This window comes from Pseudomonas sp. Root71 (genome assembly GCF_001429045.1).
Classification (GTDB): Bacteria; Pseudomonadota; Gammaproteobacteria; order Pseudomonadales; family Pseudomonadaceae; genus Aquipseudomonas; species Aquipseudomonas monachiensis.
Genome location: NZ_LMHY01000026.1, coordinates 57672 through 173014 on the forward strand (window position 1 = coordinate 57672; position 115343 = coordinate 173014).

General features: G+C 59.0%; 89 protein-coding genes and 2 pseudogenes (2 of these 91 cut by a window edge). 45 read left to right on the forward strand and 46 right to left on the reverse strand.

What is annotated here, in order from left to right; translation table 11 throughout:
• The 3 genes from ASD95_RS18780 to ASD95_RS18790 form a co-directional block, all read right to left on the reverse strand.
• On the reverse strand, positions 1-134 hold the start of the coding sequence (locus ASD95_RS18780) for a GntR family transcriptional regulator (protein WP_056721209.1). 598 nt of this gene lie to the left of the window's left edge; the window shows 134 of its 732 coding nt (coding positions 1-134); its start codon is at positions 132-134; its stop codon lies off the left edge, out of view.
• Positions 135-428: 294 nt separating this feature from the next.
• On the reverse strand, positions 429-932 hold the full coding sequence (locus tag ASD95_RS18785) for a L,D-transpeptidase family protein (RefSeq protein WP_007982819.1): 504 nt from the start codon (positions 930-932) through the stop codon (positions 429-431).
• Between the two features lie 121 nt (positions 933-1053).
• A complete protein-coding gene (locus ASD95_RS18790; RefSeq protein ID WP_056721207.1) occupies positions 1054-1605 on the reverse strand; it encodes an NUDIX hydrolase in 552 nt (183 codons plus the stop codon).
• Positions 1606-1752: 147 nt separating this feature from the next.
• Here ASD95_RS18790 and ASD95_RS18795 point away from each other — a divergent pair, with 147 nt between their 5' ends.
• The 9 genes from ASD95_RS18795 to ASD95_RS18835 all read left to right on the forward strand — a co-directional run bounded on the left by ASD95_RS18795 (position 1753) and on the right by ASD95_RS18835 (position 10586).
• A complete protein-coding gene (locus ASD95_RS18795) occupies positions 1753-2352 on the forward strand; it encodes a CoA pyrophosphatase (RefSeq protein ID WP_056721205.1) in 600 nt (199 codons plus the stop codon).
• 72 nt (positions 2353-2424) lie between these two features.
• The gene (locus tag ASD95_RS18800; RefSeq protein WP_056721203.1) at positions 2425-2949 is read left to right on the forward strand and encodes a gamma carbonic anhydrase family protein; all 525 of its coding nucleotides are present in this window, start codon (positions 2425-2427) and stop codon (positions 2947-2949) included.
• Positions 2946-3161 carry a DUF1289 domain-containing protein gene (locus tag ASD95_RS18805; RefSeq protein WP_056721201.1) on the forward strand — a complete coding sequence of 72 codons (216 nt, stop codon included), beginning with the start codon at positions 2946-2948 and terminating at the stop codon, positions 3159-3161. Before ASD95_RS18800 ends, ASD95_RS18805 begins: the two co-directional genes overlap by 4 nt.
• Before the next feature lie 135 nt (positions 3162-3296).
• Positions 3297-3764: a VUT family protein gene (locus ASD95_RS18810; protein WP_056721198.1), complete on the forward strand. Its 468-nt coding sequence runs from the start codon at positions 3297-3299 to the stop codon at positions 3762-3764.
• Positions 3765-3851: 87 nt separating this feature from the next.
• Positions 3852-5033 carry a formate-dependent phosphoribosylglycinamide formyltransferase gene (gene purT, locus ASD95_RS18815; protein WP_056721196.1) on the forward strand — a complete coding sequence of 394 codons (1182 nt, stop codon included), beginning with the start codon at positions 3852-3854 and terminating at the stop codon, positions 5031-5033.
• Positions 5034-5150: 117 nt separating this feature from the next.
• A complete protein-coding gene (locus tag ASD95_RS18820; protein WP_046040989.1) occupies positions 5151-5699 on the forward strand; it encodes a hypothetical protein in 549 nt (182 codons plus the stop codon).
• A gap of 218 nt (positions 5700-5917) precedes the next feature.
• Positions 5918-7387: an IMP dehydrogenase gene (guaB, locus tag ASD95_RS18825; RefSeq protein ID WP_008053208.1), complete on the forward strand. Its 1470-nt coding sequence runs from the start codon at positions 5918-5920 to the stop codon at positions 7385-7387.
• Positions 7388-7486: 99 nt separating this feature from the next.
• Positions 7487-9064, forward strand: coding sequence for a glutamine-hydrolyzing GMP synthase (guaA, locus tag ASD95_RS18830; protein ID WP_008053207.1), 1578 nt, complete (start codon positions 7487-7489; stop codon positions 9062-9064).
• Positions 9065-9371: 307 nt separating this feature from the next.
• Positions 9372-10586 (forward strand): tyrosine-type recombinase/integrase, encoded by a 1215-nt coding sequence (locus tag ASD95_RS18835; RefSeq protein ID WP_056721194.1) that lies wholly within the window; start codon positions 9372-9374, stop codon positions 10584-10586.
• 8 nt (positions 10587-10594) lie between these two features.
• Here the strand turns inward: ASD95_RS18835 and ASD95_RS29390 are convergent, their stop codons facing one another.
• Positions 10595-10858 carry a hypothetical protein gene (locus ASD95_RS29390; protein ID WP_056721191.1) on the reverse strand — a complete coding sequence of 88 codons (264 nt, stop codon included), beginning with the start codon at positions 10856-10858 and terminating at the stop codon, positions 10595-10597.
• Between the two features lie 317 nt (positions 10859-11175).
• Between ASD95_RS29390 and ASD95_RS18845 the strand changes: the two genes are divergently transcribed.
• Positions 11176-12297: an adenine-specific methyltransferase EcoRI family protein gene (locus ASD95_RS18845; protein WP_056721189.1), complete on the forward strand. Its 1122-nt coding sequence runs from the start codon at positions 11176-11178 to the stop codon at positions 12295-12297.
• Position 12298: 1 nt separating this feature from the next.
• Positions 12299-13408, forward strand: coding sequence for an HNH endonuclease family protein (locus tag ASD95_RS18850; protein ID WP_056721187.1), 1110 nt, complete (start codon positions 12299-12301; stop codon positions 13406-13408).
• Between the two features lie 303 nt (positions 13409-13711).
• Here the strand turns inward: ASD95_RS18850 and ASD95_RS18855 are convergent, their stop codons facing one another.
• Positions 13712-14542, reverse strand: coding sequence for a MarR family transcriptional regulator (locus tag ASD95_RS18855; protein ID WP_056721185.1), 831 nt, complete (start codon positions 14540-14542; stop codon positions 13712-13714).
• Positions 14543-14651: 109 nt separating this feature from the next.
• Between ASD95_RS18855 and ASD95_RS18860 the strand changes: the two genes are divergently transcribed.
• Together ASD95_RS18860 and ASD95_RS18865 are read left to right on the forward strand one after the other, a co-directional pair.
• The gene (locus ASD95_RS18860) at positions 14652-14879 is read left to right on the forward strand and encodes a helix-turn-helix transcriptional regulator (RefSeq protein ID WP_056721184.1); all 228 of its coding nucleotides are present in this window, start codon (positions 14652-14654) and stop codon (positions 14877-14879) included.
• Between the two features lie 89 nt (positions 14880-14968).
• Positions 14969-16066, forward strand: coding sequence for a replication initiator protein A (locus tag ASD95_RS18865; protein WP_236709754.1), 1098 nt, complete (start codon positions 14969-14971; stop codon positions 16064-16066).
• 764 nt (positions 16067-16830) lie between these two features.
• Here ASD95_RS18865 and ASD95_RS18870 read toward each other — a convergent pair.
• Positions 16831-17613, reverse strand: coding sequence for a hypothetical protein (locus ASD95_RS18870; RefSeq protein ID WP_056721182.1), 783 nt, complete (start codon positions 17611-17613; stop codon positions 16831-16833).
• Positions 17614-18381: 768 nt separating this feature from the next.
• Here ASD95_RS18870 and ASD95_RS18875 point away from each other — a divergent pair.
• Complete coding sequence (locus ASD95_RS18875; protein ID WP_056721180.1) at positions 18382-18747, forward strand: plasmid mobilization protein; 366 nt, start codon at positions 18382-18384, stop codon at positions 18745-18747.
• Between the two features lie 96 nt (positions 18748-18843).
• Positions 18844-21363 (forward strand): DEAD/DEAH box helicase, encoded by a 2520-nt coding sequence (locus ASD95_RS18880; protein WP_056721179.1) that lies wholly within the window; start codon positions 18844-18846, stop codon positions 21361-21363.
• 218 nt (positions 21364-21581) lie between these two features.
• On the opposite strand, the gene ASD95_RS28810 is transcribed toward ASD95_RS18880, so the two are convergent.
• On the reverse strand, positions 21582-22682 hold the full coding sequence (locus ASD95_RS28810; protein WP_056721177.1) for a hypothetical protein: 1101 nt from the start codon (positions 22680-22682) through the stop codon (positions 21582-21584).
• A gap of 363 nt (positions 22683-23045) precedes the next feature.
• On the opposite strand from ASD95_RS28810, the gene ASD95_RS18890 reads away from it, so the two are divergent.
• Positions 23046-23246 carry a hypothetical protein gene (locus ASD95_RS18890; RefSeq protein WP_056721175.1) on the forward strand — a complete coding sequence of 67 codons (201 nt, stop codon included), beginning with the start codon at positions 23046-23048 and terminating at the stop codon, positions 23244-23246.
• A gap of 177 nt (positions 23247-23423) precedes the next feature.
• Here the strand turns inward: ASD95_RS18890 and ASD95_RS18895 are convergent, their stop codons facing one another.
• Positions 23424-26381: a membrane-targeted effector domain-containing toxin gene (locus tag ASD95_RS18895; RefSeq protein WP_056721174.1), complete on the reverse strand. Its 2958-nt coding sequence runs from the start codon at positions 26379-26381 to the stop codon at positions 23424-23426.
• A 256-nt stretch (positions 26382-26637) separates the two neighbouring features.
• Here ASD95_RS18895 and ASD95_RS18900 point away from each other — a divergent pair, with 256 nt between their 5' ends.
• Together ASD95_RS18900 and tadA are read left to right on the forward strand one after the other, a co-directional pair.
• Positions 26638-28014 carry a multicopper oxidase family protein gene (locus ASD95_RS18900; RefSeq protein ID WP_056721172.1) on the forward strand — a complete coding sequence of 459 codons (1377 nt, stop codon included), beginning with the start codon at positions 26638-26640 and terminating at the stop codon, positions 28012-28014.
• Positions 28014-28511: a tRNA adenosine(34) deaminase TadA gene (tadA, locus tag ASD95_RS18905; RefSeq protein WP_056722278.1), complete on the forward strand. Its 498-nt coding sequence runs from the start codon at positions 28014-28016 to the stop codon at positions 28509-28511. The genes ASD95_RS18900 and tadA overlap by 1 nt, the downstream gene beginning before the upstream one ends.
• Positions 28512-28556: 45 nt before the next feature.
• Here the strand turns inward: tadA and cmoB are convergent, their stop codons facing one another.
• The 7 genes from cmoB to ASD95_RS18940 all read right to left on the reverse strand — a co-directional run bounded on the left by cmoB (position 28557) and on the right by ASD95_RS18940 (position 38315).
• Complete coding sequence (cmoB, locus tag ASD95_RS18910) at positions 28557-29513, reverse strand: tRNA 5-methoxyuridine(34)/uridine 5-oxyacetic acid(34) synthase CmoB (RefSeq protein WP_056721170.1); 957 nt, start codon at positions 29511-29513, stop codon at positions 28557-28559.
• A complete protein-coding gene (gene cmoA / locus ASD95_RS18915; RefSeq protein ID WP_177336452.1) occupies positions 29510-30289 on the reverse strand; it encodes a carboxy-S-adenosyl-L-methionine synthase CmoA in 780 nt (259 codons plus the stop codon). The genes cmoB and cmoA overlap by 4 nt, the downstream gene beginning before the upstream one ends.
• Before the next feature lie 130 nt (positions 30290-30419).
• The gene (locus ASD95_RS18920; protein WP_056721167.1) at positions 30420-31061 is read right to left on the reverse strand and encodes a lysoplasmalogenase; all 642 of its coding nucleotides are present in this window, start codon (positions 31059-31061) and stop codon (positions 30420-30422) included.
• A 2-nt stretch (positions 31062-31063) separates the two neighbouring features.
• Complete coding sequence (locus ASD95_RS18925; protein ID WP_056721165.1) at positions 31064-31456, reverse strand: protease inhibitor I42 family protein; 393 nt, start codon at positions 31454-31456, stop codon at positions 31064-31066.
• Between the two features lie 216 nt (positions 31457-31672).
• The gene (gene lon, locus ASD95_RS18930; RefSeq protein ID WP_056721163.1) at positions 31673-34090 is read right to left on the reverse strand and encodes an endopeptidase La; all 2418 of its coding nucleotides are present in this window, start codon (positions 34088-34090) and stop codon (positions 31673-31675) included.
• A gap of 216 nt (positions 34091-34306) precedes the next feature.
• On the reverse strand, positions 34307-36718 hold the full coding sequence (locus ASD95_RS18935; protein ID WP_056721161.1) for a glucose/quinate/shikimate family membrane-bound PQQ-dependent dehydrogenase: 2412 nt from the start codon (positions 36716-36718) through the stop codon (positions 34307-34309).
• Positions 36719-36932: 214 nt separating this feature from the next.
• Positions 36933-38315 carry a carbohydrate porin gene (locus ASD95_RS18940; RefSeq protein ID WP_056721159.1) on the reverse strand — a complete coding sequence of 461 codons (1383 nt, stop codon included), beginning with the start codon at positions 38313-38315 and terminating at the stop codon, positions 36933-36935.
• 306 nt (positions 38316-38621) lie between these two features.
• On the opposite strand from ASD95_RS18940, the gene ASD95_RS18945 reads away from it, so the two are divergent.
• Both ASD95_RS18945 and ASD95_RS18950 read left to right on the forward strand, forming a co-directional pair.
• A complete protein-coding gene (locus ASD95_RS18945; RefSeq protein WP_046041003.1) occupies positions 38622-38852 on the forward strand; it encodes a VF530 family DNA-binding protein in 231 nt (76 codons plus the stop codon).
• A gap of 2 nt (positions 38853-38854) precedes the next feature.
• Complete coding sequence (locus tag ASD95_RS18950) at positions 38855-39496, forward strand: Pr6Pr family membrane protein (protein ID WP_056721157.1); 642 nt, start codon at positions 38855-38857, stop codon at positions 39494-39496.
• 187 nt (positions 39497-39683) lie between these two features.
• On the opposite strand, the gene ASD95_RS18955 is transcribed toward ASD95_RS18950, so the two are convergent.
• Together ASD95_RS18955 and ASD95_RS18960 are read right to left on the reverse strand one after the other, a co-directional pair.
• Complete coding sequence (locus ASD95_RS18955) at positions 39684-40469, reverse strand: siderophore-interacting protein (protein WP_056721155.1); 786 nt, start codon at positions 40467-40469, stop codon at positions 39684-39686.
• The gene (locus ASD95_RS18960) at positions 40466-41041 is read right to left on the reverse strand and encodes a PadR family transcriptional regulator (protein WP_056721154.1); all 576 of its coding nucleotides are present in this window, start codon (positions 41039-41041) and stop codon (positions 40466-40468) included. The genes ASD95_RS18955 and ASD95_RS18960 overlap by 4 nt, the downstream gene beginning before the upstream one ends.
• 506 nt (positions 41042-41547) lie before the next feature.
• Here ASD95_RS18960 and ASD95_RS18965 point away from each other — a divergent pair.
• From ASD95_RS18965 to ASD95_RS18985, 5 genes and pseudogenes are all read left to right on the forward strand, one after another.
• Positions 41548-42027 carry a CS1 type fimbrial major subunit gene (locus ASD95_RS18965; protein WP_056721152.1) on the forward strand — a complete coding sequence of 160 codons (480 nt, stop codon included), beginning with the start codon at positions 41548-41550 and terminating at the stop codon, positions 42025-42027.
• Positions 42028-42138: 111 nt separating this feature from the next.
• On the forward strand, positions 42139-44661 hold the full coding sequence (locus ASD95_RS18970) for a CS1-pili formation C-terminal domain-containing protein (protein WP_056721150.1): 2523 nt from the start codon (positions 42139-42141) through the stop codon (positions 44659-44661).
• Between the two features lie 89 nt (positions 44662-44750).
• The gene (locus ASD95_RS18975; RefSeq protein WP_056722276.1) at positions 44751-45965 is read left to right on the forward strand and encodes a hypothetical protein; all 1215 of its coding nucleotides are present in this window, start codon (positions 44751-44753) and stop codon (positions 45963-45965) included.
• 59 nt (positions 45966-46024) lie between these two features.
• Entirely contained in the window at positions 46025-46768 is a 744-nt protein-coding gene (locus ASD95_RS18980; protein WP_056722274.1) for a hypothetical protein, read from the forward strand.
• 63 nt (positions 46769-46831) lie between these two features.
• Positions 46832-47325: pseudogene (locus ASD95_RS18985) on the forward strand (CS1 type fimbrial major subunit).
• A gap of 49 nt (positions 47326-47374) precedes the next feature.
• Here the strand turns inward: ASD95_RS18985 and ASD95_RS18990 are convergent.
• Positions 47375-52030, reverse strand: coding sequence for a dermonecrotic toxin domain-containing protein (locus ASD95_RS18990; RefSeq protein ID WP_056721148.1), 4656 nt, complete (start codon positions 52028-52030; stop codon positions 47375-47377).
• Between the two features lie 171 nt (positions 52031-52201).
• Complete coding sequence (locus ASD95_RS18995) at positions 52202-55315, reverse strand: transglycosylase domain-containing protein (protein ID WP_056721145.1); 3114 nt, start codon at positions 55313-55315, stop codon at positions 52202-52204.
• Between the two features lie 618 nt (positions 55316-55933).
• Here ASD95_RS18995 and ASD95_RS19005 point away from each other — a divergent pair.
• Positions 55934-57355 (forward strand): amino acid permease, encoded by a 1422-nt coding sequence (locus ASD95_RS19005; RefSeq protein ID WP_056721142.1) that lies wholly within the window; start codon positions 55934-55936, stop codon positions 57353-57355.
• 90 nt (positions 57356-57445) lie between these two features.
• Here the strand turns inward: ASD95_RS19005 and ASD95_RS19010 are convergent, their stop codons facing one another.
• Positions 57446-58606, reverse strand: coding sequence for an OpgC family protein (locus ASD95_RS19010; protein WP_056721140.1), 1161 nt, complete (start codon positions 58604-58606; stop codon positions 57446-57448).
• Between the two features lie 244 nt (positions 58607-58850).
• On the opposite strand from ASD95_RS19010, the gene ASD95_RS19015 reads away from it, so the two are divergent.
• From ASD95_RS19015 to ASD95_RS19025, 3 genes are read left to right on the forward strand one after another with little or no spacing between them, the layout of a single operon-like run.
• The gene (locus tag ASD95_RS19015; RefSeq protein WP_056721138.1) at positions 58851-59225 is read left to right on the forward strand and encodes a GtrA family protein; all 375 of its coding nucleotides are present in this window, start codon (positions 58851-58853) and stop codon (positions 59223-59225) included.
• Positions 59222-60163, forward strand: coding sequence for a glycosyltransferase family 2 protein (locus ASD95_RS19020; protein WP_056721135.1), 942 nt, complete (start codon positions 59222-59224; stop codon positions 60161-60163). The genes ASD95_RS19015 and ASD95_RS19020 overlap by 4 nt, the downstream gene beginning before the upstream one ends.
• A 1-nt stretch (position 60164) precedes the next feature.
• Positions 60165-61673 carry a glucosyltransferase domain-containing protein gene (locus tag ASD95_RS19025; RefSeq protein ID WP_056721133.1) on the forward strand — a complete coding sequence of 503 codons (1509 nt, stop codon included), beginning with the start codon at positions 60165-60167 and terminating at the stop codon, positions 61671-61673.
• A gap of 27 nt (positions 61674-61700) precedes the next feature.
• Here the strand turns inward: ASD95_RS19025 and ASD95_RS19030 are convergent, their stop codons facing one another.
• Together ASD95_RS19030 and ASD95_RS19035 are read right to left on the reverse strand one after the other, a co-directional pair.
• The gene (locus ASD95_RS19030; protein WP_056721131.1) at positions 61701-63320 is read right to left on the reverse strand and encodes an FMN-binding glutamate synthase family protein; all 1620 of its coding nucleotides are present in this window, start codon (positions 63318-63320) and stop codon (positions 61701-61703) included.
• A gap of 101 nt (positions 63321-63421) precedes the next feature.
• Entirely contained in the window at positions 63422-64222 is an 801-nt protein-coding gene (locus ASD95_RS19035) for a helix-turn-helix transcriptional regulator (protein ID WP_056721129.1), read from the reverse strand.
• Positions 64223-64346: 124 nt separating this feature from the next.
• On the opposite strand from ASD95_RS19035, the gene ASD95_RS19040 reads away from it, so the two are divergent.
• Both ASD95_RS19040 and ASD95_RS19045 read left to right on the forward strand, forming a co-directional pair.
• A complete protein-coding gene (locus tag ASD95_RS19040) occupies positions 64347-65168 on the forward strand; it encodes a carbon-nitrogen hydrolase family protein (protein ID WP_056721126.1) in 822 nt (273 codons plus the stop codon).
• A 185-nt stretch (positions 65169-65353) separates the two neighbouring features.
• A complete protein-coding gene (locus tag ASD95_RS19045) occupies positions 65354-66679 on the forward strand; it encodes an APC family permease (RefSeq protein WP_056721125.1) in 1326 nt (441 codons plus the stop codon).
• A 7-nt stretch (positions 66680-66686) separates the two neighbouring features.
• Here the strand turns inward: ASD95_RS19045 and ASD95_RS19050 are convergent, their stop codons facing one another.
• Genes ASD95_RS19050 through ASD95_RS19070 form a run of 5 tightly spaced genes read right to left on the reverse strand, consistent with a single transcriptional unit; the run spans position 66687 to position 75037 of the window.
• Positions 66687-68093, reverse strand: a complete 1407-nt coding sequence (locus ASD95_RS19050; RefSeq protein WP_056721122.1) for an ATP-binding protein — start codon at positions 68091-68093, stop codon at positions 66687-66689.
• Positions 68090-69904: a DAHL domain-containing protein gene (locus ASD95_RS19055; RefSeq protein ID WP_056721120.1), complete on the reverse strand. Its 1815-nt coding sequence runs from the start codon at positions 69902-69904 to the stop codon at positions 68090-68092. Before ASD95_RS19055 ends, ASD95_RS19050 begins: the two co-directional genes overlap by 4 nt.
• Complete coding sequence (locus ASD95_RS19060; protein WP_056721118.1) at positions 69901-70854, reverse strand: cytochrome-c peroxidase; 954 nt, start codon at positions 70852-70854, stop codon at positions 69901-69903. The genes ASD95_RS19055 and ASD95_RS19060 overlap by 4 nt, the downstream gene beginning before the upstream one ends.
• A gap of 47 nt (positions 70855-70901) precedes the next feature.
• Complete coding sequence (locus tag ASD95_RS19065) at positions 70902-72776, reverse strand: putative bifunctional diguanylate cyclase/phosphodiesterase (protein WP_056721116.1); 1875 nt, start codon at positions 72774-72776, stop codon at positions 70902-70904.
• Entirely contained in the window at positions 72773-75037 is a 2265-nt protein-coding gene (locus ASD95_RS19070; protein WP_056721113.1) for a GGDEF/EAL domain-containing response regulator, read from the reverse strand. Before ASD95_RS19070 ends, ASD95_RS19065 begins: the two co-directional genes overlap by 4 nt.
• 255 nt (positions 75038-75292) lie before the next feature.
• Between ASD95_RS19070 and ASD95_RS19075 the strand changes: the two genes are divergently transcribed.
• From ASD95_RS19075 to ASD95_RS19090, 4 genes are read left to right on the forward strand one after another with little or no spacing between them, the layout of a single operon-like run.
• Complete coding sequence (locus ASD95_RS19075; RefSeq protein WP_056721111.1) at positions 75293-76651, forward strand: HD domain-containing phosphohydrolase; 1359 nt, start codon at positions 75293-75295, stop codon at positions 76649-76651.
• A gap of 57 nt (positions 76652-76708) precedes the next feature.
• Positions 76709-77143, forward strand: a complete 435-nt coding sequence (locus ASD95_RS19080) for an NUDIX hydrolase (protein WP_056721109.1) — start codon at positions 76709-76711, stop codon at positions 77141-77143.
• Between the two features lie 23 nt (positions 77144-77166).
• Positions 77167-77805, forward strand: coding sequence for a LysE family translocator (locus tag ASD95_RS19085; RefSeq protein WP_056721107.1), 639 nt, complete (start codon positions 77167-77169; stop codon positions 77803-77805).
• Positions 77806-77807: 2 nt separating this feature from the next.
• Complete coding sequence (locus ASD95_RS19090; RefSeq protein ID WP_056721105.1) at positions 77808-78305, forward strand: GNAT family N-acetyltransferase; 498 nt, start codon at positions 77808-77810, stop codon at positions 78303-78305.
• A gap of 162 nt (positions 78306-78467) precedes the next feature.
• Here the strand turns inward: ASD95_RS19090 and metR are convergent, their stop codons facing one another.
• Positions 78468-79385: a transcriptional regulator MetR gene (gene metR / locus ASD95_RS19095; protein WP_007985733.1), complete on the reverse strand. Its 918-nt coding sequence runs from the start codon at positions 79383-79385 to the stop codon at positions 78468-78470.
• A gap of 117 nt (positions 79386-79502) precedes the next feature.
• Positions 79503-84737 (reverse strand): dermonecrotic toxin domain-containing protein, encoded by a 5235-nt coding sequence (locus ASD95_RS19100; protein WP_056721102.1) that lies wholly within the window; start codon positions 84735-84737, stop codon positions 79503-79505.
• A 218-nt stretch (positions 84738-84955) separates the two neighbouring features.
• Between ASD95_RS19100 and ASD95_RS19105 the strand changes: the two genes are divergently transcribed.
• On the forward strand, positions 84956-85990 hold the full coding sequence (locus tag ASD95_RS19105; protein WP_056721101.1) for an alpha/beta fold hydrolase: 1035 nt from the start codon (positions 84956-84958) through the stop codon (positions 85988-85990).
• A 63-nt stretch (positions 85991-86053) separates the two neighbouring features.
• Here ASD95_RS19105 and ASD95_RS19110 read toward each other — a convergent pair whose 3' ends face one another.
• From ASD95_RS19110 to ASD95_RS19140, 7 genes are all read right to left on the reverse strand, one after another.
• Positions 86054-87382 (reverse strand): sigma-54-dependent transcriptional regulator, encoded by a 1329-nt coding sequence (locus ASD95_RS19110; RefSeq protein WP_056721099.1) that lies wholly within the window; start codon positions 87380-87382, stop codon positions 86054-86056.
• Positions 87379-89280 (reverse strand): sensor histidine kinase, encoded by a 1902-nt coding sequence (locus ASD95_RS19115; protein ID WP_056721097.1) that lies wholly within the window; start codon positions 89278-89280, stop codon positions 87379-87381. Before ASD95_RS19115 ends, ASD95_RS19110 begins: the two co-directional genes overlap by 4 nt.
• 151 nt (positions 89281-89431) lie before the next feature.
• On the reverse strand, positions 89432-90166 hold the full coding sequence (locus tag ASD95_RS19120; protein WP_056721096.1) for an amino acid ABC transporter ATP-binding protein: 735 nt from the start codon (positions 90164-90166) through the stop codon (positions 89432-89434).
• Positions 90163-90834: an amino acid ABC transporter permease gene (locus ASD95_RS19125; protein ID WP_056721094.1), complete on the reverse strand. Its 672-nt coding sequence runs from the start codon at positions 90832-90834 to the stop codon at positions 90163-90165. The genes ASD95_RS19120 and ASD95_RS19125 overlap by 4 nt, the downstream gene beginning before the upstream one ends.
• A complete protein-coding gene (locus ASD95_RS19130; protein ID WP_056721091.1) occupies positions 90834-91580 on the reverse strand; it encodes an amino acid ABC transporter permease in 747 nt (248 codons plus the stop codon). Before ASD95_RS19130 ends, ASD95_RS19125 begins: the two co-directional genes overlap by 1 nt.
• A 194-nt stretch (positions 91581-91774) precedes the next feature.
• Positions 91775-92689, reverse strand: a complete 915-nt coding sequence (locus tag ASD95_RS19135) for a glutamate/aspartate ABC transporter substrate-binding protein (RefSeq protein WP_046041277.1) — start codon at positions 92687-92689, stop codon at positions 91775-91777.
• A gap of 277 nt (positions 92690-92966) precedes the next feature.
• The gene (locus ASD95_RS19140; RefSeq protein ID WP_056721089.1) at positions 92967-94595 is read right to left on the reverse strand and encodes a glucan biosynthesis protein D; all 1629 of its coding nucleotides are present in this window, start codon (positions 94593-94595) and stop codon (positions 92967-92969) included.
• 416 nt (positions 94596-95011) lie between these two features.
• Here ASD95_RS19140 and ASD95_RS19145 point away from each other — a divergent pair, with 416 nt between their 5' ends.
• Complete coding sequence (locus tag ASD95_RS19145) at positions 95012-95197, forward strand: hypothetical protein (RefSeq protein WP_056721087.1); 186 nt, start codon at positions 95012-95014, stop codon at positions 95195-95197.
• Between the two features lie 37 nt (positions 95198-95234).
• Here ASD95_RS19145 and ASD95_RS28815 read toward each other — a convergent pair whose 3' ends face one another.
• The 10 genes from ASD95_RS28815 to ASD95_RS19190 all read right to left on the reverse strand — a co-directional run bounded on the left by ASD95_RS28815 (position 95235) and on the right by ASD95_RS19190 (position 105917).
• Complete coding sequence (locus tag ASD95_RS28815; protein ID WP_082562882.1) at positions 95235-95525, reverse strand: type II toxin-antitoxin system RelE/ParE family toxin; 291 nt, start codon at positions 95523-95525, stop codon at positions 95235-95237.
• The gene (locus tag ASD95_RS19150) at positions 95503-95751 is read right to left on the reverse strand and encodes a CopG family ribbon-helix-helix protein (RefSeq protein WP_056721085.1); all 249 of its coding nucleotides are present in this window, start codon (positions 95749-95751) and stop codon (positions 95503-95505) included. The genes ASD95_RS28815 and ASD95_RS19150 overlap by 23 nt, the downstream gene beginning before the upstream one ends.
• A 262-nt stretch (positions 95752-96013) precedes the next feature.
• A complete protein-coding gene (locus ASD95_RS19155) occupies positions 96014-97498 on the reverse strand; it encodes an APC family permease (RefSeq protein ID WP_056721083.1) in 1485 nt (494 codons plus the stop codon).
• 229 nt (positions 97499-97727) lie between these two features.
• Positions 97728-99152 (reverse strand): gamma-aminobutyraldehyde dehydrogenase, encoded by a 1425-nt coding sequence (locus ASD95_RS19160; protein ID WP_056721081.1) that lies wholly within the window; start codon positions 99150-99152, stop codon positions 97728-97730.
• 40 nt (positions 99153-99192) lie between these two features.
• On the reverse strand, positions 99193-100017 hold the full coding sequence (locus ASD95_RS19165; protein ID WP_056721079.1) for an ABC transporter permease: 825 nt from the start codon (positions 100015-100017) through the stop codon (positions 99193-99195).
• Complete coding sequence (locus ASD95_RS19170) at positions 100007-100954, reverse strand: ABC transporter permease (RefSeq protein WP_056721073.1); 948 nt, start codon at positions 100952-100954, stop codon at positions 100007-100009. The genes ASD95_RS19165 and ASD95_RS19170 overlap by 11 nt, the downstream gene beginning before the upstream one ends.
• 1 nt (position 100955) lies before the next feature.
• Positions 100956-101993 carry an ABC transporter ATP-binding protein gene (locus ASD95_RS19175; protein ID WP_056721071.1) on the reverse strand — a complete coding sequence of 346 codons (1038 nt, stop codon included), beginning with the start codon at positions 101991-101993 and terminating at the stop codon, positions 100956-100958.
• A gap of 170 nt (positions 101994-102163) precedes the next feature.
• Complete coding sequence (gene ydcS, locus ASD95_RS19180) at positions 102164-103315, reverse strand: putative ABC transporter substrate-binding protein YdcS (RefSeq protein WP_056721069.1); 1152 nt, start codon at positions 103313-103315, stop codon at positions 102164-102166.
• Positions 103316-103398: 83 nt separating this feature from the next.
• Positions 103399-104898 (reverse strand): gamma-aminobutyraldehyde dehydrogenase, encoded by a 1500-nt coding sequence (locus ASD95_RS19185; RefSeq protein WP_082562881.1) that lies wholly within the window; start codon positions 104896-104898, stop codon positions 103399-103401.
• A gap of 104 nt (positions 104899-105002) precedes the next feature.
• On the reverse strand, positions 105003-105917 hold the full coding sequence (locus ASD95_RS19190) for a LysR family transcriptional regulator (protein ID WP_056721064.1): 915 nt from the start codon (positions 105915-105917) through the stop codon (positions 105003-105005).
• 191 nt (positions 105918-106108) lie between these two features.
• Here ASD95_RS19190 and ASD95_RS19195 point away from each other — a divergent pair, with 191 nt between their 5' ends.
• The 8 genes and pseudogenes from ASD95_RS19195 to ASD95_RS19230 all read left to right on the forward strand — a co-directional run.
• Positions 106109-106801 carry a tellurite resistance TerB family protein gene (locus ASD95_RS19195; protein ID WP_056721062.1) on the forward strand — a complete coding sequence of 231 codons (693 nt, stop codon included), beginning with the start codon at positions 106109-106111 and terminating at the stop codon, positions 106799-106801.
• Positions 106802-107068: 267 nt separating this feature from the next.
• Positions 107069-108691 carry a methyl-accepting chemotaxis protein gene (locus ASD95_RS19200; protein WP_056721061.1) on the forward strand — a complete coding sequence of 541 codons (1623 nt, stop codon included), beginning with the start codon at positions 107069-107071 and terminating at the stop codon, positions 108689-108691.
• Positions 108691-109227, forward strand: coding sequence for a chemotaxis protein CheW (locus ASD95_RS19205; protein WP_056721059.1), 537 nt, complete (start codon positions 108691-108693; stop codon positions 109225-109227). The genes ASD95_RS19200 and ASD95_RS19205 overlap by 1 nt, the downstream gene beginning before the upstream one ends.
• On the forward strand, positions 109224-110495 hold the full coding sequence (locus ASD95_RS19210) for a CheR family methyltransferase (protein WP_056721057.1): 1272 nt from the start codon (positions 109224-109226) through the stop codon (positions 110493-110495). The genes ASD95_RS19205 and ASD95_RS19210 overlap by 4 nt, the downstream gene beginning before the upstream one ends.
• The gene (locus tag ASD95_RS19215; RefSeq protein ID WP_056721055.1) at positions 110492-111172 is read left to right on the forward strand and encodes a chemotaxis protein CheW; all 681 of its coding nucleotides are present in this window, start codon (positions 110492-110494) and stop codon (positions 111170-111172) included. The genes ASD95_RS19210 and ASD95_RS19215 overlap by 4 nt, the downstream gene beginning before the upstream one ends.
• Positions 111169-113448: a hybrid sensor histidine kinase/response regulator gene (locus tag ASD95_RS19220; protein ID WP_056721053.1), complete on the forward strand. Its 2280-nt coding sequence runs from the start codon at positions 111169-111171 to the stop codon at positions 113446-113448. Before ASD95_RS19215 ends, ASD95_RS19220 begins: the two co-directional genes overlap by 4 nt.
• Positions 113445-114453, forward strand: a pseudogene (locus tag ASD95_RS19225) (chemotaxis response regulator protein-glutamate methylesterase). The gene ASD95_RS19220 and the pseudogene ASD95_RS19225 overlap by 4 nt, the downstream one beginning before the upstream one ends.
• A gap of 48 nt (positions 114454-114501) precedes the next feature.
• Positions 114502-115343: the 5' portion of a response regulator gene (locus tag ASD95_RS19230; RefSeq protein WP_056721050.1), read on the forward strand. The gene runs 160 nt beyond the window's last position; only the first 842 of its 1002 coding nucleotides appear in the window; its start codon is at positions 114502-114504; the stop codon falls past the right edge of the window.

A 115343-nucleotide genomic window follows, 5' to 3' on the forward strand; every position in this document is an offset into this window, starting at 1 on the left:
TTGCGTTCCGATGGCATCGCCTGCTCGGCTTTCCACTGGCCGGCGTGGATCGCCGCTTCCAGATTGCGTGCCAGTTGCAGGTACAACGGCGTGGGTTGGGTGTCGTCGGGGCGCAGGGCCTGGAGATCGTTCATGGCGGGTGTCCGGGGCGGATATTGGAATGTTTTTGCCCGTGAATGGACAAAAACTAATACCACTTGAATACCATGTCAACGCCGGAGCTTTGCTGTTTGTGTAGGAAGTGCTGCCTTGTCGACTGCTTGAAATGGAGGTTGGTTTGAAGTGGTATTAGTGGTGGGCTTTGAAGCGACAAAGATCGCAGCCTGCGGCAGCTCCTACAGAGCGAAATGGTATTCACCCTGTAGGAGCTGCCGAAGGCTGCGATCTTTTGAATTTATTTTTTGCGGGCGACCAATGGTCGTGGGGAATTACGGGCGGATTTCGATCATCGTGCCGTCCGGCACCAGGTTCCAGACTTCGCGCATGTCCATGTTGCGCATGGCGATGCAGCCGTCGGTCCAGTCCAGGGTGTGGAACAGGTCTTCGGGCGTGTCTTCGCTGTCCGGAGTGCCGTGGATCATGATCATGCCGCCGGGCTCGACGCCTTCACGACGGGCGCGGGCAGAGTCGCTGATGTTCGGGTAGGAAATGTGCATCGCCAGGTTGAAGCGGTCGCTGATCTTGCGCCAGTCGACCCAGTAGAAACCTTCCGGGGTGCGCTTGTCGCCTTCCATCAGCTTGGGCCCCTTGGGACGCTTGCCCAGGGAAATGCGATAGGTCTTGAGCGGCTTGCCGTCATTGATCAATTGCAATTGATGGGAAGACTTGAGAATCAGAATCTTCTCGATGACCTTGCCGTCCAGGGTTTCCACGGCAGAAGCCTGGGACACCGTGACGAACGACAAACAGAACAGGGCAAGCAACCAGCGCATTGAAACGATTCCCCAGGAGGTGTCGCGACTATTTATGTATAGAAGTTTTTGCAGGAGCTGCCGCAGGCTCGTGCCGCGTTCAGGCGGTCTTTAGGCGCCTTTGAGTGATGCCGCGATGACATCAGATAATGGCAGGCTGAGCAAGTGGCGGGATCGATTCAGACCGAACGGGATAGACCTCGGTCCGCCGGTCAGCGAAGAAGCATTCTAAGGTACGGCCCACCGTGCGGAAAGCCAGCTCATCCCATGGAATGTCCGCTTCGTCGAATAGTTGCACTTCCAGGCTCTCGGGGCCGGCAGAAAAGTCCAGGTCCGCAAGTGTGGCACGGAAGAACACATGCACCTGGCTGATGTGCGGCACGTCGATCAGGGTATAGATGCTCAGGTTGCGCACCCGGGCGCAGGCTTCCTCGGCGGTTTCGCGAATGGCGGCCTGTTCGATGGTCTCGCCGTTCTCCATGAAACCGGCGGGCAGGGTCCAGTAGCCGCGACGTGGCTCGATGGCCCGCCGGCACAACAACACCTTGGTGCCCCAGGTCGCCACGCAACCGGCGACGATGTTGGGGTTCTGGTAGTGAATGGCGTGACAGCTGTCGCAGACAAAACGCAGGCGCGAATCGCCTTCGGGAATGCGCTGGGTCACCGGGTTACCGCACTGGCTGCAAAATTTCATGCTGGGGTTCCTGAATGCTGCGCCTATCTTGGCGTGCGGCAGTGCCGGTCGGCAAGTTGTCGTTTCGCGACATGGGGCGGTTGCGGGGGTTGGGCGACCGCAGCGATTGGTGCATGATGCCGGGTAAGGCACAGATCGAGAACACTCATGCTGGACGAGCTACTGCATCGGGTTAGTCACCACACACCACGCATACTGGAGACCGACCGTCGTTTTCCCGAGGCCGCGGTGCTGGTACCCATCACCCGCAGTGACGAGCCCGAGCTGGTGTTGACCCTGCGTGCCAGCGGCCTGTCGACCCATGGCGGCGAAGTCGCCTTCCCCGGCGGACGCCGTGACCCCGAAGACCCTGACCTGATTTTCACCGCCCTGCGAGAAGCCGAAGAAGAGATCGGCCTGCCGCCCGGGCTGGTCGAGGTGATCGGCCCGCTCAGCCCGTTGATCAGCCTGCATGGCATCAAGGTCACGCCCTATGTCGGGGTGATCCCGGATTTTGTCGAATACCGGGCCAACGACGCCGAGATCGCCGCGGTGTTCAGCGTGCCCCTGGAGTTCTTCCGCAAAGACCCCCGCGAACATACCCATCGCATCGATTATCAGGGCCGCAGCTGGTACGTGCCGAGCTATCGCTTTGGCGAATACAAGATCTGGGGGCTGACGGCGATCATGATCGTCGAGTTGATCAACCTGCTGTATGACGCCAAAATCAGCCTGCATCAGCCTCCCAAAAGCTTTATCAATATCTGAAGCCATCGTTCGAATGGCCTGAATCCTGATTTTGCTGACAAAAAGCCTGCCTGAGCCTTGAGGAATACCACAATGAAATACCGCCTGGGCGACGCCCGCGTCGAAACCCATCCACAGAGCTGGGTCGCACCCAATGCCGTGCTGGTGGGCAAGGTCAAGCTGGAAGAGGGCGCCAACGTCTGGTTCAACGCCGTATTGCGCGGCGACAACGAGTTGATCCTGATCGGCAAGAACAGCAACGTCCAGGACGGCACCGTGATGCACACCGACATGGGCTACCCGCTGACCATCGGCACCGGCGTGACCATCGGCCACAACGCCATGCTCCACGGCTGTACCGTCGGCGACTACAGCCTGATCGGCATCAACGCGGTGATTCTCAATGGCGCGAAGATCGGCAAGAACTGCATCATCGGCGCCAACTCGCTGATCGGCGAAGGCAAGGAGATTCCGGATGGATCGCTGGTCATGGGGTCGCCTGGCAAAGTGGTGCGCGAATTGACCGAGCCGCAGATCAAGATGCTGGAGGCCAGTGCTGTTCACTACGTGCACAACTCGCAGCGTTATGCCCGCGATCTGGCCGAGCAGGAAGAATGACTGCCACTGAACGCCCGGTTGCATCGCCCTGCGTGAACATTTGTGCGCTGGATGACGATGACATCTGCACCGGTTGCCAACGTACCGTGGAAGAAATCACCCGCTGGAGCCGCATGGACAACGACGAACGCCGCAAGGTGCTTGGGTTGTGTCATGAGCGGGCGAAGTCCAGTGGGTTGGTGTGGATGATCGGCAAAACGCCTGGTCAGTAATAGAAGATCAAAAGATCGCAGCCTCCGGCAGCTCCTACACCGATCCTTGTAGGAGCTGCCGGAGGCTGCGATCTTTTGACTTTGAGGTCAGCTGAAGTACCCTGTGCACAAAATTGACAGGTACTTGTACACGCCATGCTCTTCCTGATCGCCTACATCAGCAGCGTCGTGCTGATCAACTACGCCTTTTCCACAGCGCCGCACCTGGACATCATCTGGTCGGCCTGGGGTGGGCTGGTGTTTGTGTTGCGCGACATGGTGCAAGCCCGATTCGGGCATGGCGCCCTCGCGGCGATGCTGGTGGCGCTGGTGTTGTCCTATGTTACCTCCGATCCGTCCATCGCCCTGGCCAGCGCCACGGCGTTCGCGGTATCCGAGTGCATCGACTGGCTGGTGTTCAGCATCACCAAACGCCCGCTGCACGACCGTCTGTGGATAAGTTCGGCCCTGAGCATCCCCCTCGATACCTTTATCTTTTTCGGCATGATCGACGCCCTGACGCCGGGGGTGATCCTCACCGCCCTGGGTTCGAAGTTCGCCGGGGTCACCGCCGTGTGGCTGATCATGGCCTGGCGCCTGCGCAAACAGGCTGTCGTCAGCTGAAGTTCATGTAAAATGCCGCGCTTTCTCCCCATGGGAAGCGCGCATGGCGACGCGTCCCTCGATGATCCGCTCCTTGAGGACCTTCAGATGACCCGTATCGGAACCCCATTGTCGCCCACCGCGACCCGCGTATTGATGTGTGGCTGTGGCGAGTTGGGCAAGGAAGTGGTGATCGAGCTGCAACGCCTGGGCGTTGAAGTGATTGCCGTGGACCGCTACGCCAATGCGCCGGCCATGCAGGTGGCGCACCGCAGCCACGTGATCAACATGCTCGACGGTGCTGCCTTGCGCGCCGTGATCGAAGCCGAGAAACCGCATTTCATCGTCCCGGAAATCGAAGCCATCGCCACCGCGACCCTGGTGGAGCTGGAAGCCGAAGGCTTCAACGTGATCCCGACCGCCCGCGCCGCGCAATTGACCATGAACCGCGAAGGCATCCGTCGCCTGGCCGCTGAAGAGCTGGACCTGCCAACCTCGCCGTACCACTTCGCCGATACTTTCGAGGACTACAGCAAAGCCGTTGAAGACCTCGGTTTTCCATGCGTGGTCAAGCCGGTCATGAGTTCCTCGGGCAAGGGCCAGAGCCTGCTGCGCAGCATCGATGACGTGCAGAAAGCCTGGGACTACGCCCAGGAAGGCGGCCGTGCCGGTAAAGGTCGGGTGATCATCGAAGGTTTCATCGATTTCGACTACGAAATCACCCTGCTGACCGTGCGCCACGTCGGCGGCACCACCTTCTGCGCACCGGTCGGCCACCGTCAGGAGAAGGGCGACTATCAGGAATCCTGGCAGCCACAAGCCATGAGCCCGGTTGCCTTGGCTGAATCCGAGCGTGTCGCCAAGGCTGTGACCGAAGCCTTGGGTGGCCGTGGTCTGTTCGGCGTCGAGCTGTTCATCAAGGGCGATCAGGTGTGGTTCAGTGAAGTCTCGCCGCGCCCGCATGACACCGGCCTGGTGACCCTGATCTCCCAGGACCTGTCGCAGTTCGCCCTGCATGCCCGCGCGATTCTGGGCCTGCCGATCCCGTTGATCCGTCAGTTCGGGCCTTCGGCCTCGGCGGTGATCCTGGTGGAAGGGCAGTCGACCCAGACCGCTTTCGCCAACCTGGGTGCTGCCTTGAGCGAACCGGATACCGCGCTGCGCCTGTTCGGCAAGCCTGAAGTCAACGGCCAGCGCCGCATGGGCGTGGCCCTGGCCCGCGACGAATCGATCGAAGCCGCCCGCGCCAAGGCGACCCGTGCTTCGCAGGCGGTTGTCGTAGAGCTGTAAAAACTCTCTCGGGCAGGTCTGTAACCCACAGGTTCAGTGGTCCGGCCCGACTTTACGGGTCGACCTATAATTTGTGAATGCTCAAGTTCCTTTATTAAAGCTCCAGGCCTGTACCTCATGAATTCCCAAAGCATCATCGTCCCGAAAATCTCCACCCTGCCGGTACACGAACCCCGGGCCCGGGCCGTCGTGCGCTGGCTGGTGCGCAAGAACATCATCGAGGAAGAACTGACCACCTGTGGCCGCACCGGCAATCGCATGGCCCACGCCATCGCCGACGGTGCCCGGGCAGTGGTCCTGCACCCCGAAGCCCTGCCGTTCGGCGAGCCGATCAATGGCCTGGAGATCATCACCAAACGCTGCATCTATACGCCAGCCAAGGGCTTCCTTGAAGAGGCGGGCTGCGCCGAGTGCCGCAAGGAAGTCGGTGAAGCCCTGTTCGAAAGCCTGGAAGACTGGATGCCGGGGCGTACCGATAACTTCACCTGCCCCGAATGCGGGCATGAAGACGACATCAACGGCTTTCTGTTCCTGCAGGAATGCGGCTTCTCCAACCTCGGTTTCATCTTCAATAACTGGGCCGAAGCCGGGTTCAAGCAGAGCTTTATCGATGAATTCGCCGATTGGCTCGATCAGCCGGTCAGTTGGGTGAAAGTCGAACTCTAAACGCCGTATTCCCCTGTAAGAGCTGCCGCAGGCTGCGATCTTTTGATCTTGTTTTGTGAAAATCAAAGTCAAAAGATCGCAGCCTTCGGCAGCTCCTACGAAAAGCCCAAATCCCCGTATATCTGTAACATCGATAATAGACAGAGTTTTACATTGAACCCGAGGGGGTGTCTGACTATAATGGCGCGCTTCCATTTTCCCGCTCGGGAGCCCCCGCGATGCTGCGTATCAGCCAAGAAGCTCTGACATTCGACGACATTCTCCTAGTGCCCGGTTATTCCGAGGTGCTTCCTAACGAAGTCAGTCTCAAGACCCGCCTTACCCGTGGCATCGAGCTGAATATTCCACTGGTTTCCGCTGCCATGGACACCGTCACTGAAGCCCGTCTGGCAATCGCCATGGCTCAGGAAGGTGGTATCGGTATCATCCACAAGAACATGACCATCGAGCAGCAAGCTGCTGAAGTCCGCAAGGTCAAGCGTTACGAAGCCGGTGTGGTCAAGGACCCGATCACCATCGTCGCCGACGCCACCGTGCGCGAGTTGTTCGAACTGACCCGCATGCACAACATCTCCGGCGTTCCGGTGCTGCACAATGGCGACCTGGTCGGCATTGTCACCTCCCGTGACGTGCGTTTCGAGAACCGTCTGGAAGCCACTGTCCGTGAAGTGATGACGCCTAAAGAGCGTCTGGTCACGGTCAAGGAAGGCGCCGACAAGAACGATGTGCGTGAATTGCTGCACAAGCACCGCATCGAACGCGTGCTGATCGTCGACGACAAATTCGCCCTCAAGGGCATGATGACCGTCAACGACATCGAAAAAGCCAAGGCTTACCCGCTGGCCAGCAAGGACGATCAAGGTCGTCTGCGTGTTGGTGCTGCAGTCGGCACCGGTAAAGACACCGGTGACCGCGTTGCTGCACTGGTCGCCGCCGGCGTTGACGTGGTGGTGGTCGACACCGCTCACGGTCACTCCAAGGGCGTGATCGACCGCGTTCGCTGGGTCAAGCAGAACTTCCCTGAAGTGCAGGTCATCGGCGGCAACATCGCCACCGGCGCTGCCGCCAAGGCCCTGGCCGAAGCTGGCGCTGACGCAGTCAAGGTCGGTATCGGCCCTGGCTCGATCTGCACCACCCGTATCGTCGCCGGTGTCGGTGTGCCGCAAATCAGTGCCATCGCCAACGTCGCCGCTGCCCTTGAAGGCACTGGCGTACCGTTGATCGCCGACGGCGGCATCCGTTTCTCCGGTGACCTGTCCAAGGCCATCGTGGCCGGTGCTTCCTGCGTGATGATGGGCTCGATGTTCGCCGGTACCGAAGAAGCGCCGGGCGAGATCGAACTGTTCCAGGGTCGTTCGTACAAGGCTTATCGCGGCATGGGTTCGCTGGGCGCCATGTCCCAGGCCCAAGGTTCCTCCGACCGTTACTTCCAGGACTCCTCGGCAGGCGCCGAGAAGCTGGTTCCGGAAGGCATCGAAGGGCGTGTGCCATACAAGGGCACCCTGAGCGCGATCATCCATCAGCTGATGGGCGGCCTGCGCTCCTCGATGGGCTACACCGGCAGTGCCGACATCGAAGAGATGCGCACCAAGCCTGAGTTCGTGCGGATCACCGGCGCCGGCATGGCCGAATCCCACGTTCACGACGTGCAGATCACCAAGGAAGCGCCAAACTACCGCGTAGGTTGAGCCTTCAAGCAACAAGCTAAGCAACCGGGGCTGTTTTATTCAGCCCCGAGTTGTTTCTGAATCACGACTGTTTCCGAATTTTTTAGACGAGACTGAATCATGGCCCTCGACATTCACGCCCACCGCATCCTGATCCTCGACTTCGGTTCCCAGTACACCCAGCTGATCGCCCGCCGCGTGCGTGAAATCGGCGTGTACTGCGAACTGCACCCGTTCGACATGGACGAAGATGCGATCCGCGAATTCGCCCCTAAAGGCGTCATCCTCGCCGGCGGCCCGGAGTCGGTTCACGAAGCCAACAGCCCGCGCTGCCCGCAAGCGGTTTTCGATCTGGGCGTGCCGGTCTTCGGTATCTGCTACGGCATGCAGACCATGGCCGAGCAACTGGGCGGCAAGGTTGAAGGTTCCGAGCTGCGTGAGTTCGGCTATGCCCGCGTTGACGTGGTCGGCAAGAGCCGCCTGCTCGACGGCATCGAAGACCACATCGACGCCGATGGCCTGTTCGGCCTCGACGTATGGATGAGTCACGGTGACAAGGTCACCCGCATGCCGGAAGACTTCCACATCCTGGCCAGCACCCCGAGCTGCCCGATTGCCGGCATGTTCAGCGACGAGCGTCGTTACTACGGCGTGCAGTTCCACCCGGAAGTGACCCACACCAAGCAGGGCGGTCGCATCCTGTCGCGCTTCATCCTCGACATCTGCGAGTGTGAAGCACTGTGGACGCCGTCGAAAATCGCTGAAGACGCCATCGCCCAGGTTCGCGCCCAGGTCGGCACCGACAACGTCCTGCTCGGCCTGTCCGGCGGTGTGGACTCGTCCGTGGTTGCCGCGCTGCTGCACAAGGCCATCGGCGACCAGCTGACTTGCGTATTCGTCGACAACGGTCTGCTGCGCCTGCACGAAGGCGAGCAAGTGATGGCCATGTTCGCCGAGAACATGGGTGTCAAGGTGATCCGCGCCAACGCCGAAGAGCAGTTCCTGGGCAACCTGGCCGGCGAAGCCGACCCGGAGAAGAAGCGCAAGATCATCGGCCGTACCTTCATCGACGTGTTCGATGCCGAATCCTGCAAGCTCGACAACATCAAGTACCTGGCCCAGGGCACCATCTACCCGGACGTGATCGAGTCGGCTGGCGCGAAAAGCGGCAAGGCCCACGTGATCAAGTCGCACCACAACGTGGGCGGCCTGCCGGAAGAAATGAACCTCAAGCTGGTTGAACCATTGCGCGAGCTGTTCAAGGACGAAGTCCGTCGTCTGGGCCTGGAACTGGGCCTGCCGTACGACATGGTCTACCGTCACCCGTTCCCGGGCCCGGGCCTGGGCGTGCGTATCCTCGGTGAAGTGAAGAAGGAATACGCCGACCTGCTGCGTCGCGCCGACCACATCTTCATCGAAGAACTGCGCAAGGCCGACTGGTACCACAAGGTCAGCCAGGCCTTCGTGGTGTTCCAGCCGGTGAAATCGGTTGGCGTGGTAGGCGATGGCCGTCGTTACGCCTGGGTCGTGGCCCTGCGTGCCGTGGAAACCATCGACTTCATGACCGCGCGTTGGGCTCACCTGCCTTACGAACTGCTGGAAACCGTCAGCGGCCGCATCATCAATGAAATCGAAGGCATCTCCCGCGTCACCTACGACGTGTCGAGCAAGCCGCCGGCGACCATTGAGTGGGAATGATTGGATATCTGGCACTGACCGGCACCCAGTAGCAAGAAACACCCTGAAGCCCGCGTAACTGCGGGCTTTTTGGTTTTTAGGTCTGGCAGTATCTGGCAATTTTCAGCATCGCCAAGCACCCCTTAACCATGGCATGGTAGCTGGTATTATCTGAACCTGATGCCATGCCGATGCCCTGATACCATGTGTAGCTTTACAAAGTTGACATGGTATTAAAAAGTATCAAGTTATTGATTTATAAAAGTTTAATGCTGATTTTTTGTGGGCTTTTAGAGCATGGTATTTTGATCGAAAAAAGGCAGGGACCATGCTTACCGATACCAAGCTACGCAACCTCAAGCCGAGGGAAAAACTCTACAAGGTGAACGACCGTGACGGCCTCTATGTAGCCGTCACCGCCGCTGGAGCCATCTCGTTTCGCTATAACTACTCGATCCACGGTAGGCAAGAAACAATCACCTTCGGCCGGTACGGTAGTGGCGGGATCACCCTTGCGGAGGCACGTGAGCGGCTGAACGATGCCAAGAAGATGGTCGCGGCCGGGAAGTCGCCTGCGAAGGAAAAAGCACGGGACAAGGCACGTGTTAAGGATGCGGAGACGTTTGATGCTTGGGCTGAAAAGTGGCTGCGCGGTTATCAGATGGCCGATTCCACTCGTGATATGCGGCGCTCCATCTACGAGCGTGAGTTGAAGCCGAAATTCGGTAACCAGAAGCTGGTGGAGATCAGTCACGAGGATTTGCGGGCGCTGACCGATACCATCGTAGAGCGAGGTGCACCGGCAACGGCAGTGCACGTACGCGAAGTAGTAATGCAGGTCTATCGTTGGGCCATTGAGCGCGGGCACAAGGTGGAGAATCCGGCAGACTTGGTACGTCCTACAAGCATTGCCAAGTTTGAGCCGCGTGACCGGGCGCTGAGTTTTGAAGAGATAGGCTTGATGTACCAGTACATGGAGCGCATTGGTACTGCATCGTCGGTTCGTGCTGCGGCTAAGTTGCTCTTGCTTACAATGGTGCGCAAGAGTGAGCTAACCAACGCGACCTGGAGTGAGATCAATTTCAGCGAGGCTCTTTGGACCATTCCCAAGGAACGAATGAAGCGCCGAAACCCCCACCTCGTTTTCCTATCCAGACAAGCGCTAGATATTTTCATTGCGCTGAAAACTTTTGCTGGCGGATCGGACTACGTGTTGCCATCACGGTATGACTCGGACCTGCCCATGAGCAGCGCTACGATCAACCAAGTGCTGACGCTGACGTACCGACTAGCGCAGAAAGAGGGGAAATCGCTTGCCAAGTTTGGGCCGCACGACTTGAGAAGAACTGCTAGCACGCTGCTACACGAGGCTGGATACAATACCGATTGGATCGAGAAGTGCCTTGCGCACGAGCAGAAAGGTGTACGGGCTGTCTACAACAAGGCTGAATACCGTGAGCAGCGCACGGCGATGCTACAGGATTGGGCTGATATGATTGATGAATGGACGCTCAAACAGCCACGGCAAAGCACCGCAGGCTAGTGGGTTAATTACATTGATTTGACCACGCGTTTGCATGCGACCTGAACAGTCATTTGCATCAGACTTGACCAGCGCGTCTCGCGTCCACGCTTTGCCAAAACTGACCCGAAGCCGGTGGTGACGCCAGGCAGAAATCGGCCGATTTTGTTGAAAAAGTCGGCTTCGAATTCCACGGCAGAAAAGTACGCGCCTGAGATTGAAATCTGAGTTTTTGGCAGAAGGTTCTGGACTCGGATTTCACCCAGCAGCGTGCAAAAGAGGTGTTTTTGCACATCAATATTCGAGCGACTTGGGCAAAACGACTTTTTCAACAGAATCGGCCAATTGCCGCCCTCTGGTCACTCTTTTTGAGTAACGTTATGATGTCTGCTTTCGGCCCAATACCAGTCATCGCCCTACTGTTTGTCATCCGGCAACAATCGTTAAACAGCGGACCTAAATTCCGCCATCTCAATTCACTTGAAATAGGGCTTGGCGATCCTCAAGCGCGGCCTCTATCACCCCGTCAGCTAAGGGCAACCGCAATGCCATGGTGATAGAATTACGCAATAATTTCAACGGCACTGTGCCTGCAAAAGACGAACTTATAATGCCTAAAAACAATTCAAGCCAAGCCGAAAACCTTTCAGCATCCGGGAACATTGGTCTATCGAACGCAAAGAAAGCCAAGCAGGATGAGTTTTACACACAGCTTGGCGACATCGAAAACGAGCTCAAGCACTATAAGTCGCAGCTACGTGGAAAAACGATACTCTGCAATTGTGACGATCCGTTTGAGAGCAATTTTTTCAGGTATTTCGCGCTCAACTTCAATACTCTCGGTCTCAAAAAACTCATCGCCACAAGCTATGTGAAGTCGCCCATCGTTGGTGGGCAATTGCCGCTTCTTGAAATGGAGGGATTGAAGCCCGAAGGCGCCGAACCTTACGCAATCGAAATAAATGAAGTTCCAGACCACAATCAGCGGGGCGCAACGGACCTTGCCGACGTCGAGTATCTGCTCAAGCACGATGCCAATACGTCGCACGCGCTCCGTGGTGACAGCATCTACGGCGCAGGTGACTTCCGCAGCAGCGAGTGCGTTGACCTGTTAAAACAGGCAGACATTGTTGTTACCAATCCGCCCTTTTCCCTGTTTCGTGAATTTGTGGCGCTGATCGTTGCACACAACAAGCATTTTTTGATTCTCGGCAATCAAAACGCTATTCATTACAAAGAGATTTTTAATCTAATCAAAGATAACAAAGTTTGGCTCGGTGTTGATAACGGAGGAACGAAATGGTTTCGTGTCCCTGATGGTTACGATATTCAGACTGAATCGCGCAAGAAAATTGAGAATGGCATTAAGTATTTCAGCATGGGGAGCATCATGTGGTTTACCAACATGGACAACCCAAAGCGCCATGAAGAAATCCCTCTTTACAAGCGGTATAACCCTGCTGAATACCCAAAGTATGACAACTATGGCGCCATTGAGGTCAGCAAGTTTTTAGAAATACCCTGCGACTATGACGGCTTAATGGGTGTTCCTGACACGTTTTTGAATAGATTTAATCCTGCACAATTTGAGCTTATCGGCATACCGTTTGGAAACTTGGGCAAAGAAATTGGCGTCACAAAAAATTACCGGGGACGCACGGACATCGCGATCACAAAGGATGGTAAGTCACGTTGCCCATATTCAAGAATAATCATCAAACGGAAATTTTGATATGAAAATCGCCTTGCATAGCATCAAGGTAGCCGAGCTTATCGCTGGCTTTGAGGACAAAGCCGAAGAAGGAGTGCGAGGATACGGTGGCCGATTGAACATACGCCCACCATACCAACGTGAGTTCATCTACGGCGAAATGCAGCGCAACGAAGTTATTCATACTGTCCGCAAAAACTTCCCACTTAATACGATGTATTGGGTGAAGTTGGGTGATGATTCCTTCGAGTTGATGGACGGTCAGCAGCGAACCATTAGCATCTGCCAATATGTACAGAATGATTTCTCGATTGAGATTGACGGAACGCCGAAGAACTTTGGCAACCTGACAGAAAATAAGCGTCAGGAGATTCTGAACTACGAGCTTTCGGTATACATGTGCGAAGGCACGGAAGACGAAAAGTTGGACTGGTTCAAAATCATTAATATCGCGGGCAAGCCACTGACCGACCAAGAACTCAGAAACGCAATTTTCACCGGCCCTTGGCTGGCTGATGCGAAACGATGGTTTTCCAAAACCGGCGCTCCTGCTGTTCAAGAGGGACGGGACAAGCTGGTGAACGGTTCGCCGATTCGGCAAGAGGTTCTGGAAACGGCACTCGACTGGATTTCCGGTGGAAAAATTGAAAACTACATGAGCGCCCACCAGCACGATAAGGATGCGCAGGAGCTATGGCAATACTGGCAATCGGTATTTGATTGGGTTAAGCGTGTATTCCCGAAACAAGATAGCGCGAGAGCGAAGCTTATGAAAGGATTACCGTGGGGATCGTTCTACAACAAACACAAAGACGGTAAGTTTAACGCTGCTGATTTAGAGAAGCGCATCATCGAACTCATCGACGACGACGAGGTGGATAGCAAGAAAGGAATTTACGAATACCTTTTGACCGGAAACACCCGAACCCTGAGTCTTCGTGTGTTTGACGAAAAAATGAAACAGAAAGTCTACGCAAAGCAGAAGGGCAACTGCCCAATTTGCACAAAGCACTACGATCTTCACGAAATGGAAGCTGACCATATTGTTCCGTGGAGTGCTGGAGGCAAAACTACGGAAGAAAATTGCCAGTTGCTTTGCAAGCTGGATAACAGGACAAAGAGCGGAAAATAAACAGTTAGCAACCAGTATTCGACTGCAAGTGATGTTCGTGGATGTCTGCTTCTGGGGATACTGCGAAGGGCGTTTATTCGTATTTTGGAATACGGCCCCGATGTCCGGAATGGGCAAATACCGGACATCTAGCTTGCAGGTGTCATCAGTCAGCAACGGGTCGTTATGAGCCTCTCAGCTTTGACGTCTGGTCGGTCAAATCCTCTGTAATCGTTGGTCAATTTCAATGCAAATGACTGGTCAGGTCGTATGCAAGCGCCTGGTCAAGTGCGCTGCAATTCCTCAGCTAGATCATGATTGTCTTCAGCGTGTAGCCTGCTTCTGCGCTCGCCGCTTGATAGCGGCGGAAACTGCTTGGCGTGATACGCCAAGCTGGCGCGCTATTTCAGCTTGACTCATGGTGCCCTGAGTTAACAGATCATCCATCATACTGGTGGGAGACTTGAGTGCCTGGAGCAGTCGATAGGCTTCTCTCCTGACATATGCGTGGGCTTCAATGTCCCAATCAGGGAGAGTGCCGGCTTTCTGCGACCAGATTTTGTCAATCAACTCGTCATACTCTAGCGCGAACCTTCTGTCACGTTGATATGCGCGGCGAGCTTCATCGCTTCGCCTTGGGTTGTGTGCTTCGCAGTAGAGTTTGCTGGGCTTCGCTGCGCCTTCGGGCTGACCCGGTAGTTTAGTGGGCCGGAGCAAGTCACCATGCCGTGCCCACGCGGCAATGAGTATTCGCCGCTCGACGTGCTCCCTGAAGGCTGACACCGAACGGTCACCGCGCATTTCCACCATGTCACAGTAGGCCATCAACATGCGGGCGGGCTCGTACCGGCCGAACTCACCTTTCCATGCCTGCTCGTAGCGCGCCACCAAGGCGTCGGCTTTTTTCTGAGCTGCCGCACGAATGGCATCCGTTAGCGGCGCGACTTTGACATTTCCTCGTTTTAGGCGCTTGAAGACCTTTTGAGCCCCCATGCTGATCGAGTATTCGGTGGATCGCCAGCATAGTTCGCAGAAGCCCCAGTCATATACGTTGCTGAGCTTGGCGCGGATGCGATCAGACGATGTATCACTTTCCCTAACCAGGCGTTCTAGAAACGGATCGAATGTGCTCGGCGCTTTCTCACGTTTTTTCATCGTCCGATGATAGCTCTTCGTGACAACTAAATTCTAACTTTTTTGCACCCTTACTCTGGCGCTGGAGGGCATTGTCAAGCATCTGACGACTTTGAAGGAAAGCGACCTTATGGAGATCAAGCCAAAGAGCAAGACACTCATCAACCGCAAGAAATTGCACGCGATGATCCCGCTGGCTGAACGCACGATCTACAACATGGAACAGCGGGGGGAGTTCCCGCGCCGCATCGCACTAACCAGCCGAAACGTCGCGTGGGATCTGACTGAGATCGAGGAATGGATCGACGCGCGCAAGTCGTCGGGTATACATGCTGCCCGCCCCGGAATAGGGGCCTGAATCGTGGCGATTGATGTGTGGGCAGCATGCCAGGGTAAACCGCTTGTGCTGGATTTTATGCGGCCATCTGCGGGCAGCTCTGGACGAGAATGCAGGGCGCACAGTCGCTCAGCAAGTTGGCATGGGGTTTGGCCATCCATATGATTAGCAGAAACAATGGTCCCCAGTCGATGAGGGCTGTAATAGGCCGCGAGCGCATTGAGGCCGTAGCGCGTCCTGGCGAGACATACGAGCAAGTCGCCGCCCGCTTGCAGCGCGAAGGGAACGAGGAAAGCCGTCTAGTAGCAGCGCCTAAGCTACAACCCGCTACCCGCGTGCGCAAACCATCCAAGGGGGATGAGCAGCAGGATTTCTTCATCCCGACGGTGTATGACGTGGGCATCCGCGATAGCCGTAACATCATGGATGTGGCCGTATTCCGACTGTCTAAGAAGGAGAGGCGTGCGGGCGAGGTCATCACCTATGAGTTGCGGGACGGCAACGTGAAGGTGTCTGCCGGTCCAGCCGGTATGGCTTCGGTGTGGGATTACGACCTTGTGCTTATGGCTGTGTCGCATTTGACCGAAGCAATGAACCGCTATCGAGATGGTAGGGGCGAAAAGCCGGGCCGGGTTTTCCGGCCGCACGTTGGTGACGTCCTCAAATTCCTGCGTCGTGCTTATGGCGGCAAGCAGAAAGACGATCTTGTAGAGACGTGCCTACGGCTGAATACCACGCATGTAGCGGTCCGGCGTAACGAAAAGGGCAAGAATGGCCGAACCATCACCGTGAATGAGGGTGAGCCGCTGATTAGCCGATACAAGGTCATTGAGAACAGCTCAGGCAAGCCAGAATTCATTGAGATCGAGGTGGCGCAGTGGATGTATCAGGAGATCACGGGCGGCAAAAAACCCGACGTGCTGGCCCTCCACCCTGACTTCTTCCTGATCGGAACCGGCATTGGCCGGTTCGTGTATCGTCTTGCGCGCAGAGCAGCGGGCAAGACAGAGGCCAGATGGTCATTCCAGACCATCTATGAGCGCAGCGGCTCGGCAGGAACGTTTAAAGAATTCTGCCGCATCTTACGCAGCATCGTCGAGGCTAACGACTTGCCGGAATATACCTTGACGATGGAGGCCGGGCAGAGCGGGCCGCTGCTCGCAATGGCACATCGGCGCCGCATGGTCGACGGAGCGGCCGGTGTGTAATGTACGGGTGCCAATGCGCGGCACGCGCTTAGCCTGTGGATAGTCCGTACATTACCCACCAACCTCCGTACTTTACCCACCCAAAACAGTACGTTACCCACCAAAAGCCGTACATTGCACACTGGAAAAATTTACAACCAATTGAAAATAAAAAGAAATTTTGATTATTTTCTTCCTAAATCTTTTAAAACTTAATTAAAACTCTAAAACCGCTGTGGGTGTCAACTGGGCAACCGAAGCAGGGGCACTCTTGCGGGGTTCCCCCACTGCTTCGCGGCGGCTTCCCCCACCGCATGAAAATGCGTTCGGTACGCTCACAGAGTTGTCTATGCGCTGGCCAGCCGGAGTGGCGTGCAGATTCGCTACCGGGGATTGTGGTTTATGGGCCGCGCGACAAACGCGATTGCTGGTCATGAATGAACCTCGTTCATCCATGTTAGGTATCTAACAAGGGAGGCTGCGCAGTGCGCTGCCGGTGTACTGGCCAGTACACCCTCAGAAAAAACCTACGCGCCCATGTTTTCAGCAGCGCACAATGCCACCGTGTTGATCTCAAAAAAGGGACACCAAAGGGAAGGGGGGGCGGCCGGGTTGGCAAATGCACAGATTTGCCCCCCAGTTTGCATTCGACCTGACCAGCCATTTGCGCCAGATTTGACCTCCACGCTTCGTGGCCATGATCGGCAGAGAACGACCTATAGCCGCCTTACGATAGATGTGTCGTTAGGACCAGCGGAGGTTTCCTAACAAGTCTGAGATGCGACTCATTCTCGCATTAGTACTTTATCATGTTCCGTTAACTCCATAAGTCCAAGCTCTTGCCACCAAGAAATGAGGCTATTGAACTCCCGATCAAGCCATTCATACTTTTTTAAGACGCGAGGCGAATCTTTGAACTTGTCAAGATTTTCGTCAATGTGTCCACGCACTCGGTATAAATATGAATCATACGCACCAGCATGCGGCGGATATAAAAACCATGTCCAATAGCGCTGATAATAAAAGCCGTCTATATCAAGCCCATAAAAAGCAGGAGCTAAAGGCATTTGCCCTTCTTTTAGGGAAAAGAAATTTATAATTTCTGGATCTATGATTACCCTCGGGAAAACTGCAAACTCCTCCTCAAGTGTGAAGGCTCGAATATATGAGCTACCAAAAATCACCCGGTTCTTGTGAAATAATTTCCCTTTAGTAATAGCCCCCCTGCAAAATATGCCATCAGAAGCTAAGTCGGCGGTTATCTTATGGATTTTCCTTGATAACCCTTTGAAACCATCCATGGTTGGCTGGGCTGATATTATTATACAGTCGGAAATGTATGTTAGCCTTGGATCTCCAAGCTCTCTTTCTATCAGTCCGTCTTCCGTTTCTTCGTATACTGGAAGGTCTGTAGCATAGTTTGGCTCATAAGTCTCTTCATCCATGAAGTTTAAAACTGACCTTATTTTCCTAAAAATCAGGTCATCTTTTGAGTTGCGCTCTTCTATGCCTCTGATTATTTCCTTGAAGCCAAGAATATCAATAAATGCAACAAATCGTTCCTCCATTAATTCATCATTTTCTAGCATATAGGCCTTGAAATTCGCGTATTATTTGGATGCCTTAACTATATAATTTAAAAATAAAAAAATCTACTACTTCAGTAGCATCCGTCTCTACTTGACATGTGGCTGCAATCGACCCATAGCTGCCTTTTGCTGAGGACGGCTAACAGCAAAAAGGGGCCAGTCGAAGGCGTCCTGGAAATTAGTGACAATTCAGTGTTCCAGTGTAATTGCCTTTTTATAGGCAGAGTATGCAGTTCACTCGGGGCTATACGGATCTTAAATTCTACCCTAACGAATTAAAATCAATTACGTTTGGTTTAAAATTGAGCCCAGAAATCAAAGCTGAAATTTTGAAGCTAGTCTCTTCTCAGTATGCTCATTGTGAGCTCTATCAGCTAGAAATGATTGGTGGAGTGATACGTCGTATGGAGTATGCCAGCTAACAAGCCGCTTAAGACGTTCGTTCCACTCACTGGAACTTGCGCTTTAATGCGCTTTGATGCGATTTGATGCGATTTGATGCGATTTGATGCGATTTAATGCGATTCTAGAAAAATATACGTGAGTGGGAAAAACGGAACTGGCTGTTTTGTCCAAATCGCATAGAATCGCAAAAACAATGACGGCAAGATGTGTGTTGTGGGCCCACAAGCTTCGCTTGTTCGCTCCACACCACCTACCCTTATTCACCTTCGGTTCAACGGACAGTCTTGCTCTGCGAGGCTTACCGATGCTGCCGCGGCGACTCAAAAACGGAAAGGACATAGCATGGAGCCAGATCAAAAACCAAAGCCACGGAGGGAACTCGCTCCGATCAAGGTTTGGGTGTCTCAGAAGGAGCGGGAAGTTATCCAAGAACGCGCCAACCAGGCGGGCTTGTCTCTTTCGGCTTATCTGCTGGCAGTTGGGACGAATACGCCAATTAGGTCTGTCGTAGACTTGGCCGCCGTTGCTGACTTGGCCAAGGTCAATGGGGACCTTGGACGGGTCGCCGGATTGTTAAAATTTTGGTTGGTCGAGAAACGTGGGCAGGGGGCAAAGCCGATAGACGTTGAAGCGATGATGACGAATTTTCGAGTTCTGCAAGCGCAGGTTCTGGATCTTATGAGCCGGATCGTCTATAAGCGAAAATAATAACGGCCTTGTAAGGCCGTTTGAGCATGAACTCTGGCTTCATTATAAAAATCCTAGATGTACTTTCAACGGTCAAATTATTACAAGGAGTAGTAAATGGTAGATTTTAAGAAAAAGCTAAAAAACAAAAGTGTAGAGAAGAGAATAGATCCAACTGAAATATATGATTCATTGGATCGAAGAAGCGAAGCAGGACCACTGCGGCCCTCTCAAGAAACATTATTAAAAGAGTGGCATAGTTCTCGTAGAAATTTGAAAGATAGCGTAGTAAAGCTCCACACAGGTGAAGGTAAAACACTGATTGGGCTTTTGATGCTTCAGTCGAAGTTAAACGAATCAGGAAAGCCATGCGTTTTTTTGTGTCCCAATATTTACCTCGCAAAACAAGTAACATCTGAAGCAAAAAAATTCGGCATACCCTTCTGCGAAATTGGTAGAGATCGAGAGCTGCCCGACGAATTTATCGCGGGAAAAACCCTTTTGATTACACATATTCAAAAACTTTTTAACGGAAGAACAAAGTTCGGACTAAATAACAAGTCTGTGGAAGTCGGGTCCATTGTTTTAGATGATTCACATGCTTGCATTGACTCAATTCGAAGCGCACTAACTATCAAAATTGATCGAAAGCATCCTCTTTATGAAAAAATCATCAGGCTTTTCGATCAAGATTTAAGAGAGCAAGGGGAGGGAAGCTTCCTTGAAATTGAGAGTGGCAGTTACAACACCATGCTGCCAATTCCTTACTGGTCTTGGATAGACCGCAAAGACGAAATGATTCAGATTCTACTAAGCTATAAAGAAGATAAAGAGATTGCTTTTGCATGGGAGCTAATAAAAAATAATTTAGAGAATTGCCAGGCATTCATAGCTGGAACCTACCTTGAAATATCTCCAATATTAATTCCGATCAATGCATTCGGCTCATTCGCTCGAGCAGAACACCGAATCCTAATGTCCGCTACTACGCAAGACGACTCCTTTTCGATTAAAGGACTTGGCTTTGATGTCGAAGCAATTAAAACCCCTCTCACAAACACCATACTTAAATGGTCAGGTGAGAAAATGATTCTAATTCCTACATTGATCGACGCATCTTTAGATAGGGAAAATATTGTTGATTGGCTCGCAAAGCCAGATAAAGATCGTAGTTTTGGTATCGTATTCTTAACCCCGGACTTCTCAAATAAAACACAGTACCAACGTTTGGGCGCGACCGTCGCTGAAACCGATACTATCTTCGAGCATGTTCAACAGTTGAAAACTGGAAAAACGTCTTCGTCTATGGTTTTTGCAAATAGATATGATGGTATAGACCTGCCCGATGACGCTTGTCGCATTCTTATTCTAGATTCAAAACCATACTTCGATTCTCTTCTCGATCGTTACGAAGAGGACTGTCGTACTGGTAGCGATATAATGAATGTGAAGATCGCACAAAAAGTAGAGCAAGGCTTGGGGCGAAGTGTAAGGGGTGAAAAAGATTACAGTGTGATCTTAATAGTTGGCGGTGACCTTACAAAATTTATCAAAAGCCAATCCACTCACAAATATTTCTCGCCGCAAACAAAAAAACAGATTGAAATTGGCCTGCAGATTGCGGAAGACGCGAAAGCAGATCTCAAAACTAAGCCCAATGAATATGAAGTTCTGATTGATCTCATGAAACAAGCTCTTAATCGAGATGAGGGCTGGAAAGAGTATTATGTCGAGGAAATGGATGAGATAGTAAAAACAAACCAGAGTTCATCTTTATACGATGTGTTGAAAATGGAGTTCGATGCGGAAGTCGCGTTTGCTTCTGGTAACGAAAAACGGGCTTGTGAAATCATTCAGAGACTTTCAGATAAATTTCAGGAAGAGCCCGCCGAGAAAGGATGGTATGTTCAACAGTTAGCTCGATACACTTACAGATTCAGCAAGGCAGATGCCAACACTATTCAAGGCACTGCATTCAAATTAAATACCCAGCTTTTAAAGCCAAAAACCGGTGTCAATTACAAAAAAATATCTTTCATTAATGAAAATCGTATTTCACGAATCCAAAGTTGGCTAAAAAAATTTAATACTCACGAAGAGCTTCAACTTTCGGCTAATGGGATTCTCGATAACCTAGCTTTTGGTGTAGCCTCAGAAAAATTTGAGCTGGCTCTTAAAGAGCTTGGCCTAGGCCTGGGCTTCGAAAGTCAAAGGCCAGACAAAGAAATCAAAAAAGGTCCTGACAACCTTTGGTGTATTGGAGTTAACAAGTATATATTTCTAGAGTGCAAAAATGAGGTGGAATCGAACCGGGTAGAAATAAACAAAAACGAAGCCGGCCAGATGAACACACACTGTGGTTGGTTTGAAGAGGTTTACGGTGAAGCGGAATGTACGAGAATCTTGGTACACCCCACCAAAAAGCTTTCATATGACGGAAACTTTACACACGACGTTTCGATTATGCGGAAACGCTCGCTTAACAAACTCAAAGAAAATTTCCGAGCATTCATCATGGAGCTGCAAAAATTTGATATCCATAACATTTCAACGGGACAAATTGATAAGCTTCTGAATTTCCACAGTTTAGACCCGGCCAGTCTAATTTCAATGTATTCAGAGCCTCCTCTTAACTAAACTAAAACCGGTGTTGAGTTGTTATGGAGGAATTAATAATTCCTCCATATTTCACCAGTATAACGGTCTGTGATTGCCTGAGGTCAGTCCGGAAATCCCTAAAAACCTTCATCGTTAGAGAGATTTTCGTCGTCAAGCAACCGGCTAAAAGAATCCGGCAGCGGGCGGTAGCTTTCCCTCCAAAGTCAGCGATGGCAGAGAGTAAATCTATTAACGGCTCACCACTTGCGCTCCATTGAAAGCAAGTAAGAATACGGGCTATCTATTAGCGTTCGCCGTCTTTGGTTTGTTAATAGTACCGCTGATGCAGTCAGCGAGATTCCTGCTCCAGCAACCAAAGCAATAGAGCTTGGGATGCCTGCAAGGATTGCAACCGAGGCCGGGGCAGCTGAGAAGAATGAAACCTTTAATAACCCGCTAAGGCCCGCTTCCCAGCGTTGAGCCCGCAGGGACTCCCGCAGACTATTCATCGCTGGCAATACGTTGGTCTGATACTGGTCTGATACTGCTTGTCGCAGTGCCTCTATAGATATCTCTTTAGGTAAGTCCGCAGTAAGACGTGAAATTTCTCGCCGGAATACAGCCAGTTCTTCCACATGATATTTTTTGAATTTAAGAAGTTCATCCACTGAAAGATGCTCAGGCAAAGAAATTCCTTGCACCATAAGATCAATAAGTAAGCTAGAGGCAACATCAGTTGGCAATGAGCGCCTCGGGCCAAACGCGTCGAACTGTCGGCCAACCCGTCGATCGCCAGAAATGCCAAGCGGCTTTCCCTTACGCACAGCGATTGCCAAATGGTCTGCTGCAGACGACTCGGTTACCAAGCCCAAACCTAGTCGTTCAGCCAATTGAGAGGCGAGGAGCGTCATGTAGAAATTTGCGAAACTAGGTGCGACGTGAAGCCAACCGTCATCATTGAGCCCACGCTCAAGTTCTGAGCGGATCATGTATGGCAGTTTTTCTGGATGCATATGAGCAAACTCGCGCAGCTCATAGGACATTTTCTCAGGATGAATTCTATGAGTCGGGTGTTTATCTGTATCAAACATCACACCAGCCGTGGCCGGGTCCGTAAGGAATTCGAGAACTTTTTCGGTGAGCTCCTCAACTTCCTCCATATCCGATGAGACACGAACGGGATTAAGTACGCCTTCATCACATAGGGCGCGAGCAAAATCATTTGAGTATGGATCACGATGGGAAATGGGGACTATTGTTCGGATCGAGTCCCAGAACAACACGGCACTTCGTAGCCAACGCTCATTTTTTATGTCGATGTATGGGTAGTAAAGCGCGGTTGAGAAGACTGTCGGCATGAGAATTCCTCCGTGATAGATTTTGTTTGGATAGCTGCCGTGCAGTCACATCAGTGTGGCATGGAACTGCCATTCGGTATGTCTATAGCCGACTCGGACCGATTTTTGACAGTCTAGACCGATCAATTCGGGTCGCTTCCTAGCTCTCCAGGATGTCAGCTTTGGCTGCTCTCTGTCGGTTATTACTCTATGTGTGCAGTCAAGTTGAGCGCACTCGGATGGTCAGCACGAATGCAAATTGACTGATCCTTGGTAACGCTTATGAGAGGTCATGCCCACTCAATTACGAAACTATAATCTACGCGGCGGCGCATAGCGGAGGGTGTAACCACAACCGATGCTCAACAAAAAGGATGACACCAGATGAAAAGCCGACCACACGATGAAGCAATGGCTGAGCAGTTTTACACAGATCCCGACTATGCGGCCAAGCTGCTGATTGAAGTGCGCCGTAACGGCGACGCGGCGGAGCTGGCCATCCTATTACGACAGATGGCGAAGGCGTTCGGGCAGGATGAGGAATGGAGTCTTGCCGATGCAGAGCAAAAGCTATTGTGTAAGTAAGAGGATATGGCACATTTCATGGTATTTAGATTGTTTCCTGTAATAAAGCACTGATGCATATAGGTTTTGGTATGTTATTTATAATAGAGTGGGAATGATCGTATGAGCCTGTGAAGCCAGGCTCAAATCGATTATGCCAAGAAGCCCCGGGTCGAGAGACCCGGGGCTTCTTGCGTTTCAGGGGATGCGTGTGGGTTTCAAGCCGTTGCGGCGCAGTGCATCCGAAAGGTCGGCCAGGCTGGCAAATCGCTTGCAATTGATGCTGCCCCACTGTGGGCGCTCGATGTACACGCCTGTGGCGTCGGCGTGGATGAGTGTGCGTACCAGTGAGCCGTCGCGGGCGCGGTGAACCAATTCGAGCTGGTTGCCGTACTTCTCGATGCTGAGCATGCCCGGTTGATTGAGTGCAGCCTCGAGTACCAGTTCCCTGGCAAGCTCGGGGGATTCCACTTTCAGGAGCAGGTCGTTCTTGACGATGTATACGGTGGTGTCCGTACCGCTGCTTCCGGATTCTCCCGGATCTGGCTCAATGCTCGTGGGCTGGGCGATCTCGGCACTTTTTACCCGCAGTCCGATGCCACCTTCCAGTTCACTGACACCCGCGACGCCTTCCCAGGTATTGGAGTGGGTATTGCCAACCAGTGCAATCCAGCGATGAGGGCCTTTGGCGGCCTGGTCACCTTCGATGATGATCTTGGTAAAGTAATTCATCATTTTTTGCCGGTGGGCGTGAGTTACCTCGAACATGTTATCGACGCGATAGCTGGCGGCGCAGTCGATCGCCTGCACACGAATGTGGTTTTTCTGCGCGGCCTTGATCACCTTCATAAAGGTGAATCGGCCAGAGGGATCGGTGAAATGACCTGCATCGAGGTTCTTCAGGTAACTTTTCAGGCTTTTCGACATTACGCCGCTCTTGTTGAAAACATCCAGGTCCGCCTGATGGAAGTCGTTGAGCAGATGCTCCATGTACAGGGTTTTAACCTTTTGTTTGCTGAGTATTTCCATGTTCTCAATCAAGAACTGTTTGCTACCAATACTGGAGTGGCTTTCGCCGACTACCAGGGCGGGTGACTCTTCGAACAGCGTCTCGATGATGTCCTTGGTTCGGCTCACCGAGCCAAAGGTCGGAATGGTCGGCCTGGGAGGGAGTTCCGGGAGGTTTTGATAGTAGGCCTGAGCGTCTCGATACAGGGTTTTTCTCAGGGCCTTGAACTGCATGAGAGCGCTGTCGGGATTAAGAATGTCGTCGTATGCGTCACTGAGTTCTTTGTCTGCGTTTACGTCAGTGACGAATGGCATCAACTCGGACCGTAACGCCTGGGGTACATCATAGATAGTGCTGGGGCTGGCTACGTCGGGCAAAGGATCTGGCGTCCGCCCCCATGGCCAGCGTCCGAAAATTTTACCGCCGCCATACAGCCCGGGCCGGGTCAGGAGTTCCCATTCACCCTCGGCGTTCAAGCGAACCGGCAGGTTGCGGAAAAAAGAAAACGGGTTGGCGGGGTCGATGATCACCCAGGTCTTCATTTCGTTGACGTAGCGCACCAGGTAGTAGGAATTGTCGATTCGGATGTAATTTTCGCCTCTTGGTGTTTGGTAAACGTTGCGGTATTGGCCTTCGTCGGCCACGACCTCCATCCCATCGAGTACTTCATTGGTCTCGAACGGAGCCAGCGGGTTTTCACCTTCCAGCACATAGGCCCGGCCAGGGGCGGCGACAGTGATTTTCGGCGGGGCGCCAGTGGGGTGTTCGATTTCGTCGGCGAGGTTCTCCTGGGGGGTGAACTCATCGTTGGCTTCATCGACCTCCGCTATTTCGGCCGAGCCGCCGAGCGCCAGTGCATTGAAGAGGGTTTCGATGCTGCTGGAGATGGCGCCGAGCACACCGGCCTTGCGATCTTGGGCATTCTTCCCGTTGACGGCCTGGTCGATGTTCAGGCCGATGTTGGCCAGGCCGGCGCCGACGGCCGCCAGGGCCACCGGCCAGCCCGCCACGGCCATGGCCCCAAAGAGGCGGGTGACGGTGCTCAGGTAGCCGACCCACATTTTTTCCCGTAGGTCGCCATTGGAGCGCAGGGACAGATCGGCATCGTCGAACATACGCTCCCTGACCGAGTCACGGATCCAGCTGAAGGTGTCAACGTTGATGTCAGGTGCGTCCTGATCGAACAGGCTGCTGTCGTATTTGCCCCAGGTCGAATACAACAGGTCGATGGTGTGATTCAGGCCGACGTTGTCGCCGTCCTGTTGTTGCGCCGACAGTGGAAAGTGCGCCATGAACCGGGCGCGATTGTCCGGGTGATTGTTCTGGCACAGCAGCCACCAGTGCAGGTCATGGGAGGTTTCGAACACATGGAAGGCATCTGTTTCGCCAGGTGTATACAGGATCTGCCGACCCTGGCGGTCGATGATGCGCAGTATGTCGCAGGCACGGTAGTTGCCGATGTACAACGGCGCGACCCGCAACCCTTCGGCAGGCGGCTCATGGGCGTGGAGCAAATCGAGGGTGATGGGCCAGGAGAGATGGCCGGCCACGGCCTTGAGCACGGTCTTGAGGTTCTCGTTGCTCAGGCGTGAGCCGTCGTGTTCCTCCAGCGCCTTGGAAATGAAGTTGAGCTTGGCCAGGGTTCGGAAGTTGTCCGAATGCCGGCGCCAGAAGGCGCTCATCTTGTCCCAGTAGCGGTCGTGAAAATTGATGCGCCACAGGTCCTTGATGACCTTACTCGGATACATCTTCACTTCGTTGGTTTCGTTGTAGATCCGGGCGTTCGCTCCCTCGTTGTAGAAACCGCCGTCACTGTCCAGCAGGTCGGCGTTGTCCTGGTCATGGGCTTGAAAGCGCTGGATCACCAACTGCGGCAAAGTCAGCGACTCAATGGGCTTGGGGTAGTGTTCCCAGAACAGGAAGGCCTTGGTGCTGGTCACCGAGGTGTTGTCGAAACGGTGCCACCAGATCCGGTCCGGATCGATGTGCCGGATACCGTACTTGTCGAGAATGCCCTGGGCTTCGATATGGGCCATGTCGTGCATGTCGGGGCACGCTTCCACGAACGGAATCACCAGGTCTTTGAGGGCCTGCACGTCCTCGGGGTTGGGAAGTAGGAATTGTGAGTTTGTATCTGAAGAATTCATTTCTCTCTCCTTGAGAAATAGATGGGTTTGAAGTCGGCACTATGCCCGCGGACTACAGCCGGATCTGTAGGAATGACGGCGCACGGTGTCAGGTATTGATGGATCGGTGCTGTCAGAGGAGGTGCCGAACAGATTGCGGTCCCGCTGCGGCCCGCCGCCGCGCCCTCTTTGCTGTTTCTTTCACAACTGCGGGTGTATCGTATTCGCCTTTTGCGGGCCCCCGGGCCTGTCGCTGAAACGTGAGGTAGTTGAGTTCATGTCGTTTACCCGTCGCCAAATCCTCGGTGGCCTGGCCGGTCTTGTTGTCGTTGGTGTCGGTGCCGGGGGCGCGTCGCGTTACTGGCTGGGCAAGATGGCTGACGCCGAGGCGGGCCACGACTACGAGCTGATCGCGGCGCCGCTGGACGTCGAACTGGTAGCGGGGCACAAGACCCTGGCCTGGGCCTTCGGTCCGTCGGCGCCGGGCACCGAATTGCGGGTGCGCCAGGGTGAATGGCTGCGGGTGCGCTTCATCAACCATCTGCCGGTCGCCACCACCATTCACTGGCACGGCATCCGCCTGCCGCTGGAAATGGACGGTGTGCCTTACGTGTCGCAATTGCCGGTGCTGCCGGGTGAATACTTCGATTACAAATTCCGCGTGCCGGATGCCGGCAGCTACTGGTATCACCCGCATGTGAACAGCAGTGAGGAGCTCGGTCGTGGCCTGGTCGGCCCTTTGATCATCGAGGAACGCGAGCCGACCGGGTTCAAGTATGAAAAGACCTTGAGCCTCAAGAGCTGGCATGTCGACGACGTCGGTAATTTCGTCGAGTTCAGCATCCCCCGTGAAGCGGCCCGTGGCGGTACGGCGGGGCGCCTGGCGACCATCAATGGCGTGCCGCAAGCGGTGATCGACCTGCCGGCCGGGCAGATCACCCGTGTACGCCTGCTCAACCTCGACAACACCCTGACTTATCGCCTGAACATTCCCGGCGTCGAAGCGCAGATCTATGCGCTGGACGGCAACCCGATCGAGCCACGACCATTGGGCAAGGAATACTGGCTTGGTCCGGGCATGCGCATTTGCCTGGCGATCAAGGCCCCGCCGGCCGGTGAGGAGTTGTCGCTGCGCAACGGCCCGGTGCGCCTGGGCACGTTCCGTTCGGTGGCCAACACCGATGCGCCGACCGAGTGGCCGCCGGCACTGCCGGCCAACCCGATTGCCGAGCCGGACCTGGCCAATGCCGAGAAACTCAACTTCAATTTCGAATGGGTTGGTTCGGTGTCGGTCAACGTCGACAACGGCAAGCCGCCGAGCCTGTGGCAGATCAACGGCAAGGCCTGGGACATCACCGACAAGACCTGCGCCGACCGCCCGATTGCCAGGCTCGAGAAAGGCAAGAGCTACATTTTCGAATTGAAGAACATGACTCAGTACCAGCACCCGATTCACCTGCACGGCATGAGTTTCAAGGTCATCGCCTCGAACCGGCACAAGGTCATTCCGTATTTCACCGACACCTACCTGCTGGGCAAGAACGAGCGCGCGCAGGTAGCGCTGGTGGCGGATAACCCGGGTGTCTGGATGTTCCACTGCCATGTGATCGACCACATGGAAACCGGCCTGATGGCCGCCATCGAGGTGGCATGATGCGTCAGATTCGTCCCGCCGCCATCATCGACCGCAGCCGTGATCGCGAATTCATGCGTGAGGCCCTGGCACTGGCAGCCCAAGGCGCAGCCCTAGGCGAAGTGCCGGTGGGCGCGGTGCTGGTGCAAGATGGAGAGATCATCGGTCGCGGCTTCAACTGTCCGATCACTGGCAGCGATCCGAGCGCTCACGCCGAAATGGTCGCCATCCGCGCCGCCGCCCAGGCGGTTAGCAACTATCGCCTGCCGGGCAGCACGCTGTATGTGACGCTGGAGCCGTGCAGCATGTGCGCAGGCCTGATCGTGCATTCGCGGATTGCGCGGGTGGTGTACGGGGCGCTGGAGCCGAAAGCCGGGATTGTGCAGAGCCAGGGGCAGTTCTTTACCCAGGGATTTTTGAATCACCGGGTGTTGTATGAAGGCGGGGTGTTGGCGCAGGAGTGCGGGGCGGTGCTCAGCGAATTCTTCAAGGCCCGGCGCGCAAAACCTGCAGACTGAACACCGTATCCACATTTTGATCTCCGTTGATCGGGGGATTGGGGTTTACTTACGCGCCACAATCACCGCCCGCATCGGCGCCGGCAGCCCTTCAACGGTCTTGCTGTGATCCTCTGGATCGAGGAAATCACTGAGCGACTGATACTTCATCCACTCCGTCCCGCGCTGTTCCTCGACCGTGGTGGTGCTGACGTCCACGCACTTCACATCCGTGAACCCGGCACGGCGCAGCCACAGCTCCAGCGCCGGCACCGACGGCAGGAACCACACATTACGCATCTGCGCGTAGCGGTCTTCCGGTACCAGCACCTGATGCTTGTCGCCTTCGACCACCAGGGTTTCCAGCACCAGTTCCCCGCCCTTGACCAGGCAATCCTTCAGCGCCAGCAAATGCTCGATGGGCGAACGGCGGTGGTAGAACACCCCCATGGAAAACACTGTGTCGAAACCTTCGAGGTTCGGCGGCAGGTCTTCGAACGGGAAGGGCAGGTGCCAGGCATTCGGCTCGGACAGGTAGCGTTGTACCGCCTGGAATTGGCAGAAGAACAGCCAGTTCGGATCGACACCGATCACGCTGTTGGCGCCGGCGCCGAGCATGCGCCACATGTAATAGCCGTTGCCGCAGCCGACATCGAGGATGCGCTTGCCCTTCAGGTCCAGGTGCGGGGCGACCCGCGACCATTTCCAGTCCGAGCGCCATTCAGTGTCGACGTGCACGCCGAACAGGTCGAACGGCCCCTTGCGCCATGGCGACAGGCCCATCAGCGCGGTGCGCATCTGTGCGCGGGTTTCTTCGTCGCAATCGGTGTCCAGTTTCAAGCCATTGAGCAAGTCGACTTCGCTCGGCTGGATCTTCGGCAGGGCGTCCAGCGCGCTTTGCCAGCGCTCCAGGTCGCCGTGGCCCTTTTCCATTTTCTTGTCGAGTTGCGCTTGCAGGGTGTTGGCCCAATCGGCCAGCGGAGTACCGGCCAGACGGCGGGCGAGGGGAGACAGATCAATCATGGCAAGGCAATCAACGAGGCAAAGTTAAGACACTGGAACCACGGCACGACTTTCGAGAACCCGGCGGCCAGCAGGCGTTCGCGGTGTTCTTCGAGGCTGTCGGGCTTCATGACGTTTTCGATGGCGCTGCGCTTCTGGGCGATTTCCAGCTCGCTGTAGCCGTTGGCGCGTTTGAAGGCAATGTGCAGGTCGGTGAGCAACGCGTGCTCCTGCTCGTCTTCGAAGCGCAGTTTTTCCGAGAGGATCAGCGCACCACCGGGCAACAGCGACTGACGGATGCGCGACAGCAACGCCGTGCGTTGGTCCGGGGCGATGAATTGCAGGGTGAAGTTCAGCGCGACCACCGAGGCCGGCTGGAACTCCAGCGCGAGGATATCGCCCTCGATCACTTCCACCGGCAGCAACTCCTGGAACATCGAATCCTGCCCGTTGAGGTACTCGCGGCAGCGTTCGACCATGGCCGCGGAGTTATCCACAGCAATGACGCGGCAACCGTCGGTGCGCACATGCCGGCGCAGGGCCTGGGTCACGGCCCCCAGGGACGAGCCCAGGTCGTACAACACGCTATTGGGCTGGGCGAACTGGGCAGCGAGCACGCCGAGGTTTTCGACAATGGTCGGATAACCCGGTACCGAGCGCTTGATCATGTCCGGGAACACCCGCACCACGTCTTCGTTGAAGGCGAAGTCAGGCACCTGGGCCAAAGGCTGGGCGAAAAGGCGATCGGGTTCTTTGCTCACGGCGGTTCCAGCGGTGTAGTTGGAAAAGGCCGGCATTTTAGCCAAGTTGGCGCGGGGATGCGCGGGTTGTCTGATAAACCGCCAAATCAAAAGATCGCAGCCTGCGGCAGCTCCTACCCTGGGAATGCGATCCCTGTAGGAGCTGCCGCAGGCTGCGATCTTTTTCTCATGCTGATTGCGTTTTTTTGCTGAAAGCCGAGGCAGTGATACCCCATTGCCCCAGCCAGTAACTGAGGATGATCACATAAGGCGCCGCATCAAACGGCGCCACAAACCGGCTGATGCCAATCACGCTGTCGGAGAACACGAACGCCACTGCGCCCGCCGCCGCCAGCAGCGCCGAACGCTTGGGCACGTCGGTCCCGAGTCGGGCCAGGGCGCGCCAGAGCATGGCGCTGATCGCCGTGCCATAGACAATCACGGGCACCAGCAATGGGCCGAGGCCGTTGGAAATCAGAATCCCCAGCAAGACGGCGCCGACACCGAGGGCCAGCACCAGCGGCAGCACGGCCAGGCGTCGGCAATCGCTCAGATAAGCCTTGAGATAAGCCAGATGCGCGACCAGAAACGCGCCCAGCCCAAACACAAACAAATCCCCCGGCCAGGCCAGCAACACATCGCCGACCAGGGAAAAAATCAACCCCAGGCTGATCCAGCGCCGATATTCGCCGGGCGCTGCGTCGTGCAGCCAGCCGAGCAGGGCCAACACCGGCAGCGGCTTGACCAGCAGGCACAGCAATGACGCATGCACGCTCAAGCCATAAAGGAAGGTCACCGCGCCCATCAGCGCCAGAATCAGCCAGCCCACGGTCAGTTGACCGAGATCGCGCAGTCGAACGAATCCACCGGCAGCACTTCCGGCGCCCATGGTTGTTGCGAAGTTAAACGCAAACGCCCGCTGCCGGGCGCAAAAGCCTGAAAGCGCCAGGTCGAGACCCCGGCCGCGCCGACGATGCCGGCATCTTCCGGATTTCGATAAACCTCTGGCCCCAGGGGGTGCAGTACGCCGCCGGCCGAATCCTGGATCGCCCAGCGATAGCCCGTGGTCGGATTGCTAGGCAGGGTCAGGATCAGGTTTTGCCCGTTGCTGAGCCGCACCGGACATTCGCTTTGTTTTTCCACGGTCACGTTGTGTGCAGGTTGCGTGGCGCATCCGGCCAGCAAGGCGAGGGCGAGGGGGGCAAGCAGGCGAATGGGGGACATGGATTCAGGGGCTCCGGCGTTCACGACGAACGGCGAGCATAACCGAGATGAGACAAAGTGTGACAGTCAGCCTGGACAGTGGTGTCAGGACTGACGCCTTCGCGGGCAAGCCCGCTCCCACAGGTAATTGAGTCGGTCACAAAACTTGTGTGCACCCTCAATCCCTGTGGGAGCGGGCTTGCCCGCGAAGACGGCAGTACAGGCGCTACACGAGCATCAGAACAACACCTTCGCCACATCCGCAAAGCGCTTGGCAAAGTGCACGGTAATGCCTTCCTTCAGATACTCCGGCAGCTCCTCGAAATTGCCCTGGTTGGCCTCCGGCAGAATCAGTTCGAAAATCTTCTGCCGCCGCGCCGCAATCACTTTTTCCCGCACGCCGCCAATCGGCAGTACATGGCCGGTCAACGTCAGTTCGCCGGTCATGGCCACGCCTTTTTTCGGCGGCTGGTTGCGCGCCAGCGATAGCAGGGCGCTGGCCATGGTCACGCCAGCGCTCGGGCCGTCTTTCGGGGTGGCGCCTTCCGGCACGTGCAGGTGAACGAAGGCTTCGTCGAAGAACTTCGGATCGCCGCCAAAGGACTTCAGGTGCGAGCTGACGTAGCTGTAGGCGATTTCCGCCGACTCTTTCATCACGTCACCCAACTGCCCGGTGAGCTTGAAGCCACGGTTGAGGGTATGGATGCGCGTGGCTTCGATCGGCAAGGTGGCGCCGCCCATGCTGGTCCAGGCAAGGCCGGTGATCACGCCGACACCCGACAGCACCTGCTCGTTGCGGAACACCGGTTTGCCGAGGGACGTTTCGAGGTCTTTCGGGCCGAGCTTGATCACCGCCTTTGGGTCGTCGAGCAGTTTCATCACCGCTTTGCGCACCAGTTTGCCGAGGTTTTTTTCCAGCTGGCGCACGCCGGCTTCACGGGCATAACCGTCGACCAACGCCTTGAGCGCACTGTCGGTGATGCTCAGGCTGCCCTTGGACACACCGGCTTTCTCAAGCTGCTTGGGCCACAGGTGACGCTTGGCGATGGCGACTTTTTCTTCGGTGATGTAGCCCGACAGACGAATCACTTCCATCCGGTCCAGTAACGGGACAGGGATCGAGTCGAGAGTGTTGGCGGTGCAGACGAACAGCACCTTCGACAGGTCCATCCGCAGGTCCAGATAGTGGTCGAGGAACTCGACGTTCTGCTCCGGATCAAGGGTTTCCAGCAGTGCCGAGGCCGGGTCGCCCTGGTAGCTCTGGCCCATCTTGTCGATCTCGTCGAGCATGATCACCGGGTTCATCACTTCGACGTCTTTCAACGCCTGAACCAGTTTGCCCGGTTGTGCGCCGATGTAGGTGCGGCGATGACCCTTGATCTCGGCTTCGTCGCGCATGCCGCCAACGCTGAAGCGGTAGAACGGCCGGCCCAGGGATTCGGCGATGGATTTGCCGACGCTGGTTTTACCAACGCCCGGCGGGCCGACCAGCAGCACGATGGAGCCGCTGATTTCGCCTTTATAAGCGCCGACTGCGAGAAATTCGAGGATGCGGTCCTTGATGTCGTCCAGGCCAGAGTGGTGTTTGTCCAGCACCTTGCGCGCGTGCTTGAGGTCGAGTTTGTCCTCGCCGTACACGCCCCAGGGCACCGAGGTCGCCCAGTCGATGTAATTGCGGGTCACCGCATACTCCGGCGAGCCGGTTTCGAGGATCGACAGCTTGTTCATTTCCTCTTCGAGGCGTTTCTGCACCTGCGTCGGCAGGACTTTGCCCACCAGCCGCTGCTCGAACTGTTCGAGGTCGGCACTGCGGTCGTCCTTGGTCAGCCCCAGCTCCTGCTGGATGACCTTGAGTTGTTCCTTGAGGAAGAACTCGCGCTGATGTTCGCCGATCTTGCGGTTAACTTCGGCGGAAATCTCTTTTTGCAGGCGCGCGACCTCGACTTCCTTGCGCAGCATCGGCAGGACTTTTTCCATGCGCTTGAGCATTGGCACGCAGTCGAGCACTTCCTGCAGCTCGCTGCCGGTGGCCGATGTCAGCGCGGCGGCGAAGTCGGTCAGCGGCGACGGATCGTTGGGGCTGAAGCGGTTGAGGTAGTTCTTCAGCTCTTCGCTGTACAGCGGGTTGAGCGGCAGCAGTTCCTTGATCGCATTGATCAGCGCCATGCCGTAGGCCTTGACCTCGTCGGTCGGCTCGGTGGGCTGGTGCGGGTATTCGACTTCCACCAGGTACGGCGGGCGGTGATGCTTGAGCCAGGTCTTGAGGCGGACGCGGGTCAGGCCCTGGGCGACGAATTGCAGCTTGCCGTTTTCGCGGCTGGCGTGGTGCACCTTGACCAGGGTGCCGTAGAGCGGCAGGGCCGAGGTGTCGAAGTGGCGCGGGTCTTCCTGGGGCGTGTCCATGTAGAACAGGGCCAGGGAGTGGTGTTCGGACTTGGCCACCAGGTCCAGGGTTTCGGCCCACGGTTCTTCGTTGACGATGACCGGCAGCACTTGGGCCGGGAAGAACGGGCGATTGTGAATCGGGATGATGTAGACCTTGTCCGGCAGGTTCTGGCCAGGCAGGGCCAGGCCTTTACCAGGTTTGTGCTGTGTGGCGTTTTCCGGATCGGCGTATTCGCTCGGGTCTTCGGGGAATTCCTGCTGGTCGCTCATGGGGGTACCTGCGCAATGGGTATGGGTCTTAGATGGGGCAGGTTGGCGGTGGTTTCAACGGTCATTTTCTGCAATGCCGTGTTTCGAAGGCGTGTTCAGCGCAGAGACAGGTTAGCTGAACCATGGCCGTGCGCGGTCAAAATGTGGGAGGGCGATGTGGCACAAAAAAGGCGACGTCCTCACGGGCGTCGCCTTTGGTTTTACTGCCGCGAAAACTTACTCGGACAGTTTGTACGCAATCACATAGTCACCCATCTTGGTGCCCAGTGAGCCGTGGCCACCGACGACCAGCAGCACGTACTGCTTGCCGTCCTTGCCGGTGTAGGTCATCGGCGTAGCCTGACCGCCAGCCGGCAGGCGCGCTTTCCAAAGCTCGCTGCCGGTGTTGACGTCATAGGCGCGCAGGTATTGATCCAGCGTGCCGCTCAGGAAGCCGACGCCGCCGGCGGTGACCATCGAGCCACCCATGCTTGGCACGCCGAGTGGCAGGCCGATAGGCAATGGCGAGCTGTCGCGGCTGGTGCCGTTCTTGCGTTTCCACACGACTTTGCCTGTGGTCAGGTCGATGCCGGCCACGTAGCCCCAGGCCGGAGCCTGGCACGGCACGCCGAGCGGCGACATGAACGGGTGCATGATCACCGCGTAAGGGGCGCCCGTGTTCGGTTGCACGCCTGCGGTTTCGCTTTCGCGCTTGCTGTCGGCCGCGACTTCGGCGCGAGGCACCATCTTCGAGACGAAGGCCATGTAGTTCGGGCTGGTGAACAGCATCTGGCGAACCGGGTCGACCGAAACGCCGCCCCAGTTGAAGACGCCGACGTTACCCGGATAGATCAGGCTGCCCTGTTCCGACGGCGGGGTGTACTGGCCTTCGTAGCGCAGTTCCTTGAACTGGATGCGGCACAGCATCTGGTCGAACGGGCTGGCGCCCCACATGGCTCTTTCGGTCAGTTCCGGGGCCAGCAGGTTCAGGTCCGAACGGGCCTGGGTCGGCGCGGTGTGGTCACCTTTCACGGCGCCTTGCGGAGCCGGGATTTCCTTGATCGGGATGATCGGCGTGCCGTCACGACGGTCGAGGACGTACAGGCTGCCTTGCTTGGTCGGTTGGATCACAGCTGGCTTGATGCCGTCGGCGGTTTTCATGTCCAGCAAGGTTGGCTGGCTGCCGACGTCCATGTCCCACAGGTCATGGTGAGTGAACTGGTAGTTCCAGCGCACCTTGCCGGTGGCCAGGTCCAGTGCGACCAGGCCGGCGCTGAACTTCTCGGCGCCCGGGGTGCGGTTCGCGCCCCACTGGTCAGGGGTCTGGTTGCCCAGTGGCAGGTAGACCATGCCGAGTTTTTCGTCGACGCTGGCCAGCGACCACATGTTGGCCGAGTTGCGGCTGTAGTGTTCGCCCTCTGGCAGCGGTTCGGTCGCGTCGGGATTGTTGCTGTCCCAGTTCCATACCAGATGACCGTCGTGTACGTCAAAGGCACGGATCACGCCGGATGGCTCGTTGGTCGACTCGTTGTCGGTGACGTGGCCGCCCATGATCACCAGGTCACGGGTGATCGCTGCCGGCGAGGTGGAGTAGTAGCCACCGGGGGTGAACGGTCCGATGCCTTGAGTCAGGTCAACCACGCCGTTTTTACCGAAACCTTCGCAGACCTTGCCGGTGTCGGCATTGAGTGCGATCAGGCGTGCATCGGCGGTTGGCAGGTACAGACGACGCGGGCAGGCCTGGGCGACGGCTTTGCCGGCCTCGGAAATCACTGCCGAAGCAGCGTTTTCAGACTTGGCGTAGGCTGCTTCGTCGTAGTACGACACGCCACGGCAGGTCATGTGGGCGAAGCCCTTGAAGCCCACCGGGCTCTTGATCTGCGGGTCGAAACGCCACAGTTCCTTGCCGGTGTCCGGGTCCAGCGCCAGCACCTTGCTATGGGCCGTGCAGGCGTAGAGCATGCCGTTGGCCTTGAGCGGGGTGTTTTCGTTGGTCAGTTCCACCGGGTCATCGGCGGTCGGCAGATCGCCGGTCTGGATACGCCAGGCTTCTTGCAGCTTGCCGACGTTGGCCGGGGTGATCTGCTTGAGCGGCGAGTAGCGGTCACCGAATTCGCTGCGGCCATAGGCCTGCCAGTCGCCTTCGGGCATCTGCGGCGCGGTGCTGGTCATGTCTGCGGTATCGCGGCCCAGTTCGCCCAAGGTCTCGCCCGGATGGGTGAACTGGCTGGCCACGGCGGTGGCGCCTGCCAGGACCACGGCCACGCCCAAGGCGCCGGTGCCCATGGGGGCAGGGCCGTTGATCAGCAATGGACGACGGAACCACGGCAGCAGCATCACCACACCGAGGGCGAACCACAGCGCCAGGCGCGGCACCAGTTGCCACCAGTCCAGGCCCACTTCCCACAGCGCCCAAACGGTACTGGCGAACAGCACCAGTGCGTACAGGCCCAGCGCCGCACGACGGGCGGCGATCAGCAAGACACCGCTCAGCGCGATGCCGATACCGGCCAGCAGGTAATACAGCGAGCCGCCGAGCATGCTCAGCTTGATTCCCCCGGCCAGCATGGCCAGGCCCATCAGTAGAAGCAGGATGCCGAGCAGGGTCGGCAACAGACGGCTTCGACCCAAGGCACTATCAGTGCTCATAGTGTGATTCTCCGTGATGTTTCATAGAGTCCCGCGCAAGTTCACTGTAGATGACGATCCGGCGCGGGCGTGGTTCAGATAAAAGCTGTTGGGTTCACGCAATCCCTTGTGGGAGCGGGCTTGCTCGCGAAAGCGGTGGTTCAGGCAGCACAAATGTTGGCTGTGATGACGCCTTCGCGAGCAAGCCCGCTCCCACAGGGTTTTGTGGTGTTTTTTAGAACGAGGACTGGACCTTGATCCCGCCGATCAGCGCGTCATCGACCTCGTTCACGCCACCGGGATGGCGGATGTATTGCAGGTTCGGGCGCACGGTCAGCCAGTGGGTCACGTGCACGCCGTAATAGAGTTCGGCGCTGTATTCGGTGTCCTGGGGCGGCAGGTAGGACGGATTGTCGTAGTCGAAGACGACATTGGCCTGGTTGGTCGCCTCGGCGTTCTTGCGATAGGCCGGGTTGACGTGGACGCGGGCCATGGCAAAGCCGATGTCGTCCCGGGTGCGCGTGTCGAACGGGCCTTTGTAGACGAGGCCGGCCTGGACGTAGTTGTCGATGGCGTTGGTCTTCTTGTCGTGCATCGTGCCGTTGGCGAACAGGCTCAGGCCACGGGAGTGGTCGCTGGCGATACTGGTGACTTGCTGCTGAAGACCCAGCCACACGCCGTGTTTGCTCGACGCGCTGCGGTAGGCTTCGCCGCTCAGGGCGGCAGGCTGGCCATTGCTGTCCTTGTAGACGTCGGTGGCGCTGGCGCTGCTGTAGTAGTAACCGGCGCGGTATTCACCCGGCAGGCCGTTGAGTTTCGGCGTCCACACCAGCTCCACCGGCACGACCGCGCCCTGGGTGCCGCTGCCGCTGAGCTTGAAGCCGTTGTCGCGGTCAAGGTTCGACGGGTTCTGTTCGTACGCGCCAACCTGTGCATAAAGCTCAGGCGTCAGGTGATATTTGACCCGCATCGCCCACTGGCTGACCGGCCAGTTGTACCAGATGTCGCCCGCCCAGTTGCCGACCTGGGAACCGCAGAACGCCAGGTTCTGGAAGTCGCAGGGGAAGCTGTTGAAGTCTTCGCCTTCGCCGAATCGGCCGACCTTGATGTCGAGTTTTTCATCGAGGAATTTCTGCTGGTACCACATCTGCGTCAGGCGCCAGGTCTGGCCGCGGCCCCAGACTTCCTGGGCCGAGGTGAAGCCGCCGACACGCGGGTCGTTGATGCGGTCGTTGCTGATGTTGTTGCCGCTGCGTTCGGTGATGGTCAACTGGAACTCGGCGTCGTCCCAGCCGAGGATCTTCTGCAAGTCCAGGTGAGTGCCCAGGCCGAACTGGTCGCTGTAGCGCGCCGTGCGGTCGTGGTCGTAGCCGCCGTGAAGATTGCTGCCCATTTCACCGGTGTAATCGACTTTGAAGTCGTAGCCTTTTTCCGCGAGTTCTGTGCGAGTGCCATTCCAGTCACCGAGCATCCACGGTGAATCGCTATCGAAGGCAGGTGCCGCCTGAACGCAGGAGGCAAGGCCCAGCGCGGTGAGGCCACCGATCAGGGGCAGGATGTTTCGCTGGGCAGCAGTTGCAAAGACAGCGCTGTCTCGCAAAGATTTAAAGTCAGGCATAGAGACGGAGTTCTTGATCTTTTTCTGGGGGATAAACGGAAAGCAGCAGGCGTGAAGCGAAAGCAGAAGCGTTTCAGCAGGCAGCGGGGTGCAAGGATAATGTTCTGTTACAAATAGAGAAAGTGCTTTTGCTGACATGCATCGTTTCGGATTTGGTAACAGTGACAAAAGATCGCAGCCTGCGGCAGCTCCTACAGGATACGGATTCCAATATAGGAGCTGCCGCAGGCTGCGATCTTTTCCGTTTCACCTACATTTAACGTAAGGTGCGCGGCTTCCAATTCCCACTCTGCTCGAAGGCCCGGCATGACCGAACACAATACCGATCCGTTGCATGGCGTGACGCTGGAACAGATCCTCAACGCGCTGGTTGAACACTACGAGTGGTCGGGGCTGGCCGAGCGCATCGATATCCGCTGCTTCAAGAGCGAACCGAGCATCAAGTCGAGCCTGACGTTCCTGCGCAAGACTCCGTGGGCGCGGGAGAAGGTCGAACGCCTGTATGTGAAGTTGATGCGCACCAAACGACCGCTTTGAACATGGCCGACCCGTCTGCGTTACGCCGTCGTTTTGTGGCCGTGGCTGCCATGCTCGGCTGGGCGGGATTGAGCATCCAGATGTACCTGATTTTCCATTCGCGCTGGACGCTGGGCGCCAGCCTGATCGGCGGGCTGGTAAGTTTTTTCAGCTATTTCACCGTGCTGAGCAACACCCTGGTGGCGACCGTGCTGACCTGTGAATGGACATCCCGCGAGTCAGCCGCGCGGCGCTGGTTCCTGCAGCCTTGGGTCAGCAGTGGCATTGCCGTGAGCATCGCGGTGGTGAGCCTCGCCTACAACCTGCTGCTGCGCCACTTGTGGCATCCCGAGGGCTGGCAATGGCTGGCCGATGAGCTGTTGCACGACATCATGCCGTTGCTATTCCTGGGCTATTGGTGGCGTTGTGTGCCCAAGGGCACATTGCGCGTGTGGCATATCGCGCTGTGGGTGATTTATCCGCTGCTGTATTTCGCCTATTCACTGTTGCGCGGGCATCTGCTGGCGGTTTACCCGTATCCCTTCGTGGATGTGGACAAACTGGGTTATCCACAGGTGTTCATCAATGCCGGCGGGTTGTTGGTGGGTTTTGTGGTGATTGCGTTGCTGGCGATCGGGCTGGATCGGTGGCGGGCTCGGAAGTGAGCAACCATGGAAAGTTTGAGCACCTTTGTGGCGAGGGAGCTTGCTCCCGCTCGGCTGCGAAGCAGTCGTAAAATCTGTTCATTGGGTTTTTCAGATAAAACCAAGTAGCAGGTTTTGGCACTGCTGCGCAGTGCAACGGGAGCAAGCTCCCTCGCCACAGAACATCCGGCCCACCTATGGATGATCTTTATTCTTCGCCGTAGTCAGCCAATTTCCAGTAACCCACCGCCTTGACGAACTGCTCGTCCAGCCCGTGCTCATCGAGCAACACCCGGCGAATCTGCCGCGACACCTTGCTCTCGGTCGCCACCCACGCGTACAGGCTGCCGGCAGGCACCTGGATCTGGCGCACGGTGCTCAATAAATGATCTTTGCCACCTTCGCGCAGCACCCAGATCACATTGACCTCGGCCGCACTGTGCAGCACCTGCTGCTCCTTGCCGTTTTCCACTTCCACGATCACCAGCGCACGGCGGTTGGCCGCCAGGCCTTCCAGGCGCCGGGCGATAGCGGGCAGGGCGGTTTCGTCGCCGATCAGCAAGTAGCTGTCGAAGATGTCCGGGACGATCATCGAACCCCGGGGCCCGCCGATGTGCAGGAACTGCCCGGGTTGGGCCTGTGCCGCCCAGGTCGAGGCCGGGCCGTCGCCGTGCAGCACGAAGTCGATGTCCAGTTCCAGGGTGTTCAGGTCATAGCGGCGCGGGGTGTAGTCGCGCATCTCGGGCAGCGGACCGTTGTCCTTGCCGGCGCCCAGCACCAGGTTTTCCAGGGCCGCGGCCTGCTCGGCGTTCTGCGGGAACAACAGTTTGACGTGATCGTCCGTGCCCAGGCTGACGAAGCCTGCCAATTCAGGGCCACCCAGGGTAATCCGGCGCATGCGCGGGGTCAGGTCGACCACGCGTAACACTTCCAGGCGACGGCGTTTGATTTCGTGCATGACACGGTGAATGGTTGAGGCGATCACTTCAGTCATTCGGCGTTCTCCTGAACGGGTTGAACGGCGGGGCCGTCGACGATGGCTTTGGCGGTGTCGTTGAGCAGGTCGCGTACCCGCAGGATTTCGTCCGGGCTCCAGCGTCCATGGTGCATTTGCAGGGCGTGGCGCAGGTTATGCACAGCTTCGTGGATCTCTGCCGGACGATCATGGCCGCGCAGTGAACGCTTGCTGACGTCGATGCGCATGCGCACGCCATCCAGTGCTACAGCTTGCTCTTGCAGGAACAGACGTCCGGCATCGGTGATGGTGTAGCGTTTTTTTCCGCCTTCGGCGTCGCCCAGGATCAGTTCGCTTTCTTCCAGGAACGTCAGGGTCGGGTAGATCACGCCGGGACTGGGACAGTAGGCGCCGTCGAACATGCCTTCGATCTGGCGGATCAAGTCGTAGCCGTGGCACGGCTGTTCGGCGATCAATGCCGGCAGCAACAACTTCAGATCACCGGGGGCAAATACCCGGGGGCCGCGACCACCGCGTTCGCGGGCGGGACGTTTCTCGAAGCCGTCGCGGCCATCGCCGTGCTCACGGTGGGGGGAATGATGGTCTCTCATTTTCTGCTTTCTCTCGTCGTGTTTAGATACAACTTAAGATATATCTTAACGATCTGGCAACGGCTCCCGACCAACGGCATTCCCCCGCGTCGACCCTGGTTTGAAGGTCAAATCGAAAAAATAGTGCTTATTAGTACAGGTCAAACCTCCAGAATTAGTGTTAACTCTCTAATGTATTAGTTTGCTCCATTGTTTACTTGGGTTGTGGTATTGGTCTTACAGAAGTTGCTTTGCTAATATCTCGAGTGTCATGGCGGGCAGGGCGCCATTTGTAGTCTGTCTCTTACAGTCAAACATTGGGTTTGTAGTTGTTTTGGCTTTTTTCTTTCTGCGGTGATGGCACTCCGGCTACGCACTTGCAGGAACTTTCTTGCTTACTTTAAAGATAAATTGATTGATCATCTTTCGGCGTTGAAAGTTCAGCTGGGCAAATGGCTGCTCGTGACGGTTTTTGCTCGGCATGAACTTTCAATACGTCATCCTTTTAAAAACACAGGTACTGAAAGATGTTCAAGAAAATCGCGTTCGCTGCTCCCCTGGCTGTTCTGGCTCTGAGTTCTTCGATGGCGTTTGCCGCAACCGAAGCCCGACACAACATCAGTCTGGTTGCTACTGTCAATGCTGACGACTTCTATGCGGTGCCGGTTGACTCTGATCTGGTAAACAAGGATCAGGATATGAGCTACAACCCCTCTACCAATTCCATGAGAACCGTGGATGGTTTTTTTGATGTGCTTCATACCGCCGGCAAGGTCAACGCACGACTTGAAGGCATCCCGAAGCTGATTGCCGGTAACAAAAGCATCGACTTGAAAGTCGAGCTCAACGGCAAGGCTCTAACAACTACTTCACAGGAAGTTGTTGGTGATGAAGAGTCCAATACCCGTTATCGCGCACCCTTCAAAATCAGTGCGGTTACCACGCAAAAACCTGATGCAGGTGATTACACTGGCGTCGTGATGTTAGTTGTCGAGCCCTCGGTCTAAGTAATATCGGCGACGGCAATCCGTTTACTTATATCAAGTGACGTTCTCGGTCGGCAAACTTTCCGGTTTGTCGGCCGTGTTTGAACTCCTTTGCAATTAGAGAGCCCGTTCATGTTCCCGATGACGCCCATCGCGGCAGCGCTTGCGCTGCTGTTATGTAGCAGTGCATTTGCGGCGCCCACTTCCGTTGATAACACGCCGCGAAGTTTGCTGGCGCAGGCCAAGGGCTTGCCGGCCGAGTTCGAGGAGCATTTCTTCGATGTTCCCTTGGCGGTTCGGGTTGAACTCGATCAACTACCGCTGGGTGAGGCAATGATTGTGTTGTCCCGTGATGACCAGGTGACGCTGCTGGATTTCAACGACACCAGCGAAAGCCGTTTCAGCGCGAGTGAGCGTGATACCTGGGCCGATGTTCTCAAACCCGGTGTGACGCTGGGCACCTGCACGGGCCAATGCCCGGAGCAGATGCTGGCGGTTCACTACAACCTTGAAAATTCATTGCTGTCGATCGTCACTGAAAATGCCGAGCGCGACAGCGAAGCCAAGCGTTACTACGATCAGCCCGAAGGCGGCAGCAACGGCCTGATGGTACGTAACCAGCTCAACCTCAATGGCGGTCAGGATCAGGACCTGGGTGGTCGTTTCGGCCTGGAGGCCAGCGGCAGCCTGGGCAACTGGAGCCAGACCTTCAACATGCAACTGTCCCGTCTTGGCGGTCCGGACAACAAGACCTACCACGCAGTGCACGAGCTTTATAGCCAGCGTGAACTCGAAGGCCGTTTTTTCCGCCTGGGCTACTTCACCCCCAACTCCGAAGGCCTGACGCGCGAGCCCCGTTCGTTCGGCGCCAGCCCCGATACGGCGGTGGGCGTGATGTTCGGCAGTTCCGACAGCCTAGCGATCGATAGCCCGAAACCCAGCGTCTATCCGGTCTATGTCACGGCCAACCGACAGGGCTCCGTGGAAATTTACCGCGACGGCTTACTAATCAATACCCAATCGGTCCCGGCCGGTTTGCAAACCCTCGACACCCGTCCGTTGCCCGGTGGCATTTACGAGGTGGAAGTGCGGTTGATTGAAGACGGTCAAATCACATCGACCACCCAGGAATTGATTTACAAACCGAACAATTGGCGCAACCACGATGAGCGTTGGCGCTACAACCTGTTTGCCGGACAGGAAAGCAAACTGCTGAGTAACTGGGATGATCAGGACAGCGGCGATGCGACCGTGGGCGCCTCATTCAATTACTTGCTGCACCCGAGGGTGATACTCGGACTGTCGGCACGCCAGATCAGTGACAAGCTGCAGTACGGCAGCTCCATCGATTGGAGCCTGGCCAACAGCGTCAGCCTCTACGCCAACCTGTACCAGACCGAAGACCATGGTACCGGCGCCGACCTTCAAGGCTTGTATAACTATGGCGCCGGCAGTCTGGTGATTAGCCACAACCGCAGTTGGCTCGACACTACCAACACCTACGAAACATTACCCGACGGCACCCGCGTGCGTCAGCGCAATGTGTTCACCGGCCAGACCAGCAACTCTTCACTGGCGCTGAACCACCGGATCAGCCGCAAAAGCTCGCTCAACGCACGGGTGTCCCATAGCGAGGGCAACGTCGAAGGTGTCGGCGTGGACCTGGGCTGGACGCAACGCACCGTTCTGTTTGGCAGCGATGCCAACTGGCGGCTCTCGCTGTTCGATCGTCCGGGCAGCTACAGCAGTGGTGATGCGCGTAATCGCGGGGTCGATCTGACCATCAACATGGCGCTCGGTGGCCCGGGGCAGCAGGTTTCCGGCAGCATCGGCAGCCGCACCGCCCGTGATGGCGGCCGTGATAACAACGCCTCCCTGGGGTGGCGAAAGGACCTGCAAGACCACGTGTTGCAGAGCGTATCGGTGACCGCGCTCACCGATACCTACGGTGTCGGATTGTCGAGCCTGGCGAACTTTCGCACCGATGCCATCAACGGTGACGGGTTTATCCAGCGTTCGTCCTTCAACAACAATTTCACCGGTGGTTTGAACCTCGACAGCACGCTTGTCGTTGGAGCGCAGCGCATGGCACTGACCAGTCAGCATCAAGGCCGCGGCGCCGGGATGATTGTCGATGTCGAGTCCGACATCGACGGCATCGCTCTGCGTGCCGACGACCTCAGCGGCGGCAGCGCTGCCTTGCGTCCCGGACGCAATTTCATACCGCTCACCGCTTACAAAAACAGCTCGGTGAGCTTCGACTTCGAAGGCAACGACGTCCCGGCGGCGAGCATTGAACCGGCACGCACGCGCTATCACCTGAACAAGGGGGGCGTGGAGTACCGCAAGATCCGGGTCATGAAAACCCTGACCGTGCTCGGCCGCTTGCTCGACCCGCAAGGACAGCCGCTCAAAGGCCATCACGTCATCAACCACGCCAGTCGTGGGGTCAGCGAAGTCGACGGCTTCTTCTCCATGGAAATGAATGCCGGCTCGCCCACCCTGGAAGTGCGTTACGCGGACCAGTTGCTGTGCCAGTTTCGCCTTGATGTCGACAAGCATCGCAGTGAAAACAACGTGCTGATGATCGGTGATCTGCGTTGTTCGCCGGACACGTTGGCGGATGCCACTTCCAACCGGCGCACGGCAGGTTGAGCGGCCCCGATTCCGATGTTCAAGAGAGTGTGATCATGAAACCTACGTCTACATGTTCCCGCCTGCTGCGGCGCAGTCGCTGGCTGGGGATGCTGGCCGTCGTCGCGGCGCCTTCGGCCCAGGCGGTGAATCAGGAGATCCGGGCGCTGTTCACCCCGGACTCTGCCAACCCGCAACGAAATCTGTTCGTTAATAAAACGCCGGTCAGTGGCTATTGTGCCGACTATCCCAGTGAATGCCGGGACAATGAGACCTTCAGCATTCGCCTGCCCATGCATTTCGAGTCGGCGAGACCCATGCAACCCAATGCGTCGCCGCGCAACAGTGCGATGTTCAGCATTCCGGCCCTGTGGCGTCCGTTAACGGTGACGAACAGGGAAACGGGCGAAACGGAAACCGTCGAGGTGCGTATTGCCGGTTTTGGTTCCCGATACATACTCAGTGATACCGCGGTCAATCTGACAGGTGCCGCGACAGCCATTGAAGGGCATCGGGCCTTATGGGGCGGTCCGGGGGGAGGCTGGGTGAACGCGGCACCTCCCTGCACCTACAGTGGTGTGGGAATGTATTCGGACAACTACTACCGGTTCTTCTGGAAGACTCCGGTACAAGGGACTTGCGTCAAGACGGCGAGTTTTCCGATACCGGCCATGACTTATGACTACCTGGACTTCTCCTATGAACTTAAAACCCCCAATCCGCTGACGATGTCGTCCGGACTTTATACGGGGGACTTGAGTTATCGCATTGGTCCCGGTGGTGACTTCGACATGGGCGATGTGATGTTGCCGACCGACCGCGATTTGACTCTGAATTTTGTGCTGGATGTACAGCACACCCTCAAGGTCGACATCCCCCCCGGCGGCGAGAAAGTCCAACTGGTCCCGGCGGGCGGTTGGCAAAGCTGGTTGCAGGCGGGGCGCAGGCCTGTGCGTTTGTTTCGGGACCAGACGTTCAATATCTCCGCATCTTCGCGCTTCAAGATGCTACTGGAGTGTGAACTCGGTGGTTTTCCCTACGACTGCGTGATTCACGATCCGGTGTCCAAGCGATCGGTCGAATTGCAAGTCAGCGTCAGTCTTCCAAACGGGTTGACCGATCTCGCGGGGCAACCGGTCAAGCGCCGGCGACTCAGGGTTGGACCGGCCAATGCGCAGCAATTTCAACCTGGTTTTTATGTAGATCGGGCGCCGGGAATTCTGCACTTCGAGATCCCGCCACAACAGATGGAGTTCATGTTGCAACCCGGTGTGGCGTCCACCTATCGCGGCAAAGTTACCGTGATCTGGGATTCGGAAGTCTGATGGCCCGCGTATCGATGGCGCGTGTCCGATTTGTGTTCTATGTGATGAGGTTCAAGAGTATGAAACGTTTGTGGGCACTGCTGGGTTTGAGCTGTTTTTCCCTGGCGGCTTTCGCCGGACCGCAAATCAACGTCGGAACGGTTTACGACTACCTCGACAGCGACAAGAGCACCTACCTCAAACGCGTGTTCAACAGCGGTGACAGCACGGCGTTCGTCAAGGTCAGTATCCTGGAAATCATCTACGACGCCGATGGCAGCCCTCGTGAAATTCCGGTCAAGACCCAGGCGGATGGCAGCGGTCGGGATGGCTTGATGGCCAGCCCCGCGCGACTGATTGTGCCGGCCAAGGGCATGCAGGGCACGCGCCTGTTGCACATGGGGGCTCGTGACACCGAGCGTTATTTTCGCGTGCGCTTCGTGCCGGTGGTGCCGGAGAAAGAAGACGAATTCGCCGTGTCGAGTGAAGAGCGCGATGCCTATAAAGAGAACTTGTCGGCGGGGGTCAACGTGATGACCGGGTTTGGCACGGTGTTTTTTGTCCGGCCGAAAAACAGTCGCTTCGACAGCGTGATCGATGACAGTCCCGGCATTTACCGGCTGCGCAACAATGGCAATACCGTGGTGCTGATCGATGAATTTCGCAACTGCTCGCTGAAAAACGAAAGCGAGTGTGAGCCGACCACCAAGCACCACGTTCTGGCCGGTAAAACCTTTGAGTTCGAGAAAAAGCCCGGCCGAGAGTATCGCTTCAACCTGGTGGAAGGCGCATCGAAAAAAACGCTGCGCATCGCCAGCCAGTAATACCGGGAGGGGCGAGTCACCTTGGCTGGCTCGCGGTATTTTTTGACGCAACAGGTACCTGACATGATCAAGCAATCGACCATCGCGGCGTGGATGAGCGTGATGGCGCTGATAAGTACCCAGGCTTTTGCGGCCCGGGAAGAGCGCACGTCGAGGTGTCGGTGGATATCCCGACGCTGGGGTTTTACATCATTCCGGCCGAGTCGAACTGGATACACCTTGAACAGACGTTAGCGTGGAACATCCATACGAAGACATTGGAGGGGCTGCGCAAGAATTTCGACGTCAAGCACGACACCAGCGCGATTGAAGCACGGTTGGAAGCAGAGCCTTACCTGTCCAACGGGCGTGACGATCAGAACATCTATTTGCGCGTCAGCTTCAATGGCAAGGAGTTGAGCCATGACCCACAGCCACGGGAAGTGCTGACTGCCGCGCAAGCAATCGCCGGTGGCCGCTTTCCCTTGGAGATCGTGCCGAAAGTGCCTGCCGGTGGATACAAACCGGGGGTTTATTACGGCAATGTGCAACTGATATTCATCGCCGCTGCACCTTGATGTGCGGCAGCCTGACAAGTCAGGCTGCCTTTGGCTTGCTTTATGACTTTTATTGGCCGGCTTTGCGCAGAGCCTCTCGGGTCAGTTGTCTCGCCAGCTGTTTCTCCTCGTCACCCAGATCGACGAGGAAGCGATCGAAGTCAGATTCGCTGATCGGCTCATCGGCAAAGACTACGGTCTCTGGGACGGGCAGATCGTTGATGAGCTCCCTGAGCCGGTTGCGCAGTTCGGCTTTCTCAACGTCCGACGTCGACTCGAGCCACTGACGCTGGGTTGTGCGCAGTTCCTCCAGTTTCTCGTATTTGCTCTGGTAGAGAAGTTTGTTCGTCTGCGTTTCAACAGGCCAGGTTTCACGCAGATAACTCTCCCAGAAGTCCTGTTCAAGCATTGTGTTGATCAGGCCGTCGCCTTCACCCAGAGCCAGCACCGTGTTATACGCCTCATCGATCATGGCGTCAGTAACGCCGGCAACCGGTCGATACAGCATGCCTTCGGATTGCCACGGCAAGTTCAACCGCGAGGCGAGACCTGTCTGGTACGCCAGGTAGATTTCGACGTCATCAGGGGTGCCGCCACGACTGGCAACGTCAGCCCGGGCGATTTCGTTGACGTGCTCCAACCGTGCGGCACCTTTGGCAAGGGTCACCAGTTTGCGTTGAAGCTGCGCCGGATCGGTGGAGTACGAATAGGCCTCGGAGGCGAGCACGCGAATGCCCATGCTGTTGAACAACTGAGCACCGGCATCGGCACAATCGACCGGGGCAATGGCCATGGTGTAGAGCTGTTCGCGCAGCTGAGTGTCGATGTACACGGCATCGACCATGCGTGCCATACGCTGTACCAATTGCCGGCGAACAGGGCCACCAGCGGCAAAGTCCGACGAGCTTTCCTGTTTGAGCACGGCTTCAATAAACGCATGGGACCGGGGGGCGTCGGTCAGTTCCCGGAAAGAGACGACCCGTTCTACCCCAAACCCGGGTACATCGGCCCAATCATCGGCAGTGGCGCCGTAGTCCGTCGGGTGAGGAATCACCAGTGGCTCGGGAGGCAATCCAACTGAGCGACGAATCTCCTGGTATCGCAGTTGGTTCATCTCCGACAAATCACCGACGTTGAGTCGGGTGCGGGCAATGACCCAGGCTTCTGGCCTGCCGGGTACCACCTCGGGAATAACGCTGAGGGGATTGTCCCGCATATCCAGGAAAAACCCCCTTGGGCGGGTTTTGGCCAGGGTGCCGTCGGGCCAGGTGGCCAGGCCCGTGTTTTTCAAGGCTACGACCTTAAGTCTCGGCATACGACCAATGTCCGGTGCCATCGCCAGAGGGTTGCCTTCGAGCCTGAGTATTTCCAGGAAGGTCAGTTGCTTGAGTCGCAGGACTGCGCTGGCATCGAACACAATCTGGTTATCACTTAACTGCAGGCGTTCCATGCGGCGCATGTTCCTGATGCTGTCGGGTAGCCGCTTAAGGTCGCAGTTTCGGGCGCTGAGTTCGTGAAGATTTGGGAAGTCTTTCAGCAAGCCATTGAACTCGCTGGAAAAATAAGTTTTGTCGAGTTTCAGCACGTTGACTTTGTCGAGGAACTTTCTCAGCTCGGGAGGCCGCTTTGACCACCAGGTCTCCAGGTCCAGTGGCAGCATTTCTCTGGACAGGTCGAGCGCAAAGTTGTCCAGGTCGAGACGGCTGCCGAGTCCGGTTTTTTTGCGCTCGAAACATTCGATTAGGCGCTCGGCGATATGCTGTCCGCCGCCGTCACGAAACTCGTTGCTGCCAGGCCCCCACGTTTGCGGTTGCTGGTATTCCCAGCGGTTGAGAATGACGCGCAGTTCATCGAGTTCATCTTCGCATTGCTCAATGGCTCTCAGTGCATCGCCTCTAGCGATCAGGGCGTCGGCAAACGTGTCGACCTCATGCTCGCTGAAGTCCGAGTACAGGTCCTGAATGCGTTCGTGCAGGGTTTCGCCGGCTCTACTGGTGGAGGCGCCTCGCACCAGCAAGAGTGTCTCATGCTCGGCCACGGCGCGAATGGGAGGCGTGGCCAGAACCGCCCGGCGCTCGCTCGGTGTCTCGATCTTGGCGATGATCCAGTGCTTGAAGAACCCGACATCCCCCGCTCGATATCCAATCGCTCTGCGCCCATCCCGGCCCATGGCCTGGAGCAGGGCAGGAAGAAAATCATCGGCCGCATGGATCAGTTGGTCCTCGGTGTCGCGCACTTCGTATTTTCCGGATTCGTTGCGCACCATGACCCTTACTTGTGCTGCATCTTCGGGCCCTGCGCTGCATCGCAGTTCGCCGTCGAGCGCGCCCTGGCGGATTTCGATGCGTAGCTTGCCGAAGGTATCGGTTTGCATGCGCAAGGTGCCCAGCACCAGGCGTTCGGTATCACCACTGACCAAAGCGTTGTCGTACAGGCCATGGGCGGCGCGCACCGCCTGGGTCTCGAACTGGAGTTCCCGGGCCTGGCATCTCAGGCGCAAGGGCAGGCGTTTGTGCCGGGTCATCTGCTGGAGTTCCGACGGGGTGGCACCGGCGAAGATTTTTTCCGCGACGGGTTCAGGCAGTTCGGGATAATCGCTGAACAATGCAGCCATTTCAGGGGGTAACGCAGGATGCGGATTCACCGGTGCCCCCAGGCGTTGCAGGGTGTCGGTCAGCAAAGGCGGCGGCGGGGCGTGCTCAATGTGCATCCTGCGCAGTTCGGCCTCTTCAGTGCCGCTGATCTGACGGATCCGCTCCAGTTGCGTGTCGCTGAAGGCATCGGTTGTATGGCCCAGGCGTCGCATCAGTGTCGTGCCTTCCCACTCGCGCGGGTTCTCCGTTTCGCAGACCCAGGCACCCTGGCCGTTGTGTCGCAGGGTCGGTGCATAGGCATCGAACCGCTGCGGATGGCGTATGCGCTGTTGCCCGGTAACCGGGTCGTCCAGCACATCGAAGTGTTGATCGTTCAGGCGCAGAATTCGCTGGCCGTGATACTGGTGAATACCCTGTCCATCAGGCCGTGCATCCGCTGGCAAAACCACGTCGGCTTGATGATAAGGGCTCAGGTCAGGGTTCCACAGCCGTGTCTCGCCGTTTGCCAACTGCACCGGTTTCAGATTTTCGAAAAACGGCGAGAGCTTCGCTCGCGCGACATTGCCGATTGCGCCGCCCGCCGCAAATGTCCCCAACTGGATGACGCTTTCCAGCACGTTGATGGTCTGTTCCGCCGCCTCGGCAAAATGACCTTCGGCCAGGTCGACGATACCCTCGACCACTTCATCGGTCAGTTGATAGGCCGTGTAGGCCAGCATCAGTTCGCCCAGGCCGGGGACAAGTGGCGTCGCCACCAGCAGCGCGACGTTGAAAATGTCCGAGAGCATTTTTTCCAGGTTATCCCACCAGGCCCAGCGGGCCATGCGATCGGCGTACTCGGTGGAAATCGCGATTTCCCGCCCATCGTTGAGAATCTTGTTGAGCTTCTGTTGGTAGTAGTAGCCCCAAAGATCATTCTTGAAAACTGTCTCTCTGTCGGTCCTGACGCTCGACAGGCTGAACCTCAGGTCGGGGTTGGCCACGGGGGTTTCACGCCAACTGGGCAAGTTGGAGCCAGGTGGGGCCGGCTGCCATTTGATTTTACTCAGGCGATTATTGAGTCCGGCAAAGAACGGTCCGCGTTGCTGATGGGGCACGAACTGGCTGAAGTACTGTTGATAGCTTTTGCTGGAGGTGCCGTCGCGCAGCTGGCGTGTCAGCTCCGCCATGAAATCCAGCGTCGACGGGTACAGCTTGAGCGGATGCTCCGGATCATGGGGAACATACGCCAGGACCGGGACGGTGCTTGTCGAGGTGTATACATCGGGGGCAATCAGCACAATGCCAACCAGGCGCGTGTCCATCATCGACAGGTTGTAATAACCGACCGGCTGCCCGCGCCATTGCATTTTCAAGCGATCGTTGAGCATGCCTTGCACGACGTCATAGGCCTCTTGGTCGATGTCCTTTTTCATCAGGGCCATTTGTGCCGCAACATTCAACGCGCTTTTCTGACTGCCAATGACGATGTAACGCAGGTAGTTGCTCGCGACCCTGTTGGGCGACAGCAAAAACTCGTTCAGGTGCTGTTGGTATCTGGCACCGATGTTCAGTTCACGGCACAGTGATTTGAACTGATCGATGCTCAGTTTGTGCTTGAGGTGTTTGACCCAGAAATGCCCGCGAGCGTTAGGGCGGGTGATGAATTCGGAGTCTTGGTGAAACGACTCGTCGAGCGAAAAATTATGTACGGCGGCGTCCAGCAGCGAGACGGTTCGGCTGGTGGTACCGCCGGAAAAATCATGCACCCACCAGGATGTTTTCACCGGTGCATACAGTCGTAGCCAGGTCTGCTCGACATCGTCGTCGACGCCGAAGCGGTCTTTCAGCGCCTGTTGCAGGATGGGCCGGGCAAACGCGTAGACATCCTGCAACTCGCTCAGTGCGCGATCTACCTGGTTTTGCGCAGTCCAACTGAGCCTGATGTCATTTTTCAGTTTTTGCTGCAGCGCCCGGGTGGCTTCCCGTAGCGGGTCTGGAAGGATCACCCTGTCGGCTTTCAGTTCGTTGACACGAGCGATGGAAGTTTCTTTCAGCCAGTAAGGGATAGCCTGTTTGACCCGCTCAAAGTGGATACTTTTATCGGCCGGATCGTCGGCGAGCGAGTCTGGAGTTTTATCGGGGTTGGGCATTGTCTGATCGTCCGTTGATCAAAAATGGAACGAAGAGACTAGGTACGCGTGGCCCCCGAAAAAAGCTCAAAAAATGGTTTGAAAGGGCGCGGTTTTTGCCCCGAGTCCCCCAAAATCAGAGAGTGAAAAATAAATAGTTACCGCCACCCCGGCAGCGTTTTTTTGTAATGGTCAGCGCACAGCCGTTGCCTGGGTTGGCTGGCACATCGTGTGGGAGCCCGGTTGCAGGTATGGCGTCAGAATCGGTGCCATGCCCTTGAGCACCTGCACCGGCAACGCCGAGGTGAAGGTGAAGCTTTCCGCCGAGCGGCCCGGCACGAACGCCGTCAGGGTGCCGAAGTGACTATCGCCGATGTAGAACACGAACGTGGCCGTGCGGTTGAGCGATTTGGAACTCAGGATCCGTCCGCCGGAGCCGATGGCTTCGATGCGGTTGTCACCGGTACCGGTCTTGCCGCCCATGGCCAGCGGGCTGCCATCCGGCAGTTTGAAACTGCCGGCCACGCGTTTGGCGGTACCGGCATCCACCACTTGTGAAAGGGCTTCGCGCATGGCGCTCGCCACCTCGGATGGCATCACCCGTTTGCCGACGTCCGGGTCATTGACCAGTTGGGTTTCATAGGGGGTGTTCGCAGCGAAATGCAGGCTGTCGATGCGCAGGGTTGGCATGCGCACTCCATCGTTGAGGATGGTGCCGATCAATTCGGCCAGGGCGGCGGGGCGGTCGCCGGAGCTGCCGATGGCGGTGGCCAGCGACGGCACCAGGTGATCGAACGGATAGCCGACTTTCTGCCAGCGCTGGTGGATGTCCAGGAAGGCTTCGATCTCCAGCATGGTGCGGATGCGACTGTCGCGGGCGCCCTTGTGCCGGCTTTTGAACAGCCAGCTGTAGACCTCCTGGCGCTCGAACTGGCTGGCTTTGACGATGTCGCTCCACTTGGCGTCGGGGTGATTGAGCAAGTAGCCCATCAGCCACAGGTCCAGCGGGTGGACCTTGGCGATGAAGCCCTGGTCCGGCAAGTCGTAGGCGCCGGGACCGTAGGATTCGTAGAGCCGCACCAGACGTTCGTCGGTGAGTTTTTCCGTGAGCGTGGCGCCCTTGAGGTGCGAGCGCACAAAGGCGTTGAAGCTTTCCTGGCTGGCCTGCGGCAGCAGGTAGCGGTGAACGGCGGCCATGCGGATCGGGGTCGGGCGCATGCTGTCGAGGAAGGTGTCGAGGCGGTCCTGGGTGTCCTTGTTCTTGTACTTCTTCCAGAACTTGAGCAGGAATGAAGTGCCCTCGCGGTCGGCAAATTCGGCCAGGTACTCCTGGCGCCGCGGGTCGCGGTCGTCCTTGAGCAATTCGGCACTGCTGTTGGGGCCGGAGTAGATGGTGTAGCGCACCAGGTCTCGCATCAGGCGAATGAACGGCAGGTTGATCGACTCGCGCAGGGCGTCGCGCAGGGGGGGTATCCGGCCGTTGTCTTCCTTGCGGAAGTTGTTGAACACGTGCAGGCCGCCACCGGTGAAGAATGCCTCGCCGGGGCTGGCGGAGTATTTGCGGTCCAGGGCGGCGCCGAGCATTTTTTTCAGGTCGCGGTCCTTGTTCTCGATCAGGTAATCGACCGCCCAGCGGCTCAGGCGGTCCTGATCCGGTACGTCGACTTTCTTCAGTTCCGGAATGGTCATGCCGACGTATTTGTCGTGCAGCTCGGCGATGATTTGCAGGTAGGTGGTCAGCACGCGCATTTTCGCGGTGGAGCCCAGTTCCAGTTTACTGCCTTCGTTGATGTCGAATGGCTGGTCGGTGCTGTCGGTCTGTACCCGAACCCGCGAGCCGTCCGGGGTCAGTTCGAACAAGGTGAAGCTGTAGCGCACCTGGGTGGTGCTGGTGGTGGTCAGGAGGCGTTCGCCGATCAGGCCGATTTGCGTGGCAAACTCAGGGTCGGCGAGTTTTTTCAGGTACGCGGTGGCCTCGCTTTGCAACTCGCCTTGCAGGGTGCTGGTGGCGGAGAGGTCAAGGCGGTCGAGGTCATACAGCGGGCGATTGAGCATGCCGGCCAGACGGCTGCGCGCGACACTGATGCCCTTGTTGGTTTCAATCGGTTGAATGGTCGGCTGGGTGGCCCAGTCGCGGTAGGTCACTTTGCTGGCCAGGGCGGCGGTGGCGAACTCGGCGTCGATCACATGGTTTTGCGCCAGCAGGCGAATATGGCTGTCGGTGAGGTCGGCCAGTTCATCGTGACCTTTGACCAGGTAGTGCGACGGGCGGCGCTGGGCAATCATCAACGACAGCATCTCACGCAGGGCCAGGCCTTTTTCCGCCATGGTTTTTGGATCCGTCGCGGTGCTGGACAGCGCTTCGTTGGCCTGATTGAAGTCGGTGCCGTACCACACGCGCAACCCTTCAGCCATGCCATGCACTTCACCGTGGCCCGGTACGGCCGACAGCGGCACACTGTTGAGGTAGTCGCGAACCACGTTCTGCCGGGCTTCAAGGGTTTGTGGCCCGGCCTGGTAGGCGCGTACGGTAGCGGAAATCATCTGACGAATCTTCTCCGCGCCATTGACCGTCAAGCCATCGGGGGAATGCCGGTACTTCTCCAGTTGCGTGGCCAGGGTACTGCCACCGGCGGATTGACCGGGTACGTGCAACATCTTGGCCAACTGGGACCACGCCGCCATGCCGAATCGCGGCCAGTCCACTGCCGGGTTGGCCAGCGGTTGTCTGGGGTCGAGCAGGAAGCGGTTCTCGATGAACAGCAGGCTGTTGACCACCACCGGCGGGATCGAGGCAAAGGTCGAGTAAAGCTGCTGTGGATAGTTGTACTGGTACAGCGGCGCTGCGCGGCAATCGGTGATCGATAGCCCGGCCTGGATTTTCTCGGCATAAGGCACGAACAGGCCCTTGTCGCTGTATTTCAACAGCGCCGGGGAAAAGCGGGTTTGTGCTTCGACGACGAAATCACGCTTGATCAGGCGCGGCAGGAACTCATCCAGCGAGCTGTAGCCCAGGCGCCGATCGAACGGACCGTCCCCTGGATAGCGAATCGCATCGCTGGGGCCGGGTTTGAGCTCATAGCTCAGGGACGCGGCGTATTTGCTGACCTCCTGGGCCTGGAACTTCGAGGTACGCATCTCCCTCGCGGCGGAAAGCCCCGCGACAACCGCGATTATCAACAGTAATAGCCAGAACGCTCCCCATCCGTGCCTGGAGCGACGGGGTTTTTCAGGTGTAGGCGCTTCATCCTCTCGTTCATTCGGAACCACGGTTTTACTCGAATCGGTTTGCCACAAAGCGCCCATAGTCGACTGATCCATTCACGCAGATTGATCGGACTTGAATGAAGCTTAGACGGTGGTTGGCGAGGGTGAAGAAAATGTGAAGGGTAAAACGTCGGGTAATGGCCTCTTTTTGTGGCGAGGGAGCTTGCTCCCGCTGGACTGCGAAGCGGTCCCCATACCAGCAACTCTGATCTGTCTGGACGATCTGGTTTTTTGGTTTGCGACTGCTGCGCAGTCGGACGGGACGGTGCGGCGATCCGACAAGCTCCCTCGCCACAGTAGGCAGGAGGGCTGAAACACTTGAACTAGAGCTTTATAGGCTTTGGCTGGGGGCATGACGATGCACCAATGCTGTGCAATACTCCGCGCCCTTTAAATAGCGAAGATTCATACAAAATCCAGTTGATGCCCCTCCGCAAGTCGGGTTATTGCCGGGATTTATGACTGAATTTAGTGGTTTATAGAGTGAATATCTCTGCCGTCAGCTTTTTATACTGCACGACCCGCTGATCCTGCAGGTTTTGTCCTACAGGACGGTTCTGCTTACAAAGCAGGCCCGGTTACGCGAAGCCATTGGCCTATCGGTCGGCGGCTTCAAAGCTCGGTGGTCATATCCAACAACAAGATGAGGTGCCCCTTATGCCCGTAGGCAATCACCAGCCCCAAGGCGAGACCGCTCAGGGCGGTCCGCTTAAACGCGAACTCGGCGAACGGCATATTCGCCTGATGGCGCTCGGTGCCTGTATCGGCGTCGGCCTGTTCCTGGGCTCGGCCAAGGCCATTGAAATGGCCGGCCCGGCCATCATGCTGTCTTACATCATTGGCGGTCTGGCGATCCTGGTGATCATGCGCGCCCTCGGCGAGATGGCCGTGCACAATCCGGTCGCCGGCTCGTTCAGCCGTTACGCCCAGGACTACCTCGGCCCGCTGGCGGGATTTCTGACCGGCTGGAACTACTGGTTTCTGTGGCTGGTGACCTGCGTCGCGGAAATCACGGCCGTGGCGGTGTACATGGGCGTCTGGTTCCCCGATGTGCCGCGCTGGATCTGGGCGCTCGCCGCGCTGATCAGCATGGGCTCGATCAACCTGATCGCGGTCAAGGCCTTCGGTGAATTCGAGTTCTGGTTTGCCCTGATCAAGATCGTCACCATCGTTGCGATGGTGTTCGGCGGTATCGGCATCATCGCCTTCGGTTTCGGCAACGACGGCGTGGCCCTGGGGATTTCCAACCTGTGGACCCACGGCGGCTTCATGCCCAACGGCGTGCAAGGCGTGTTGATGTCCCTGCAAATGGTGATGTTCGCCTACCTGGGCGTGGAGATGATCGGCCTGACCGCCGGTGAAGCGAAGAACCCGCAAAGGACCATTCCCGACGCCATCGGCTCGGTGTTCTGGCGGATTCTGCTGTTCTACGTCGGTGCGTTGTTCGTGATTCTGTCGATCTACCCGTGGAACGAAATCGGCACCCAGGGCAGTCCGTTCGTGATGACCTTCGAGCGCCTGGGCATCAAGACCGCGGCGGGCATCATCAACTTCGTGGTGATCACCGCGGCGTTGTCGTCCTGCAACGGCGGTATCTTCAGTACCGGGCGCATGCTCTACAGCCTGGCGCAGAACGGCCAGGCCCCGGCGGGCTTTGCCAAGACCTCGAACAATGGCGTTCCACGTCGTGCATTGCTGCTGTCGATTGGCGCGTTGCTGCTGGGCGTACTGCTGAACTATCTGGTACCGGAAAAGGTGTTTGTCTGGGTGACGGCGATTGCCACCTTCGGCGCGATCTGGACCTGGGCGATGATCCTGCTGGCCCAGCTGAAATTCCGCAAAGGCCTGAGCGCCAGCGAAGCGGCTGGCCTGAAATATCGCATGTGGCTGTACCCGGTCAGCTCGTACCTGGCGCTGGCGTTCCTGGTGCTGGTGGTGGGCCTGATGGCGTACTTCCCGGACACCCGCGTGGCGCTGTATGTGGGCCCTGCGTTCCTGGTGCTGCTGACGGTGTTGTTCTACGTGTTCAAGCTGCAACCGACCCATGTTGCGCAAGGTGCGGCGCGTTCGGCTTCGTAAGTCGTAATGCCTGAAAGACAAAAGCCCCGGTCGTAAATGATCGGGGCTTTTGGGTTTTGAAGAGCAAATGATCGCAGCCTGCGGCAGCTCCTACAGGAGGATGCGGTCTGATTCTGTAGGAGCTGCCGCAGGTTGCGATCTTTTGATTGTCTGGTTCAAACGCTTGTTGAACTCCAGCCACGCCGCCAGCAACGCCATCAACCCGGCGCCCACCAGCGCCGTGAAGATCTGCATGGCAAAAGCATCGTCGGTCAATGCATTGACCATGTCCGCCAGGGGCGCCAGCAGCACGCCCAGACAGAAAATCTCCAGCGAGAAACGGCCCATGCGGCAACTTTGCTGCGCCAGCCAGTTTTGCGTCCATCCGCTGTCGGGAATCAGTTTCGCCGTGACGTAGGCCAGTGCGAGGAAATGCAGCAGGCGCACGGGTGACAGGTCGGTCTTGCTGATGGGGTACAGGATGTTTTGCAGGCTCGCTGGCACCACGGCATCGTGTATGTCCGGCCAACGCCACAGCACGGTCAACACACCCGCGACCACGACATACAACGCCGCACCGACAAACAACGGCTGGCGAACCAGTGGGCGGGATTCGGGCAGGCGCGGGCGCTGGCTGTGAATCGCAGCGGCACCGCCGAGCACGAACAGCAACTGCCAGGCGACCGGGTTGAAATACCACACGCCGTCCTTGATGGCGGCCAGGTTCCAGCCAGCCAGCGGCACCATCAGGTACAGCGCCAATGACATCGCGACCACCACCCAGGCCTGGAGCACCAGCAGGGGCAGCGCAAGGGGCAAGCCCGCCAACAGCACGATGTACAGCGGCAGCGGGTCCATCAGGTTCGGCTTGAAGCGCAACAGCAGTTCATCGATCAGCGCCTGCTGCGGGTTGCTGATGAAGTGATGCATGCCCATTTCCTCCACCAGGTCCCGTGTTTCCACGTGGCTGTTGGCGAAAAACACAATGCCCATCAGCATCGCCAACAGGAAGATGTGTACCACGTAGAGCACCCACGCCCGGCGCAGGATTTTCACGCAGGCGATCAGAAAGCCTTCGCGCGCCAGGACTTTGCCGTACGCCAATACGGACGCGAAGCCTGCCAGGAACACGAAAATCTCGGCTGCATCGCTGAAACCGAAGTTACGCAGGGTGATTTGCCCCAAGGGGTTGTGGGGCACGTGATCCCAGAAGATGAAGATCAGTGCCAGGCCACGAAAAAAGTCGATCCGGTGATCGCGCGCTAAGGTCATGACAGCAGGCTCGTAACAACGGGTGAAAATGGGATTGGCCACAGGCGCAAAGGCCATGTGCCCGATCGGCGGCGCGCAGGGTGGACTGATTCGCGGGCAATTGCAAAGTCGGGATATTACCGGATGTCTCGGGCGTTGCTTCAAGGCTCAACCGCTGGTCTGAAAGGTCCAACAACCTGCGATTTCTGACAGTAGACAGGCTCAAATACTATTGAATGCAACGTTCTGGAAGCGGGAGCCTCCCATGAGACTGTTGTGGAAAGGTCTGTCCAGTTACACGGTGATCGGGGTCGCCAACACCCTGATTCACTGGCAGATCTTTTTCCTGCTGAGCGTGGCGGCCAGCCTCAGCCAGGCGGTCAGCAACCTGGCTGCCTTTTGCGTGGCTGCGTCGTTTTCCTTCTACATGAACGCGCAATTTACCTTCGCCGCCAGTGCCACGGTCGCGGGTTATCTGCTGTTTCTTTTGGGCATGGGGGCATTGAGCCTGGGTGTCGGTCATCTGGGCGACATCTGGCGATTGCACGGTTTGTTCACCGTGGCCCTGTTTTCGGCGTTGAGCCTGGTGTTCGGTTTCCTGTATTCCAAATACGTGGTGTTTCGTGAGCGTGATCGATGAAAATCTCGCTCATTGTCCCGGTGTTCAACGAAGAGCAGTCCATCAACCTGTTTTATCAGGCGGTGCGACGGGAGTTGAGGCTGGGTGACACCGAAGTCGAGATCGTGTTCATCAACGACGGCAGCTCCGACCGCACGGCCGAACAGGCTACGGCTCTGGCCCAGGCGGATGATCGGGTCATGCTGATCAATTTCTCGCGCAACTTCGGCAAGGAGCCGGCACTGTTTGCCGGCCTGGAATACGCCAGTGGCGATGCCGTGATCCCGATGGATGTCGACCTGCAGGACCCGATCAACGTCATTCCGTTGTTGATCGAGCAATGGCAAAAGGGGGCCGACGTGGTACTCGCCAAGCGTCGCAGCCGGGCTGACGACGGCTACCTCAGGCGTCACAGCGCGTCGATTTTCTACCATGTGCTCAATCGCATCGCCTACACCCGCATCGAGGAAAACGTCGGGGACTTCCGGCTGATGGATCGCAAGGTGGTCGACGTGATCCGGTCCTTGCCCGAGCATCAGCTGTTCATGAAAGGCGTGCTGTCGTGGGCCGGGTTCAACACCGTGGTGGTGGAGTTCGAGCGGCCAGGAAGGGTGGCGGGGAGCAGCAAGTTCAATGGCTGGAAGCTGTGGAACCTGGCCCTGGAAGGCGTGACCTCATTCAGCACCGTGCCGCTGCGCTTGTGGACTTACGTCGGTGGCGGCATTTCGATTTTCGCGGTGCTCTATGCGGTGTACATGGTGCTGGACAAGATTTTCTTCGGCAACAGCGTCCCCGGTTATCCGTCGCTGATGACTGCGATCCTGTTTCTCGGCGGCGTGCAGTTGATCGGCATCGGCATCCTCGGCGAGTACATCGGTCGCATCTACATCGAGGCCAAGCACCGGCCGCGTTATGTGATCAAGGACATCGTCGGCGGCAAAGACCGGGGCGGGCGTTAGCATGGGCCGGTTCAGCGACCTCTTCGTTCGCGAGCTCAGCCGGCACCAGGTCCGGCGGTTTTTTCTGTTTGCCACCCTGGTGTATATCCTGCCGTTGATCCTCGCCGATTATCCCTACATCGATGACAACTGGCGCTCGCTGTCGGCGGGCATGGCCTGGGCCGAGCAGGGCCGACTCTTCGCCCAGCTGTTCTACAACGCGCTGACCTTCAGCCATGCCGCGCCGAACATCTTTCCCTTGCCCTTGCTGATCGCCACGCTGGCCATGGCGTCGGCGCTGACCAGCCTGACGCTCCATTACTTTCACAAGCCAAGCGTCGCTTGTTGCCTGGTACTGTTGCCGCTCTGGTACAACCCGTTCTTCCTGCAAAACCTGTCCTATCAATACGACGGTCCCACCACGACCCTCAGCCTGGTGGCAGTGATCTACGCCATCACCTTTCGTCACCCGTGGCGTAGCGTGCAATGGCTGGTGCCGGCGTTCCTGATTGCATTGGCGCTGGGGTTGTATCAGGTCAGCCTGAATGTGTTCCTGGGCCTGTGTTGCCTGGAGTTGCTCAGGGCCGCCAACGATAAGACGGCCCCGTTGCCATGGCGCGACCTGCTGGGCTGGAAAGCCGCCCAGGTCATCCTCGGCGGGTTGATCTACAGCGTCAGTGCGGGTCCGTACATGGACTCCAATCGCACATCGTTGCTCGATTGGACGGCGCACCCTTTTTTGCAGATCCAGATCAACATTGCCCGGGTCCTGGAAAAAGTCGTGCTGCTGTTCCATGGCGGATGGCTCTGGGTGTTCGGCGGGTTACTGTTGATCGCGATAGCCGGGGCAGTGCGGTTGGGATTGAACATAGCGGTGCGCCAGGACGGTGGGCCAAAGAAGCTGTTGATCGGCCTGATGTGTTTGCTGACTTTGCCGGTGGTGACGCTGCTGGTGTCCGGTGTCGCGCTGTTTTTTCGCGACTTCAACGAAGGCGCCCGCACCTTGATGGGCTTCGCCGTGTTGTTGGTGTTGCTGTTCTACCTGGGGCATCTGGCGCTGGCCTCGATCCATGAGCGGCTGCCGCTGCTGTTGATGATTCCCCTGTTGGCCATGTTGTCGCTGTCGTTCGCCTATGGTCGGGTGCTGACGGTGCAGAAAACCTTTGCGTCCACGGCACTGGCCGGTCTTGCGTACGACATCGCCAGCCACCAGTCGCTTCGCGAAGCCAGGCGGATCTACATCTCGGTGAGTTATTCCGACTATTGGTTAGTGGCGGCGGCAGGCTCATTCAAGCAGTTGCCGGTGCTGCACTATTTGCTCAATACCGACTTTTACATGCTGGCCGAAAACCTGCCGAAAGCGGGGATCACCAACGTGGTGGCGGAGCAGGAGCGGCGCAACGCGACGCGGGTCGGGTACCAGGGCTATCCGGCGCTGGTGGACAGCCAGTTCTACCGGATTTACCTGATCGGTGATTACGGTTTTATCGTGATGAAGGAACCGACCCCGAGCAAAACACTGCGCTGGTAATGCGCGATTTTGATCGGGGTGGCGAAGTCATGCCGCCGCTATGTCATTGGGCTCGAAACTGTCGGCCCGGGCCATCTGCCACATCCGCGAGTAGAACTCGCCGTTCACTTCGCCAGTCAGCAATTCCCCCGGTTTGAGGAACACGTGCAACTGCGAGAACAATTTGATCTCGGTCGCCGACATGCGTCGCACCAGATGCTTGGCTGACAGCTGTGACGGGTGTTCGAGGCCGGCGGCGGCGAGCATTTCCGCCAGGGCCTTGAGGGTGTTGCGGTGGAAGTTGAACACGCGCTGGGCCTTGTCCGGAACCACCAGCGCGCGCTGGCGCAGGGTGTCCTGGGTGGCGACGCCGGTCGGGCATTTATTGGTGTGGCAGCTCTGCGACTGAATGCAGCCGATGGCGAACATGAAACCGCGCGCCGAGTTGGCCCAGTCGGCGCCGATGGCCAGCACGCTGGCGATGTCGAAGGCGCTGACGATCTTGCCGCTGGCGCCGAGCTTGATCTTGTCCCGCAGGTTCAGGCCCACCAGGGTGTTGTGCACGAACAGCAGGCCTTCGCGCATCGGCACGCCGATGTGGTCGGTGAACTCCACGGGCGCGGCGCCGGTGCCGCCTTCCTTGCCGTCGACGACGATGAAGTCCGGGAGGATGCCCGTCTCCAGCATGGCCTTGGCGATGCCCATGAACTCCCACGGATGGCCGAGGCAGAACTTGAAGCCCACCGGTTTGCCGCCGGACAATTCACGCAGTTGCGCGATGAAATGCATCATTTCAATCGGCGTGGAAAACGCAGTGTGGCGCGACGGTGACACGCAGTCCTCGCCCATCAGGATGCCGCGGGTTTCAGCGATTTCCCGGGTGACCTTGTGCTTGGGCAGGATGCCGCCGTGGCCGGGCTTGGCGCCCTGGCTCATCTTGATTTCGATCATCCGTACCTGCGGCGTCCGGGCTTGCGCCGCAAAGCGTTCCGGGTCGAAACGGCCGTCGCTGGTGCGGCAACCGAAGTAACCGCTGCCCAGTTCCCAGGTCAGGTCGCCACCGTTTTCCCGGTGATAGGGGCTGATGCTGCCTTCGCCGGTGTCATGGGCGAAGTTGCCGAGCTTGGCACCCTGGTTCAGCGCGCGGATGGCGTTGGCGCTGAGGGAGCCGAAACTCATGGCCGAGATATTGAACACTGACGCCGAATACGGCTGGGTGCACTGCGGGCCGCCGACGGTGACGCGGAAACTGCTCGGGTCGCTCAAGGGCGCGGGGCGCATGGAGTGGCCGATGAATTCGAAACCCGACTGATACACGTCAATCAGCGTGCCGAAGGGTTTGTCGGCGGTTTCATTCTTGGCCCGGGAATAGACCAGCGAGCGCTGGGCCCGGGAGAAGGGCAGGGCGTCGCTGTCGGATTCGAGCAGGTACTGGCGGATCTCCGGGCGGATGCCTTCGACCAGGTAGCGGATATTGCCGAGGATCGGGTAATTGCGGCGCACTGCGTGGGGGCTTTGCAGCAGATCGAACACACCGATCAGGCTGAGGACAGCCGTGACGGCGGTGATCGGCCAGAGCCAGTCATAGTCAAGAAAAGGCAGGCTGGCGAGGGTGAATATCACGCAGGCGGCAAAGAAGGCGTAGCGGCTCAGGAGTGACAGGCTCATACGGTTTCCTTGGGTTCGGACTCGAGTTTAAAGATCGCAGCCTTCGGCAGCTCCTACAGGGAATGCGATCCATGTAGGAGCCGCCGAAGGCTGCGATCTTTTCAGGCATTTTGTGCCTGGAGAAAAATCGAAAACAGCTCGGACTGGGATTTGATCCCCAGCTTGCTGTACATGTGTTTCTTGTGGACTTTCACGGTTTCGACAGAGATTTCCAGCTTACGGGCGATTTCTTTACTGGAGCAACCGCTGAGCATCAAACGCCCGACATCCAGCTCCCGGGCCGTCAACTGCGCGCCTTTGAGCTGCTGCACCGAGGCTTCCAGCTGTACCCGCCAGTCGGCGTGTGGCGGTGCGGGGGCCAGGGCCACGGCTTCGTTGATGTCGTAGGGTAGACGCTGGCGCAACAGGCCGAGCACCCACGGCTGGATCAACGACAACAAGGCGATCTGCTGGCCGCTGAAGCGCTGCTTGCTACCCAGTGACAGGCACAGCGTGCGGTCGCCTTCGAGCTGGCAATTGAACTGGATTTCATCGGCCACCACATTCAGGCGAAAGTAGCGCTGGTAATACTCGGTCAGTTCGAAGTGCTCCGGGGCTACTTCCGACAGACGATAAAGCCCGGTGCGCGACTGCTCGCGGCAGGCGATGTAGAAGGGGTCGAGCAGGTACAGGCCGCGCAGGTAGTCCTGGAACAACTGGTCGGGGCTGCCGTCTTCGCCGGGGCATTCGGCGAACACTTGCGGGCGCTGATCGGCACTGAAAAGCAGCGCCACCCAGCTGTCGAAGGGTACGTACTGGTCCAGCAGGCGTACAAGCCGGGTCCAGAAATTGGGCTTGTCCAGGGCGTCGATCAGTTGCCCCACCGAGCGGTGCCAGGCGATGTCGTCCAACGAGAGTGTCATGCATCTACCCCTATCGTGTTACCCCAGCGGCGTGATTCCCCGCCCGGTTGCTTGGTGCGCATACTGGCGCACAGACACCGACCGGGCAATCTTTCTGCCGCCCGGCCCATGACAAGGAATACCCATGAAGGTCGAACTCGCCCAATTGGCAGGCCGTGACAACGACACGGCCTACAACCTCGAACGCACTCTGGCGGCGATGGCTGCGTGTGCAGCCGATACGCAACTGATCCTGTTCCCCGAAGGCCACTTGATGGGCTTCCCTTCGGCCGAGTCCGTGGCCGAGGTGGCCGAACCACTGGACGGCCCGTCCGTCAGCGCGGTAATCGCCGCCGCCCGCCAGCGCAATATCGGCGTGGCCATCGGCATGGCCGAGAACGACAACGGCCGCTTCTACAACACCACGCTGTTGATCACCCCTGAAGGCATCGCGCTGAAGTACCGCAAGACTCACTTGTGGGCCTCGGATCGCGGCGTCTACGAGGCGGGCGATCGCTACGCCACCTGCCTGTGGAACGGCGTGCGCGTGGGCCTGCTGATTTGCTACGACATCGAATTCCCCGAAAGCGCCCGTGCCCTGGCGCAACTGGGGGCCGAACTGTTGATCGTCACCAACGGCAACATGGACCCCTACGGCCCGACCCACCGCACCGCGATCATGGCCCGCGCCCAGGAAAACCAGGCGTTTGCGCTGATGGTCAACCGGGTGGAAGAGGGTGACGGTGGTTTGCTGTTTGCCGGCGGCAGCGCATTGGTCGATCCAATGGGCACCTTGTTGTTCGAAGCCGGACGCGAGGAAGGGCAGTTTGCGGTCGAGTTGGACCTGAACCAGCTGACGGCGGCACGCCAGGATTACCGTTATCTGGATGATCAGCGGCTGAGGTTGCCGGGGGAGGTGGTTGAGCAGGCGGGTGGGCTGCGGGAGCTGCTGATTCCTTCGAACTGAACATCAAAAGATCGCAGCCTTCGGCAGCTCCTACAGGTAAATGCGTTCGGCGTAGGAGCTGCCGAAGGCTGCGATCTTTTCAGGCTTTCAACTGGATTCAACGCCAAAGAACAACAACGCAACACCCGTAATTTGCGCCGAACTCGGCTCTGCCATAAATCCAATAAAATCCGGAGTAGTCGCTCATGGCTCGTTTGCAACGCACCCTGTCACTAGGGTCGGTGGTGCTGTTTGGCATCGCCTACATGACGCCGATCATTGTGCTCGGCACCTTTGGCATCCTCGCCCAATCCACCGCCGGCATGGTGCCGGCCGCGTACCTCGCGGCGCTGGTGGCGATGTTCTTTACCGCCATGAGCTACGGGCGCATGGCCTCGGCGTTCCCGGTGGCCGGCTCGGCCTACAGCTACGTGCGCAAGGCCATCAGCCCGAAGCTCGGGTTCATCGCCGGTTGGGCGGTGCTGCTCGATTACCTGTTCCTGCCCATGGCGATCTGGCTGATCGGCGCGGCTTACCTCAACTCCGCATTCCCGGCGGTGCCGCAGTGGATCTGGGTACTGGCGTTCATCGGCATCACCAGCGCGATCAACATCGTCGGCCTGAAACTAGCCAACGGCATCAATGCCTTGCTAATGCTGGTGCAGTTTCTGGTACTGATCGCCTTCGTCGCACTGTGCGTGCATTACGTCGGCGGTGATGCAAGCACGCCGTTGTGGTCGATCAAACCGTTCTTCAATGGCGACATGCAGATGCCGCTGATCATGAGCGGCGCGGCCATCGCCTGTTACTCGTTCCTGGGCTTCGACGCGGTCAGCACCCTGACCGAGGAAACCCGTGATCCACGCCGCACCATTCCCCGGGCGATCATGCTGATCACCCTGATCGGCGGGCTGATTTTCGTCGGTGTGTCGTACTTCGTGCAGGTCGCCCATCCGTCGTTCCAGTTCGACAGCGTCGACTCGGCGGCCTATGAAATTGCCCGCAACATCGGTGGCGACCTGTTCGTCTCGATCTTCCTGATCGGCCTGATCGTCGGCCAGTTCGCCTCGGGCCTGTCGGCCCAGGCCAGCGGTTCGCGGCTGCTGTACGCCATGGGCCGCGACGGCGTGTTGCCGAAGTCGTTTTTCGGCACCTTGCACGAACGCTTCGGCACGCCGATCAACAGCATCCTGCTGTGCGCGGTGGTGGCGTTGCTGGCACTGAAACTGGACGTCACCACCTCGACCTCGTTCATCAACTTCGGCGCGTTCCTGGCGTTCAGCCTGGTGAACCTGTCGGTGATCTTCCATTACTGGATCGGTGGCGAAAACAAAGGTCTGCGCGAGTTCGTGTTGTTCCTGCTGTTCCCGTTCATCGGCCTGGCAGCGGATTTGTGGCTGATGGTCAGCCTCGATCACCTGGCGATTTACCTGGGCTTGAGCTGGCTGGCAATCGGCGTGATGTACTTGGCGGTGCTGACCGGCGGGTTCCGTCGGCAGCCGCCGGAGATGGACTTCCAGGAAGCGCTCTGAGGCGCCGTCAGGCGGCCGGTCGGGTCTGGCGTAGCGGTAGTTGTACGCGAAACGTCGTCCCGCTCCCCAGCTCGCTGCTCACCGAAATATCGCCACCGTGTTTTTTCACAATGCCATAGGACAGGGACAGGCCGAGCCCTGTCCCTTGGCCCACCGGTTTAGTAGTGAAAAACGGATCGAAGATTTTTTGCAGGGTGTCGGGCGCGATGCCTGATCCTGTATCGGCGATTTCGATCCATGCCGTCTCGCCCTGCGTCCCGGTGCGAAGGGTGATGGTGCCGCGTTCGGGGCCCATGGCCTGCGCGGCGTTGACCACGAGGTTCATGATGACCTGGTTGATTTGCGACGGCAGGCACTCGATTTCCGGCAGCACCTGATAGTCTTTGACTACATCAGCCTTGTACTTGAGTTCGCTGGCGACGATGTTCAGTGTCGACTCGATGCCCTGTTGCAGATTGGCCCATTGCCATTCCTGATTGTTGTCGATCCGGGAGAAGTCTTTCAGGTCCCTGACGATCTGCCCGACCCGGCTGATTCCCTCCTTCGACTCTTTGATCAGCAGCGGCACATCCTCGCGCAGATACTCAAGTTCGATCTGCTCGCGCATGTGCTCAAGTTGCAACGCTGTCTGGCTGCCCGCCAGGACCTGTTCAGCGCTGTGATAGGCGTCGAGCATGGTCAGCAATTGCTGAAAGTAACCGTCAAGAGTGCCAAGGTTGGAGGAGATGAACCCGATCGGATTGTTGATCTCATGCGCGACACCGGCCGCCAGTTGGCCCAGCGAAGCGAGCTTTTCCGATTGCACCAACTGGCCTTCCAGTTGCTTGCGCTCGTCGATTTCCCGCTGCAAAGCCTCGCTGGCCTGCTTGAGCTGGGCGGTGCGCTGATCCACCAGGTGTTCCAGGTGATGCATCTGCAGCGAGGCCCGTTCGGTCATTTCCCATTTGGTCAGCAAGGTGTTGGCCATCTGCTTGACTTCGATATTGTCGAACGGTTTCTTCAGGATCAGCAGCCGGTCATGGGCATTCAGACGATTGAGCAGATCGTCCCAGGAATAATCGGAGTAGGCGGTACAGACCACCACCTGTAATTGCGGATCCTGCTGCCACAGGTGTTCGATGGTCTTTGCCCCGTCCCAGCCGTCGGGCATACGCATGTCGACAAACGCCAGCGCGTAGGGGCGTTGTTCCTGCAGCGCGAGGTTGAGTTTGCCCAGGCCTTCTTCGCCACCATAGGCCGAATCCAGTTCGAAAATCGGGCGCTCGGGTTGGGTCTGTTCGCCAAACAATGCGGCCTCCATCTCGTCGAGTTCTGCCGAGTGAGCCTGGGGCGGGGCGAGGATCTTGCGAAAATCGTCGTGGATCGACGGCATGTCGTCGATCAACAGAATGCGGCGGTTCGAGAGCTCACTCATGCGTTCTCCGTTACGGTGATCAGCGGTATCTGCAAGGTAAACAACGCGCCAAGGCCGGGGCCGTCGCTGTGGGCGGTGAGGTGGCCATTCATCTCGATGGCCGCCAGCGCGCAGCTGTGCAGGCCGAAACCATGACCTTCCTTGCGGGTGGTGAAACCGTGGGCAAAGATCCGCGTCATGTTTTCCGGGGCGATACCTTCGCCATCATCCCTGACGCTGATTTCCAGGAAAGTGTCGTCGACGATTCGCACACCGAGGGTCATTTCCCTTGAGCGGTTGTTGAGGTCGGACATTGCGTACTTGGCATTGCTGATCAGGTTGATTAGGATCAGCAGCAAGCGGTGCTTGTCCCCCATCACCTGAGGCACCTCGCTGTATTCCTTGATCACCGTGACGTGATGCCGGGCCAGCGCACCGGTATTCATGCGCAGTGCGTCTTCGAGCAGTTCGCTGATGTACAGCGGTTCGGTGATGCTGTTGGCCCCGGCATAGGATTGCTGGGTGGCAACGATGTCCTTGATATGGTCGACGCTCTTGCTCATCTGACCCAGTTCGTCGGCCATCTCCTGCTGTTCCTGGGCGATGGCGCCGACCAGTTGATTGAGATAACCGGGCAGTAGCTTGCCCTTTTCGTCCTCGGTCAGGAAATGGCCAAGATCCTCCGGATGGCCGTTGATCAGTTGCATTGCCTTGCCCAGTCCGAGGGTCTTGCTGCTGCGAAGCTTTCGCGCAATCAGGTCGGCAGAGATGTTCACGCTATTGAGCACGTTGCCGACGTTGTGCAGCACGTTGGTCGCGATTTCGGCCATGCCGGCCTGGCGCGCGGCGCCGAGCAGTTCGCTCTGGGCATTCCTGAGCTCGCGGGTACGTTCCTCGACCCGCTGTTCGAGCACGTCGTTGGCGGTTTGCAGAGCATTGTTGACCCGGTTGATCTCGGCGAAGCTGCGGATCAGCCGAAATGCCAGCCACATCAGCAGCAACACCAGCAGGCCGGAAAACACCAGCAGGTAGAAATGGTATTTCTTGTCGATTTTCTCGGACCGTTGCTGATCCAGGTTGAGCATGTTGGTGATGTCGTCCAGACGATCCGCCACGGGAACCGCTTCGATGTCTTCGAGCAAAGCGTTGACAAGCGGCTGCTCGCGCAGGATCAGGGCGACGTGATTGCTGAGGATCCTGATCGGGGTATGAAACTCCCCAGGCAAGCGTTGCGCGTTCACCGCCAGTTTGCTCAGCCCCACCTGAATGTCGGCGGCTTTGTCGACGGAGGTGACCTGGGCGAACTCCAGGGCACTGAGCAACAGGTCATAGGTATCGGTGGCGATGTTTTGCACTTGCAGCTTGTCGAGGTCAGGCAGGTCGGCCAGTTGCGCCTGGATGTCGTCCTCGGCGGTGGGCAGGAAGGCCAGCGAGTTGCGCAGCAAGGCGTTGTGCGACTTGAACTGCTCCACCAGTCGGGTCTTTTCCTGCATCGCCTGCAGAAAAGCCTCGTGGGCATCGCTCCATTGCTTTGAGTCGTTGCGCCCATGACCTGACTCCATGGTATCGAACTGCTCCCATAGCCGGTTCATCTCGTTCATTGGCGAAACCAGAGGGTCGTAGTTATGCGAAATCGCCACCCGGGACTTGAGGACCTCGTTTTCCCACTGGGCGTCCTGCTGTTTCATCAGGCGGATCAGATCCCGGGATTCCGAGTAGGTCACGGTCTGTTCCGAGTTGGATTTGAAGTACAGAAAAACCAGGGTCGAGGCCAGGAGCACGGCGACGAGCGCGAGTAACAGCAGGCTGAAGCGGCGTGAAAGCTTTATCATGACTTGCCCTTCCATTCGCCGGTCAGGGTCTTGAGAAACTTCACAATCAGCGCTTTGTCTTCAGCGCTCGGCATGCGCCCCAACTGGTACTGGAACATGACGTCCACGGCTCTTTCGAGGGTGGGCGCCGAGCCGTCGTGAAAGTAGGGGGCGGTCAGCGCGACATTGCGCAGGCTCGGGACCTTGAACACCGAGCGGTCCGCTTTGTCACCGGTAATGTTGAACCGTCCCTGGTCAGCGACGGTCGGGTTGCCGCGATCGGCGATGTAATCACCGAACACCCCGAACTTCTGGAACATGTTGCCACCGATGTTCACGCCCTGATGACAGGCGATGCAGCCGTAGTCCTTGAAGCGCTGATAGCCGTATTTCTCGTCGAGGGTCAGGATGCTTGTATTGCCCAGCAGGTATTGATCGAAACGGGATCCGGGCGTCAGCAGGGTGCGCTCGTAGGCGGCCAGTGCGCTCTGTATATTGGCCTTGGTCACTGCCTTCGGGAACGCCGCGCTGAAGCCTGCGCGGTAGTCTGGATCCTCGTTGATCCGCTGGATGATGGTGTTCCAGTCGCTGCCCATTTCGTGGGGACTGGTAATGACGACGTTGCTTTGCGCCTCGAGCGTTTCGACGCGGCCGTCCCAGAATTGGCGAAAGTTGAGGCTGGCGTTGAATACCGTCGGCGTGTTGATCGATACCGGTTGTCCATCGAAGCCGAGGGAAAGCGCGCGGGTGTCGGCTCCGCTCTTGTCCAGTTGATGACAACTGGCGCAGGACAGGGTGTTGTTGACCGACAGGCGCGGATCACTGAAGAGCTTGCGACCGAGTTCGACCTGAGCGGGGTTCTGTTTCGGTATTTCGGGCAACGGTTTGAGCGGTTCGTCCAGCGGCGCGGCACCGGCGATAGCACTGAGCCCGTAAAGCAGGATCGCAAGGGAGGGGGGGACAAGGGACATGGGCCATCGTCTCGCGAATTTACCGCCGGACTGTCGTGTCTGCCTGTTCATGAGTCGTCTCGCTGTTCTGCCCAGCCAACGGCCAGCAGCCGCGCAAAAGAGTCTGCCGGCAGGGCCTTGCTGAAGTAGTAACCTTGGCCTTCCTCACATTGATGGGCCTTGAGAAACGCCAGTTGTTCCTCGGTCTCGACGCCTTCGGCGATGACATTCAGATCGAGGCTCCTGCCCAGGCTGATGATCGCGCTGACCAGGGCGGCATCGTTGGTGTCATTGCTCAAGCCACGAATGAACGACTGATCGATTTTCAGCACATCGATGGGGAACCGGCGCAGATAGCTCAAGCTGGAATAACCGGTGCCGAAGTCATCGATCGCCAGGCGCACCCCCAGCGTTTTCAGCCGGTTCAGCGCGGTCATGGTCGTTTCAACGTTCTGCATCAGTACCCCTTCGGTTATTTCCAGTTCCAGCAGGCAGGGGGGCATTTCCGTTTGTTGGAGTATCTGTTCGATACCTTCGACGAAATCACGTTGGCGAAAGTCGATGGCCGATGTGTTGACTGACATGCGGATCGCCGGCAGGCCGGCTGCTTGCCAGCGTTGTGCCTGACGACAGGCTTCGGCCAGAACCCACTTGCTCAGTGGCACGATCAGGCCGCTGTCTTCGGCCACGGGGATGAACTCGGACGGATAGACCAGGCCATGCCCGGGTTTTTGCCAACGCACCAGCGCCTCCGCACCGACTACCCGTCCGCTGCTCAGTTCGATTTTCGGTTGGTAGTGCAGGACGAATTCGTGCCTTTGCAGGGCCTGACGAATGCCCGATTCGATGCTCTGCTGCTCCCTGGCACGCTGGTTCATGGCTTCGATGAAGAAACCGATGTCGTTCGGACCGCTCTCCTTGACATGGCGCATGGCGGACTCGGCTTTTTTGATCAGGTCAATGGCCTCGAACCCGTCATCGGGGTAAACGCTGATACCCAGGCTGGCGGTGATGCTGATCTCTTGGCCGGCGATCGACTGTGGGCTGCGCACGGCACTCAGCAGTTTTTCGGCGATGCCGCGGGTCTGCTGGGGGTGGTTGATGTCGCTGAGGATCACCACGAATTCGTCGGCGCCATAGCGAAAGACCGAGTCGGACTCTCGCACGTACTTGAGCAGTTGTTGCCCGACCCGGTTGAGCATTTCGTCCCCGGCCGGGTGGCCCAGCGCGTTGTTGATGCGCTTGAACCGATCCAGTCCGAGAAACATCACCACCAGGTGCTTGTCATGGCGTCGGGCAGCGGCCAGCGACTGGCTCAGGCGATCACCCAGCAAAGTGCTGTTGGGCAGCCCAGTGAGGGCGTCGTACTGCAGCAGGTGCGACACCTTGAGCAGTTCGTGTACCCGTGCCTCGATGGTCTGCTCAAGGCTCAACAACTTCAGCGCCGCGTCCTGTGCCAGTTGCCATTTCCAGGTCAGGGCATTGGCCATCTGGCGGATTTCCAGGGTATCGAAAGGTTTTTTCAGAATCAGCAACTGGTCACCGAGCTCCAGTCGTTCGGCCATGGCTTCCCAGCTGTAGTCGGTATAGGCGGTGCACAAGGCAATTTGCAGGTTCGGGTCGGCATTCCACAGGTGTTCAATGGTTTCAAGACCGTCCCAGCCAGGCGGCATACGCATGTCGATAAACGCCAGGGCATAGGGGTGGCCATCGGCCAGTGCGCGTTCGACCAACGCCAGGGCTTCCTTGCCCTGGTAGGCGGAGTCGAGCTGGAAGTTGAGGCGCGAAGATTGCCGAGTCCCGAACAGTGAGTGTTCGAGACTGTTCAGATCCGCTTCGCCGTCGGTGTTCGGGGTGAGGATTTTGCGAAAATCGGCATGGATCGCCGGTGTATCGTCGATGATGAGAATACGTCGGTTGGTCTGGGAGAAAAGTGTTTTCATTCCTCATCCTCCCTGGAGGATGGGGGCGCCATGTTCCCGTCCTTGAGCAACCGGGCCGCTTGTTCCGCGCTTACGGCCTCGCTGAAGTACAGGCCTTGTGCGCTTGGCAGCGGGGCGGTTGACGCTGGCGTGCGGGGCCGATCCGATGGCTGGACGCCTTCGGTAATGATGCCGATTCCCAGGTCCCGGGCGAAGTTGACGATTGCCCGCAGGCTGTTGGCGCCAGCCGCATCCTGAGTCGCGCCGTCGATAAAGGATTGGTTGAGCTTCAGGTGATTGACCCGGTAGGTTTTCAGGTAATCGAATGATGAATATTCGGTGCCGAAATCATCGATGGCGATTTTTACCCCCAGCTCACGCAGTCGTGGCAGCACATCGTTTTGGGTCCACTTGGTTTGTGCCAGAGTCGCTTCGGTCACGTCGAAACGCAGGTCCCAGGGGGCGAGTTCCCAGCGCGCAGTGGTGCGCAGCACGTCGTAAATGAGCTCCGGACCACTCTTTAGCTGCGCCAGGGACAGTTTGATCGCCATCACGGGGGGCGCCATTCCCTCGTTACGCCACAGGCTCATCTGCCGGCAGGCCTGATCCAGCACCCAGCGCCCGAGAGGGATGATGGCACCGGTCTTTTCCGCCGCGGGCACGAAAGCCGGCGCCAGCAGTTCGCCGCGCCGGGGATGACACCAGCGCACTTGCGCTGCCATGCCCAGGATCCTGCCGCTGTGCATATCCACTTCCGGAACGTAATGCAGCGCCAGTTCATCGCGCTCGATGGCCGTCATCAAGTCATTGGCGATGGCCATGCGCTCGGCCACTTCTTGGGTGATCTCCTGCGAGTGGAAGTGATATTGGTTGCGGCCCATTTCCTTGGAGCGGTACAGCGCCATGTCCGCCTGGCTCAGCAGGCTGTCGGCGTCGAGGCAGGCGACGCCGTAGCTACTGATGCCTATGCTGACTGAAATATGCAGGGCATTGCCGGCGAGGTTGTACGGCGTCAGCAGCGCATCGCGGATATTGGCCGCCATGGCGGCGGACTGGGTCGGGTCGCTGACGTCCAGTTGCAGGATCGCGAACTCGTCCCCGCCCAGGCGTGCCACCACATCGTTTTCCCGCACGCCGAATTTGATGCGCCGGGCCACTTCCTGCAACAGCAGATCACCCACCGGGTGGCCGAGGGTGTCGTTGATCCGCTTGAAGTGATCAAGGTCCAGATAAAATACCGCGAATGCCTCTGCGCCTCGACGTGCGGCAGCAAAGGCCTGATGCAAGCGTTCGATCAGGGTGGCGCGGTTGGCCAGGCCGGTGAGCCCGTCCGTGCGGGCGAGCAGGGCCATTTTTTCTTCGGCCTGCCGGCGTTCGGTAATGTCGAGAATGATCCCCTCGACTTCCAGCAGGCGACCGTCATGGTCGCGTACGGGAATGTAGCGGTTCTCTACCCAGCGCCATGCTCCCTGGCCGGTGCGCAGGCGAAATTCAATCGAGGCGCCCAGCGCATGACGGTCCAGCACCCGGGCCATGGCCGCATCGACACTGGCCTGGTCTTCCGGGTGGATCAACTGCTGGGCCCAGTTGGCCGAGCCCACCAGATCGGCGGCGACGTGTCCGTAGCGGGTGATGTTATGGGAAATGTACATCAGCGGAAACGACGGTTCGCCACGCAACCGGTAAAGGATGGTCGGGCTGTTCTGCACGATGATATTGGCGTCGGACAGTTCCCGGGTGCGTTCCTGGACCGCTTGTTCCAGCAGGTTCATCTTGAGCGCGGCGTCTTCGGTCATCTGCCATTTGACCGTGAGGGCGCTGGCCATCTGGCGTATTTCAATTGCATCGAAGGGCTTCTTCAGAATCAGCAGGCGGTCGTTCAGCGCCAGCCGTCGGTCGATGTCCTCCCAGGAGTAGTCGGAGTAGGCAGTGCACAGCGCCACCTGCAGTTTGGGATCGACCTGCCACAACCGTTCGATGGTCTCCAGGCCATCCCAGCCTGGTGGCATTCGCATGTCGATGAAAGCCATGGCGTAGGGGCGATCGTTCGCCAGGGCGGCTTCGAGTTTGTCCAGGGCTTCGCGGCCCTGGAACGCCGAGTCCAGTTCAAAGTGTTGGGCCGGTGTGGTGGACAGGGTGCCGAACAGGAGGTTTTCGGTTTGCCCAAGACTGTCATCCTCGACAGTGGCCGGGCTGAGTATCTTGGCGAAATCGGCATGAATCGACGCGGTATCGTCGACGATGAGCACACGACGATTGATGCGCGTCTGCCAGGTGTTCATGGGGCGGTACCGGCAGGAGTACGCGCGTTCATTTTCGGGAGCATCCTTTTCCCTCGTCACATGGCTGCCAGCAGGCCGGTTGTACAGTCCATTGCGTTGAGCATAGTCGCCATTGGCCATTTTGCCCGCAGAACTCAAAACAATAATTAGCGCGAGCGATACGGAAAATCATCTAGCCTGTCATTCAAGCGTAGGCGGGAACGACGGTAGGCCCGCGCTGCCTGTCACACTAAATGACTCGCTTGAGACCATGCCATGGAAGAGCAATCCGTACCGATGTTGAACAGTCGCCCCAAAGTGTTGCTGGTCGATGATGAGGAGCCGATCCTCAACAGTCTGCGTCGCCTGTTGCGCGGCCAGCCCTACGAGGTGTTGCTGGCCACCAGCGGTGCCCAGGCGCTGGAAATCATGGCGTTGCAGCCAGTGGATCTGGTGATGAGCGATGCACGCATGCCCAATATGGACGGCGCCACGTTGCTGGCCCATGTCCGTCAGCGCTATCCCGCGACCATGCGGATCATGCTCACCGGCTATGCAGACCCCTCGGCGATCATCAAAGCCATCAATGAGGGGCAGATCCACCACTACATAAGCAAACCCTGGAATGACGACGAAATGCTCCTGACCCTGCGCCAGGCCCTGGACCACCAGCATTCGGAGCGTGAGCGCCAGCGCCTGGAACAATTGACCCGGGTGCAGAACGACCAGCTCAAGTTGCTCAACAGCACACTGGAAAAACATGTCGCCGCCCGCACCGCCGAATTGCAGCAGACCGCCGACATGCTCGACCTGGCTTACGAGGAGCTCAAGCACAGCTATGTCACCGGCACCGAGGTGTTCTCGCTGTTGGCCAATCTGCGCCTGCCATCGGCCAAGCAGACCAACCGGCAGATCATCGAACTGGTGCGCGGGTACTGCACGGAACATGGGCTGGATGAAGCTGCCAGCCGCGACCTGGCCATGGCGGCCGCTCTGTACAACATCGGCAAGCTGAGCTGGTCCGACAGCATGATGGTCACCCCTTCGGATCTGCTGAGGCACACTGACCGCGACCGCTATCGTGGCTATCCGAAGCAGAGCGAATCGCTACTGATGACCCTGGACCCGATGAAGGACGCGGCGCGGTTGATCCTGCACCATCAGGAACGCTGGGACGGCAGTGGTTTCCCCGACCGGCTCAAGGGCAAAGCCATTCCGTTCGGATCGCGATTGCTGAAGCTGGCGGTCGACTTCGTCGAGTTGCAGCGAGGATTGATTCTCGAACGACAGATGAACAGCGACGAAGCGCTGCTCTACCTGCGCCAGTACGCCGGACGGCTTTACGATCCTGACCTGCTCGAAGATTTCATCAAGGTATGCACCACATTCCTGAGCGATATCACCCTGGCCGATCCGCAGGTCAAGGTCCTGACCACCCGGGAACTGACGGCCGGGATGATGCTGGCGCGCAATCTCAACGCCGATAACGGCATGCTCCTGCTCAATGCCGGCAAGGTGTTGAACGGGCCGCTGGTGGAAAAACTGATCGCCTTCGAAGCCATGGAAGGCGGCAAGTACAGGATTTTCGTGAAGGTCCCGCAGGATACGCCGGAGCTGGTTCAGGCCAAGGCATGACGGCGGACGGTCGGACATGGGATCCTAGTGATTTCCACCAGGGTCCATGGTTGACACATGACATCTGTATCCGCTGTTTTACCGCGTATTATCCATATCGCCGCCGCCCTGCTGATCGGCCCTGATGGCCGCACACTGCTGGTGCGCAAGCGTGGCACCACGGCGTTCATGCAGCCGGGTGGCAAGATCGAGCCCCATGAGTTGCCGGTCCACGCCCTGGCCCGGGAACTTGAAGAAGAGTTGACTCTGGACATCGACCCGGCGCAGGCCGTTTACCTCGGTCACTTCTCGGCACCGGCCGCCAACGAGCCGGGTTTTGTTGTACACGCCGAGCTTTTTCAGCTGAACATTGATTCGGATGTCACCCCGCAGGCAGAGATCGAAGAAGTGATCTGGATCGACCCGGCCACCGAAGGCGATGTCAGCCTGGCGCCATTGACACGGGACCAGATCCTGCCGTTTTATCGTGCATCGCTGACTGCGATCGCCTGATCATCACGCAAAGGACTTCGCCCATGATCCCGCTTCAAGACCTGCTGATTTTTGCTGCCGCCGCGTTGCTGATGGTACTGACGCCGGGGCCGAATATGATCTACCTGATCTCCCGTTCGATCTGCCAGGGGCGCAAGGCCGGGGTGATTTCGTTGCTTGGGGTGGTTGCGGGATTCTTCGTGCATCTGTTTGCCGCCGCCGCCGGTTTGACCGCGGTGTTCCTGGCCGTGCCGATGGCCTATGAAGTGTTGAAGTGGGCCGGTGCGTTGTACCTGTTGTGGCTGGCCTGGCAGGCGATCAAGCCCGGTGCGCGCTCGCCGTTCGAGGCGCAGCAGTTGCCCCCGGATTCGTCGCGCAAGCTGATCACCATGGGCTTTCTGACCAGTGCCCTGAACCCGAAAATCGCAGTGTTCTATCTGTCGGTGTTTCCGCAGTTCATCACGCCGGAGCACGGCTCGGTGTTCAGCCAGAGCATCATCCTCGGCCTGACCCAGATCAGCGTGAGTTTCTGCGTCAACCTGCTGATCGCCATGTTTGCCGCGGGCATCGCCTCGTGGTTTGTCAGCAATCCGACCTGGCTGGCGATGCAGCGCTATTTCATGGGCTTCGTATTGTCGGCGCTGGCGCTGCGGTTGATGCTTGAGCAAAAACGGATGGCTTGAGCATGTGGATCGAACGACTGGATGCCAGCCATGCCATGGACTACCGGGCGCTGATGCTCGAAGCCTACGACCTGCACCCGCAGGCCTTTACCTCGAGCGTGCGTGAGCGGGCGACGATGCCGCTGGGCTGGTGGGAGTCGCGCCTGACCGGCAAGATGGACCTGGTACTAGGGGCGTTCGAAGAAGGCCGGTTGGCCGGCATCGTCGGCCTTGCGTTCGAGCCTCGGGAAAAGGCCCGGCACAAGGTGACGCTGTTTGGCATGTATGTGACCGCCAAGGTTCGCCAGCGCGGCCTCGGCCATCAGCTGGTTCAGGCGGCATTGGCCGAGGCGCAGAACCATGAGGGTTTGCGCCTGGTCCAGTTGACCGTCACCGCCGGCAACGATGCCGCGCTCAACCTCTACCAGCGCTGCGGCTTCATCCAGTTCGGCCTGGAACCGATGGCGGTGCGGGTGGGGGAAGATTACTTCGACAAGATCCACATGTGGCGCGAGCTCTGAAGTCACCGCTGATCCCCTGTGGGAGCGGGCTTGCTCCGGGCGGCGTTCCGACGAAAGCGGTGGGTCAGGCAACATCAATCTTGAATGTTATGCCGCCTTCGTCGGAACGCCGCCCGGACCAAGTCCGCTCCCACATTTGTACAGTTTTCCTTCATTAAGAAATCAGCGAACCGCACTAACCCCATCCAGCGTCGAAAACGACGTGTCCTTGGCCGTCAGCAGGAAGTCACGCATGTACGGCGCATCGAGCATGTCGGCGCGGATTGCCGCATACAGCGTGGCGAACAGTCCTTTCTCGCCCAGCCGCTTGGCTTTCACATAGCCTCGCGAGCTGTATTCATGCAGCGCCCAATGGGGCATGCCGCACACGCCGCGCCCGCTGGCCACCAGTTGCATCATCATCACCGTCAGTTCCGAGGTACGGACCTGGGCCGGTTCGATGTCGGCGGGTTCGAGGAAACGGGTGAAGATGTCCAGCCGGTCCCGTTCCACCGGGTAGGTGATCAAGGTTTCCGGGAGCAAGTCTTCGGGGACGATATAGGCCTTGCTGGCCAGGCGGTGCTGGTTGGCCACCGCGAGCATCGCTTCATAAGTGAACAGCGGTACATAGGTGATCCCGGCCAGGTCCACCGGATCGGAGGTCACCACCAGGTCCAGGTCGCCACGGGCCAGGGCCGGCAGCGGGGCGAAGGAAAACCCCGAGGCCAGGTCCAGCTCGACTTCCGGCCAGGCGTCACGGAACTGGTCGATGGTCGGCATCAGCCACTGGAAGCAACTGTGGCATTCAATGGCCATGTGCAGGCGTCCGGCGGTGCCCCCGGCCAGGCGACTGATGTCGCGTTCGGCGGCGCGCAGCAGCGGGAGGGTGGCGTCGGCCAGTTGCAGCAGGCGCAAACCGGCGCTGGTGAAGCGCACCGGTTTGGTCTTGCGCACGAACAGTGGCATGCCCATGCGTTCCTCCAGTTCCTTGAACTGGTGGGAAAGGGCTGACTGGGTCAGGTGCAGGCGATCGGCCGCATCCACCAGGCTGTCGGCTTCGCGCAAGGCGTGCAGGGTCTTGAGGTGACGGATTTCAAGCACCGGGGGCTCCATGAGGAAAACTTGTCGATAAATCGAAAAGGTTGAGTTTGTCTCATGTTGGTGCCGCTGTCGACCACAAGCACGGCGGAGCACATTGCGTGCCCCGCCGTTGCTGCTTTACAGCGTGGAAAAGTGTTTGTTGCCCAGCGGTTTGCCGATGTCGCCGCGCCAGATCGCCTCGACCGTACCGCCACTGGCGGCCATGTCCTTCTGCCATTGCAGACCCAGGTTGCGTTGTTCCGGCCGTTTCAGATGGCCTTTGACGAAGTCGCTGAATTGCGGCTTGGCCGAGGTGTAGTGGAAGTGTGCGTACCACAGGGTTTGCGCCGGTTCGTGGCGCAAGTCACGCACCTCGTACTCCTGGAGGAAATCCCGTCGTCCGTCCGGGCGTTTGCCCAGGTCGCGCAAACCGCCTTCCTTGCGGATGTCCACCATCTGTTGTTCAACCAAATAGTCCAGATAACCTTCGGTCGGGGTTTTGCTGTTCATGCTTTGCTCGATGCGCAGGGTGCGCCCCGTGCTCAGCATTTCATCCGCCCGCGTGCGCAACTGTTGCGCCACGGTCTCGGTGGGGGACAACCGTTCGATGGCCTGGGCGCGCAGGGTCAACTCCGCCGCTTCGCTGCTCATCATGTGCTCAAGGTCGACCGGCAGCGTGTTTTGCTGCGCGTAGCCTTTGACTTTGTCGGTATAGGCGTCCGTGCTTCCCAGCCTTTTTCTGGCTTCGCTCAGCAGTGGCCTGACGTCGGTCGGCAGTGCCGGCTGGGCGGATTTCGGTGGTTCGCTCAGGTGATATTTGCCGCTGGAGCGCGGGAGCCAGGTTTCCGTGTGGCCACCAACCCCTTGAATGGTGAAGCGTTTTTGCCGGGAGGCCGCGTCGGTGCTGGCGATACCGATCAACAACTGGTTGTCTTCGGTCTCGAACAGTTGCTGCCCGGGCCGTCCTTCCCTGGGCACCACCGAAGGGCGGGTCCTGATGGCATGGCGCGCGAATTCCTCGACCTTGTCCAGATTGTCCAGAAACGCGGTGACTTGCTCCTGGTCCAGGTGCTGCGAATAACCAATGGTCCAGGCGCCCAGTTGGCGACGGAACTCGGTATAGGTCGCCAGGCAGTCTTCGAGGACTTTGTTGCGCTGGCTGACGGTGGCGCTCACCTGTGGCAGGTGATGCTGTGTCAGTAATGCGCGGCCGACCTTGTTGCGGGCTGTTTTCAACTGCGTGTGGAAGTATATCCAGGACAGGTCGGTCACCGCGTCATAACGGGTGATGATTTCCAGGGTGTGTGCCGTTTTCAGATAGTAGTGATTGGCGTCGCTGAGTTTTTCATTCACGGTCGCCATGTCCGCCACCATCTTCGACTTTTGCGTCCTGTTAGTGATCCGGCGGTTCCAGCGGTTGGCTTCCTCGACCGTCGTACGGAGCTGATCGAAATCTTTGAGAAAGTCTTTGCGGACCAGTTTGCGCTGCGCCATGAGCTGCAAGTGCGCAGCGGTATCAGTGGCTGGTGTGGTGTCTGATCGTGTGACCAATTGATCGATACGGTTGAGGTGCTCCACCAGCCGCTCCTTGACCAGGCCGATTCGTCGCACCGAACGGTCGACGATGATCCAGGCGCAGCGGCTTTGAATGTCTTCGATCTGCACGCGTTTGCGGCCATGGCTGTACAACATCAGCTCATCGAGATTCAGGTATTGGGCCTGGGCAAGGTCGATATCGTTCGCACAGGCGATGTCGGCTCTGGCGCGCGAGGCCGGGCGCTGATCGGGTTCGAGGGCGAAGTAGTGCTCCAGCGTGGCGTTGCTGCTTCGGGTCTGGGTGTCCAGCCGCCGGGTGTAGGCGTCGGCGGTATTGGTCAGGGTCAGTTGTCGACGCAGGGCCCGATCCGTCCACCAGCGCGGCAGCCAGCGGCGTATGGCGACCGGCCAGAGTGGGTCCAGTCCATCGGCCATGTGCCCAAGCACCGCGCCTCCCCCCACGCCGCCGCCTTCGATCACCGTGCCGAATACTGCGTAGTGGGTGTTCCAGTGGCCGGACTCATCCAGGGCGATTGGCTGTTTGTAGGTCCGGCTGCTGGTGCCGCTCAAACGCCAGCGGGGTGGATTGCCTTCCAGTTCGATGCGATAGATTCGCCCCTGGCTGAGCATGAAGTCGCCGTCGGCGTGGTGATACACGTTGCGATAGATGCCTTCGGTGCCCGGTTGCAGGCCGGCGAGGGAAATCATCTGTTCGTATTCATAGCCCTTGAAGCGTTCCAGGGTTCGTTGTGCCTGGCGCTGCGTCGAACCGCGCAGTGCGCCGACGCTCTTGCTCACGGCGCGCAACTGGCGCTGGCGGGTGATGGCAAGCGCTGCCGAAGGTGCCGCACTGGCGCCGGGCAGCAGATCCATGGCCGCGTCGATTAATGACAACAGCACTGCTTCGACCTCGGCCAGCCCGTGGCCGACATCTCCGCGCAAGAACGCCGCCACTGCCAGGTTGGCGCTGCTCCAGGCGTCGTACAAGGCAATCGCCGTGCCGACGAAGGGCACCATGCCCAGCGCCATTTTCAGGTAGTTGAACATCGCGCCGGATTGCAGCGCAACCTGTTCCAGGTACAACGCATCGTTGGAACGAGACGTCGCCCGATGGGCTTCCAGTAAGCGGCCCATGTGCACATTCAACAGATGTGCTGCCAGGGATGTACTGGCTGGCCAGGGCGTACCGACGCCAATCAGGGTGTCGAAGTTTCTCAACCGGGCCTGGTTGATCCGGCTGACGTGGCGGGTGACATCGCCCTTCAAGGCCTGGCCGGCCAGGTAGTTGACCATTGAGCTGCGCAGGCAGTCGTTGAACAGGCGCATCCGAGCGTCTTCAAGACTGTCGAATTGACGCAGAAAAACACCGTCTGGACTGTCGGGCAGATAAAGCAGGGTCAGGCCGCTGATCTGCTCCACGATAAACGTGACGCCGGACAAGGTGCTCGGTCCCTGGCCATGGGTGTCCTTACCGCCCACCGTCAGGTGTGCCGGCAGCAGCTGGATGCGTTTGCCATTGGCGCTGAAAGCGTCACGGTTGTTGGCATCGATGGCAATGTCCAGGACCTGCTGGCCATCGGTATTGATGTCTTTGGCGAGCACGGCGAATTCGCCTTGCAGGCGCAGCATCAGGCGCCAGGGTTCGCTCAGGCATTCGTGGCGGTATTCATTGCTGAAGGTCGGTGCGTTCGAGGTGCCGAGGAAGGTTTCACGGATCAGCGTTTCATACTGTCCGGCCAGGTCCAGTTCGGTGGCCATCTTTCGCAGCCAGGCCTGGGTGATGCCGGTTTTCAGCTTCTGTCGATCTGTCGGATCGCCGCCGCTGGTCTCGACTTGCATGAACGACAGTCGCCACGACATCGCCTGATCAATGTTGCTTTGCGCAAGGTCTCCGAGGGACAGCTTGCTGCGTTGCTCGCTGGCGACCAGCACGTTTTCCTGGGGGGTTCCCGGTGCCGCACCCTCGATGACGACTTTGCGCCAGGTGGTGGCGTCAGGCACGTCCAGTAGCACGTCAACGTTCCGGCTCAGGCCGAACGCCTGGCGCAGGTGGGCATCAATGGCTTTTTTGCTGAAGGCGTCGCGGGGCGGCAACTCGCGCTCCAGCCATTCATGGGAGCGCTTCATGGCCTCGATGTAGGACTTGAACAGCGTCTTGATCCGCTCACGTTGCACGGTGGGCAGGGCGTCGTGCCACGCCGGCAAACGTGCGGCCAGTGCACTGCTGTGAACTTGCTCGACAATATGCTGGTGCGCCAGCTCTCGGGCTGCGTGGACAGGAACCGTCAGGCAGGCGAGGGTCTGTTCGCGCAGCTTTTCCAGTTCTGTTTCGCGTTGACTGGCGCGAGACGGATCCCGGTTGGCGGAAAGCAGCCGTGCCACTTGTTGTACGCAGCCATGAAGCTGGTTCTGCAAGGCGTATTCGAACGGGCTTGCAGCCAGCGGCAAGAGATGCAGCGCTTGACTGTTGTCGTTGGCCGCCAGTTTGAACAGCGTCTGTTCCAGCGCCTGTCGAGAGGTGAACCGTTGCAGGCCACCGAAACGTCCCGGCCAGTAGAGCAACAGGCTTTCGGTCGAGGACGGCAGCAAGGCCGATGGCTGGGCAAACAGCAATACACCGTCCAGTTCCTGGGTTTGTGTACGGGGGGTATCACCTTCGGTATCCATCATCGACAACACCAGACGCGCCACCACCACTCCGGCCGGGCGTGGTTGATCCGGTGCATCCAGTACACAGATCAACCACTGATGTTCCTCGTGGCTGATCTGGTTCAGGCTCAATTGCAGCTCGGCTTCGGCGCGCAGGCCGTCCAGGCGCGCCTGGTAAAGGGCGGCGTAGTGCGGGCGGTTTTTGTGGCGCAGTTCCAGCATTTGCTGCGCACTGTCGGTGTGCAGCAGCGCGGTTGCGGCGCGGGTGCTGGCCTGCTCGGCCGTCGTGAGCTCGTCCATTTGCCGTTGCAGACGTTGCAGGCGCGGGTCAGTGTGGTTGCCCTGAAAGTTATCGCCCAACAAGGCATCCAGTGCCGTGCGCTGTTGCGCCAGTGCATGGAGACGGATGCCCAGTGGAATATCGGGGCTCAACTGGCCGAACAGGACATCGTCGTCGTTGGTATCCGCGTCCGGCAGGTTGGCGGGCGGGGCCAGGATCAATTCGTTACGCAGTCGATCGCCAGGGGTGACAGGCAATCGTGCCCACAAGGATTGAGCACTGGTCTGCAGTACGCTGCGCTCAAGCACTGTGTAATAGACCCTGAGGGTACCTGTCGGTAGCCGGGGGTGGTCGAACATCTGCGGCTGATGTTCGATCAGCCAGCTTTCCATATCGACTCGGCTTTCAAAGGTCATCCAGGCCGATGGCCGGGAAGGCAAGTACAGCAATTGAGCGACCGGCTGGGCTGTGTCCCGGGTGATGACCAACGCGCCGGATAGTTCGATTGACAGGCCTTTGTCATCCTTGAACTGCATTTGCTCGACGTAATGCCGTGCAGTGGCAGGCGTTGCTGTCTGCACGGGCGGATCGATGAACGCCTGCAATGTCTGGAACTGTTCGACATCCAGGATGCCCCGGGCAAACGCCCATTGGCTCGACGCTTCGAAATGCTGACGATACAAGCGGTTGGCCTGAGCCCGGCGTGACTGATCCGTACCGCGCGCACGGGCATTCCACCAAGTGCTGGCGAGCGGCGACTGCGGATTTTGCGCCATAAGCGCCCGCCACTGTTCACAGCATTCATTCCAGCGCTCCGAGGCGCTCAGGGTCAGGCCTTGGTCCGGGTTCGCGGGCAAAGGAACAACAAGGCCGAAATCGGCCGCTAGGGGGGTGGTTTCGTCAACCATGACGATGAATCTCCAGAAGGCCGGGCCGTGCCGGCGGTGCGGGCATTAGGAGACAGTCGTCAAAAGGGCGGGTGGTACATAGTTATTGCGAGGCTGAATCTGACGCCTGATGACCGCTCGGCACTCTTCATCAAACTGTCATGGAACTGTGGCAGCGCGCTTGAACAAACTTCATCAGACTCGCGCTCTACTGGGGTTCTGCGTTTTGGTGTTTTTCCATGGGTGCTTCATTCCTTTCACGAATCGTTTTGTTGGCCGCGCTGTTGTTCGGCCTGCCGTCCATGGCGGCTTCGCGTTGTGACGTCAATGTTCCGACCGAACGGGTGGATCTGGCCCAGGTAAGCCTGGCGTACCAGAGCATCGGCCGTGCGTCCGATCCGGCATTGCTGCTGGTGATGGGCCTGGGCGGGCAATTGATTCACTGGCCGGACGAAGTGGTGGTCGCCCTGTGCCAGCAGGGGTTCCGGGTGATCCGCTATGACAATCGCGACGTAGGCCTGTCAACCTGGCGGCAAGCACCGGCCGAAGCCAACCTGACTTTCGAAGTTTTGCGCTACAAACTCGGATTGCCGGTGTCGTCGCCTTATTCGCTGACCGACATGGCCGAGGATGGCCTGGGCTTGATGGACGCCTTGCACATCGACCAATTCCACGTGCTGGGCGCCAGCATGGGCGGAATGATCGCCCAGCGCATGGCGGCCATGGCACCGCAACGGGTCGAGAGCCTGACCCTGATCATGACCACCTCCGGTGCCGAAGGCTTGCCGGCGCCGAGTGCGGCGCTGGTGCAGTTGTTGGCCCGGCGCGGCGCACCGAACCGCGAAGTGGCCCTGGAGCAACAGGCCGACTTGCTGGCGGCACTGGGCAGCCCGATGGTCACCGACGATCGCCAGGCGCTGCTGCATCAGGCGGCACAGTCCTATGACCGGGCGTTCAATCCCGAGGGTGTGAAACGCCAGATCATGGCCATTCTCGCCGAGCCGAGCCGGGTGGCGCTGCTCAATCAATTGCGGGTACCGGCGCTGGTGGTGCACGGCACGGCCGATCCGCTGCTGCCGGTGATGCACGGGGTGCATCTGGCGGCGCATCTGCGTGGCAGTCAATTGATCCTGATTCCGGGTCTGGCCCATCGCTTCCAGGAGGCATTCAAGGCGCCGTTGCTGGGGGCGGTGTTGCCGTATTTGCGCGAGCACCGTGAAGACACCTCGCACTGGGCGCAGATCGAGCCTGTGGCCGATCGCAACCTCCTCTAACCCCTGATCACCTGTAGGAGCCTCCGGCAGCTCCTACAGAGGTTGTGGGCGATCAGGTTTTGCTCAATGGCTCAGGCCGTACTTTTTCACTTTGTCGAACAGCGTGGTCTTGGCCATGCCCAGTTCCTGGCTGGCCTGGGTCAGGTTGCCGCCGCTGCGTTGCAAGGCGTCGCTGAGCAGGTTGCGCTCGAACGCCTCCACCGCTTCGGCAAAGGCCAGGCCCTGGTTGCCGGCGCCGGCACCGGTTTTCTTGAACGCCGGCAGGCCCAGGGCAAAGCGCTCGGCAACGTTGCGCAGTTCACGCACATTACCCGGCCAGTCGTGGCTCATGAGGTTCGAAACGGTCTGGTTGTCCAGTTCCGGTACCGTGCGGTCGAAGCGCAGGGACGACTGCTGCAGGAAGTGTTCGAACAGTTGCAGGATGTCTTCGCGGCGTTCGCGCAGCGGCGGCAGTTCCAGGGTCACCACGTTGAGGCGGTAATACAGGTCGCTGCGGAACTCGCCGGCCTTGCTCGACTCGACGAGGTCGGATTTGGTCGCTGCGATGACGCGGCAATCCACCGCTACGCTCTGGTTCGAACCGAGGCGTTCGAGGGTGCGTTCCTGCAACACCCGCAGCAGTTTGATCTGCAAGGGCAGGGGCATGCTTTCCACTTCGTCGAGGAACAGCGTGCCGCCGTCGGCGTGCTCGATCTTGCCGATCCGACGTTTGCCCGCGCCTGTAAAAGCGTTGGCTTCGTGGCCGAATATTTCGCTTTCGAACAGGTTCTCCGGCAGGCCACCGCAGTTCAAGGCGACAAACTGCTTGGTATGCCGCCGACTGAAATCGTGCAGGCAACGGGCGACCAATTCCTTGCCGGTGCCGGTCTCGCCTTCGATCAGCACGTTGGCCGAGGTATCGGCAACGTTGGCGATCAGTTCCCGCAGGTTCTGCATGGCCGGCGAGCGACCGATGATCCGCCCTTCGAGGGAATCGCGTTCGGCCAGTTGCCGACGCAACGACGACACTTCCCGCGCCAGGCTGCGTTGCTCCAGGGCGCGGCGGGCCACATCCACCAGGCGCTCCGGGGAGAACGGCTTTTCCATGAAGTCGTAGGCGCCTTTCTGCATCGCGTCGACGGCCATGGAGATATCGCCGTGCCCGGTGATCAGCACCACCGGCAGGCTACGGTCCCGGGCCTTGAGACGGGTCAGCAATTCCAGGCCATCGATGCCCGGCAGGCGAATGTCGCTGACGACGATGCCGGCGAAGTTGTCGCCGACCCGCTCCAGGGCTTCTTCGGCGCTGCCCACGCCAATGCAGGGAATGTCCTCCAGGGTCAGCGCCTGTTGGCAGCCGAGCAGTACATGGGGGTCGTCTTCGACGATCAATACACTAAGGTCGTTGTTCATATTGGCTCGGCGGGAGTGGGGCTTACCAACGGTAAACTGAGGACGAACGCGGTACCACCGCTGGCCGGGTGCTCGACACCCAGGTGACCGCCGGTGGCGGCGGCCAGGCTGGCGGAAAGGGTCAGGCCCAGGCCCAGGCCTTGTTCGCCGGGTTTGGTGGTGAAGAAGGGTTCGAACAGGTGCTTGCGCGCTTCGGCATCGATGCCGTGGCCGTTGTCACGCACCCGCAGGCGGTATTTGCCATCGAACGCTTCGCCTTCGAGCCACAGTTCGGGTTGTGGCTGCGCTTGCATGGCGTCGAGGGCGTTGCCGATCAGGTTGACCAGAATTTGTTCCAGGCGGGTCTGGTCGATCTGCACCTGCACATCGGTGAAATCGCGGTGCAGTTGCAGGTGAATGTTTTCCACCCGGCCGCCGAGCAATTGCAAGGCCGCGTCCACGCCTTTGCCGAGGCAGGCCTGGCCCTTGTCGTCACCGCGCCGGGCGAACGAGCGCAGGCTGGCGGTGATCCGGCCCATGCGGTCGATCAGTTCGTTGATGGTCTTGAGGTTGGTGCTGGCCACGTCGAGCTGGCCGCGTTCGAGGAAGCGCACGGTATTGCCGGACAAGGTGCGCAGCGCTGCCAGCGGTTGGTTCAGTTCGTGGGCGATGCTGGTGGACATCTGGCCGATGGCCGCGAGCTTTCCGGCCTGTACCAGTTCATCCTGGGCGCGGCGCAAGGTCTCTTCGGCTTGCCGGCGTTCGCGGATCTGGCCCTTGAGCCGTTCGTTGCTGGCGCGCAGGTCGGTGGTGCGTTCGGTAATCCGACGCTCCAGCAGACTGTTGGCTTCCTGCAAGGCTTCCCGGGCCGCGAGGCGAGTGGCGATCACCTTGCGCCGCTCGTTCCAGGCGATCAAAAGGAACGCCAGCAGGGCAAACGCCACGGCCACCAGGATCCCCTGGTTGATCGCTTCGCGGCGCAGGTCCTGCAGCGGCGTGAGCAGGGTGAAATTCCACGGCGTATCGCCGAGCGGCCGGGTCTGCGCCAGGTAGCTGATGTTTTCATCGTCGGACACCAGTTCGCTATTGGCCGGGAACGTGAGTTTTTCCACGCCTTCGGACAGGGTTTCCCGGGCTAGCGGCTGCAGTTCGTTGAGCGGGAACCAGTAGTACTGCAGGCTGCGGGCGAGTTTTTCCTTGGTTTCTTCGCTCAGCGGTATCACCGATTTCAAGCGTCGTGCCGGATCGCTGGACAGAATGATGATGCCGTTTTCGTCGCTGACGAAGGCTTCCAGGCGTGCCCGTTGCCAGCGTTCTTCCATGGCCTCCAGACGGACCTTGACCACCGCGACGCCGATGATCTTGCCGTGTTCTTCCAGGCCGTGGGCCAGGTAGTAACCGGGTTCGCCATTGGTGCTGCCGATGCCGTAGAAGCGCCCCGGCTGACCGCGCACGGCGTTCTGGAAATAGGCGCGAAAGGACAGGTCTTCACCCAGGTAACTGTCGACATCGCGCCAGTTGCTGGTGGCCATGACGCGACCGGTGGTGTCCATCACGTAGATGGCCCGACTGCGGCTGCGCCGGTTCAGGCCTTCGAGGTAATCGTTGACCGTCTGCCGGTGTTCCGGAGTCGGGTCGGCCAGCAACTGCGCAACGCTGGTTTCGAGTTCCAGCAGGCTGGGCAGGTAGGTGTATTTGCTGATTTCGCTTTCGACTGCACGGGCGTGCAGTTCCAGCTGGCGCTGGCCGTTTTCGCTGAGGCTGCGGATGCCGTAGTGTTCACTGATCCAGAAGCCGATAAAGCCCAGGCCGATCATCATGGCGATGATCAGCGGCGGCAGGAACAAATGGCGAACCAGACGGGGTTTCACGGCGAGTGATGGCGACGTGGCGCGATAAAGAGTGGGGTCGCATTTCATCACAGATGCCTTGGGTCAACCACAACAACAAGCCCAGAGGACTCCCTGTAGGAGCTGCCGCAGGCTGCGATCTTTTGATCTTTGCTTGTTAAAGGCAACATCAAAAGATCGCAGCCTGCGGCAGCTCCTACAGGGGAGACCGTGAAGCTTTTTAGTGCTGCAGGATCTTGTTGAGGAAGTGCTGCGTACGCTCGGCGCGGGCGTTGATATCACCGAAGAACTCTTCTTTCTTGCAGTCTTCGATGATCTTGCCGGCGTCCATGAAGATCACCCGGTCCGCGACTTTACGGGCGAAGCCCATTTCGTGGGTCACGCACATCATGGTCATGCCTTCGTGGGCCAGTTGCACCATCACGTCCAGTACTTCGTTGACCATTTCCGGGTCCAGCGCCGAGGTCGGTTCGTCGAACAGCATGACGATCGGGTCCATCGCCAGCGCACGGGCAATCGCCACACGCTGCTGCTGACCGCCGGACAGTTGGCCCGGATGCTTGTGGGCGTGGGCCGAGAGACCGACGCGCTCGAGCAGTTGCAGGCCTTTCTTGGTGGCTTCTTCCTTGCTGCGGCCCAGCACCTTGATCTGCGCGATGGTCAGGTTTTCGGTGATGGTCAGGTGCGGGAACAGCTCGAAGTGCTGGAACACCATGCCCACGCGCGAACGCAGTTTCGGCAGGTTGGTCTTCGGGTCGGCGATGGAGGTGCCGTCGACCACGATGTCGCCTTTCTGGAAAGGCTCCAGGGCGTTGACGCATTTGATCAGGGTCGATTTGCCGGAACCGGACGGCCCGCACACCACGATCACTTCGCCTTTTTTGACCTCGGTGCTGCAATCAGTCAGTACCTGGAAGTCCCCATACCACTTGTTGATGCTTTTGATAGAGATCATACGGCGAACCTTTTTTGCAGACGCTTGACCAGCTGCGAGGCGGCAAAGCTGATAGTGAAGTACACGAGACCCGCGAAAATCAGGAACTCATTGGAGCGGCCAATGATGTCGCCACTGGCGCGCGACGCATTGAGGAAGTCCACCAGGCCGACGGCGTAGACCAGCGAGGTGTCCTGAAACAGGATGATGCTCTGTTGCAGCAACAGCGGCGTCATCTTGCGGAACGCTTGCGGCAGGATGATCAGGCGCATCATCTGTCCGTAAGTCATGCCCAGCGCCTGGGCAGCGCCCATCTGGCCCTTGGGAATCGACTGCACACCGGCACGGACGATTTCGCAGAAGTACGCCGCTTCGAACATCATGAAGGCCACGATGCACGAGGCGAACGCGCCGATCGGCGTGTCTTCGCCAGTGATCCAGCGCAGCACGAACGGTACCGCCAGGTAGAACCAGGTGATCACCAGCAGCAAGGGGATCGAGCGGAAATAGTTAACGTACGCGCCGGCGATGTTCGACAGCACTTTGTTGTGGGACAGGCGCATCAGGGCAAGGATGGTGCCGAGGATGATGCCGCCGATCACGCCCATGGCCATCAGCTTGAGGGTCATGATCATGCCGTTCCACAGGCCCGGCAGAGACGGGATGATGCCCGAGAAGTCGAATTCCATCATTTACCCCCTACGGAAATCAGGCCCGGTACGGCGACTTTCTTCTCGACCATACGCATCAGCAACATCAGGCTCATGTTCAGGGTGAAGTAGATCAGCGTTGCCAGGGTGAAGGCTTCGAACAGGTTGGCGGAGAACTCGGCGGTCTGCTTGGTCTGCGCGAGCAGTTCCATCAAACCGATCAGCGAGGCCACGGAGGTGTTCTTGAAAACGTTCAGGAATTCCGAGGTAAGCGGCGGAATGATGATCCGGTAGGCTTGGGGCAGCAGCACGTTCCAGTAGATCTGCGGCAGCTTGAAGCCCATGGCGCGAGCCGCGGATTCCTGGCCCTTTGGCAGTGCCTGGATACCGGTGCGCACCTGTTCGCAAACGCGGGCGGTAGTGAACAGGCCCAGGCACACGACGACGCTGAGGAAGGCCGAGGTGGTCGGGTTCAGATCCTGCTTGTACCACTCTTGCAGGTCGGCCGGCAGCAGGTCGGGTACCAGGAAGTACCAGATGAACAGCTGAACCAGCAGCGGCACGTTACGGAAGAGTTCGACGTAGCAGGTGGCGATGCCCGATACGATGCGGTTCGGCACGGTACGCATGACGCCCAGGATCGAGCCCAGTGTCAGGGCGATGATCCAGGCCGCGATGGCGATGCCGATGGTCCAGGCCAGACCGGACACGTACCAGTCGAAATAAGTCTCGCTGCCCACGCCGGTGGACTTGAAGAACACGCCCCAGTCCCAGTTGTAATTCATTAGGGTCTCCCCTCAGTTCAATCGATGTACAAGTGCCCGCTTGGGGGAAGCTCCGTTCCCTCCTGTCCTTGAGGGACAGGCACACGCTCCCGGCTCGACAGCCACCGGTTCGAGTGTTTCCAAAAAATGCCAGCAGGAAGTGACCACCTCCTGAAAGGGTCAGGGCCCTCTCAGGAGATAAGGTTAGTCAGAAATCAGGACTTCTTGTCGTCTGCCGCTTTATCAGTCGGTTTGGCGATCAGGGCCTTGAGTTCGTCGCTCATCGGGAAGTTCAGGTTCAGGCCTTTTGGCGGGATTGGTTGCATGAACCATTTTTCGTAGATCTTGTTGATCTCGCCCGATGCGTAGGTGGCCTTGATGGCGTCATCCACAGCCTTTTTGAACGGCTCGTCGCCCTTGCGCACCATGCAGCCGTAGATTTCGTAGGACTGTGGAGTGCCGGTCACGGCCCAGTCGCTTGCCTTCTTGGCCTTGGCGGCTTCACCAGCCAGCAGGGCGTCGTCCATCATGAAGGCCACTGCGCGGCCGGTTTCCAGCATCTGGAACGACTCGCCATGGTCTTTGGCGGAGATGACGTTCATGCCCATCTGTTTGTCGGCGTTCATCGCCTTGAGGATGCGCTCGGACGTGGTGCCGGCGGTGGTCACGACGTTCTTGCCGGCCAGGTCAGGGAAATCCTTGTACTTGGAGTCTGCCTTGGACAGCAGGCGAGTACCGATTTCGAAGATGCCAACGGAGAAGTCAACTTGTTGCTGACGCTCGACGTTGTTGGTGGTGGAACCGCACTCCAGGTCCACGGTGCCGTTCTGCACCAGCGGGATACGGGTTTGCGAGGTGACCAGGTTGTACTTGACCTGAAGGTTCGGCATGTCGAGGTCTTTTTTCAGCGCTTCGACGACTTTCAACTGGATGTCGTGGGAGTAGCCGACCGGTTTGCCGGAAGCATCCGCGATATAGGAAAACGGAATGGAAGCGTCGCGATGGCCCAGGGTGATGGTGCCGGACTCTTTGATCTTCTTCAGGGTGCCGGTGAGTTCGGCGGCGAAAACTGGCGTGCTGATCAGAGCGGCAGCAATGGCTGCGCCCAGGATATGGGGAACGATGCGCATCAAATTTTCCTCGACTTTGTTTTTTTTATGGAGCCAGTTCATCGGCCCTTTTGTGCTGCAAAACACCTGAGCGCTATTGAGAGTCGGCGCAAAGGACATTCGTCGAAGAAGTGTAGAGCATGACTCGTGCCAGACCAGTCGAAATTGATCATGGCATTGATTTGTAAGGGAATTAAATATTTTTTGCGTTGAAATTTCAGTGAGATGATCCGGTTAACCGAACTGACTCGCGGGTCGCGTTCGGAAAACCGAATGGTGGCAGGGTGCTACCCGATCATCAGCTGTACTTGCGCTTGTCCGGCGCTGGCGGGAAGTACTGGTACAACCAGGTTTCACTCAGGGTGCGGTCGTTGGTGCGGATGAATAGACGCAGTTCGACAGGCTCGACGCTGTCATTGGTCGGGTACCAGTCAAACAGGATGCGGTAGCCCTTGATGTCGTCGAGCTTCAGTATGCTGAAATCCTTGACCTCGCCGTTCGAGCAGGTAACGACCGGCTCGATACCCGTACCTTCGGGCAAGCGGTCCAGGCCGCCGCCGGTGAAGTCCACGGCAAAGCGCCGCGCCCACACCGGCGGGTAATGCTCGCCTGGCGCCCAGCCTTCGGTGAAGCCGCCCATGCCCGAACGGGTCGCGTTGACCCGTGCCAACGGCGTTCCGACTGGCGGCAATGCGCTCCAGTAGAGCTTGTAGCCGTAGTTCAGCGAATCCCCCGCAGCCACCGGTTTCTTCGGCGTCCAGAAGGCGACGATGTTGTCCATGGTCTCGCCGGTGGTCGGGATCTCCAGCAGATCGACCGAGCCTTCGCCCCATGAGGTGGTTGGTTCGACCCACAGGCTCGGGCGGCGGCTGTACCAGTCGACGGTGTCCTGATAGCTGGCGAACTCGTGGTCGGTCTGTACCAGGCCGAAACCTTTTGGGTCGGTATCGGCGAAGGCATTGAATTGCAGGGTAGCCGGGTTGTTCAGCGGGCGGCAGATCCACTCGCCGTTGCCGCGCCACATCGCCAGGCGGTCGGAGTCATGGATTTGCGGGTGAATGGTGTCGCACATGCGACGCTCGTGGGTGCCGCAACTGAACATGCTGGTCATCGGCGCGATGCCCAACTGGTCGATGGCGGTCCGGGCGTTGACATGGGCGTCGATCTCCATCACCACGCGCTCGGCCTGGCAATCGATATCGAAGCGGTAGGCACCGGTGGCGCTCGGCGAGTCGAGCAGGGCGTAGACCACGAAGCGGGTGCTGTCCTTGTTCGGTGTCTCGAACCAGAACTTGGTGAAGTCCGGGAATTCCTCACGTTTTTTGGCGTAGGTATCGATCGCCAGCCCGCGGGCCGACAAGCCGTACTGGCCGGTGGCGTCCACCGCGCGGAAGTAACTGGCGCCGAGGAAAGACACGACATCGTGCTTGTCCAGTTCCGGGGCCTTGAACAACTTGAAGCCGGAGAAGCCCAGGTCGCCCTTGAGCTGTGCGGTGTCGACCGTGGTGTTTTCATAGTTGAACAGCGACGGGCGGAAATGCACCTCGCGGGCCATCCGGGTTTTCGGATCGACGCTGTACATGCGCACCGGCTGCTTGAAGCCCATGCCGACGTGGAAGAACTGCACGTCCAACTGGCCCTTGAGCTCTTTCCACAACGAATGATTGCCGTCGTAGCGGATCGCATTGAAGTTCTGCGGCGTCATGGTCGCCAGGGTCGGCGGCAACTGCTGCTTGGTGTCCTGGTAGCGATTGCTGGCGAGCTGCTTGGCCTGGAGCTTCAGCGCCTCGAAATCGAACACGGTAGCCTCGCCATCAGCGGTGCCACTGCTGGCGGCCCAGGCCTTGGCGGCCAACAGACCCGTGGCGGACAAACCGGTGTAGGCCGCGATGGCCATGGAGGCTTTGAGCAAGTTCCTGCGGTGCATAAATACAACCTGTCGTGAGCAATCCCGCGCCGTTCCTGGCACGTGCTGGATCGGAAATATCGGTTCGGACATGCCTTCGGCCAAACACAACGGACTTTTAAACAGATGCCCGACAGCTTAAACCGTTCGATTGCAGAGCAAAATTGATTGATGGCATTGCGCTGGCTCGGCAATGAAACAAGACATGTCGGGAAACAATTCCGACAGGGGTTTCTGATTTACAGGGCATTTCTGCTTTTTTCGACTAATTACTCTAAAAACCGCTTTTCAGCGCCCGGAATATTTCTATTCTGTGCACATGACCGGTTTATGCCCGAAAGACCGGTGCGGTTCAGTCGGCACGATGCGGCTGCTGAATAGGGGGAGGGCGATGCGGTTTTTTGCAGTTTTCTTTGACGTTTAGAAGGACATCGTCCATGTCGAAAGTACAAGGCATCACCGAAATGTTGGTAATCTTTCCGTGTCTGGCCCTGGGGCGACGAAGACGCCGGCTCAATAGCGAGGAAATGAAACTGGTGGAACGCTATCGGGAGCTGTCGGAGAGCGACAGGATCGCGATGAGGTATCTGGTGGATGCGATGAGGAGTGTTTCGAGGTTTTGAAACAATGGGGCATCCCGTCCTGGCTGGATGCCCTCATCTACCAATCCTGGGAACGCTCGGATCGCTGATGCAGCACGCGCAGAACTTGTACCTGGCCTTGGGAAAATCGGTAAGGGGCGATAAAGGGAAAACGGCCAAGTACCAACTCTCGGACATCGGGCATGCCTGAAGGCCTGCCCGAGCCGGGAAACTGTTCCAACAGTTCAAAGGATTGCAGCATCGTGGAAATGATTTCGAGAGCGGCTTTTGCGCCAACTACCTTTCGGTAGTGTTCGTGGATGGCATCGAGATCGCTATCGGCTTTTTCAGTCAGTACTACGCTCGGCACGTTTTGCCCACTTAGCCTTCACGGCATCCAGATCGGTGAGTTTCCCTGCGTCGGCATCGGCGATGCCGTCACTGATGGCTTGCAGATGCCAGGACTCGGCTTCCACATATCGAACCAATGCACGCTTGAGATGGTACTGACGATCTCTGTCGGTCGCCGCAGCCAATAAATCCAGCTGCTGTGCCAATTGTTCTTCGACGCGAAAAGACAAAACGGGTGAGGCCATGATGGCTCTCCTAAGGTGTATACGCTGTAAACGACGTAAACACCCTAGGCCGAGCCAGGGTTTTCGTCAACCGCAGGCGTGCATGGGTTGCACGAAACTCTAGTGCGGCGAACACGAACGAGAGAGAGGGATGTGTTGCCAGATGCTAACGCAACGAGATGGGGTTAACCGACTCAACCCCCGTCGGGGTGATATCCATATTCAATCCTTGTTGGTTTTTTTAGATCACCCCGGCACCACGACGGCACCGGGGCGAATGCCGTTACCGGCTGACTTTCCAGGCATCGCCCGCCGGGGCGGTGCCATGGTCATAGGGTTTGGCGATCCACATGTAGAGCAGGCCCAGGCCAATGACGATGGCGGTACTCAGCACCATCGCGTAGTTGATGTACCACGCGGCATCCGGGGTGCGTGGCCAGGCCATGTTGATGATGGCGCCGACACCATAGACCAGCGCGCCGATGTTCACCGCCCAGCCCCAGGGGCCGAGGGTGAATTTGCCGCTCGGTTTCCAGCCCTTCATGCGGGCGTACAGGGCTGCGAGCACGATCATCTGGAACGCCAGGTAGATGCCGATGGCCGCGAAGCTGACGATGGTGGCGACCGCGTCCTGCAGGAAGAAGCCGAGGATGATGATGAGCGCCGGCAGGACACCGGAGACGAACAGCGCGGCAACTGGAACCTGAGTCGTAGGGGAAATCTTCTTCAGCAGTCGGCTGCCGATGACCATTTCATCACGGGCGTATGAATACAGCAGGCGACTGGCCGCTGCTTGCAGGCTGATCACGCAGGAGATGAAGGAAATCATCACCACGCCCATCACCACTTTCGAACCGATCGGGCCGAAGGCGTTGTTGAGGATGGTGGTGACCGGGTCTTTGTCGGTGCCGTTGATCACCGCTTGCATGTCCGGTACGGCCAGGATCAGCGCCAGGCAGGCGAACATCGCCGCGATGCCGCCGATGTAGATGGTCATGCGCATGGCCACCGGGATTTTCTTGCTCGGGTTCGGGGTTTCTTCGGCCACGTCGCCGCAAGCCTCGAAGCCGTAGTACAGGAACATCCCCGCCAGCGACGCGGTGAGGAACGCCGGCAGGTACGAGCCGTCGACGCTGATATCGAAGGTGTTGAACAACACGCTGATGGGTTGATGACGCTCGAAAATCAGCAGGTAAACGCCGACGATCACCGCGCCCACCAGCTCGCACAGGAAGCCGAACATGGCAATGCGCGCCAGCACTTTGGTGCCGCTGAGGTTGACCAGAGTGGCGAACAGCGTCAGGAACAGGGCGATGATGATGTTGGTGTTGTTGCTCGGTTCAAAACCCATCATGGCGGCGAGGTACGGACCGGCACCGACCGCAACGGCGGCGATGGTTACGCACAGGGCGATGGAGTAGATCCAGCCGACCATCCACGCCCAGCGTTTGCCCACCAAGCGGCGAGCCCAGGGGTATACGCCACCGGAAATCGGGAACTGCGAAACCACTTCGCCGAAGATCAGGCACACCAGCAGTTGGCCGCAACCGACCAGCAAGTAAGCCCAGAACATAGGTGGCCCGCCTGCGGCCAGGCACAGGCCGAACAGGGTATACACCCCGACCACCGGGGACAGGTAGGTGAAGCCCAGGGCGAAGTTTTCCCACAGGCTCATGCTGCGATTGAAGTTGGAGGTGTAACCGAGTTTGCGCAGTTGCTCGGCATCGCTGTCGGCAAGGGCTGCAGAGAGATCGGGTGATGCACTCATGTGTTATTGCTCCGGAAAATCGGCAGATTTCGGATGTCCGAAACCGTGGCGGGGCCTTGGGGGCGCCGCCCGGATCGGTGGTTATTGTTTTTTTAAGTTGCGGTGAATCCTTGGTGTAAATCGCTGACATCATCCGTGTGTCTGCTGAAAAGATCGCAGCCTGCGGCAGCTCCTACAGGGTGTACGGCGCTCTTTGTAGGAGCAGCCGCAGGCTGCGATCTTTTCGCGGTTAATGCTTGAACATCACGTGCCGCACAACGGTGTAGTCCTCCAGCCCGTACATGGACATGTCCTTGCCATAGCCGGACAGTTTCTGACCGCCGTGGGGCATTTCGCTGACGAGCATGAAGTGCGTGTTGACCCAGGTGCAGCCGTACTGCAGGCGAGCCGACAGGCGATGGGCGCGGCCGACGTCGGCGGTCCACACGGAAGAGGCCAGGCCGTAGTCCGAATCGTTGGCCCAGCCCAGCACCTGCGTTTCATCGCTGAACCTGGTCACCGAGACCACCGGCCCGAACACTTCGCGGCGCACGATTTCGTCGTCCTGCTGCGCATCGGCCAGTACCGTCGGTTCGAAGAAGTAGCCGTTGCCCTCAACCGCCTTGCCGCCAGTGATCAAGCGAATGTGCGGCTGGGCGATGGCGCGTTCGACGAAACCGGTTACGCGGTCGCGGTGTTGCGCGGTGATCAGCGGGCCGAGCTCGGTCGACGGATCATCCTGCAAGCCGTACTTGATACTGCTGACGGCGGCGCCGAGTTTTTCCACGAATTTGTCGTAGATGCCCTCCTGGGCATAGATGCGGCAGGCAGCGGTGCAGTCTTGCCCTGCGTTGTAGAAACCGAAGGTGCGGATGCCTTCGACGGCGGCATCGATGTCGGCGTCGTCGAAGATGATCACCGGGGCCTTGCCGCCCAATTCCATGTGCATGCGCTTGACGCTGTCGGCGGTGCTGGAAATGATGTTCGAGCCGGTGGCAATCGAACCGGTCAACGACACCATGCGCACTTTCGGGTGGGTCACCAGCGGGCTACCGACCGTAGGACCACGGCCGAACACCAGGTTGAGTACACCGGCCGGGAAGATCTCCGACGCGAGCTCGGCCAGGCGCAGGGCAGTCAGCGGGGTTTGTTCCGACGGCTTGAGCACCACAGTATTACCGGCGGCCAAGGCCGGGGCGATTTTCCAGGCGACCATCATCAGCGGGTAGTTCCACGGTGCGATGGAAGCGATCACGCCCACCGGGTCGCGGCGGATCATCGAGGTGTGCCCCGGCAGGTACTCGCCACCGGCTGAACCGCTCATGCAGCGGCTGGCGCCAGCGAAGAAGCGGAACACGTCGGCAATCGCCGGGATCTCGTCGTTCAGCGCAGCGCTGTAAGGCTTGCCGCAGTTGTCCGATTCCAGTTTCGCCAGCTCTTCGCCGTGGGCTTCGATGACATCGGCCAGTTTGAGCAGCAGCAGCGAGCGCTCTTTCGGCGGGGTATGCGACCAGCTGTCGAACGCGGCGTCGGCGGCGCGTACGGCGGCATCGACCTGGGCTTCGCTGGCTTCGTTGATTTCCACCAGTACACGACCCAGGGCCGGGTTGAATACGGGTTGGGCGGGGCCTTCGCCGTTGAGCAATTGGCCGTTGATCAAGAGTTTGGTTTGCATGTTTATCTCCTCTGAATTCTTTGTGTAGGGGGGATGTCAGTTACTTGCCACCACTCCCCGCAACGCTCTCACCACCCCGGGTCAGGTAATAGGCACCAAGAATCGGCAGCATGGTCACGATCATCACCAGCATCGCCACGACGTTGGTCACCGGCACGTCCCGTGGGCGGCTGAGCTGGTTGAGTAGCCACAGCGGCAGGGTGCGTTCATGGCCGGCGGTGAAGGTGGTGACAATGATTTCGTCGAACGACAGGGCAAACGCCAGCATGCCGCCGGCCAGCAGCGCCGAACCAAGGTTCGGCAGGATGATGTAGCGGAAGGTCTGCCAGCCGTCGGCGCCGAGGTCCATCGAGGCCTCGATCAAACTGTGGGAAGTGCGGCGCAAGCGAGCGATGACGTTGTTGTAGACGATCACCACGCAGAAGGTCGCGTGGCCGACGATGATGGTGAACATCCCCGGTTCGATTCCCAGTGTCTTGAAGGTCGCCAGCAACGCGATCCCGGTGATGATCCCCGGCAGGGCGATCGGCAGGATCAGCATCAGCGAGATGCCTTGCTTGCCGAAGAAGTCCCGGCGATACAGCGCGGCCGAAGCCAATGTGCCGAGGACCATGGCGATCAGCGTGGCAATCGAGGCGATCTGCAACGACAGCTTGATCGCTTCCAGTACATCTGGCCGCGAGAACGCCACGCCGATCCACTTCAAGGTGAAACCCTTGGGTGGAAAGCTGAACGCCGCGTCTTCGGTGTTGAAGGCGTACAGGAAGATGATCAGGATCGGGAAGTGCAGGAACACCAGCCCGCCCCAGGCCGCTATGCGTAGCCCGAGGGATGCCTGCCCTTGAGATGAAGAGTCAGAGCGCATCGAAGGCCCCCAGTCGTTTGACGATGGACAGGTAGATGGCGATCAGTACGATCGGCACCAGGGTGAAGGCAGCGGCCATTGGCATGTTGCCGATCGCGCCTTGCTGGGCGTACACCATGCTGCCGACGAAGTAGCCGGGCGGGCCCACCAGTTGCGGCACGATGAAGTCGCCCAGGGTCAGCGAGAAGGTAAAGATCGAACCGGCGGCAATGCCCGGGATCGACAGCGGCAGAATCACTTGCATGAAGGTCTGGCGCGGCTTGGCGCCGAGGTCGGCCGACGCTTGCAGCAACGAAGGCGGCAGGCGTTCCAGCGAGGCCTGGATCGGCAGGATCATGAACGGTAGCCAGATGTAGACGAACACCATGAAGCGCCCCAGGTGCGAGGTCGACAAGGTGCTGCCGCCCACCCCCGGAATCCCCAGAACGAACTGCAGGACCGGTTCCAGCCCCAGATGCTGCACGAACCACTGCGCCACGCCGCCCTTGGCCAGCAGCAGTGTCCAGGCGTAGGCCTTGACGATGTAACTGGCCCACATCGGCATCATCACCGCGATGTAGAAAAACGCCTTGGTCTTGCCGGTGGTGTAGCGCGCCATGTAGTAGGCAATCGGGAACGCGACAATGGCGCTGGCAATCGACACCACAATCGCCATGCCCAGGGTGCGCAGGATGATGTCGAAGTTTGACGGCTGGAACAGTGCGGTGAAGTTCGCCAGGGTCAGGTCGGGGGTGACCGCCATGGTGAAGTCGTCGAAAGTGTAGAAGCCTTGCCACAGCAGCGTCAGCAACGAGCCCAGGTAGATCGCGCCGAACCACAGCAACGGCGGCACCAGTAGCATCGACAGGTACAGGTTCGGCCGGCGATACAACAGGTTGGAAAACCTGCGCAACGGCGAGCCGCCCGACGAGGATTGTGAAATAGCCAAGGTGCTCATCTCACACCCCGCCGGCAAGGGTGTCGTGCAACTGGACCATGGCTTCCCGCGCCCAGCGTGCGCTCAGACGCTGGCCGGTCTGATGTTGCGCGCTGCTGTCGATCCACTGATTGTTGGCCTGGCTGATGTTCAGGGTCTGGCCGTTTTCCAGTTTCAGTTCGTAGCGGGTGGCGCTGCCCTGGTACTGGATGTCGTGGAGCAAACCGCTGACTTCGATCTCGTGGCTGGCCAGCGGGCCTTCGGCGAAGCGCACGTGCTCCGGGCGAATTGAAAATGGCTGCGGATTGCCACTGAGTTGCTTGGCCAGGTCGCCGCGAATCACGTTGGAGGTGCCAACGAATTCCGCCACGAAGGTGGTGGCCGGTTTCATGTACAGGTTGCGCGGGCTATCGACTTGTTCGATGCGGCCCTTGTTGAACACGGCCACCCGATCGGACATCGACAGCGCTTCGGTCTGGTCGTGTGTGACGAAGATGAAGGTGATGCCGAGCTGGCGTTGCAGCTTCTTCAACTCGCCCTGCATTTGCTCGCGCAACTTCAGGTCGAGGGCGCCGAGGGGTTCGTCGAGCAGCAGCACCCGTGGACGGTTGACCAAGGCGCGGGCCAGGGCCACACGCTGGCGCTGACCGCCGGAGAGCTGCACCGGCTTGCGCTCGCCGTAGCCGCCGAGGGCGACCATCTCCAGGGACTCTTCGGCACGCTTGAGGCGCTCGACCTTGCCGATGCCTTTGACTTTCAAGCCGTAGGCGACGTTGTCGCGCACGTTCATGTGCGGGAACAGCGCGTAATCCTGGAACACGGTGTTCACGTCGCGCTGGTAGGGCGGCAGGTGGGCGGCCTCTTCGCCGTGAATACGGATGGAGCCCGTGCTCGGTTGTTCAAAACCGGCGATCAGGCGCAAACAGGTGGTCTTGCCCGAGCCGGACGGCCCCAGCATTGAAAAAAACTCGCCGTCCTGGATGTCGATGGAAACCCGGTCTACGGCTTTCACTTCGCCGAATAGACGGGAGACGTTGGTGAACTGGACTGCAAGCGTCATGGTGCGGTGCTCCCAAAAGGCGCGCTTTCTTTCAACGGAATCGAGTGTGCTGTGAAAAGATCGCAGCCTGCGGCAGCTCCTACAGATTTTGCATAGGGCGCCACATTTGCGGTGCATGCGATCGGCGTAGGAGCTGCCGAAGGCTGCGATCTTTTGATCTGGTCAGGGGATCAACGACCGCCCATGATCGCGATGTAATCCTGGGTCCAGCGGCTGTACGGCACGAATTTGCCGCCTTCAGCCTGCGGGGTTTTCCAGAAGGCGATCTTGTCGAACTGGTCGAAACCGTTGGTCTTGCAGCCTTCGGCACCGAGCAACTCACTGCCCTGGCACGCCGCCGGCACCGCTGGCAACGAGCCGAACCAGGCCGCTACGTCACCCTGGACTTTCGGTTGCAGCGACCAGTCCATCCACTTGTAGGCGCAGTTGGGGTGCTTGGCTTCGGCGTGCAACATGGTGGTGTCGGCCCACCCGGTGGCGCCTTCTTTCGGGATGGTCGAGGCGATTGGCTGCTTCTCGTTGATCAGGCCGTTGACCTGATACGGCCAGGCACCGGAGGCGACCACGCCTTCGTTCTTGAAGTCGCTCATTTGCACAGTGGTGTCGTGCCAGTAGCGGTGGATCAGCGGCTGCTGGGCGCGCAGCAGATCGAGCACGGCCTTGTACTGGGCTTCGGTCAGTTCGTAGGGGTTCTGGATACCCAGTTCCGGTTTGGCGGTCTTCAGGTACAGCGCTGCGTCGGCGATGTAGATCGGGCCGTCATAGGCCTGTACGCGGCCCTTGTTCGGCTTGCCGTCCGGCAGGTTTTGCGCGTTGAACAACACGCCCCAGCTGGTGGGCGCGGACTTGAACACGTTGGTGTTGTACATCAGCACGTTCGGGCCCCACTGGTACGGGGTGCCGTAGGTCTGCTTGTTGACAACGTACCACGGTGCATCTTTGAGGCGCGGGTCGAGATTCTTCCAGTTCGGGATCAACGCGGTGTTGATCGGCTGCACACGCTTGCCGACAATCAGGCGCAGGGACGCGTCGCCGGATGCGGTGACCAGGTCGTAACCGCCCTTGGCCATCAGGCTGACCATTTCATCGGAGGTGGCCGCCGTCTTGACGTTGACCTTGCAGCCGGTCTCCTTCTCGAAACCGGTCACCCAGTCGTAGGCCTTGTCGCTCTCGCCACGTTCGATGTAGCCGGGCCAGGCCACAATATCCAGTTGGCCTTCGCCCGCCCCGACAGCTTTGAGCGGCTCGGCGGCCTGGACACTGGCGCTGGCCAGCAGCGCGGTAGTGATTGCACTGAGCAGTGCGGTCTTGTGCACGAACATGGGAATTCCCTCTTCTTCAAATTATGGTCGGGGCAGTTGTGAACGTGGTGAAGCATGCCGTTGGTGGCTTGTTATTAGCGTAGTCAGAGATGCTCGCCATGGCGGGCCATGATGTGCCGCACCACGCTGTAGTCCTGAAGCGAATCGCTGGACAGGTCTTTGCCGTAGCCCGAACGTTTCAGGCCGCCATGGGGCATTTCGCTGACCAGCATGAAGTGGCTGTTGATCCAGGTGCAGCCGTACTGCAAGCGCGCCGCGACCTGCATGGCCTTGTCGAGGTTTTGGGTCCAGACCGAGGAGGCCAGGCCGTATTCCGAATCGTTGGCCCAGTCCACCGCTTGTTCCAGCTCATCGAAGCGGGTCACGGTGACCACCGGCCCGAACACTTCGCGCTGGACGATCTCGTCACTTTGCTTGCAGCCGGCGAGCAGGGTCGGCTGGTAATAGAAGCCGGCACCGGAGTGCACCGCCGCGCCGGTCACCCGCTCGATGTGCGGCTGGCCCAAGGCACGCTCGACAAAACTGGCCACGCGGTCACGCTGGCGGGTGCTGATCAGCGGGCCGATTTCGTTGTCGGCATCGCGCTTGCCGGCGAAACGCAGGCTGCTGACGGCCGCACCGAGCTCGGCCACCAGGCGGTCATGAATCCCGGCCTGGGCATAAATGCGGCAAGCGGCGGTGCAATCCTGGCCGGCGTTGTAGTAGCCGTAGGTGCGCACGCCTTCGACCACGGCCTGAATGTCGGCATCGTTGCAGACGATCACCGGAGCCTTGCCGCCGAGTTCGAGGTGGGTGCGTTTGAGTGTCTTCGACGCGGCCTGCAGAATCTTCTGGCCGGTGACGATATCGCCCGTCAGCGACACCATGCGGATCTTTGGATGGCTCACCAGATGGCTGCCGACGCCTTCGCCGCCACCGCAAACGATGTTGATCACTCCCCGTGGCAGGATCTCGGCCAGTGCCGGGGCCAGGGCCAGGATCGACAGCGGCGTGTGTTCCGATGGCTTGAACACCAGGGTGTTGCCCGCGGCGAGGGCCGGGGCGATTTTCCACGCGGCCATCATGATCGGGTAGTTCCACGGCGCAATCGACGCCACGACCCCGATAGGATCGCGCCGGACCATGCTGGTGTACCCCGGCAGGTATTCGCCGCTGAGCTGGCCGGTCTGGCAACGCACGGCACCGGCGAAGAAACGGAACACGTCGACCGTGGCACTCAAGTCGTCCTGACGGGCCAGGTGCAACGGCTTGCCACAGTTCATGGATTCGAGGCGGGCCAACAGGTCGGCGTTTTTTTCGATGGTGTTGGCGATTTCCAGCAGCAGGTTCGAACGCTGCTGCGGCGTGGTCCGTGACCAACCGGCAAAGGCACGGTGGGCGGCGAGGATCGCGGCTTCGACTTGCTCGGTGCTGGCTTCGGCGATCCGGGTCAGGACTTCCCCGGTGGCGGGGTTGAGAATCGGCTCGACGCAGCCTTGACCGGCAACCAATTCACCATCGATCAACAATGCGGTGAACAACGGGGTCTGCGCGCCAGCCATTTTTCGGGTTCTCGTTTTTTGTGTGGCTTGTTGTGTAGACATGGCAGCGCTCCCTGTAACTGGGGCCCGGCCGTCTTTATTAGATGCACAAGACTAGTTCGCGGGCCCGAGGACAACAAATACTAAATACTGAAGGTGGCGTTCGATTAAATAGATGGCTTACGCCCGCCGTGGGGTTGTTCGCGGGCGACCGTCAGGAACGGGTCCACCAGCGCCGGTCGCGCGGTGCCGCGACGCCAGGCCAGGCCGACATCCAGGGTCTGGCTGAGGTCGGCGATCGGTCGCGCTTCGATGATGTCACCCTCCAGTGACCACGGGCGATAGGTCATGTCAGGCTGGATCGACACGCCCAAACCGGCGGCCACCAGGCTTCGCACCGCTTCGGTGGAGGCCGTGCGCAGGGTGATGCGCGGTTGCAGGGAGGCGGCCGACCACATGCGTTGGGCGTTGCGGTCCATTTCATCGACGTTCAGTTGAATCAATGGCTCGCGGGCCACGTCGGCGAGGTTGATGCTGTCGTGTTCGAGCAGCGGGTGCTGGGCTGGCAGCCATAGCCGGTGCGGCGAGTGGGTCAGGACTTCGGTCTGCAGGGCGTGGCGGTCTTCGAGGTTGGAGAGGATCAACACGCCGACATCGATCTCGCCGCTGACCAGCAAATGCTCGATGTACGGGCGCTCGTCTTCCATCACGCGGATTTCCACGTTGGGGTAGGCGCGCTGGAAACGGGTGAGCAGATCCGCCAGGTAATAACCGGCCACCAGGCTGGTCACGCCGACGATCAGTTGCCCGGCAACCTGGTCGGTGCTCTGTTGCAGGCTGCGCTTGGCATTATCCACCGTGGCCAGGATCAAGTGCGCCTGACGCAGGAACTGATGCCCCTGGTGGGTCAGGGTCATGCCCTTGGCGTGGCGGCTGAACAGGCTGACGCCGATTTCCTCCTCCAGTTGCTGGATCGCCAGGGTCAGGGTTGACTGGGAAATGAATGCGGTTTGCGCGGCGGCCGAGATCGAGCCGGTCTCGGCCACGGCGATGAAGTGACGGATCTGACGCAAGGTAATCATGGGAAAGCACCCGGTGGGCTGTTTTTATCGATTGGCGAGAGTGTATATCTTTTTTTTTGATAGGCCGTCGCAAGCGGCAATGGGCGCTGAGGCATGCAACATCTGGAAGCACTCTCGCCCATGGGGCGGGGGCACTTTCGTTTTAGGCTGGTGGTCTTGGTTTCAGGTTAAACGTCTTTTGGAGGCGGTAAATGAACACCCGTGGATTGCTCGATCAACTACTCAAGTCCGGCCAGGACCTGTTGCAGAACAAGGCCGGCAGCCCGCAGCAAAAGGGCGCGAGCGGTGGCACCAGCGCCCTCGGCAGTTTGCTCTCCGGTGCGAGTGGCGGGGCATTGGCGGCAGGTGCAATGGGTTTGCTGCTCGGCAGCAAAAAGGCCCGTAAAGTCGGGGGCAAGGTCGCGGTCTACGGTGGTCTCGCCGCGCTGGGCGTGCTGGCTTATAAAGCCTACGGTAACTGGCAGGCGCAGCAGGGCGATGCAGCCGCTACGGAACCGCAAACCCTGGACCGCGTACCGGCCGCGCAAGTCGAGCTGCACAGTCAGGCGATTCTCAAGGCGCTGGTGGCCGCGGCCAAGGCTGACGGTCATGTCGATGAACGTGAGCGCGCCTTGATCGAAGGCGAATTCACCCGGCTCGACAGCGACCGGGAACTGCAACACTGGCTGCACGCCGAGCTCAACAAGCCGCTGGACCCGAGCGATGTCGCCCGCGCCGCCCTCTCTCCGGAAATCGCCGCCGAGATGTACATCGCCAGCGTGATGATGGTGGACGAGGAAAACTTCATGGAGAAGGCTTACCTCGACGAACTGGCGCGGCAGCTCAAGCTGGAGCCGGGGTTGAAGGCCGAGCTGGAAAAGCAGGTTCGCCAGGCCTCCCTGTAAACCTTCAGGCTGCATTCGCGAGCAGGCTCGCTCCCACATCAAGTCTTCAGTGATCGCAGATTCTGCATACACCAGAGATTCAATATGGGAGCGAGCCTGCTCGCGATGGCGTTTTCAGCCACACCACCGCCCCTTTTCTGCCCAATCACCCTGGTACCCGTCCCGCCTTTTTTTGACGGGATGAGAAGCGGTGCGCATCCGTCTTATAAATGAAACACCGCCCTCGGCTATACTCCCCGCATTTCGAATCGGCCCCGAGGAATGACTGTGAAGAACTGGACGTTACGCCAACGCATTTTGGCGAGCTTTGCGGTAATTATCGCCATCATGTTGTTGATGGTGGTCGTCTCGTACTCCCGGCTGTTGACGATCGAAAACAGCGAGGCCAGCGTGCGTGAGGACGCTCTGCCAGGGTTGTATTACAGTTCGATGATTCGTGGCGCGTGGTCCGACAGTTATGTGCGCATTCAGGCCATTCTCGGCCTGGAGGAGGGGCAGAGTTTCACTGCCGAGGATGCCGCGAACTTCAAGGGCTTCGCTGATCGGTTGAAAGAGCAGATGGACCTCTACCGTGCAACGATGGGCGACGAAGAAGACAGGGTCGATTTCGCAGCGTTCGAAAAACTTCATGACGACTACCACCGGATTCTGGCCGCGGTGATCGAGTTGCATAAACGCAACCAGAGCGCCGCGGCCGTCAACATGTTCAACAGTGAACTGACCCCGACCTGGGCAGCGGGTCGAATGAAGGTCAATGACATCCTGCGTCATAACAAGACCGTGGCGGACACAGAAATCGCGGCCATTGATGATGCGGTGGTCACCGCCAAAGTCATCATGGGCATTTCCCTGGTGATCGCGGTGCTGGCCGCCGGTCTCTGCGGCCTGTTGCTGATGCGCGCCATCATGGCGCCGATGAACCGCATCGTGAAAATCCTCGAAATCATGCGCACTGGCGACCTCAGCAGCCGCCTGAACCTGGAACGCAAGGACGAATTCGGCGCGGTAGAGACCGGTTTCAACGACATGATGACCGAGCTCACTTCTCTGGTGTCCCAGGCCCAGCGTTCGTCGGTGCAGGTGACCACGTCGGTGACCGAGATCGCCGCGACGTCCAAGCAGCAACAAGCCACCGCCACCGAAACCGCCGCCACCACCACGGAAATTGGTGCGACCTCCCGTGAGATCGCCGCCACTTCCCGGGATCTGGTGCGCACCATGACCGAGGTCTCCACCGCCGCCGACCAGGCTTCCGTGGCTGCCGGTTCCGGTCAGCAAGGCCTGGCGCGCATGGAAGAAACCATGCACTCGGTGATGGGCGCGGCCGATCTGGTCAACGCCAAGCTGGCGATCCTCAACGAGAAGGCCGGCAACATCAATCAGGTGGTGGTGACCATTGTCAAGGTCGCCGACCAGACCAACCTGCTGTCGCTCAACGCCGCTATCGAGGCCGAGAAGGCCGGGGAATACGGACGCGGCTTTGCCGTGGTCGCCACCGAAGTGCGGCGCCTGGCGGACCAGACGGCCGTGGCCACCTACGACATCGAGCAAATGGTGCGCGAGATCCAGTCGGCGGTATCGGCCGGGGTCATGGGCATGGACAAGTTTTCCGAGGAGGTGCGTCGTGGCATGTCCGAGGTGCAGCAGGTCGGCGAGCAGTTGTCGCAGATCATCCATCAGGTCCAGGCGCTGGCGCCGCGGGTGCTGATGGTCAATGAGGGCATGCAGGCCCAGGCCACCGGTGCCGAGCAGATCAACCACGCGCTAGTTCAGTTGGGTGATGCCAGCAGTCAGACCGTCGAGTCTCTGCGCCAGGCCAGTTTCGCCATCGATGAGCTGAGCCAGGTGGCCGTCGGGCTGCGCAGCGGCGTTTCGCGATTCAAAGTCTGATGAGCGAAATCACGGCCAAACGCTCTGTCGTGAAGCAGGCGCTGCATGCCTTGTTTCTGGTGTTTCGCATCGGCAACGAGCGCTATGCCTTGAAGGCTGTCGAAGTGGCTGAAGTGCTGCCGCGCCTGCCGTTAAAGCCAATTCCCCATGCTCCCGGCTGGGTCGCCGGGGTATTCGCCTATCGGGGCGCGGTGGTGCCGGTGATCGACTTGAGCGCACTGACCTTTGGCACGCCTGCACAGGCCCGTACCAGCACGCGACTGGTGCTGGTCAACTATCGCCCGGACGAAACCGCCGAGACCCAGCTGCTCGGGCTGATCCTCGAACAGGCGACTGACACCCTGCGCTGCGATCCGGCGGATTTTCAGCCCTACGGCCTGGACAATCGCCAGACGCCTTACCTCGGGCCGGTGCGCAAGGACGAGCAGGGCTTGTTGCAATGGGTTCGGGTCGGCGATCTGCTGGACGATCAGGTACGCGCCTTGTTGTTCCCCTCGCCGCCAATGGATCCGGCACTGCTGCAGGAGCGGCCATGAACAGCGACCAGCGTTTTTTCGACTTCCTCAAGGAAACCATCGGGCTCGACGTGACCTCGGTAGGGCCGGCGATCATCGAGCGAGCGGTGCGCCAGCGCAGCATCGTTGCGCAAGCCGTGTCGGCCGATGAATATTGGCGCACCCTGCTGGGCTCGCGGGACGAGCAGCAGGCGTTGATCGAAGCGGTGATCGTTCCGGAAACCTGGTTCTTTCGCTACCCGGAGTCCTTCGTCACCCTGGCTAAACTCGCGAGCAAGCGTCTGGCCGAGATCAACAACCTGCGTGCATTGCGGATTCTCAGCCTGCCGTGCTCCACCGGCGAAGAACCGTACTCGATCGCCATGGCGTTGCTCGATGCCGGGCTCAAACCGCACCAGTTCAAGGTCGACGGCCTGGACGTCAGCCCGTTGTCAGTGGAAAAAGCCCGGCGTGCGTTGTACGGCAAGAATTCCTTCCGGGGGGACGACATTGCGTTTCGCGATCGCCATTTCATCGCCGAAGGCGAGAGCTATCGCCTCGATCAGCGGGTGCTCGAGCAGGTGCGCCTGCAGGTCGGCAACCTGCTGGACCCGGCCTTGCTGGCCGGTGAGCCGCCCTTCGATTTCGTGTTTTGTCGCAACCTGCTGATCTATTTCGACCAGCCGACCCAGAAGCAGGTCTTCGAAGTGCTCAAGTGCCTGACCCACGTTGACGGCGTGCTGTTTATCGGACCGGCCGAAGGCAGTCTGCTGGGGCGTTTGGGGATGCGCTCGATCGGGATCCCGCAGTCCTTTGCGTTCAGTCGACAGGGGACTGCGGACCCTGATCCCTTGCCGGTATTCGTTCCTGCACCGCTGCCAGTGCCGCAACCGTTGCGCAATCCACCGCCTGCGCCAGTGCGCAGCCGTCCGTTTGCCCAGGTTGCGCCGCTGCGGCCGGCGCCTGCCAACTCTGGCTCCGACACTGCCGCGCTGCTGGCCAATATCGCCGTGCTGGCCGATGAAGGCAAAAGCGCCGAGGCGCGAGCAGCGTGTGAAAGCTACTTGCGCAGTCATGAGCCGGTGGCCCAGGTCTTTTACTGGCTGGGACTGCTCAGCGATGTGGCCGGCAATACCCTGGAAGCCCAGGGTTTCTATCGCAAGGCGTTGTACCTCGAACCGCAACATCCTGAAGCGTTGATGCACCTGGCCGGGTTGCTGCAGGCCCAGGGCGACGCGATGGGAGCCAGACGATTGCAGGAGCGTGCCGCCCGCAGCGCACGCGCCGCCGACAGTGAGCGTAAACGATGATCGCCGCCGACACCTTTAGCGTCACCCGGGATGCCCAGGCCATCGACGATTGCTGGAATCGCATCGGTATCCACGGCGACAAGTCCTGCCCGCTGCTCAGCGAGCATATTCATTGCCGCAATTGTGCGGTGTATTCGGCGGCCGCTACACGCTTGCTCGATCGTTATGCATTGCTGCAGGAAGATCGCGGGACTGTGTCCGTCGCGGTTGAGAGCGAGGTGAAAACCCGCTCGCTGTTGATGTTCCGTCTGGGTGAAGAGTGGCTGGGGCTTGCGACCCGTAGTCTGGTCGAGGTGGCGCCGCTGCAAGCGATTCACTCTTTGCCGCATCAACGTTCCCGGGCCTTGCTCGGCGTGGCGAATGTGCGAGGCGCACTGGTTGCCTGCTTGTCGCTGGTGGAGCTGCTGGGGCTCGACGGCGCCAGCAGCGTGGCCACCGGTGCGCGGGTCATGCCGCGCATGCTGATCATCGCCGCCGATGGTGGACCGGTGGTGGTGCCGGTGGACGAAGTCGACGGGATTCACGCCATCGACGAGCGCACCCTCGATGCCGCATCGCGCTCGGGTACCCAGGCCAGCGCCAAATACACCCGTGGCGTGTTGCAATTCAAAGGTCGCAGCCTGCGCTGGCTGGATGAAGAACAGCTGCTGTCCGCCGTGACCCGGAGCCTTACATGACCCCCGAGCAAATGCGCGACGCCTCTTTGCTGGAGCTGTTCAGCCTGGAGGCCGAAGCCCAGACCCAGGTCTTGAGCGCCGGCCTGCTGGCGCTTGAGCGCGATCCGACCCAGGCCGATCAACTTGAATCGTGCATGCGTGCGGCGCACTCGCTCAAGGGCGCGGCGCGGATCGTCGGTGTCGACGCCGGGGTCAGCGTCTCCCATGTGATGGAAGATTGCCTGGTCAGCGCCCAGGAAGGCCGCCTGTTGCTGCGCCCCGAGCACATCGATGCGTTGCTGCAAGGCACCGATTTGCTGATGCGCATCGCCACGCCGAACAACAACCCGGAGGCTGCGGACATCGAGGCCTACGTGGCGTTGATGGCGCGGTTGCTGGACCCGGCGGCTCCGCGGGTTGCGCCTGCCGCGCCGGTGATGGCCGAACTTCAGCTTGAACCACCCGCGCCCAGGATCGAGCCGCCGACGCCTGCCGTCGAAGCGTCATCGGCGCCGGCTCCGCGCAAGACCAAACGCACCACTGAAAACGGCGAACGTGTGCTGCGTGTCACCGCCGAGCGCCTGAACAGCCTGCTCGATCTGTCGAGCAAATCCCTGGTGGAAACCCTGCGGCTCAAACCGCACCTGGCGACCATGCAGCGACTCAAGCGCATGCAGAGCAACAGCCTGCGCGCACTGGAGAATCTCAATGTGCATCTCAAGGACCACGCCTTGAGCCTGGAGGCCCGGGAAGCCCTTGAGGATGCGCGGCGTTTGCTCGCGCAATCACAGCAACTGCTCATGGAAAAGAATGCCGAACTCGACGAGTTCGCCTGGCATGCCAGCCAGCGGGCGCAGGTGTTGTACGACACGGCGCTGGCTTGTCGCATGCGGCCGTTCGCCGATGTGTTGACCGGGCAGGTGCGGATGGTCCGGGATCTGGGGCGCGACCTGGGCAAGCAGGTGCGCCTGGAAATTGAAGGCGAAAAGACTCAGGTCGATCGCGACGTACTGGAAAAGCTTGAAGCGCCGCTGACTCACCTGTTGCGCAACGCCGTCGATCACGGCATCGAAACCCCGGAGCAGCGATTGCTGGCGGGCAAGCCGGCTGAAGGTTTGATTCGCCTGCGCGCCTCCCATCAGGCCGGTTTGCTGGTGCTTGAATTGAGCGATGACGGCAACGGCGTGGATCTGGAAAAGGTCCGTCGCAGTATCGTTGAGCGAAATCTGTCGCCCGTGGAAACCGCCGCGCAGTTGAGCGAAGAGGAGTTGCTGACGTTCCTGTTCCTGCCCGGGTTCAGTCTGCGGGACACGGTCACTGAGGTGTCCGGTCGCGGCGTCGGCCTGGATGCGGTGCAGCACATGGTCCGGCAGTTGCGCGGTGCGGTGGTGCTGGAGCAGACGGCGGGCGAGGGCAGTCGTTTCCACCTTGAGGTGCCGCTGACCCTGTCGGTGGTGCGCAGCCTGGTGGTGGAAGTCGGCGACGAAGCCTATGCCTTCCCGCTGGCGCACATTGAGCGCATGTGCGACCTGGAGCCAGCGGATATCGTGCAGGTCGAAGGTCGCCAGCATTTCTGGCACGAAGGCCGGCATGTCGGCCTGGTGGCGGCCAGTCAGTTGTTGCAACGCCCGGCCAGCCAGAACAGCGGGCAAACCCTGAAAGTCGTGGTGATTCGCGAGCGCGATGCGATCTACGGCGTGGCCGTGGAGCGGTTTATCGGTGAGCGGACCTTGGTGGTGCTGCCGCTGGATGAGCGTCTGGGCAAGGTGCAGGACATCTCCGCCGGGGCCTTGCTCGACGACGGTTCGGTGGTGCTGATCGTCGATGTCGAAGACATGCTGCGTTCGGTGGAGAAACTGCTCAACACCGGTCGCCTGGAGCGCATTGCCCGTCACAGCAATCAGGTGGTCGAGGCGGCCCGCAAACGAATTCTGGTGGTGGATGATTCCCTGACCGTGCGAGAGTTGCAGCGCAAGCTGTTGCTCAATCGCGGCTACGACGTGGCGGTTGCGGTGGACGGCATGGATGGCTGGAACGCGCTGCGTTCGGAGGATTTCGATCTGCTGATCACCGACATTGATATGCCGCGCATGGACGGTATCGAACTGGTCACGCTGTTGCGTCGGGACAATCGCCTGCAATCGCTGCCGGTGATGGTGGTGTCCTACAAGGATCGTGAAGAAGACCGGCGCCGTGGACTGGATGCCGGGGCCGACTATTATCTAGCCAAGGCCAGTTTTCATGATGACGCCTTGCTCGATGCAGTGGTCGAGCTCATTGGAGGAGCGCGGGCATGAGGATCGCAATCGTCAACGACATGCCCATGGCGGTGGAGGCCCTGCGCCGCGCCCTGGCATTCGAGCCGGCCCACGAGGTGGTCTGGGTCGCCGGCAATGGTGCCGAAGCGGTGCGCCAGTGCGCGCTGGACACCCCGGACCTGATTCTGATGGACCTGATCATGCCGGTGATGGACGGTGTCGAGGCCACGCGGCGGATCATGGCCGAGACTCCCTGTGCCATTGTCATCGTCACAGTGGATCGCCAGCAGAACGTGCACCGGGTGTTCGAGGCCATGGGCCACGGTGCGCTGGACGTAGTCGATACTCCGGCGGTCGGTGCCGGCAATGCCCAGGAAGCGGCCGCGCCGTTGTTGCGCAAGATCTTGAATATTAGCTGGCTGATCGGCGACAAGGGCAATCGCCCGCGCCTGACGACGGCGCCATTGCACCGCTCGGGCTCACGCCAAAGCCTGATCGCCATTGGCTCATCCGCTGGCGGGCCGGCAGCGCTGGAGGTCTTGCTCAAGGGGCTGCCGCGTGATTTCTCTCCGGCGATCGTGCTCGTGCAGCATGTTGACCAGGTGTTTGCCGCCGGCATGGCTGAATGGCTCGGCAGCGCCAGCGGCCTCGACGTGCGCCTGGCCCAGGAAGGCGAGCCGCCGCAAAGCGGCACGGTACTGTTCCGGCACCAATCACCATATTCGTTTGCTGAAAAACGGCACGCTGGCCTACACCGCCGAACCGGTCAACGAGATCTACCGGCCATCCATCGATGTGTTCTTCGAGAGCGTGGCCAGTTACTGGAATGGCGATGCCGTGGGGGTTTTGCTCACCGGCATGGGGCGTGATGGCGCCCAAGGGCTTAAACTCATGCGCCAACAGGGCTACCTGACCATCGCACAAGACCAGGGCAGCAGTGCGGTGTACGGCATGCCGAAGGCGGCCGCCGCCATCGACGCTGCCGTGGAGATTCGCCCGCTGGACAAGATAGCGCCACGATTGCTGGAGATTTTCGCCAAATGAGCACCTTTTTCCTCATTCCTGGCTCAGGTAGTACTCAGGTGACCGCACATGACTGAATTACAGCTCGACGACTTCAAGACCGACGAAAACGCCGCCATGGTGTTGCTGGTTGACGATCAGGCCATGATCGGCGAAGCCGTGCGTCGCGGCCTGTCGAACGAAGAGAACATCGATTTTCACTTCTGCGCCGACCCGCACCAGGCCATTGCCCACGCGGTGCGCATCAAGCCGACTGTGATCCTGCAGGATCTGGTCATGCCCGGCCTCGACGGCCTGAGCCTGGTGCGCGAGTACCGCAATCACCCGGCGACCAAGGATATTCCGATCATCGTCCTGTCGACCAAGGAAGACCCGTTGATCAAGAGCGCGGCCTTTGCCGCCGGGGCCAACGATTATCTGGTCAAGCTGCCGGACAACATCGAACTGGTCGCGCGCATCCGCTATCACTCGCGCTCCTACATGACCCTGCTGCAACGGGACGCGGCGTACCGCGCGTTGCGGGTCAGCCAGCAACAACTGCTCGACACCAACCTGGTGCTGCAACGCCTGATGAACTCCGATGGCCTGACGGGGTTGTCGAATCGTCGGCACTTCGACGAATACATGGAACTGGAGTGGCGCCGTTCGTTGCGTGAGCAGAGCCAGTTGTCGTTGCTGATGATCGACGTGGACTATTTCAAGGCCTACAACGACAGCTTCGGTCATCTGGAGGGCGATGAAGCCCTGCGCAAGGTCGCCGCGGCGATCAAGGATGCCAGTGCCCGACCTTCGGACCTGCCGGCCCGCTACGGCGGCGAAGAGTTCGCCCTGGTGCTGCCCAATACCTCCCAGGGCGGAGCCCGACTGGTGGCCGAGAAGCTGCGCCAGACCGTGGCGGCCCTGAAGATCCC

Bases quoted from the DNA above. Each gene is read 5' to 3' on its own strand.
- ASD95_RS19210 (WP_056721057.1), top strand. From the start codon at position 109,224: ATGAACAGCGACCAGCGTTTTTTCGACTTCCTCAAGGAAACCATCGGG.
- ASD95_RS18785 (WP_007982819.1), bottom strand. From the start codon at position 932: ATGCGCTGGTTGCTTGCCCTGTTCTGTTTGTCGTTCGTCACGGTGTCC.
- ASD95_RS19165 (WP_056721079.1), bottom strand. From the start codon at position 100,017: ATGCGCTCTGACTCTTCATCTCAAGGGCAGGCATCCCTCGGGCTACGC.
- ASD95_RS18880 (WP_056721179.1), top strand. From the start codon at position 18,844: ATGGTAGATTTTAAGAAAAAGCTAAAAAACAAAAGTGTAGAGAAGAGA.
- ASD95_RS28810 (WP_056721177.1), bottom strand. From the start codon at position 22,682: ATGCCGACAGTCTTCTCAACCGCGCTTTACTACCCATACATCGACATA.
- ASD95_RS19055 (WP_056721120.1), bottom strand. From the start codon at position 69,904: ATGATAAAGCTTTCACGCCGCTTCAGCCTGCTGTTACTCGCGCTCGTC.
- ASD95_RS19115 (WP_056721097.1), bottom strand. From the start codon at position 89,280: ATGAAATGCGACCCCACTCTTTATCGCGCCACGTCGCCATCACTCGCC.
- ASD95_RS19025 (WP_056721133.1), top strand. From the start codon at position 60,165: ATGGGCCGGTTCAGCGACCTCTTCGTTCGCGAGCTCAGCCGGCACCAG.
- ASD95_RS18790 (WP_056721207.1), bottom strand. From the start codon at position 1,605: ATGAAATTTTGCAGCCAGTGCGGTAACCCGGTGACCCAGCGCATTCCC.
- tadA (WP_056722278.1), top strand. From the start codon at position 28,014: ATGCGTCAGATTCGTCCCGCCGCCATCATCGACCGCAGCCGTGATCGC.
- ASD95_RS18940 (WP_056721159.1), bottom strand. From the start codon at position 38,315: ATGCCTGACTTTAAATCTTTGCGAGACAGCGCTGTCTTTGCAACTGCT.
- ASD95_RS18935 (WP_056721161.1), bottom strand. From the start codon at position 36,718: ATGAGCACTGATAGTGCCTTGGGTCGAAGCCGTCTGTTGCCGACCCTG.
- ASD95_RS19040 (WP_056721126.1), top strand. From the start codon at position 64,347: ATGAAGGTCGAACTCGCCCAATTGGCAGGCCGTGACAACGACACGGCC.
- ASD95_RS18925 (WP_056721165.1), bottom strand. From the start codon at position 31,456: ATGTCCCCCATTCGCCTGCTTGCCCCCCTCGCCCTCGCCTTGCTGGCC.
- ASD95_RS19030 (WP_056721131.1), bottom strand. From the start codon at position 63,320: ATGAGCCTGTCACTCCTGAGCCGCTACGCCTTCTTTGCCGCCTGCGTG.
- ASD95_RS19185 (WP_082562881.1), bottom strand. From the start codon at position 104,898: ATGTCTACACAACAAGCCACACAAAAAACGAGAACCCGAAAAATGGCT.
- ASD95_RS19130 (WP_056721091.1), bottom strand. From the start codon at position 91,580: ATGAATTACAACTGGGACTGGGGCGTGTTCTTCAAGTCCACCGGCGTG.
- ydcS (WP_056721069.1), bottom strand. From the start codon at position 103,315: ATGTTCGTGCACAAGACCGCACTGCTCAGTGCAATCACTACCGCGCTG.
- ASD95_RS19090 (WP_056721105.1), top strand. From the start codon at position 77,808: ATGTGGATCGAACGACTGGATGCCAGCCATGCCATGGACTACCGGGCG.
- ASD95_RS18900 (WP_056721172.1), top strand. From the start codon at position 26,638: ATGTCGTTTACCCGTCGCCAAATCCTCGGTGGCCTGGCCGGTCTTGTT.
- ASD95_RS18975 (WP_056722276.1), top strand. From the start codon at position 44,751: ATGCTGGCCGTCGTCGCGGCGCCTTCGGCCCAGGCGGTGAATCAGGAG.
- ASD95_RS19015 (WP_056721138.1), top strand. From the start codon at position 58,851: ATGAGACTGTTGTGGAAAGGTCTGTCCAGTTACACGGTGATCGGGGTC.
- ASD95_RS19045 (WP_056721125.1), top strand. From the start codon at position 65,354: ATGGCTCGTTTGCAACGCACCCTGTCACTAGGGTCGGTGGTGCTGTTT.
- ASD95_RS19110 (WP_056721099.1), bottom strand. From the start codon at position 87,382: ATGAACAACGACCTTAGTGTATTGATCGTCGAAGACGACCCCCATGTA.
- ASD95_RS18795 (WP_056721205.1), top strand. From the start codon at position 1,753: ATGCTGGACGAGCTACTGCATCGGGTTAGTCACCACACACCACGCATA.
- ASD95_RS18950 (WP_056721157.1), top strand. From the start codon at position 38,855: ATGGCCGACCCGTCTGCGTTACGCCGTCGTTTTGTGGCCGTGGCTGCC.
- ASD95_RS18835 (WP_056721194.1), top strand. From the start codon at position 9,372: ATGCTTACCGATACCAAGCTACGCAACCTCAAGCCGAGGGAAAAACTC.
- ASD95_RS18820 (WP_046040989.1), top strand. From the start codon at position 5,151: ATGAATTCCCAAAGCATCATCGTCCCGAAAATCTCCACCCTGCCGGTA.
- ASD95_RS19075 (WP_056721111.1), top strand. From the start codon at position 75,293: ATGGAAGAGCAATCCGTACCGATGTTGAACAGTCGCCCCAAAGTGTTG.
- guaB (WP_008053208.1), top strand. From the start codon at position 5,918: ATGCTGCGTATCAGCCAAGAAGCTCTGACATTCGACGACATTCTCCTA.
- ASD95_RS19220 (WP_056721053.1), top strand. From the start codon at position 111,169: ATGACCCCCGAGCAAATGCGCGACGCCTCTTTGCTGGAGCTGTTCAGC.
- ASD95_RS19010 (WP_056721140.1), bottom strand. From the start codon at position 58,606: ATGACCTTAGCGCGCGATCACCGGATCGACTTTTTTCGTGGCCTGGCA.
- ASD95_RS18895 (WP_056721174.1), bottom strand. From the start codon at position 26,381: ATGAATTCTTCAGATACAAACTCACAATTCCTACTTCCCAACCCCGAG.
- ASD95_RS19205 (WP_056721059.1), top strand. From the start codon at position 108,691: ATGAGCGAAATCACGGCCAAACGCTCTGTCGTGAAGCAGGCGCTGCAT.
- ASD95_RS18995 (WP_056721145.1), bottom strand. From the start codon at position 55,315: ATGGGCGCTTTGTGGCAAACCGATTCGAGTAAAACCGTGGTTCCGAAT.
- guaA (WP_008053207.1), top strand. From the start codon at position 7,487: ATGGCCCTCGACATTCACGCCCACCGCATCCTGATCCTCGACTTCGGT.
- ASD95_RS19120 (WP_056721096.1), bottom strand. From the start codon at position 90,166: ATGATCTCTATCAAAAGCATCAACAAGTGGTATGGGGACTTCCAGGTA.
- ASD95_RS19160 (WP_056721081.1), bottom strand. From the start codon at position 99,152: ATGCAAACCAAACTCTTGATCAACGGCCAATTGCTCAACGGCGAAGGC.
- ASD95_RS19005 (WP_056721142.1), top strand. From the start codon at position 55,934: ATGCCCGTAGGCAATCACCAGCCCCAAGGCGAGACCGCTCAGGGCGGT.
- ASD95_RS19080 (WP_056721109.1), top strand. From the start codon at position 76,709: ATGACATCTGTATCCGCTGTTTTACCGCGTATTATCCATATCGCCGCC.
- ASD95_RS19105 (WP_056721101.1), top strand. From the start codon at position 84,956: ATGGGTGCTTCATTCCTTTCACGAATCGTTTTGTTGGCCGCGCTGTTG.
- ASD95_RS19155 (WP_056721083.1), bottom strand. From the start codon at position 97,498: ATGAGTGCATCACCCGATCTCTCTGCAGCCCTTGCCGACAGCGATGCC.
- ASD95_RS18990 (WP_056721148.1), bottom strand. From the start codon at position 52,030: ATGCCCAACCCCGATAAAACTCCAGACTCGCTCGCCGACGATCCGGCC.
- ASD95_RS19190 (WP_056721064.1), bottom strand. From the start codon at position 105,917: ATGATTACCTTGCGTCAGATCCGTCACTTCATCGCCGTGGCCGAGACC.
- ASD95_RS18860 (WP_056721184.1), top strand. From the start codon at position 14,652: ATGGAGATCAAGCCAAAGAGCAAGACACTCATCAACCGCAAGAAATTG.
- lon (WP_056721163.1), bottom strand. From the start codon at position 34,090: ATGAGCGACCAGCAGGAATTCCCCGAAGACCCGAGCGAATACGCCGAT.
- ASD95_RS18800 (WP_056721203.1), top strand. From the start codon at position 2,425: ATGAAATACCGCCTGGGCGACGCCCGCGTCGAAACCCATCCACAGAGC.
- ASD95_RS18855 (WP_056721185.1), bottom strand. From the start codon at position 14,542: ATGAAAAAACGTGAGAAAGCGCCGAGCACATTCGATCCGTTTCTAGAA.
- ASD95_RS19085 (WP_056721107.1), top strand. From the start codon at position 77,167: ATGATCCCGCTTCAAGACCTGCTGATTTTTGCTGCCGCCGCGTTGCTG.
- ASD95_RS18865 (WP_236709754.1), top strand. From the start codon at position 14,969: ATGCAGGGCGCACAGTCGCTCAGCAAGTTGGCATGGGGTTTGGCCATC.
- ASD95_RS19135 (WP_046041277.1), bottom strand. From the start codon at position 92,689: ATGCGCATCGTTCCCCATATCCTGGGCGCAGCCATTGCTGCCGCTCTG.
- ASD95_RS19215 (WP_056721055.1), top strand. From the start codon at position 110,492: ATGATCGCCGCCGACACCTTTAGCGTCACCCGGGATGCCCAGGCCATC.
- ASD95_RS18810 (WP_056721198.1), top strand. From the start codon at position 3,297: ATGCTCTTCCTGATCGCCTACATCAGCAGCGTCGTGCTGATCAACTAC.
- cmoB (WP_056721170.1), bottom strand. From the start codon at position 29,513: ATGATTGATCTGTCTCCCCTCGCCCGCCGTCTGGCCGGTACTCCGCTG.
- ASD95_RS18945 (WP_046041003.1), top strand. From the start codon at position 38,622: ATGACCGAACACAATACCGATCCGTTGCATGGCGTGACGCTGGAACAG.
- ASD95_RS19150 (WP_056721085.1), bottom strand. From the start codon at position 95,751: ATGGCCTCACCCGTTTTGTCTTTTCGCGTCGAAGAACAATTGGCACAG.
- ASD95_RS18870 (WP_056721182.1), bottom strand. From the start codon at position 17,613: ATGGAGGAACGATTTGTTGCATTTATTGATATTCTTGGCTTCAAGGAA.
- ASD95_RS18805 (WP_056721201.1), top strand. From the start codon at position 2,946: ATGACTGCCACTGAACGCCCGGTTGCATCGCCCTGCGTGAACATTTGT.
- ASD95_RS18845 (WP_056721189.1), top strand. From the start codon at position 11,176: ATGCCTAAAAACAATTCAAGCCAAGCCGAAAACCTTTCAGCATCCGGG.
- ASD95_RS18960 (WP_056721154.1), bottom strand. From the start codon at position 41,041: ATGAGAGACCATCATTCCCCCCACCGTGAGCACGGCGATGGCCGCGAC.
- ASD95_RS19100 (WP_056721102.1), bottom strand. From the start codon at position 84,737: ATGGTTGACGAAACCACCCCCCTAGCGGCCGATTTCGGCCTTGTTGTT.
- ASD95_RS19125 (WP_056721094.1), bottom strand. From the start codon at position 90,834: ATGGAATTCGACTTCTCGGGCATCATCCCGTCTCTGCCGGGCCTGTGG.
- ASD95_RS19170 (WP_056721073.1), bottom strand. From the start codon at position 100,954: ATGAGCACCTTGGCTATTTCACAATCCTCGTCGGGCGGCTCGCCGTTG.
- ASD95_RS19020 (WP_056721135.1), top strand. From the start codon at position 59,222: ATGAAAATCTCGCTCATTGTCCCGGTGTTCAACGAAGAGCAGTCCATC.
- ASD95_RS19195 (WP_056721062.1), top strand. From the start codon at position 106,109: ATGAACACCCGTGGATTGCTCGATCAACTACTCAAGTCCGGCCAGGAC.
- ASD95_RS19060 (WP_056721118.1), bottom strand. From the start codon at position 70,854: ATGTCCCTTGTCCCCCCCTCCCTTGCGATCCTGCTTTACGGGCTCAGT.
- ASD95_RS18970 (WP_056721150.1), top strand. From the start codon at position 42,139: ATGTTCCCGATGACGCCCATCGCGGCAGCGCTTGCGCTGCTGTTATGT.
- ASD95_RS19175 (WP_056721071.1), bottom strand. From the start codon at position 101,993: ATGACGCTTGCAGTCCAGTTCACCAACGTCTCCCGTCTATTCGGCGAA.
- ASD95_RS18980 (WP_056722274.1), top strand. From the start codon at position 46,025: ATGAAACGTTTGTGGGCACTGCTGGGTTTGAGCTGTTTTTCCCTGGCG.
- ASD95_RS19035 (WP_056721129.1), bottom strand. From the start codon at position 64,222: ATGACACTCTCGTTGGACGACATCGCCTGGCACCGCTCGGTGGGGCAA.
- ASD95_RS18955 (WP_056721155.1), bottom strand. From the start codon at position 40,469: ATGACTGAAGTGATCGCCTCAACCATTCACCGTGTCATGCACGAAATC.
- ASD95_RS18875 (WP_056721180.1), top strand. From the start codon at position 18,382: ATGGAGCCAGATCAAAAACCAAAGCCACGGAGGGAACTCGCTCCGATC.
- ASD95_RS19145 (WP_056721087.1), top strand. From the start codon at position 95,012: ATGTCGAAAGTACAAGGCATCACCGAAATGTTGGTAATCTTTCCGTGT.
- ASD95_RS19070 (WP_056721113.1), bottom strand. From the start codon at position 75,037: ATGAACACCTGGCAGACGCGCATCAATCGTCGTGTGCTCATCGTCGAC.
- purT (WP_056721196.1), top strand. From the start codon at position 3,852: ATGACCCGTATCGGAACCCCATTGTCGCCCACCGCGACCCGCGTATTG.
- ASD95_RS19050 (WP_056721122.1), bottom strand. From the start codon at position 68,093: ATGAGTGAGCTCTCGAACCGCCGCATTCTGTTGATCGACGACATGCCG.
- cmoA (WP_177336452.1), bottom strand. From the start codon at position 30,289: ATGCCGGCCTTTTCCAACTACACCGCTGGAACCGCCGTGAGCAAAGAA.
- ASD95_RS18890 (WP_056721175.1), top strand. From the start codon at position 23,046: ATGAAAAGCCGACCACACGATGAAGCAATGGCTGAGCAGTTTTACACA.
- ASD95_RS19065 (WP_056721116.1), bottom strand. From the start codon at position 72,776: ATGAAAACACTTTTCTCCCAGACCAACCGACGTATTCTCATCATCGAC.
- ASD95_RS18850 (WP_056721187.1), top strand. From the start codon at position 12,299: ATGAAAATCGCCTTGCATAGCATCAAGGTAGCCGAGCTTATCGCTGGC.
- ASD95_RS19140 (WP_056721089.1), bottom strand. From the start codon at position 94,595: ATGCACCGCAGGAACTTGCTCAAAGCCTCCATGGCCATCGCGGCCTAC.
- ASD95_RS18965 (WP_056721152.1), top strand. From the start codon at position 41,548: ATGTTCAAGAAAATCGCGTTCGCTGCTCCCCTGGCTGTTCTGGCTCTG.